The organism is Nonomuraea sp. NPDC049649, assembly GCF_040675175.1.
Classification (GTDB): domain Bacteria; phylum Actinomycetota; class Actinomycetes; order Streptosporangiales; family Streptosporangiaceae; genus Nonomuraea.
The window spans coordinates 115,344-225,684 of the sequence record NZ_JBFAOH010000002.1; the positions used below are offsets into that span (position 1 = coordinate 115,344).

At 72.8% G+C, this 110,341-nt stretch carries 117 protein-coding genes, 1 pseudogene and 1 riboswitch (2 of these 119 only partly in view); of the genes and pseudogenes, 67 read left to right on the forward strand and 51 right to left on the reverse strand.

Features of this window, described 5'->3' with window-relative positions:
• The 3 genes in view from AB0J42_RS03705 to AB0J42_RS03715 are tightly spaced (each overlapping or abutting the next) and all read left to right on the forward strand, a layout consistent with a single transcriptional unit that may run on beyond the window.
• A protein-coding gene (locus AB0J42_RS03705) for a SpoIIE family protein phosphatase (RefSeq protein WP_364288488.1) crosses the window boundary here: on the forward strand, positions 1–1,066 show its 3' portion. 110 nt of this gene lie to the left of the window's left edge; the window shows 1,066 of its 1,176 coding nt (coding positions 111–1,176); its start codon lies off the left edge, out of view; it ends in the stop codon at positions 1,064–1,066.
• The gene (locus tag AB0J42_RS03710; RefSeq protein ID WP_364288491.1) at positions 1,063–2,673 is read left to right on the forward strand and encodes a CHASE3 domain-containing protein; all 1,611 of its coding nucleotides are present in this window, start codon (positions 1,063–1,065) and stop codon (positions 2,671–2,673) included. The genes AB0J42_RS03705 and AB0J42_RS03710 overlap by 4 nt, the downstream gene beginning before the upstream one ends.
• A complete protein-coding gene (locus tag AB0J42_RS03715; RefSeq protein ID WP_364288494.1) occupies positions 2,670–3,116 on the forward strand; it encodes a response regulator in 447 nt (148 codons plus the stop codon). The genes AB0J42_RS03710 and AB0J42_RS03715 overlap by 4 nt, the downstream gene beginning before the upstream one ends.
• Here AB0J42_RS03715 and AB0J42_RS03720 read toward each other — a convergent pair.
• A complete protein-coding gene (locus tag AB0J42_RS03720; RefSeq protein WP_364288497.1) occupies positions 3,082–3,513 on the reverse strand; it encodes a VOC family protein in 432 nt (143 codons plus the stop codon). The genes AB0J42_RS03715 and AB0J42_RS03720 overlap by 35 nt on opposite strands.
• A gap of 87 nt (positions 3,514–3,600) precedes the next feature.
• Between AB0J42_RS03720 and AB0J42_RS03725 the strand changes: the two genes are divergently transcribed.
• Positions 3,601–4,083, forward strand: a complete 483-nt coding sequence (locus tag AB0J42_RS03725) for a hypothetical protein (protein WP_364288500.1) — start codon at positions 3,601–3,603, stop codon at positions 4,081–4,083.
• On the opposite strand, the gene AB0J42_RS03730 is transcribed toward AB0J42_RS03725, so the two are convergent.
• The 3 genes from AB0J42_RS03730 to AB0J42_RS03740 form a co-directional block, all read right to left on the reverse strand.
• Positions 4,080–5,267: a sigma-70 family RNA polymerase sigma factor gene (locus AB0J42_RS03730; protein ID WP_364288503.1), complete on the reverse strand. Its 1,188-nt coding sequence runs from the start codon at positions 5,265–5,267 to the stop codon at positions 4,080–4,082. The genes AB0J42_RS03725 and AB0J42_RS03730 overlap by 4 nt on opposite strands.
• Positions 5,264–5,602: a YciI family protein gene (locus tag AB0J42_RS03735; protein WP_364288506.1), complete on the reverse strand. Its 339-nt coding sequence runs from the start codon at positions 5,600–5,602 to the stop codon at positions 5,264–5,266. Before AB0J42_RS03735 ends, AB0J42_RS03730 begins: the two co-directional genes overlap by 4 nt.
• A 466-nt stretch (positions 5,603–6,068) precedes the next feature.
• The gene (locus AB0J42_RS03740; RefSeq protein WP_364288509.1) at positions 6,069–7,718 is read right to left on the reverse strand and encodes a right-handed parallel beta-helix repeat-containing protein; all 1,650 of its coding nucleotides are present in this window, start codon (positions 7,716–7,718) and stop codon (positions 6,069–6,071) included.
• A 19-nt stretch (positions 7,719–7,737) separates the two neighbouring features.
• On the opposite strand from AB0J42_RS03740, the gene AB0J42_RS03745 reads away from it, so the two are divergent.
• Positions 7,738–8,559, forward strand: coding sequence for a TetR/AcrR family transcriptional regulator (locus AB0J42_RS03745; protein ID WP_364288512.1), 822 nt, complete (start codon positions 7,738–7,740; stop codon positions 8,557–8,559).
• Positions 8,560–8,755: 196 nt separating this feature from the next.
• Here the strand turns inward: AB0J42_RS03745 and AB0J42_RS03750 are convergent, their stop codons facing one another.
• A complete protein-coding gene (locus AB0J42_RS03750; RefSeq protein WP_364288515.1) occupies positions 8,756–9,355 on the reverse strand; it encodes a TetR family transcriptional regulator in 600 nt (199 codons plus the stop codon).
• A gap of 73 nt (positions 9,356–9,428) precedes the next feature.
• On the opposite strand from AB0J42_RS03750, the gene AB0J42_RS03755 reads away from it, so the two are divergent.
• Positions 9,429–10,412, forward strand: a complete 984-nt coding sequence (locus AB0J42_RS03755; protein WP_364288518.1) for an alpha/beta hydrolase — start codon at positions 9,429–9,431, stop codon at positions 10,410–10,412.
• On the opposite strand, the gene AB0J42_RS03760 is transcribed toward AB0J42_RS03755, so the two are convergent.
• From AB0J42_RS03760 to AB0J42_RS03780, 5 genes are all read right to left on the reverse strand, one after another.
• Positions 10,405–11,025 carry a response regulator transcription factor gene (locus AB0J42_RS03760; protein ID WP_364288521.1) on the reverse strand — a complete coding sequence of 207 codons (621 nt, stop codon included), beginning with the start codon at positions 11,023–11,025 and terminating at the stop codon, positions 10,405–10,407. The genes AB0J42_RS03755 and AB0J42_RS03760 overlap by 8 nt on opposite strands.
• Positions 11,022–12,221, reverse strand: a complete 1,200-nt coding sequence (locus AB0J42_RS03765; RefSeq protein ID WP_364288523.1) for a sensor histidine kinase — start codon at positions 12,219–12,221, stop codon at positions 11,022–11,024. The genes AB0J42_RS03760 and AB0J42_RS03765 overlap by 4 nt, the downstream gene beginning before the upstream one ends.
• Entirely contained in the window at positions 12,218–14,050 is a 1,833-nt protein-coding gene (locus AB0J42_RS03770; protein ID WP_364288525.1) for a hypothetical protein, read from the reverse strand. Before AB0J42_RS03770 ends, AB0J42_RS03765 begins: the two co-directional genes overlap by 4 nt.
• Positions 14,035–14,790 carry an ABC transporter ATP-binding protein gene (locus tag AB0J42_RS03775; RefSeq protein ID WP_364288527.1) on the reverse strand — a complete coding sequence of 252 codons (756 nt, stop codon included), beginning with the start codon at positions 14,788–14,790 and terminating at the stop codon, positions 14,035–14,037. The genes AB0J42_RS03770 and AB0J42_RS03775 overlap by 16 nt, the downstream gene beginning before the upstream one ends.
• Before the next feature lie 103 nt (positions 14,791–14,893).
• Positions 14,894–15,496, reverse strand: coding sequence for a TetR family transcriptional regulator (locus tag AB0J42_RS03780; protein ID WP_364288529.1), 603 nt, complete (start codon positions 15,494–15,496; stop codon positions 14,894–14,896).
• 134 nt (positions 15,497–15,630) lie between these two features.
• Here AB0J42_RS03780 and AB0J42_RS03785 point away from each other — a divergent pair, with 134 nt between their 5' ends.
• Both AB0J42_RS03785 and AB0J42_RS03790 read left to right on the forward strand, forming a co-directional pair.
• Positions 15,631–16,554: an SDR family oxidoreductase gene (locus AB0J42_RS03785; protein WP_364288531.1), complete on the forward strand. Its 924-nt coding sequence runs from the start codon at positions 15,631–15,633 to the stop codon at positions 16,552–16,554.
• A gap of 166 nt (positions 16,555–16,720) precedes the next feature.
• Positions 16,721–17,533 carry an alpha/beta hydrolase fold domain-containing protein gene (locus tag AB0J42_RS03790; protein ID WP_364289119.1) on the forward strand — a complete coding sequence of 271 codons (813 nt, stop codon included), beginning with the start codon at positions 16,721–16,723 and terminating at the stop codon, positions 17,531–17,533.
• A 235-nt stretch (positions 17,534–17,768) separates the two neighbouring features.
• Here the strand turns inward: AB0J42_RS03790 and AB0J42_RS03795 are convergent, their stop codons facing one another.
• Positions 17,769–18,320 (reverse strand): helix-turn-helix domain-containing protein, encoded by a 552-nt coding sequence (locus AB0J42_RS03795; RefSeq protein WP_364288533.1) that lies wholly within the window; start codon positions 18,318–18,320, stop codon positions 17,769–17,771.
• Between the two features lie 78 nt (positions 18,321–18,398).
• On the opposite strand from AB0J42_RS03795, the gene AB0J42_RS03800 reads away from it, so the two are divergent.
• Together AB0J42_RS03800 and AB0J42_RS03805 are read left to right on the forward strand one after the other, a co-directional pair.
• Positions 18,399–19,025 carry an NAD(P)H-dependent oxidoreductase gene (locus tag AB0J42_RS03800; RefSeq protein WP_364288535.1) on the forward strand — a complete coding sequence of 209 codons (627 nt, stop codon included), beginning with the start codon at positions 18,399–18,401 and terminating at the stop codon, positions 19,023–19,025.
• Positions 19,022–19,348 carry a multidrug efflux SMR transporter gene (locus tag AB0J42_RS03805; RefSeq protein ID WP_364288537.1) on the forward strand — a complete coding sequence of 109 codons (327 nt, stop codon included), beginning with the start codon at positions 19,022–19,024 and terminating at the stop codon, positions 19,346–19,348. Before AB0J42_RS03800 ends, AB0J42_RS03805 begins: the two co-directional genes overlap by 4 nt.
• Positions 19,349–19,496: 148 nt before the next feature.
• Here the strand turns inward: AB0J42_RS03805 and AB0J42_RS03810 are convergent, their stop codons facing one another.
• The 7 genes from AB0J42_RS03810 to AB0J42_RS03840 all read right to left on the reverse strand — a co-directional run bounded on the left by AB0J42_RS03810 (position 19,497) and on the right by AB0J42_RS03840 (position 24,232).
• Entirely contained in the window at positions 19,497–20,528 is a 1,032-nt protein-coding gene (locus tag AB0J42_RS03810) for an ABC transporter ATP-binding protein (RefSeq protein WP_364288539.1), read from the reverse strand.
• Complete coding sequence (locus AB0J42_RS03815) at positions 20,525–21,364, reverse strand: ABC transporter permease (RefSeq protein ID WP_364288541.1); 840 nt, start codon at positions 21,362–21,364, stop codon at positions 20,525–20,527. The genes AB0J42_RS03810 and AB0J42_RS03815 overlap by 4 nt, the downstream gene beginning before the upstream one ends.
• 4 nt (positions 21,365–21,368) lie before the next feature.
• Positions 21,369–22,103, reverse strand: coding sequence for a molybdate ABC transporter substrate-binding protein (modA, locus tag AB0J42_RS03820; protein WP_364288543.1), 735 nt, complete (start codon positions 22,101–22,103; stop codon positions 21,369–21,371).
• 14 nt (positions 22,104–22,117) lie between these two features.
• On the reverse strand, positions 22,118–22,528 hold the full coding sequence (locus tag AB0J42_RS03825; protein ID WP_364288545.1) for a helix-turn-helix transcriptional regulator: 411 nt from the start codon (positions 22,526–22,528) through the stop codon (positions 22,118–22,120).
• A gap of 195 nt (positions 22,529–22,723) precedes the next feature.
• Positions 22,724–23,164 (reverse strand): protein-tyrosine phosphatase family protein, encoded by a 441-nt coding sequence (locus AB0J42_RS03830; RefSeq protein ID WP_364288547.1) that lies wholly within the window; start codon positions 23,162–23,164, stop codon positions 22,724–22,726.
• A 96-nt stretch (positions 23,165–23,260) separates the two neighbouring features.
• On the reverse strand, positions 23,261–23,701 hold the full coding sequence (locus AB0J42_RS03835; RefSeq protein ID WP_364288549.1) for a DUF1801 domain-containing protein: 441 nt from the start codon (positions 23,699–23,701) through the stop codon (positions 23,261–23,263).
• Entirely contained in the window at positions 23,702–24,232 is a 531-nt protein-coding gene (locus AB0J42_RS03840; protein ID WP_364288551.1) for a MarR family transcriptional regulator, read from the reverse strand. It abuts the gene before it with no gap.
• 31 nt (positions 24,233–24,263) lie between these two features.
• On the opposite strand from AB0J42_RS03840, the gene AB0J42_RS03845 reads away from it, so the two are divergent.
• A complete protein-coding gene (locus tag AB0J42_RS03845) occupies positions 24,264–25,328 on the forward strand; it encodes an NAD(P)H-dependent oxidoreductase (protein WP_364288553.1) in 1,065 nt (354 codons plus the stop codon).
• 55 nt (positions 25,329–25,383) lie between these two features.
• Positions 25,384–26,481: a winged helix DNA-binding domain-containing protein gene (locus tag AB0J42_RS03850; protein ID WP_364288555.1), complete on the forward strand. Its 1,098-nt coding sequence runs from the start codon at positions 25,384–25,386 to the stop codon at positions 26,479–26,481.
• Here the strand turns inward: AB0J42_RS03850 and AB0J42_RS03855 are convergent.
• Positions 26,478–27,317, reverse strand: a complete 840-nt coding sequence (locus AB0J42_RS03855; protein ID WP_364288557.1) for a nitroreductase/quinone reductase family protein — start codon at positions 27,315–27,317, stop codon at positions 26,478–26,480. The genes AB0J42_RS03850 and AB0J42_RS03855 overlap by 4 nt on opposite strands.
• Before the next feature lie 283 nt (positions 27,318–27,600).
• Here AB0J42_RS03855 and AB0J42_RS03860 point away from each other — a divergent pair, with 283 nt between their 5' ends.
• The 4 genes from AB0J42_RS03860 (at position 27,601) to AB0J42_RS03875 (ending at position 29,639) form a co-directional block, all read left to right on the forward strand.
• Positions 27,601–28,368 (forward strand): putative protein N(5)-glutamine methyltransferase, encoded by a 768-nt coding sequence (locus AB0J42_RS03860; RefSeq protein ID WP_364288559.1) that lies wholly within the window; start codon positions 27,601–27,603, stop codon positions 28,366–28,368.
• Positions 28,369–28,406: 38 nt separating this feature from the next.
• Positions 28,407–28,556, forward strand: coding sequence for a hypothetical protein (locus AB0J42_RS03865; protein ID WP_364288561.1), 150 nt, complete (start codon positions 28,407–28,409; stop codon positions 28,554–28,556).
• Between the two features lie 112 nt (positions 28,557–28,668).
• Positions 28,669–29,022 carry a metalloregulator ArsR/SmtB family transcription factor gene (locus AB0J42_RS03870; RefSeq protein WP_364288563.1) on the forward strand — a complete coding sequence of 118 codons (354 nt, stop codon included), beginning with the start codon at positions 28,669–28,671 and terminating at the stop codon, positions 29,020–29,022.
• Positions 29,023–29,027: 5 nt separating this feature from the next.
• Entirely contained in the window at positions 29,028–29,639 is a 612-nt protein-coding gene (locus AB0J42_RS03875; protein WP_364288565.1) for an SRPBCC family protein, read from the forward strand.
• A gap of 388 nt (positions 29,640–30,027) precedes the next feature.
• Here AB0J42_RS03875 and AB0J42_RS03880 read toward each other — a convergent pair whose 3' ends face one another.
• Both AB0J42_RS03880 and AB0J42_RS03885 read right to left on the reverse strand, forming a co-directional pair.
• The gene (locus AB0J42_RS03880) at positions 30,028–31,119 is read right to left on the reverse strand and encodes a hypothetical protein (protein ID WP_364288567.1); all 1,092 of its coding nucleotides are present in this window, start codon (positions 31,117–31,119) and stop codon (positions 30,028–30,030) included.
• Positions 31,116–33,818 (reverse strand): DEAD/DEAH box helicase, encoded by a 2,703-nt coding sequence (locus AB0J42_RS03885; protein ID WP_364288569.1) that lies wholly within the window; start codon positions 33,816–33,818, stop codon positions 31,116–31,118. The genes AB0J42_RS03880 and AB0J42_RS03885 overlap by 4 nt, the downstream gene beginning before the upstream one ends.
• 101 nt (positions 33,819–33,919) lie before the next feature.
• On the opposite strand from AB0J42_RS03885, the gene AB0J42_RS03890 reads away from it, so the two are divergent.
• The 6 genes from AB0J42_RS03890 to AB0J42_RS03915 all read left to right on the forward strand — a co-directional run bounded on the left by AB0J42_RS03890 (position 33,920) and on the right by AB0J42_RS03915 (position 38,017).
• On the forward strand, positions 33,920–34,546 hold the full coding sequence (locus AB0J42_RS03890) for a DedA family protein (RefSeq protein ID WP_364288571.1): 627 nt from the start codon (positions 33,920–33,922) through the stop codon (positions 34,544–34,546).
• Positions 34,530–35,612, forward strand: coding sequence for a histidine kinase (locus tag AB0J42_RS03895; RefSeq protein ID WP_364288573.1), 1,083 nt, complete (start codon positions 34,530–34,532; stop codon positions 35,610–35,612). Before AB0J42_RS03890 ends, AB0J42_RS03895 begins: the two co-directional genes overlap by 17 nt.
• Entirely contained in the window at positions 35,603–36,247 is a 645-nt protein-coding gene (locus AB0J42_RS03900) for a response regulator transcription factor (RefSeq protein ID WP_364288575.1), read from the forward strand. The genes AB0J42_RS03895 and AB0J42_RS03900 overlap by 10 nt, the downstream gene beginning before the upstream one ends.
• Positions 36,248–36,348: 101 nt before the next feature.
• A complete protein-coding gene (locus AB0J42_RS03905; protein ID WP_364288577.1) occupies positions 36,349–36,879 on the forward strand; it encodes a dihydrofolate reductase family protein in 531 nt (176 codons plus the stop codon).
• A gap of 3 nt (positions 36,880–36,882) precedes the next feature.
• Complete coding sequence (locus AB0J42_RS03910) at positions 36,883–37,287, forward strand: hypothetical protein (protein WP_364288579.1); 405 nt, start codon at positions 36,883–36,885, stop codon at positions 37,285–37,287.
• Positions 37,288–37,372: 85 nt separating this feature from the next.
• Positions 37,373–38,017: an FMN-binding negative transcriptional regulator gene (locus AB0J42_RS03915; protein WP_364288581.1), complete on the forward strand. Its 645-nt coding sequence runs from the start codon at positions 37,373–37,375 to the stop codon at positions 38,015–38,017.
• Between the two features lie 220 nt (positions 38,018–38,237).
• On the opposite strand, the gene AB0J42_RS03920 is transcribed toward AB0J42_RS03915, so the two are convergent.
• Positions 38,238–38,978, reverse strand: a complete 741-nt coding sequence (locus tag AB0J42_RS03920; RefSeq protein WP_364288583.1) for a MerR family transcriptional regulator — start codon at positions 38,976–38,978, stop codon at positions 38,238–38,240.
• 108 nt (positions 38,979–39,086) lie between these two features.
• Between AB0J42_RS03920 and AB0J42_RS03925 the strand changes: the two genes are divergently transcribed.
• From AB0J42_RS03925 to AB0J42_RS03940, 4 genes are all read left to right on the forward strand, one after another.
• The gene (locus AB0J42_RS03925) at positions 39,087–41,378 is read left to right on the forward strand and encodes an excinuclease ABC subunit UvrA (protein ID WP_364288585.1); all 2,292 of its coding nucleotides are present in this window, start codon (positions 39,087–39,089) and stop codon (positions 41,376–41,378) included.
• A gap of 46 nt (positions 41,379–41,424) precedes the next feature.
• Positions 41,425–42,210: an aminoglycoside phosphotransferase family protein gene (locus AB0J42_RS03930; protein ID WP_364288587.1), complete on the forward strand. Its 786-nt coding sequence runs from the start codon at positions 41,425–41,427 to the stop codon at positions 42,208–42,210.
• 66 nt (positions 42,211–42,276) lie between these two features.
• Positions 42,277–42,729 (forward strand): pyridoxamine 5'-phosphate oxidase family protein, encoded by a 453-nt coding sequence (locus AB0J42_RS03935; protein ID WP_364288589.1) that lies wholly within the window; start codon positions 42,277–42,279, stop codon positions 42,727–42,729.
• 274 nt (positions 42,730–43,003) lie between these two features.
• Positions 43,004–43,423 (forward strand): SRPBCC family protein, encoded by a 420-nt coding sequence (locus tag AB0J42_RS03940; RefSeq protein WP_364288591.1) that lies wholly within the window; start codon positions 43,004–43,006, stop codon positions 43,421–43,423.
• A gap of 129 nt (positions 43,424–43,552) precedes the next feature.
• Here the strand turns inward: AB0J42_RS03940 and AB0J42_RS03945 are convergent, their stop codons facing one another.
• The 6 genes from AB0J42_RS03945 to AB0J42_RS03970 form a co-directional block, all read right to left on the reverse strand.
• Positions 43,553–43,711: a hypothetical protein gene (locus AB0J42_RS03945; RefSeq protein ID WP_364288593.1), complete on the reverse strand. Its 159-nt coding sequence runs from the start codon at positions 43,709–43,711 to the stop codon at positions 43,553–43,555.
• Between the two features lie 350 nt (positions 43,712–44,061).
• The gene (locus AB0J42_RS03950; RefSeq protein WP_364288595.1) at positions 44,062–44,547 is read right to left on the reverse strand and encodes a hypothetical protein; all 486 of its coding nucleotides are present in this window, start codon (positions 44,545–44,547) and stop codon (positions 44,062–44,064) included.
• 161 nt (positions 44,548–44,708) lie between these two features.
• Positions 44,709–45,140, reverse strand: a complete 432-nt coding sequence (locus AB0J42_RS03955; RefSeq protein ID WP_364288597.1) for a hypothetical protein — start codon at positions 45,138–45,140, stop codon at positions 44,709–44,711.
• Positions 45,137–46,492, reverse strand: a complete 1,356-nt coding sequence (locus AB0J42_RS03960; RefSeq protein WP_364288599.1) for a serine hydrolase domain-containing protein — start codon at positions 46,490–46,492, stop codon at positions 45,137–45,139. Before AB0J42_RS03960 ends, AB0J42_RS03955 begins: the two co-directional genes overlap by 4 nt.
• A gap of 22 nt (positions 46,493–46,514) precedes the next feature.
• On the reverse strand, positions 46,515–47,462 hold the full coding sequence (locus AB0J42_RS03965; RefSeq protein WP_364288601.1) for a hypothetical protein: 948 nt from the start codon (positions 47,460–47,462) through the stop codon (positions 46,515–46,517).
• Positions 47,463–47,492: 30 nt separating this feature from the next.
• Positions 47,493–47,807: an SMR family transporter gene (locus AB0J42_RS03970; RefSeq protein WP_364288603.1), complete on the reverse strand. Its 315-nt coding sequence runs from the start codon at positions 47,805–47,807 to the stop codon at positions 47,493–47,495.
• Between the two features lie 35 nt (positions 47,808–47,842).
• Positions 47,843–47,903, reverse strand: a riboswitch (guanidine-III (ykkC-III) riboswitch).
• Between the two features lie 99 nt (positions 47,904–48,002).
• Here AB0J42_RS03970 and AB0J42_RS03975 point away from each other — a divergent pair.
• Together AB0J42_RS03975 and AB0J42_RS03980 are read left to right on the forward strand one after the other, a co-directional pair.
• Positions 48,003–50,240 carry an ATP-dependent RecD-like DNA helicase gene (locus AB0J42_RS03975; protein ID WP_364288605.1) on the forward strand — a complete coding sequence of 746 codons (2,238 nt, stop codon included), beginning with the start codon at positions 48,003–48,005 and terminating at the stop codon, positions 50,238–50,240.
• Positions 50,241–50,360: 120 nt separating this feature from the next.
• The gene (locus AB0J42_RS03980; RefSeq protein ID WP_364288607.1) at positions 50,361–51,548 is read left to right on the forward strand and encodes an Ig-like domain-containing protein; all 1,188 of its coding nucleotides are present in this window, start codon (positions 50,361–50,363) and stop codon (positions 51,546–51,548) included.
• 6 nt (positions 51,549–51,554) lie between these two features.
• On the opposite strand, the gene AB0J42_RS03985 is transcribed toward AB0J42_RS03980, so the two are convergent.
• Complete coding sequence (locus tag AB0J42_RS03985) at positions 51,555–52,508, reverse strand: radical SAM protein (RefSeq protein ID WP_364288609.1); 954 nt, start codon at positions 52,506–52,508, stop codon at positions 51,555–51,557.
• 96 nt (positions 52,509–52,604) lie between these two features.
• On the opposite strand from AB0J42_RS03985, the gene AB0J42_RS03990 reads away from it, so the two are divergent.
• The 4 genes from AB0J42_RS03990 to AB0J42_RS04005 all read left to right on the forward strand — a co-directional run bounded on the left by AB0J42_RS03990 (position 52,605) and on the right by AB0J42_RS04005 (position 54,900).
• Positions 52,605–52,928 (forward strand): multidrug efflux SMR transporter, encoded by a 324-nt coding sequence (locus AB0J42_RS03990; protein WP_364288611.1) that lies wholly within the window; start codon positions 52,605–52,607, stop codon positions 52,926–52,928.
• Positions 52,929–52,949: 21 nt separating this feature from the next.
• Positions 52,950–53,504, forward strand: a complete 555-nt coding sequence (locus tag AB0J42_RS03995) for a GNAT family N-acetyltransferase (protein ID WP_364288613.1) — start codon at positions 52,950–52,952, stop codon at positions 53,502–53,504.
• A complete protein-coding gene (locus AB0J42_RS04000) occupies positions 53,501–53,791 on the forward strand; it encodes a DUF952 domain-containing protein (protein ID WP_364288615.1) in 291 nt (96 codons plus the stop codon). Before AB0J42_RS03995 ends, AB0J42_RS04000 begins: the two co-directional genes overlap by 4 nt.
• Positions 53,792–54,654: 863 nt before the next feature.
• Positions 54,655–54,900, forward strand: coding sequence for a hypothetical protein (locus AB0J42_RS04005; RefSeq protein WP_364288617.1), 246 nt, complete (start codon positions 54,655–54,657; stop codon positions 54,898–54,900).
• A 71-nt stretch (positions 54,901–54,971) separates the two neighbouring features.
• On the opposite strand, the gene AB0J42_RS04010 is transcribed toward AB0J42_RS04005, so the two are convergent.
• Entirely contained in the window at positions 54,972–55,346 is a 375-nt protein-coding gene (locus tag AB0J42_RS04010) for a hypothetical protein (protein WP_364288619.1), read from the reverse strand.
• A 22-nt stretch (positions 55,347–55,368) separates the two neighbouring features.
• Between AB0J42_RS04010 and AB0J42_RS04015 the strand changes: the two genes are divergently transcribed.
• On the forward strand, positions 55,369–56,898 hold the full coding sequence (locus AB0J42_RS04015) for a UDP-N-acetylglucosamine 1-carboxyvinyltransferase (protein WP_364288621.1): 1,530 nt from the start codon (positions 55,369–55,371) through the stop codon (positions 56,896–56,898).
• Positions 56,899–56,969: 71 nt separating this feature from the next.
• On the forward strand, positions 56,970–57,986 hold the full coding sequence (locus AB0J42_RS04020; protein WP_364288623.1) for a tyrosine-type recombinase/integrase: 1,017 nt from the start codon (positions 56,970–56,972) through the stop codon (positions 57,984–57,986).
• A gap of 7 nt (positions 57,987–57,993) precedes the next feature.
• On the opposite strand, the gene AB0J42_RS04025 is transcribed toward AB0J42_RS04020, so the two are convergent.
• A complete protein-coding gene (locus tag AB0J42_RS04025) occupies positions 57,994–58,248 on the reverse strand; it encodes a helix-turn-helix transcriptional regulator (protein WP_364288625.1) in 255 nt (84 codons plus the stop codon).
• A gap of 43 nt (positions 58,249–58,291) precedes the next feature.
• Between AB0J42_RS04025 and map the strand changes: the two genes are divergently transcribed.
• Together map and AB0J42_RS04035 are read left to right on the forward strand one after the other, a co-directional pair.
• Positions 58,292–59,062, forward strand: coding sequence for a type I methionyl aminopeptidase (gene map, locus AB0J42_RS04030; RefSeq protein WP_364288627.1), 771 nt, complete (start codon positions 58,292–58,294; stop codon positions 59,060–59,062).
• Positions 59,063–59,462: 400 nt separating this feature from the next.
• Positions 59,463–59,795 (forward strand): Tn3 family transposase, encoded by a 333-nt coding sequence (locus AB0J42_RS04035; RefSeq protein WP_364288629.1) that lies wholly within the window; start codon positions 59,463–59,465, stop codon positions 59,793–59,795.
• Between the two features lie 322 nt (positions 59,796–60,117).
• Here the strand turns inward: AB0J42_RS04035 and AB0J42_RS04040 are convergent, their stop codons facing one another.
• The gene (locus tag AB0J42_RS04040) at positions 60,118–60,534 is read right to left on the reverse strand and encodes a hypothetical protein (protein ID WP_364288631.1); all 417 of its coding nucleotides are present in this window, start codon (positions 60,532–60,534) and stop codon (positions 60,118–60,120) included.
• 186 nt (positions 60,535–60,720) lie between these two features.
• Between AB0J42_RS04040 and AB0J42_RS04045 the strand changes: the two genes are divergently transcribed.
• Complete coding sequence (locus tag AB0J42_RS04045; RefSeq protein ID WP_364288633.1) at positions 60,721–61,197, forward strand: DUF3237 domain-containing protein; 477 nt, start codon at positions 60,721–60,723, stop codon at positions 61,195–61,197.
• On the opposite strand, the gene AB0J42_RS04050 is transcribed toward AB0J42_RS04045, so the two are convergent.
• Positions 61,082–61,594, reverse strand: coding sequence for a MerR family DNA-binding transcriptional regulator (locus AB0J42_RS04050; RefSeq protein ID WP_364288635.1), 513 nt, complete (start codon positions 61,592–61,594; stop codon positions 61,082–61,084). The two genes, AB0J42_RS04045 and AB0J42_RS04050, sit on opposite strands and share 116 nt — an antisense overlap.
• Before the next feature lie 55 nt (positions 61,595–61,649).
• On the opposite strand from AB0J42_RS04050, the gene AB0J42_RS04055 reads away from it, so the two are divergent.
• From AB0J42_RS04055 to AB0J42_RS04070, 4 genes are all read left to right on the forward strand, one after another.
• A complete protein-coding gene (locus AB0J42_RS04055; protein WP_364288637.1) occupies positions 61,650–62,438 on the forward strand; it encodes a MerR family transcriptional regulator in 789 nt (262 codons plus the stop codon).
• A gap of 165 nt (positions 62,439–62,603) precedes the next feature.
• Positions 62,604–63,023 carry a hypothetical protein gene (locus AB0J42_RS04060; protein ID WP_364288639.1) on the forward strand — a complete coding sequence of 140 codons (420 nt, stop codon included), beginning with the start codon at positions 62,604–62,606 and terminating at the stop codon, positions 63,021–63,023.
• A 2-nt stretch (positions 63,024–63,025) separates the two neighbouring features.
• Positions 63,026–63,250 (forward strand): helix-turn-helix transcriptional regulator, encoded by a 225-nt coding sequence (locus AB0J42_RS04065; protein WP_364288641.1) that lies wholly within the window; start codon positions 63,026–63,028, stop codon positions 63,248–63,250.
• A 213-nt stretch (positions 63,251–63,463) separates the two neighbouring features.
• A complete protein-coding gene (locus tag AB0J42_RS04070) occupies positions 63,464–64,504 on the forward strand; it encodes an NAD(P)-dependent alcohol dehydrogenase (RefSeq protein WP_364288643.1) in 1,041 nt (346 codons plus the stop codon).
• A gap of 130 nt (positions 64,505–64,634) precedes the next feature.
• Here AB0J42_RS04070 and AB0J42_RS04075 read toward each other — a convergent pair whose 3' ends face one another.
• Both AB0J42_RS04075 and AB0J42_RS04080 read right to left on the reverse strand, forming a co-directional pair.
• Positions 64,635–64,841, reverse strand: coding sequence for a hypothetical protein (locus AB0J42_RS04075; protein ID WP_364289139.1), 207 nt, complete (start codon positions 64,839–64,841; stop codon positions 64,635–64,637).
• Positions 64,842–64,891: 50 nt separating this feature from the next.
• Positions 64,892–65,002 (reverse strand): annotated as a pseudogene (locus AB0J42_RS04080) (hypothetical protein); the annotation flags it as partial.
• Positions 65,003–65,151: 149 nt separating this feature from the next.
• Here AB0J42_RS04080 and AB0J42_RS04085 point away from each other — a divergent pair.
• Complete coding sequence (locus AB0J42_RS04085) at positions 65,152–65,472, forward strand: metalloregulator ArsR/SmtB family transcription factor (protein WP_364288645.1); 321 nt, start codon at positions 65,152–65,154, stop codon at positions 65,470–65,472.
• The gene (locus AB0J42_RS04090) at positions 65,469–66,251 is read left to right on the forward strand and encodes an SRPBCC family protein (protein ID WP_364288647.1); all 783 of its coding nucleotides are present in this window, start codon (positions 65,469–65,471) and stop codon (positions 66,249–66,251) included. The genes AB0J42_RS04085 and AB0J42_RS04090 overlap by 4 nt, the downstream gene beginning before the upstream one ends.
• Here AB0J42_RS04090 and AB0J42_RS04095 read toward each other — a convergent pair.
• Positions 66,245–66,421 (reverse strand): hypothetical protein, encoded by a 177-nt coding sequence (locus AB0J42_RS04095; RefSeq protein ID WP_364288649.1) that lies wholly within the window; start codon positions 66,419–66,421, stop codon positions 66,245–66,247. The two genes, AB0J42_RS04090 and AB0J42_RS04095, sit on opposite strands and share 7 nt — an antisense overlap.
• Before the next feature lie 91 nt (positions 66,422–66,512).
• Between AB0J42_RS04095 and AB0J42_RS04100 the strand changes: the two genes are divergently transcribed.
• Positions 66,513–66,962 (forward strand): MarR family transcriptional regulator, encoded by a 450-nt coding sequence (locus tag AB0J42_RS04100; protein ID WP_364288651.1) that lies wholly within the window; start codon positions 66,513–66,515, stop codon positions 66,960–66,962.
• Positions 66,963–66,968: 6 nt separating this feature from the next.
• Here the strand turns inward: AB0J42_RS04100 and AB0J42_RS04105 are convergent, their stop codons facing one another.
• The 3 genes from AB0J42_RS04105 to purB form a co-directional block, all read right to left on the reverse strand.
• The gene (locus AB0J42_RS04105; RefSeq protein WP_364288653.1) at positions 66,969–68,015 is read right to left on the reverse strand and encodes a DUF4037 domain-containing protein; all 1,047 of its coding nucleotides are present in this window, start codon (positions 68,013–68,015) and stop codon (positions 66,969–66,971) included.
• 146 nt (positions 68,016–68,161) lie between these two features.
• Positions 68,162–69,013, reverse strand: a complete 852-nt coding sequence (locus tag AB0J42_RS04110) for a GNAT family N-acetyltransferase (protein ID WP_364288655.1) — start codon at positions 69,011–69,013, stop codon at positions 68,162–68,164.
• Positions 69,010–70,440 carry an adenylosuccinate lyase gene (purB, locus tag AB0J42_RS04115; RefSeq protein ID WP_364288657.1) on the reverse strand — a complete coding sequence of 477 codons (1,431 nt, stop codon included), beginning with the start codon at positions 70,438–70,440 and terminating at the stop codon, positions 69,010–69,012. Before purB ends, AB0J42_RS04110 begins: the two co-directional genes overlap by 4 nt.
• Before the next feature lie 132 nt (positions 70,441–70,572).
• Here purB and AB0J42_RS04120 point away from each other — a divergent pair, with 132 nt between their 5' ends.
• Both AB0J42_RS04120 and AB0J42_RS04125 read left to right on the forward strand, forming a co-directional pair.
• Positions 70,573–71,568 (forward strand): aldo/keto reductase, encoded by a 996-nt coding sequence (locus AB0J42_RS04120; RefSeq protein ID WP_364288659.1) that lies wholly within the window; start codon positions 70,573–70,575, stop codon positions 71,566–71,568.
• A gap of 27 nt (positions 71,569–71,595) precedes the next feature.
• Complete coding sequence (locus tag AB0J42_RS04125; RefSeq protein ID WP_364288661.1) at positions 71,596–72,288, forward strand: TetR/AcrR family transcriptional regulator; 693 nt, start codon at positions 71,596–71,598, stop codon at positions 72,286–72,288.
• Positions 72,289–72,346: 58 nt separating this feature from the next.
• Here the strand turns inward: AB0J42_RS04125 and AB0J42_RS04130 are convergent, their stop codons facing one another.
• On the reverse strand, positions 72,347–75,544 hold the full coding sequence (locus tag AB0J42_RS04130) for an efflux RND transporter permease subunit (protein WP_364288663.1): 3,198 nt from the start codon (positions 75,542–75,544) through the stop codon (positions 72,347–72,349).
• Positions 75,545–75,653: 109 nt separating this feature from the next.
• Between AB0J42_RS04130 and AB0J42_RS04135 the strand changes: the two genes are divergently transcribed.
• Complete coding sequence (locus tag AB0J42_RS04135) at positions 75,654–76,103, forward strand: MarR family transcriptional regulator (RefSeq protein ID WP_364288665.1); 450 nt, start codon at positions 75,654–75,656, stop codon at positions 76,101–76,103.
• Positions 76,104–76,214: 111 nt separating this feature from the next.
• On the opposite strand, the gene AB0J42_RS04140 is transcribed toward AB0J42_RS04135, so the two are convergent.
• Positions 76,215–76,973, reverse strand: a complete 759-nt coding sequence (locus AB0J42_RS04140) for a creatininase family protein (RefSeq protein WP_364288666.1) — start codon at positions 76,971–76,973, stop codon at positions 76,215–76,217.
• 83 nt (positions 76,974–77,056) lie between these two features.
• Between AB0J42_RS04140 and AB0J42_RS04145 the strand changes: the two genes are divergently transcribed.
• The 10 genes from AB0J42_RS04145 (at position 77,057) to AB0J42_RS04190 (ending at position 88,732) form a co-directional block, all read left to right on the forward strand.
• A complete protein-coding gene (locus tag AB0J42_RS04145) occupies positions 77,057–78,364 on the forward strand; it encodes a hypothetical protein (RefSeq protein ID WP_364288668.1) in 1,308 nt (435 codons plus the stop codon).
• 122 nt (positions 78,365–78,486) lie between these two features.
• The gene (locus AB0J42_RS04150) at positions 78,487–79,794 is read left to right on the forward strand and encodes an extracellular solute-binding protein (RefSeq protein WP_364288670.1); all 1,308 of its coding nucleotides are present in this window, start codon (positions 78,487–78,489) and stop codon (positions 79,792–79,794) included.
• Complete coding sequence (locus AB0J42_RS04155; protein WP_364288672.1) at positions 79,791–80,714, forward strand: sugar ABC transporter permease; 924 nt, start codon at positions 79,791–79,793, stop codon at positions 80,712–80,714. The genes AB0J42_RS04150 and AB0J42_RS04155 overlap by 4 nt, the downstream gene beginning before the upstream one ends.
• Positions 80,711–81,544, forward strand: coding sequence for a carbohydrate ABC transporter permease (locus tag AB0J42_RS04160; RefSeq protein WP_364288674.1), 834 nt, complete (start codon positions 80,711–80,713; stop codon positions 81,542–81,544). Before AB0J42_RS04155 ends, AB0J42_RS04160 begins: the two co-directional genes overlap by 4 nt.
• Positions 81,545–81,549: 5 nt before the next feature.
• On the forward strand, positions 81,550–82,653 hold the full coding sequence (locus tag AB0J42_RS04165; RefSeq protein ID WP_364288676.1) for a mandelate racemase/muconate lactonizing enzyme family protein: 1,104 nt from the start codon (positions 81,550–81,552) through the stop codon (positions 82,651–82,653).
• A 39-nt stretch (positions 82,654–82,692) separates the two neighbouring features.
• Positions 82,693–83,505 (forward strand): amidohydrolase family protein, encoded by an 813-nt coding sequence (locus AB0J42_RS04170; protein ID WP_364288678.1) that lies wholly within the window; start codon positions 82,693–82,695, stop codon positions 83,503–83,505.
• Entirely contained in the window at positions 83,495–84,298 is an 804-nt protein-coding gene (locus tag AB0J42_RS04175) for an amidohydrolase family protein (RefSeq protein WP_364288680.1), read from the forward strand. The genes AB0J42_RS04170 and AB0J42_RS04175 overlap by 11 nt, the downstream gene beginning before the upstream one ends.
• Positions 84,295–85,032 (forward strand): SDR family oxidoreductase, encoded by a 738-nt coding sequence (locus AB0J42_RS04180; RefSeq protein ID WP_364288682.1) that lies wholly within the window; start codon positions 84,295–84,297, stop codon positions 85,030–85,032. Before AB0J42_RS04175 ends, AB0J42_RS04180 begins: the two co-directional genes overlap by 4 nt.
• Positions 85,033–85,034: 2 nt before the next feature.
• Positions 85,035–86,213, forward strand: coding sequence for a hypothetical protein (locus tag AB0J42_RS04185; RefSeq protein WP_364288684.1), 1,179 nt, complete (start codon positions 85,035–85,037; stop codon positions 86,211–86,213).
• Positions 86,214–86,236: 23 nt separating this feature from the next.
• Complete coding sequence (locus tag AB0J42_RS04190; protein WP_364288686.1) at positions 86,237–88,732, forward strand: hypothetical protein; 2,496 nt, start codon at positions 86,237–86,239, stop codon at positions 88,730–88,732.
• A 284-nt stretch (positions 88,733–89,016) separates the two neighbouring features.
• Here AB0J42_RS04190 and AB0J42_RS04195 read toward each other — a convergent pair whose 3' ends face one another.
• Positions 89,017–91,293, reverse strand: a complete 2,277-nt coding sequence (locus tag AB0J42_RS04195; protein ID WP_364288688.1) for an ATP-binding domain-containing protein — start codon at positions 91,291–91,293, stop codon at positions 89,017–89,019.
• 196 nt (positions 91,294–91,489) lie between these two features.
• Between AB0J42_RS04195 and AB0J42_RS04200 the strand changes: the two genes are divergently transcribed.
• A complete protein-coding gene (locus AB0J42_RS04200; protein WP_364288690.1) occupies positions 91,490–92,251 on the forward strand; it encodes an SDR family oxidoreductase in 762 nt (253 codons plus the stop codon).
• Positions 92,252–92,892: 641 nt separating this feature from the next.
• On the forward strand, positions 92,893–93,732 hold the full coding sequence (locus AB0J42_RS04205) for an alpha/beta hydrolase (protein WP_364288692.1): 840 nt from the start codon (positions 92,893–92,895) through the stop codon (positions 93,730–93,732).
• Here the strand turns inward: AB0J42_RS04205 and AB0J42_RS04210 are convergent.
• The 4 genes from AB0J42_RS04210 to AB0J42_RS04225 form a co-directional block, all read right to left on the reverse strand.
• A complete protein-coding gene (locus AB0J42_RS04210) occupies positions 93,639–94,493 on the reverse strand; it encodes an FRG domain-containing protein (protein WP_364288694.1) in 855 nt (284 codons plus the stop codon). The two genes, AB0J42_RS04205 and AB0J42_RS04210, sit on opposite strands and share 94 nt — an antisense overlap.
• Before the next feature lie 299 nt (positions 94,494–94,792).
• A complete protein-coding gene (locus AB0J42_RS04215; protein ID WP_364288696.1) occupies positions 94,793–96,037 on the reverse strand; it encodes a PP2C family protein-serine/threonine phosphatase in 1,245 nt (414 codons plus the stop codon).
• 205 nt (positions 96,038–96,242) lie between these two features.
• Positions 96,243–98,495, reverse strand: a complete 2,253-nt coding sequence (gene secD, locus AB0J42_RS04220; protein ID WP_364288698.1) for a protein translocase subunit SecD — start codon at positions 98,493–98,495, stop codon at positions 96,243–96,245.
• Between the two features lie 41 nt (positions 98,496–98,536).
• Complete coding sequence (locus tag AB0J42_RS04225) at positions 98,537–98,884, reverse strand: hypothetical protein (protein ID WP_364288700.1); 348 nt, start codon at positions 98,882–98,884, stop codon at positions 98,537–98,539.
• Positions 98,885–99,058: 174 nt separating this feature from the next.
• Between AB0J42_RS04225 and AB0J42_RS04230 the strand changes: the two genes are divergently transcribed.
• The 8 genes from AB0J42_RS04230 (at position 99,059) to AB0J42_RS04265 (ending at position 106,484) form a co-directional block, all read left to right on the forward strand.
• Positions 99,059–99,418, forward strand: a complete 360-nt coding sequence (locus AB0J42_RS04230) for a hypothetical protein (RefSeq protein WP_364288702.1) — start codon at positions 99,059–99,061, stop codon at positions 99,416–99,418.
• Positions 99,419–99,501: 83 nt separating this feature from the next.
• Positions 99,502–99,942 carry a hypothetical protein gene (locus AB0J42_RS04235; RefSeq protein WP_364288704.1) on the forward strand — a complete coding sequence of 147 codons (441 nt, stop codon included), beginning with the start codon at positions 99,502–99,504 and terminating at the stop codon, positions 99,940–99,942.
• Complete coding sequence (locus AB0J42_RS04240) at positions 99,939–100,694, forward strand: rod shape-determining protein (RefSeq protein WP_364288706.1); 756 nt, start codon at positions 99,939–99,941, stop codon at positions 100,692–100,694. The genes AB0J42_RS04235 and AB0J42_RS04240 overlap by 4 nt, the downstream gene beginning before the upstream one ends.
• Before the next feature lie 59 nt (positions 100,695–100,753).
• Positions 100,754–101,098 carry a TraR/DksA C4-type zinc finger protein gene (locus AB0J42_RS04245; RefSeq protein WP_364288708.1) on the forward strand — a complete coding sequence of 115 codons (345 nt, stop codon included), beginning with the start codon at positions 100,754–100,756 and terminating at the stop codon, positions 101,096–101,098.
• Between the two features lie 203 nt (positions 101,099–101,301).
• Positions 101,302–102,342 (forward strand): PP2C family protein-serine/threonine phosphatase, encoded by a 1,041-nt coding sequence (locus AB0J42_RS04250; RefSeq protein ID WP_364288710.1) that lies wholly within the window; start codon positions 101,302–101,304, stop codon positions 102,340–102,342.
• Between the two features lie 230 nt (positions 102,343–102,572).
• Positions 102,573–103,124, forward strand: coding sequence for a TetR family transcriptional regulator (locus AB0J42_RS04255; protein ID WP_364288712.1), 552 nt, complete (start codon positions 102,573–102,575; stop codon positions 103,122–103,124).
• Positions 103,121–104,290, forward strand: coding sequence for an FAD-dependent oxidoreductase (locus tag AB0J42_RS04260; protein WP_364288714.1), 1,170 nt, complete (start codon positions 103,121–103,123; stop codon positions 104,288–104,290). The genes AB0J42_RS04255 and AB0J42_RS04260 overlap by 4 nt, the downstream gene beginning before the upstream one ends.
• 67 nt (positions 104,291–104,357) lie before the next feature.
• The gene (locus tag AB0J42_RS04265; protein WP_364288716.1) at positions 104,358–106,484 is read left to right on the forward strand and encodes an alpha-galactosidase; all 2,127 of its coding nucleotides are present in this window, start codon (positions 104,358–104,360) and stop codon (positions 106,482–106,484) included.
• 127 nt (positions 106,485–106,611) lie between these two features.
• Here the strand turns inward: AB0J42_RS04265 and AB0J42_RS04270 are convergent, their stop codons facing one another.
• The 5 genes from AB0J42_RS04270 to AB0J42_RS04290 form a co-directional block, all read right to left on the reverse strand.
• Positions 106,612–106,923 carry a MerR family transcriptional regulator gene (locus AB0J42_RS04270; RefSeq protein WP_364288718.1) on the reverse strand — a complete coding sequence of 104 codons (312 nt, stop codon included), beginning with the start codon at positions 106,921–106,923 and terminating at the stop codon, positions 106,612–106,614.
• A 61-nt stretch (positions 106,924–106,984) separates the two neighbouring features.
• On the reverse strand, positions 106,985–107,413 hold the full coding sequence (locus tag AB0J42_RS04275; RefSeq protein ID WP_364288720.1) for an Hsp20/alpha crystallin family protein: 429 nt from the start codon (positions 107,411–107,413) through the stop codon (positions 106,985–106,987).
• Between the two features lie 82 nt (positions 107,414–107,495).
• On the reverse strand, positions 107,496–108,698 hold the full coding sequence (manA, locus tag AB0J42_RS04280; protein WP_364288721.1) for a mannose-6-phosphate isomerase, class I: 1,203 nt from the start codon (positions 108,696–108,698) through the stop codon (positions 107,496–107,498).
• Positions 108,699–108,952: 254 nt separating this feature from the next.
• Positions 108,953–109,963: a substrate-binding domain-containing protein gene (locus AB0J42_RS04285; protein WP_364288723.1), complete on the reverse strand. Its 1,011-nt coding sequence runs from the start codon at positions 109,961–109,963 to the stop codon at positions 108,953–108,955.
• Positions 109,964–109,965: 2 nt separating this feature from the next.
• Positions 109,966–110,341: the 3' portion of a glycoside hydrolase family 3 N-terminal domain-containing protein gene (locus tag AB0J42_RS04290; protein ID WP_364288725.1), read on the reverse strand. The gene runs 2,042 nt beyond the window's last position; the window shows 376 of its 2,418 coding nt (coding positions 2,043–2,418); its start codon lies beyond the right edge, outside the window — the gene reads right to left on this strand; its stop codon occupies positions 109,966–109,968.

Consider the following 110,341-nt stretch of genomic DNA (forward strand, 5'->3'; position numbering starts at 1 on the left):
GCTGGAGTGGGCGCGGTCGCTGGACGACGCGCGGCGGGCGCTGGCGCGGGAGCGGGCCCAGTGTGTGCTGCTCGACCTGGGGCTGCCCGACGCGCGTGACCTGTCGGCGCTGGCCGTGGTGCGGGAGGCGAGCGGCGACGCCCCGGTGGTGGTGCTGACCGGGCTGGCCGAGGAGCAGGCGGGCCTGGCCGCGGTCACCGCGGGCGCCCAGGACTATCTGGTCAAGGGCCGGGTCGAGGCCGAGTGGCTGGGCCGCACGCTCCGCTACGCGATGCAGCGCAAGCAGGCCGAGCAGGCGGCGGTGGCGCTGCACGCCGAGCGGATCCGGGCCGAGGAGAACGCCCGCCTGGAGCGCGGCCTGCTGCCGAGGCCGCTGCTGCAGCAGATGCCGATCGAGGTGGCCACCCGTTACCGCGCCAGCCGCGTCTCCGGCACGCTGGGCGGCGACTTCTTCGACGTGGTGGAGGGCGACGACAAGGTCGTGCACGCGGTCATCGGCGACGTCTGCGGCCACGGCCCCGACGAGGCCGCGCTCGGCGTCTGCCTGCGCATCGCCTGGCGCACCCTCGTACTCAGCGGTGTGACCGGCACCGACCTGCTGCGCCAGCTGGAGCGCATCCTGCGGGCGGAGCGCGGCGGCGACGAGACGTTCGTCACCATGTCGACGCTGGCGCTGGAGCCCGACCAGCGCACCGTGCGGGTGTGGCGGGCGGGCCATCCCGGCCTGCTGGTCCACTCCGGCAGCGGCGTCACCTGGGCCGAGCCGGGGCAGGGCCCGGCGCTTGGGCTGCCGATCGAGGCGGAGTGGGACCCGGCCGAGCTGGAGCTGCCCGCGGGCGGCGGGCTGACGCTGTTCACCGACGGCCTGTTCGAGCGCCGCCTGCCCGGCGACGGCCGGCGGATGCTGGGCGAGGAGGGCCTGCTGGCGGTGGCGCGCGAGCACGCCCACCTGTCGGGGGAGGCGTTCGTGGACGCGCTGCTCGCCGGCACCGAGCGGGCCACCGCGCCCGACGCGTCCGCCGACGACGTGGCCGTGGTCCATCTGCGCTGGAGGGAGGAGCCGTGAGCGGGCGTTCCGGGTGGCGGCGGCTGACCGTCCATCACTGGTTCCTGCTCGTGCTCGCCGCCATGATGATCGTGGTGACGGTCTTCGGCCTGATCGGCGCGGTGATGCTGGAACGCACCACCCACCTGACGACCGAGCTGGTCGACCGCATCTCACCGGCCCGGATCGAAGCGGCCGAGCTGGAGGGCACGCTGCTGGACCAGGAGAACGGCGTGCGCGGCTACCTCCTGACCGGCAACCGCCGGTTGCTCGAACCGTACGAGCGCGGCGTCGCCGACGAGCGCGTCCAGTACGAGCACGTCGAGGAGCTCATCGGCGACCAGCCGCCGCTCCTGGCCGACCTGCGGCAGATCCGGGAGGCGGCCGTGGCCTGGCGCCAGGAGTACGCCGAGCCGCTGCTGGCCGAGCGGCGGGCCGACCGGCCCATCACCACCGCGCAGATGGAGGCCGGCAAGCCCGCCTTCGACCGCATCCGGGCGTCCGTGAACGCCCTGAACGACAGCCTGGCGCGCACCCGCATCGAGGCGCGCGACGAGCTGGTCGGCGTGCAGCGCCTGCGCAACTGGATGTTCACCGCCATGATCGTGGCGTTCCTGACGGCCGGGCTGGCGATGGCGGTGCTGCTGCGCCGCGCTGTGGTCCGGCCGCTGGACGAGCTGCGCACCGCCTCGCGCGAGGTGGCCGAGGGACACTTCGACCGGCCGATGCCCGCCCGGGGCCCGGCCGACATCCGCGAGGTCGCGCTGGACGTGGAGGCCATGCGGACCAACCTCGTGGCCGCGCTGGAGACCTCCCGCGAGCACGAGGCGACACTCAGCTCGCAGGCGTCCGACCTGGACGCCCAGGCGATCGAGCTGCGCCGCTCGAACGCCGAGCTGGAGCAGTTCGCGTACGTGGCCTCGCACGACCTCCAGGAGCCGCTGCGGAAGATCGCCACGTTCTGCCAGCTGCTGGAGAAGCGTTACGGGGAGGTTCTCGACGACCGCGGCCGGCAGTACATCCACTTCGCGGTGGACGGCGCCACCCGGATGCAGGGGCTGATCAACGACCTGCTCAGCTACTCGCGGGTGGGCCGGCTCTACGACGCGCGCCGGCCGGTCGACCTGGAGCGCAAGCTGGACAAGGCGCTGGAGAACCTGGCCACCGGCCTCGAGGAGTCGGGCGCGACGGTCGAGCGGCCCGGCCGCCTGCCGGAGATCAACGGCGACCCGATGCTGCTGACCATGCTCTGGCAGAACCTCATCAGCAACGCCGTCAAGTTCCGCCACCCGGAGCGGCCGCTGGTCATCCGGGTCGAGTGCGACCAGGTCGAGGAGGACGAGTGGCGCTTCCGCGTCACCGACAACGGCATCGGCGTCGACGACGAGTTCGCCGAGAAGATCTTCGTCATCTTCCAGCGTCTGCACAGCCGCGACGCCTACAGCGGCACCGGCATCGGCCTGGCGATGTGCAAGAAGATCGTGGAGACGCACGGCGGCCGGATCTGGCTGGATACCTCACATGAGGGCGAGGGGACCCGGATCTGCTTTACGCTGCGTTCGGACTCCCCGTCGTCGGAGGCCCGGTTCGCGGCCGCCACCGCCCCTTCAGAAGGATCGCCCTCATGACCTCCATCGGCCAGCCCATCGAAGTGCTCCTCGTCGAGGACGACCCCGGCGACGAGCTCATCACGAGGGAGGCGTTCGAGGACAACAAGATAGGCAACAACCTGCACGTGGTCCGCGACGGGCTGGAGGCGCTCGACTTCCTCTACCAGCGGGGCGAGCACGCCGGCAAGCCCCGCCCCGACCTGATCCTGCTGGACCTCAACCTGCCCAAGTACGACGGCCGCCAGGTCCTGGAGAAGATCAAGAGCGACCCGGAGCTGCGCGCCATCCCGGTGGTGGTGCTCACCACGTCCTCCGCCGAGGAGGACATCCTGCGCAGCTACAAGCTGTTCGCCAACGCGTACGTGACCAAGCCCGTCGACCTCGACCGGTTCATGTCGGTGATCCGGCAGATCGACGAGTTCTTCGTCACGGTCGTCCGGCTCCCGGGCCGCGGCCAGTAGCCTCGGCCTGCTCCAGGTAGTGCGGGTTGTGCATGACGCCCAGGATGTTGCCGAACGGGTCGACGACCGAGGCGGTCACGAAGCCCTCTCCCCGCTCGGTGATCTGCTCGTGCTCCTTGGCTCCCATCGCCAGCAGCCGCTCGTAGGCGGCCCGCACGTCGTCGACGTGCCAGTACGCCACCACCCCGCCGCGTTCGCGGCCGTGCGGGGACCAGGCGCTGTCGATGATGCCGAGTTCGGCCTGGTGGTCGCCGACGCGGAACTCGGTGTAGGCGAGCCGGCCGCCGGGGCCCTGCCGGTCGAAGTACGGTTCGACGCCGAGCAGTTCGGTGTACCAGCGGCGGGCTTCGGCCACGTCGTCGGCCCAGTAGCTGATGGTGGCGAGACCTCGTAGCATGCGCTGCTCCCTTCTTCCGATGGCACCGACGCTAGGCCCCGTTGCGGAACGGTCGCTTCCGCATACCGTCAGGAGGTTCACATCGCCGTGAGAACAGGGTGGTGGATCGCGGTCGCGGCGGCGGTCCTCCTCACCGCCGCCGTGCTGGCGACCGCGATCGCCTTTCCGTCCGTCGCGGCCACCACCTGCCCCGGCTGCTACGGCCTGGAACGCATTGAGCCGGGCCTGTACGCCGAACCCGGCCTGACGCCGGCCCAGCGCCGCGACGTGACGCAGGCCGTCGAGCAGGGCCGCAAGCAGGTCCACGACTTCTTCGGCGGCCGGGAAAGCTCCCCGGACGTCCTCGTGTGCCTGTCCGACGACTGCTACCGCAGGATCGGCGGCGGCGGGGAACGCGGCATCGCCGTGCTCAACCGCGCGGTGATGCTGTCTCCGCGCGGCGTGAACCCGGTGATCGCCGCACACGAACTCACCCACGTGGAGCTGCACGCCCGTCTCGGCGGCGCGGCAGTCCCGCACTGGTTCGACGAGGGCCTGGCCGTCCTGATCGCCGGACGGGACCTCCCCTAGAGCGCCGCGCGGGCCCGGCGCAGGAACTCTCGTTCCGCCCCGTTCTCCGTGCGCGCGATCGCCTCCTCGTACGCCTGAGCCGCCTCCTCCGTACGGCCGAGCCTCCTGAGCAGGTCGGCCCGTACGGCATGGAACAGGTGATAACGACCCAGGTCGAGCGCGTCGACCAGGCCGAGCGCCTCGCGCGGACCGGACACCTCGGCGACCGCGACGGCGCGGTTGAGCGCCGCCACCGGGCTCGGCGCGACGGCCATCAGCAGGTCGTACAGCGCCACCACCTGCCGCCAGTCGGTCGGCGGCTCGCTGTGCACGGCGTTGATCGCCGCCTGGATCTGGTACGGCCCCGGCCGGTCGCGGCGCAGGCAGCGGCGGACCAGCTCCCGGCCCTCCTCGGCCAGTTCGCCGTCCCACAGGCCGGGGTCCTGGTCGGCGAGGCGGACGAGCCGGCCGTCGGAACAGGTGCGGGCCGGGCGGCGCGACTCCAGCAGCAGCATGAGCGCCAGCAGCCCGAGGACCTCCGGCTCGTCCGGCATCAGCTCCGCCAGCAGCCGCCCCAGCCGGATCGCCTCCGCGCACAGGTCCTCGCGCACCAGCCGCTCGCCGGACCCGGCCGCGTACCCCTCGTTGAAGATCAGGTAGATGACGGCCAGCACCGGCGGCAGCCGGTCCGGCAGGTCGGCCTCGCGCGGGATCCGGTACGGGATACGCGCGTCGCGGATCTTGGCCTTGGCGCGTACCAGCCGCTGCGCCATCGTCGGCTCCGGCACCAGGAAGGCGCGGGCGATCTCGGCGGTGCCGAGGCCGCCGAGCAGCCGCAGCGTCAGCGCCACCTGGGCGGGCCTGGACAGCGCCGGATGGCAGCAGGTGAAGATCAGACGCAGCCGGTCGTCGCGCACGGGCCCCTCCTCGGCGGGTTCGTCACGGGCGTGCAGCAGGGCGGCCTCGGCGTGCTTGCCGTCACGGGCGGCCTCGCGGCGCAGGCGGTCGATCGCCCGGTTGCGGGCCGTGGTGATGATCCACCCGGCGGGGGAAGGCGGCGGCCCGTCCTGCGGCCAGCGCCGCACGGCGACGGCGAACGCGTCCTGGACGGCCTCCTCGGCCAGGTCGATGTCGCCGAACACGCGGGTGAGCACGGCCACGGCCCGGCCGTACTCCTCGGCGAAGACACGTGCGACGTCCGTCACCGCAGCGGCCGCACCTCGATCGGCAGCCCGACGATCTCGGCCAGCCTGCGGCCCCAGCCGAGCGCCTCGTCGAGGTCGGCGGCCCGGATGACGGTGAAGCCGCCCAGGTGCTCCTTGCCCTCGGCGTACGGGCCGTCGGTCATCAGCACGTCGCCGTCCTTGGCCCGCAGCACGGTGGCGGTGCCCGGCGCGTGCAGGGCCGCGGCGAACACCCAGGTGCCGGAGGCCCGCATCTCCTCGTTGAGCGCGTCGAGCCTCTCCATGATCGGTTCCAGGACCTCGGGCGGCGGCGGGTCGCCGTCCGGCTGGTAGATGCTGAGCAGATACTGCTTCATCGGCTGTTCCTCTCTCTCACCTGTCTATACGAACGACGTCCTCCCGAATCGACACGCCTGACCGGTCAGCTTCCGAGAAGCGCGGGCTCCCGGCCCGCGCCTGGAACGTCAACCGTCAGGAGCCCGGCATGGTCTCGATGTCATCGCCCTCGACGCTCCCGAGGTCCCCCCGCCCGCCGCTTCTACGCCGCCGCGCTCTCGGCGGACGGCACCGCCGCCGGGGATGCGGTGATGCTCGACCTGCACGGCACAGGTCGCTCTGGCCGCCGCCACGCCGACCGCGCCCATGGCCTTCTACGAGGCTCTGGGCATGAAGGCCGACCGGGACTACATCGACTTCCACCCGGCCCCGGCGGCGGCCAGGCTCTGCCTGATGGAACGCGGGGTGCTGGCCAGGGACGGCGACGGCTTTCCCGCGATCGTCCTCACCTGCACAACTTTCCCTCCTTGGCTGGACGTGCGTTCGTCAGCGGCGGCCCGCCTGTGCGCGGATGTGCGCGGTGGCCGCCTCCAGCGCCTGCCCGGTGAGGGTGGAGTTGTCCTCGTAGGTCACCCCGGGCGGGACGGCGTCGCTGCCGACCGGATCGGCATCCCAGAAGTTGCCCCGGAAGGCGACGTTCGCCAGGGGCGGGAAGACGTGCAGGACGGCGGTGTTGTCGGCGCGGGCCACCACGTTGCCCTCGACCGTCACCCAGGCGGCGCCGTAGTCGGTGTAGAGGGCGAAGTGGTACGGGGTGCGGGTGTCGGTGATGACGTTGCCGCTGATCAGGGCGGCGTCGGAGGCGGAGGTGCCTTGGGGGCCGGAGATGTAGACGCCGCCGCCGTCGGCGAGCACCCGCATCGCGCCGGTGACGAGGTTGCGCAGCAGGCGGGTGCCGCTCGCGGGCCCGGCGGCGATGCCGCAGTGGGCGGCATCGGTGATCTCGTTGTGCGCGACCGTGCACCCGGTGGTGCCGGACACGGCGATGCCGGGGGAGCCGGGGTAGTCGAGGCCGGGGCGTTCGATCAGGTTGTCCTCGATGAGGATGCCCGTGCCGCCCTGGGCTGAGACGGCGGAGGCGGACAGGTCGTCGAAGACGCAGGCGCGCACCGTCAGGCCGGAGCCGCCGGACAGGCCGAGCGCGGTGGCGCCCATCCGGGTGAACCGGCACCGCTCGAACGTCACGTCCGCGCAGCCGTCGAGGGTGACGGCCGCCGGGATGGTCTTGGCTTCGCCCGGTACGGTGAGCCAGGCCTGGTCCTCGACCATGACGATCTTCTCGATGGGGCCGCCGTCGTAGTAGCCGGTGCCGTGGTAGTGCAGGAAGCCCCGCGGTGAGCCGGGCCGGGACCAGGTGGTGTCGGCGAAGGTCAGGCCGCGCAGGGTGACGTTCCGGGTTCCGGTGGCGCGCAGCACGGTCTCGGCCTCGGCGGCGACGGCTGTCGTCGGCCGCTCGCCGCGGTACAGGAGCCTGCGGCGGGAGCGGTCGAGGACGAACGTGCCCGGCTCGGTGAGGAAGGACGGGTCGTTCTCGATCCTGGTGGGCAGGCCGGGGCCGGACTGGGTCTGGCCGTCCCAGGCCGAGTTGTAGAGGTCGAGCGCCCAGCCGAAGGCGGGCTGCGCCATGACGACCTCGGTGCCCCCGGCGGTGAGGGCGGCGACCGGGCATCTGGCCTCGGTCCACGGGTAGACGCCGCGGTAGACGAGTTCGACGCCGGCGGGGTTCTCCCAGGTGAGGGGCCGGGTCGTGGCGTAACCCGCGACGGTCTGGGTGGCGTCGCCGGGGAAGCCGTCGATGCCCGCCCGCTCGGCCCGGCGGCCGTCGACGTGCAGGCGGCGGGTGTCGAGGGCGCCGGTGCCGGCCGTCCACACGCCGTCCTCCCGCGTCCAGCCGGTGATGGTCCGGCCGCCGCTGATGACGGCCTCCTCGTGTTCGTGGGGCTGGAGGGTGAGGTCGCGGTCCTCGCCGGTCAGCTCGAACGGCGGGTACGAGCCGGCCCTGAGGTGGATGACGGTCTCGCCGCCCTTCCTGGCGGCCTCGAGGGCGCGGGGGATGGTGGCGAAGGGTTCGGCGAGGGTGCCGGGAGCGTCGTCGTCGCCGGTGGGGGACACGTAAAAGTTGTTTATGCCGTACACGGGTCTATACCCTAAACCAGTGGCGAACGTAGATCCGGTGGAATTGCTGTGGCGGGACGGCGGCGGCGAGCCCGCGCGGGGGCTGAGCGTGGACGCGATCGTGCGCGCGGGCATCGAGGTGGCCGACGCCGAAGGGCTGGCGGGGCTGTCGATGCGCAAGGTCGCCGAGCGGCTCGGGTTCACCACCATGTCGCTCTACCGGCACGTCCCCAGCCGCGACCATCTGGTCGACCTCATGCGCGACGCGGCCATCGGCGAACTCCCGCCCGCCGGCGCGGCGTCCGGTCCCTGGCGGGAGGAGCTGGAGTCGTGCCTGCGCCAGAGCTGGGAACTGCGCAGACGGCATCCGTGGCTGGCGGAGGTCCGGGGCACGCGACACCTTCCCGGCCCGAACGCCGTGGCCGTCTACGACCGCCTGCTCGGCATCCTCTCCTCCGCCGGTCTCGCCCCGGCGGAGACCGTCGCGGCGGCCGACCTGCTGGGACGGTTCGTGGACGCGGAGGCGCTGCGGCTGGTGGAGATCGCGGCGGCCGAGCGGGCCAGCGGCGTGAGCGAGGAGGAGTGGTGGGGCTCGAAGGACTCGCTCTACGACCGCCTCGGCGCCTACCCGGCCCTCACCGCCCTGTGGGAAGCGGGCGCGTGGGACGATCCGCCCGACTCCTTCGAGTTCGGCCTGGCCCGGCTGCTCGACGGCATCTCACTCCTCATCGGTGACGAAACCCGTGACGAAACCTGCCGGATCTGTGGCACGCCGCTGCCGCGCCCCACGACCGGCCGTCCTCGCGCGTACTGCTCCCGCGCCTGCCGCCAGCGCGCCTACCGCGCACGCCACGCCCGCTGACCCCGGCCGCACGCTCACCCGAACCGGACAGGAGGGCGCGTCCCGCACGGCGCCTCCCCATGTGAACCGGATAGGGGGTGCAGGTCCCGCACGGCACATCCCCTGCGAACCCGGCGGGAGGGCGCGTCCCGCCCAGCACCTCCATGGCTAGGGGATCACTGACCATGCACCGCCCGCCCGAGTCCTGGTGGTGTGCTCAGGCGAAGGTCGCGGATTCCAGCATGGTGATGAGGGTTTCGGCGGCGGCTTCGGTGTCGTAGGCGGGGTCTTGCAGGCGTTCGCCGATGATCGCGTCGATGGCGCCGCCGGCGATGAGGGCGAGGGTGCGCAGGTCGGGGCCGGGGGCGAGGCCGCGGGCTTCGCGGGCCTGGCCGAGGAGGGTGGCGAGGGGCTTCCAGCGGGCTTCGGGGGCGGGGCCGCCGTCGTGGATCAGCGTTTCGGTGATCATCCGGGCGTGGTGGGGGCGCTCGGCCAGGTGGGCGATCATGCGGCGGACGTAGGCGGCGGGGGCCTGGTCGGCCGGCGCGGCCTCGACGGCCGCGCCGACGTCGGCCACGAGGGTGTCGATGACGTGCGCGCGGGCGGCCGCCACGACCGCGTCCTTGGAGGCGAAGTGGTAGAGCACCGCGCCCTTGGTGATGCCCGCGGCCTGCGCGATCCGCGCCAGCGAGGTGGCGGCGTGCCCGTGCTCGGCCATGAGGTCGATGGTGACCTGGATGAGCTGGTCGCGCCGTGTCCGCTCGATGAAGCTGAGCGGCCTGTTGCCGGCGTCCGACGCCGTTCGCCTTTCCGTCATGGGACGACGGTATCCGCTCGGTGTACGATTTGACCATATGGTCAAAAATCTGACCGATGGTCAGGAGGGTGTGATGGACATCGAGCAGCCCAAGCACCGGCGGCGCCGCACGCTGAAGATCACGGCCGGTGTCCTCGCCGTCCTGGCCGTCGCCCTGGCGTTCGCGCTGCGTACGCCGTCGCCGGTGGGTCACTGGAACAGCGCCGAGGGCCAGGCGCACTTCACGGCCGCCTACAACCGCGCGATGCGCGACATGCCCCCGGCGGCCGAGACGCTGGACGTGCGCACGGGCTTCGGGTTCGTGCGGGTCTACCGGTACGAGGGCGAAGGCGACAGGGCCGAGCCGCTGGTGCTGCTGCCCGGGAGGGCGTCGGCGTCGCCGGTGTGGGCCGACAACCTGCCGCACCTGCTCAAGATCGGCGACGTCTACACGGTGGATCTGCTGGGCGAGCCCGGCAGGAGCGTGCAGGAGGCGCCGATCACCTCCGACGCCGACCAGGCGGCCTGGCTGGACGAGGTGCTGGCGCGGCTGCCGGAGGAGTCCTTCCACGTGGTGGGGCTGTCCATCGGCGGCTGGACGGCCGCCAACCTGGCCGTCCACCGGCCGCGGCACGTCGCCACGCTGACTTTGATCGACCCGGTGTTCACGTTCTCCGGCTTCCCGGTGGGCACGGCGATCCGGGCCATCCCCGCGTCGGTGCCGTGGCTGCCGAAGTCCTGGCGCGACTCGTTCAACTCCTACACCGCGGGCGGCGCTCCCGTGGAGGACGTGCCGGTGGCCGACATGATCGAGTCGGGGATGCGTCACTACACGCTGCGCCTGCCGCAGCCCTCGCTCATCAGTGAGGAGAAGCTGGCCCGCCTGGCGATGCCGGTCCTGGTGATCCTGGCGGGCGAGTCGGTGATGCACGACGTCGAGGCCTCGCCCGAGGTCGCCCGGCGGGTGCTGAAGAACGGCACGGTGAAGGTCTACCCGGGCGCCTCGCACGCCATCAACGGCGAGCACCCCACGGAGATCGCCGCGGACATCACCGCCTTCCTCGGCGCCGCTAGCTGAGCAGGCCCCGCCGGTACCCCTCGCCGACGGCGGCTGCGCGGTCGCGGACGCCGAGTTTGTCGTAGATGTGCAGCAGGTGGGTCTTGATGCTGGCCTCGCTGATGAACAGCTTGGCCGCCGCCTGCCGGTTGGAGGCCCCTTCGGCGACGAGGGCGAGGACCTGCAGCTCGCGGTCGGTCAGCGCCGCCTTGGCCGGCCGCCGTACCTGACCCATCAGACGGCCGGCCACGTACGGGGACAGGACCGGCTCGCCGGCGGCCGCGGCGCGGACGGCGCGCAGCAGCTCGTCGGTGGGGGCGTCCTTGAGCAGGTAGCCGGTGGCGCCGGCTTCGATGGCGGGCAGGACGTCGGAGTCGCCGTCGAAGGTGGTCAGGACGAGGGTCTTGATGTGGGGGTGCGTCTGCCGCAGGGCGGCGATGGCGGCGACGCCGTCCATCTCGGGCATGCGCAGGTCCATCAGGACGATGTCGACAGCGAGCGCGGCGGCGCGGTCGACGCCTTCGCGGCCGTTGGCGGCTTCGCCCGCCACCTCGATGTCGGGTTCGGCGTCGAAGGCGGCGCGCAGGCCGTGGCGGACGATGGGGTGGTCGTCGACGATGAGGAGTCGGATCAACGGGGGCTTCCTTGAAGGGCGGGGACGGTGGCGCTGACGGCGGTGCCCTCGCCGGGGGTGCTCTCGATCTCGAGGGAGCCGCCGACGCCGCGCAGGCGCTGCCTCATGCTGCTGAGACCGAATCCGCTGTCGTGCGGGGTGCGGATGCCGGTGCCGTCGTCGCGGATGTCGAGCAGGACGACGGGGCCGGTGTAGGAGAGGGTGAGGTCGGCGCGGGTGGCGCCGGCGTGCCGGGCGACGTTGGAGAGGGCTTCCTGGGCGACCCGGAAGAGGGTGACCTCGATGGCGGGGCTGAGGGGGACGCGGTCGCCGGTCACCTCGACGCGCAGGTCGACGCCGCTGGTCTGGCTCCAGTTGCGGGCCAGGGTGGTCATGGCCTCGGGGAGCTGGGCGTCCTCCAGCTGGTGGGGCTGGAGTGCGGCGACGGAGCGGCGGGCCTCGGTGAGGCTGTCCTGGGCCAGGCCGAGCGCGAGGTCGAGGTGGGTGGCGGAGTCCTCGACGCGCTGGGCGGCGCGCAGCTGGGTGATGATGCCGGTCAGGCCCTGGGCGAGGGTGTCGTGGATCTCGCGTGCCATGCGCTGCCGCTCGTCGAGGATGCCGGCCTGGTGGGCCTGGGCGAGGAGCTGGGCGTGCAGGTCGGCGTTCTCCTTCAGGGCGGTCTGCAGATCGCTGAGGGCTTTGCGGTATTTGCGCTGCCGTTCCTCCAGCCGGATGCCGACGATGTGGCCGCCGCCGATGGTCAGGGTCTGCACGGCGACGATCACCAGGTGGAAGGCGGCGAACTGGATGGTGGCCTGCGACCAGTCGAGCGCCGCTCCGTACAGGACGAACGAGGTGGCGGCGACGGCGGCGAAGGTCCACTTCGACGGCGCGAACCTGGCGGCGAGCAAGAAGCCGGAGATGCAGTAGACGATGAAGATCGGATCGTGCAGGATCAGCAGCCCGGCGGTGACCAGGACGCCGGCGAAGTGGGCGGCGGCGACGGCCCTCCTGCGGCGCACCGCGGCCGGCAGGAGGGTGTGGGTGCCGAGGATCCAGGCCAGAGCCAGGGCGGTGAGCGCGAGCGCGCGGACCGTCTCTCCGTCGGAGGTGGACAGGTAGATGACGAGGGAGAGCGCCAGGGTGAGGTAGGGGGCGGTCTCGACGACGCGTTCGAGGCGCCGTTCCCAGGCGGAGGGCGGGAAGGGGTCGTTCATCCTGGGCCTCGGGAGTCGGTGGGGGCCGGCGAGGACGAGCCTAGGCGTATGGGGATCAGGATGGCGTATCCGTACATGAGCAGTCCCGTGGCGATCATGAAGATGATGGTGGGCCACTGCCAGATCGGCGGGAGATGCAGGGCGAGGAACCACACCGGGTCGCTGATGCCGAGGATCTTCATGACCATCGGTACGAGTCCCTGGGGAAACAGCGGAAGCCAGGCGAGGCTGTAGCAGATCGTGACGCCGATGCGGTGCCGGACGGGCAGGTCCGCGACGGCGGGCTTGCCGGTTTCGGGCGGCGGGCCGTGCTTCATGAGGCTGAGCAGGTCGATCCCGTGTCTTTCCAGCCTGCGGTAGGCGATCGCGCCGAATCCCCAGGCGCACAGGGCGCCGGTCAGCACGCCGGTGGCGACGCCGGCCCAGGGGTGCAGGAGGATGGCGCCGGCCGCGGGCAGCGCGGTGGCGGGGACGGCGAGGAGCACGAGCCAGGCGAGGCTGGTCTCGGCGGTCTCGTCGGCGCCGGTGCTGAGCGGGTTGCCGCCGCGCTTGTGGGGGTCGGTGCCGGGGACGAGCGAGGTGACGGCGAGCAGCACGATGAGGCCGGCGCCGCCGCCGAGCAGGGCGGGCAGCAGGCCGAGCACCCACGGCCAGGCCCAGCTCTGGCCGCTGACGAGGGTGCCGCCGAGGGAGAGGACGGTGGCGGCCGGGCCGACGACGAGGAGCCAGGCCAGCTGGCGGCCGCGTACGTCGGCGCGTTCCGCGCCGGGGGTCATCAGGGTCAGCCACAGGGCGGTGCCGTCGGCGCCGTAGAGGTTGGCCGAGGACGCGGCGGCCATCACGATCGCGATGAGTCCCGTGAAGGGGACCACGGCCCAGACGCCGATGGTGCCGAGCAGGAGGGGGGTGACGACGGCGAAGGAGAAGGCCACGGCGAGGAGCTGGATGCGGACCAGGTCACGCCACCAGGCGCGCAGTTCCTTGGCGGCGGCGACGCGGGCGCCGCTGGTGACCGGGAAGGGGCGGGGCGTGCCGCGCCGGGAGGGCACGCCGCCGCGCGCGGCCGAGACGACGCGCCGTGACAGCAGCCTGGCCCAGGCGGCCAGCAGGAGGGCGATCACGCCGACGCCGGCGGCGAGGATGGCCAGGCCGAGGGGCCAGGGGGCTTCGACGGCGGCCACGCCCCATCCGGAGGGCAGGGCGCGCAGCAGGCGCTGGGACCAGGCGGCGGGGTCGGAGACGCCCAGGGCCACGGCGGGCGCCCAGCCGTTGCTGCACAGGGCGATGGCGGTGCCGGTCAGGACGCCGACGGCGACCGCGGTGGCGCGGGATCTGACGAACAGGCCGACGAGCGCCACGATGACGCGGGAGATCATCACCAGGGTGATGAGCGTGGTGACGGCCGCCACCAGGCCGATGAGCACTCCTGCCGGGCCGAAGCGCCACCCGTACACGGGCAGGGACAGCAGCGCGACGAGGTTGACGGCGGGCACGGGTCCGGCGAAGGCCCCGGCGAGCAGGCCCGCGGCGATCCGGCCCGGCGGGGCCGGGAGCATGGCGAAGTACTCGGGGCGCAGTGCCTCGCTGCCGCCGACCAAGAGAGGGCCGAAGATCCACCCGGACAGCCAGGCGGCCAGCGCGAGGGGAAGCTGGGCGGGCCACAGGACGGCGACGGCGATCGTGCCGAGGGCCAGGATCAGCCCGAGCGAGACGCCGGTGTAGAGGTTGGAGGCGTTGTCGCCGCGCAGGGAGTTGCGCATGAGCGCCAGCCGCATGCCGATCAGGTGCCGGGCCAGCGCGGCCGGGCCGGGAGTCAGGAGGTGAGCCACGCCAGCCCCTCCGTTCCGGTGGTGCGGGCGCCGACGAGGCCCACGAAGGCGTCCTCCAGGCTGCCGGTGCCCCGTACCTCGGCCAGCGGCCCGGCGGCGACGACCCGGCCGTCGGAGATGACGCCCACGTGGTCGCAGAGCTGCTCGACGAGGGCCATGACGTGGCTGGAGATGATCACGGAGCCGCCGCCGTCGGCGAACCTGCGCAGGATGGTCCTGATCGTGGCCGCGGAGACGGGGTCGACGGCCTCGAACGGCTCGTCCAGGACGAGCAGGCGGGGCGCGTGCAGGAGGGCGACGGCCAGGCCGATCTTCTTGCGCATGCCGGTGGAGTACTCGATGACCAGGGTCCGCTCGGCGGTGTGGAGTTCGAGGACCCGCAGCAGCTCGTCGGTGCGCTCGGCGACGACGTCCGGCTCCAGGCCGCGCAGCAGGCCCAGGTAGGTGAGGACCTCGCGGCCGGTGAGCCGTTCGGGCAGGGCGTTGCCGTCGGGCAGCACGCCGATCAGCGCCTTGGCCCGCACGGTGTCGCGCCAGACGTCCACGCCGAAGATCTCGGCGCGGCCGGCGTCGGGGCGCAGCAGGCCGACGGCCATCGCCAGCGTGGTGGTCTTGCCGGCGCCGTTCGGGCCGACCAGGCCGTAGAAGGATCCGGCGGGGACGGTGAGATGGATGTCGTCGGCGGCCAGGTGGTCGCCGAAGGCTTTGCGCAGTCCGATGGCACGCAGGGCTGTGGGCATGCCTTGAGCATCGCGCGCGGGGCGCGGGCGGCGGATCGTCCGGCCGGGTAGCGGGACGGTGGATTGCGGCATCAACCGATCGGTTGATGCCGCAAGGCGATTCCTATTCCTCTTGGCCCGTGCGAGGCAGGTCGTCATGCTCGGCGGGCGCGGTGAGGCGCCTGGCGGTATCCAGGGTTTCCCGGATGTGCTCGGCGAGGGTGAGCCGGCCGGGGTCGTTGACCCAGCGTTCGTAGGCGACCTTGAACGCGGCGATCCCGATTTCGGCCGCCAGTGCTGCGACGGTGGTCTCCAGGCCGCGTTCGCGCAGCGCGTGGGCGAGCGCGGAGACGAGCGCGGCGAGTTTGGCCAGTTCGCGTTCCTGGAGTTCAGGGTTGGCGGCGATGACGGCCTGGCGCTGCCGTACCAGGTCTGCGCGTTCTTCGAAGACGGGAGCGGCTTCGGTCAGGGCGTGGCTGATCACCTCCAGCGGCGCGAGCGAGCTTGGGGCGGCAGCCGCGGCGTCCGCGAGAGTGCCGGCGAGGGGGTTGCCGCCCGGGAAGAGAACTTCCCGTTTGTCGGCGAAATGCCGGTAGAACGTCCGTTCGGTGAGCCCGGCGCGGGCGGCGATCTCCGCAACGGTGGTGGCGTCGAAGCCCTGGTGGTTGTAGAGCTCCAGCGCCGCCTTCTCCAGGCGGCCTCGTGCGTCGGGTTTCCAGCGGCTCATCCTCCGATCCTATCCGCGATGACAGAAACTGACATCGAGGTGATGACAGTGACTGACATCAGCGTTTAAAGTGATGTCAGCAACTGACATCGCGTAGGCCCCCGGACGGGGGCCAGAGCAGGAAGGCGCAGACCATGCGCGTATTCGTCACCGGAGCCTCCGGACACGTCGGCTCCGCCCTCGTCCCCGAACTCCTCGCAGCGGGACACCAGGTCGTCGGCCTGGCCCGCTCGGACAAGTCAGCCGCCGCTTTGACGGCTGCCGGCGCCCAGGTGCACCGAGGCGACCTCGACGATCTCGGCAGCCTCACCGCAGCCGCCGCTGCGGCCGACGGCGTCATCCACCTGGCCTTCAAGCACGACGCCATGTTCGCCGGCGACTTCGACAGCGCGGTCGCAGCCGATCTGCGCGCCATCGACACGCTCGGGGACGCGCTTGCCGGCACCGGCAAGCCTCTGGTCACCACGTCGGGAACCATGCTGCTCGCCTTCGCCGGGCTGCGAGACGCCGCCACCGAAGCCGACGTGATCGACGCAGGGCCGCGGATCGACGCCGAGAACGCGGTGGTCGCACTCGCCGAACGCGGCATCCGCTCGTCCGTCGTCCGGCTCCCTCCGTCCGTGCACAGCACGCTTGACCGCAACGGCTTCATCCCGGCCCTGATCTCCATCGCCCGGTCCACGGGCGTCGCCGCCTACGTCGGCGACGGGGTCAACCGCTGGCCCGCCGTACACACGCTGGACGCGGCACGCCTGTACAGGCTGGCGCTGGAGTCCGCGCCGGCGGGCTCACGGCTGCACGGCGTCGGCGACGAGGGGATCCTCTTCCGGGAGATCACCGAAGCCATCGGCGACCGGCTGAACCTGCCTGTGGTCAGTATCCCGGCGACGCGGGCCGGGGCTCACTTCGGCTTCCTCAGCGGCCACGCCACGGCCGACAACCCGTCCTCAAGCACGCGGACCCGGAACCTCCTCGGCTGGAAGCCCGTCCAGCCCGGCCTCATCGACGACCTCCGTCAAGGCCACTACTTCGCCGCCGCGGCCACCACCATCCGCTGAACCCACCCTGGCCACCCCACCACCCGTGCCTGCTCGAAGACCTGGAAGTTTCCGCGGACGGCGGCCCGACTCTTCCTGACGCAGACCCGCCCAGGAGGAAGAACCATCGCCGCCCACGAGATCCACGTGCCGCGCGCCGAAGCCCCCCGGCGCCCCGATCCCCCTGCTGCGTCCGCAGAAAGCGCGCGGACCGCTGCCGGTCATCATGTGGTTCCACGGCGGCGGGCAGGTGCTCGGCTTCGCCGCCCAGGACGCCCCGTGGCTCAAGCGGCTGTGCGCGGCACTCGGCTGTGCCGTGGCCGCCGTCGACTACCGCCTGGCCCCGGAAACCCCCGCGCCCGGCGCCGCCGAGGACGGTTACACCGCCTACCGGTGGATCAGCGACAACGCCTCCGATCTCGGCCTGGACCCCACCCGAGTCGGCCTGGCCGGCCAGAGCGGTGGCGGAGGCATCGCCGCCGCCACCGCCCTTCTGGTCCGCGACCGCGGCGCAGCGACCCCCCTGTTCCAGTTGCTGATGTACGCGATGCTCGACGACCGTGGCACGACCGATTCGAGCCGGGAGATCACCGACATCGGCATCTGGGACCGCTCGACCAATCTCCTGGCCTGGCAGGCGTTCCTCGGCGACCGCGCAGACCTCGACTGCGCCGCGCGCCTGCGGCGTCCCCGTCGAGCTGCACCTCTACCCCGGCGCCTACCACGCCTTCGACCTGTTCGCCCCGCGGTCCCGCCTCGCGGAGAGCTTCCGCCACACCTGGACGAACTACCTCGTCCGGCACCTCACGAAGGCCCCGGCAACGGTGACTGCTCCGTGACACGCAGGTCCGACGGCGGCCTCCTGTCCGGAATCCCGCCCGCGCGCCGGAGTGCCCGGCCCACGGCATCGGCCGGATCTTCGGCCTGTTCGGCGGGCTGCTCGGGCAGAAGAAGCCGGCCGGGGTTCTCCTCCTCACCGCGTTTCATGTACGCGGGCTAGCTGTACTCCATCGGCTTCGGCGGCATTCCGGCATGCGCTGTGGCCGTCGTTCACCTCCCGTGCGAGTTCCTGGAGTCGTACTACCCGCTGCGTGTCGAACGCCGGGAGACCGCAGCCGGGGGGCACGGGGTGCTGTCGGAGGTGGCGCCCGCCGACGGCGAGGTGGTGGTCAAGCAGTACGCGAGCGCGTTCTTCGGGACCGTGCCCCAGGTGGACACACCCGCCCGGCCGCGTCCTACTGATCGAGCGCGCGGGTCAGCCGGGCCAGCGCGCGGGCGATCTGTTCCGGGGTGAGGCCGAGCACCGTGCGCTGGTAGTCGTACACCTCCGGAGCGAGGGGCGCGAGCAGGACGTCGACCAGCGCGTCGGGCGCGGGCGTGCCGGCGGCGGTCAGGAGCGCGCGGACGTGGGCGCGCCAGAAGCCGTACACGCCGGTCTCGAAGCGGGATCGGCCCACTTCGGAGCCGAGCACCAGGTGAGAGTGGTCTTCCAGCAGGCGGACCATGGCGGCGTAGAAGGCGGCCAGCCGTTCGGCGGGCGGCGCTCCGGGGCCCAGCGGGGGTTCGCCGCGCAGGAGGCGTTCTTGCAGGTCGCGTTCGTGCTCATCCAGCAGGGCGACGGCGATGGAGGCCCGGTCGGGGTAGCGGCGGTAGAGGGTGGCCCGGCCGACTCCGGCTCTCTTGGCGATGTCGTCCATCGTGACCTCCTGCGGGGGCCGCTCGGCGAACAGTTCGGCGGCGGCCCGCAGGATGCGTGCGCGGTTGCGCGCGGCGTCGGCTCTCTCCATGTCCCCGAGTTTATGTGGACGCGGCGTCCGGTTATAGTGAAATGGACAGCGTGTCCACTTATCTGAAGGGGAGGCAGCATGCTGCTGCACCTGGACGCCAGCGCCCGCCGCACGTCGTTCTCGCGGAAGCTGTCAGGCGTGTACGCCGAGACCTGGCGGGCCGCCCATCCCGGAGCCGGCTACGTCTACCGCGACCTGGCCGCCGACCCCGTACCGCACATCGGCGAGGGCTGGACCGAGCTGTGCGACCACATCCTGGAGCACGGGATCACCGACCCCGCCCGCTACCGCGAGGCCGTCCGCACGCCCGCCCGGCGCCGGGCCTGGGCGGTGGTGGAGCCCCTGCTGGAGGAGGTGCTCGCCGCCGAGGTGATCCTCATCGGCACGCCGATGTACAACTACTCGATCCCCTCGGCGCTGAAGGCCTGGCTCGACCAGATCACCTTCCCGCGCATGTCGCTGGCGGGCCGCTCGTTCGTGGTGACCAGCGCGCGCGGCGGCGCCTACGGCCCCGGCACCCCGCGCGAGCCCTACGACCACCAGGAGCGCTACCTGCGCGACTTCTTCGCGGGCCACTTCGACGTCGAGGATGTACGGTTCATCCACGCCGAACTGGTCAACGCCCGCGTCGATCCGGCTCTGGCGCACCTGCGCGCGGCGCACGAGGAGTCGCTGGCCGCGGCGCTGAAGGAGGCGGCCCGGTGAACTGGCTGATCCTGGTGCTGGCCGGGCTGGTCGAGGTGGCCTGGTCGCAGAGCATCAAGCCGACGCAGAACTTCACCCGGCCGCTGCCCACGCTGATCTGCCTGATCCTGATGGCCGCCGCCGTCTGGCTGCTGTCGCACGCCATGAACACGCTGCCGGTCGGCACCGCCTACGCCGTCTTCACCGGCATCGGCGCGGTCGGCGCGATCACACTGGGGATCGTCCTGAACGACGACCCGGTGTCGGCGGGCAGGATGACGGCGCTGGCCCTGATCGTCGGCGGCATCGTGCTGGCCCAGATCACCACCCCGCCGGCCTCCTGAGCGCCGCCGAGGCTGAACCCCTGCCCGGCTCGGTCAGGAACGGCACGGGGTCTGCGAGCTGCTCGACGTGGGCGGCCCCGGGCAGCAGACCGGAGAGCTTACCGATGAGCAGGGCGCCAGCGGGGTTGGTGACGCCGGGGACCGGCCCTCACGCCGGGTAGGCGTGGGTTTCGGCGGCTTTGACCGAGGCCCAGATCCGCTGGCCGGGGGTGAGGTCGAGGTCGGCGACGGCGGCGGGGGTGATGTCGGCGACGGCGGTGACGGGGCCGTCGAGGTGGACGCGGACGTTGTCGCCGTGCCGTTCGATGCCGTCGATCACGGCCTGCCACAGGTTGCGGGGGCTGCCGTCGGGGCGGGTGCGGTAGAGGGCGACGGCGGCGGGCGGGAAGGCGACGAACGCGGGCCCGTCCAGGTGTTCGCTGGTGTGCAGCAGCAGTTCGCCGACCTTGACCCGGACCCCGTCGGCGGTGCCCCGGTACAGGTTGAGCCCGACCAGGCGGGCGACGTAGTCGGTGCGGGGGCGGCGGGCGACCTCCGCCGGGGTGCCCTGCTGGACGATGGCGCCGTTCTCGATGACGATCAGCCGGTCGGCCAGCACCATGGCGTCCAGCGGGTCGTGGGTGACCAGGACGGTGGCGCCGCCGAAGTCGGCGAGGTGGCGGCGGAGCCGGGAGCGGATTTCCAGCCGGGTGTGGGCGTCGAGCGCGGCCAGCGGCTCGTCCAGCAGCAGCAGGCCGGGCCGGACGGCGAGGGCGCGGGCGAGCGCGACCCGCTGGGCCTGCCCGCCGGACAGCTCGCGGGGCTTGGCGGTGGCATGGGCGGCGAGGCCGACGCGTTCCAGCAGGGCGGCGGCGACGCGGCGGGCCTCGGCTTTGGGCGTGCCCTGGCAGCGGGGGCCGAAGGCGACGTTGTCCAGGGCCGACAGGTGCGGGAAGAGCAGGTAGTCCTGGAAGACCATGCCGATCGGGCGTTGCTCGGCGGCCAGGGTGTGCAGGGGGCAGCCGTCGAGGACGATCTCGCCCTCTGACAGCCCGGTCAGCCCGGCCAGGGCGCGCAGCGTGGTGGTCTTGCCCGCGCCGTTGGGGCCGAGCAGCGCCACCACCTCGCCGGCGGCCACCTCCAGCTCCACGTCGAGGGTGAAGGCGGGCCGGGTGACGACCAGACGGGCGCGCAGGGTCATGGCGTGTTCACCCACCGGTCGCGCAGGCAGGCCAGGATGATCACCGATACGGCCAGCAGGACCAGGCTCAGCACGATGGCGGCCTCCGGTTCGGTCTCCAGGGCCAGGTAGACCGCCAGCGGCATGGTGCGGGTGGTGCCGGGGAAGTTGCCCGCGAACGTGATCGTCGCGCCGAACTCGCCGAGCGCCCGCGCCCAGCACAGCACCGCCCCGGCCACCACGCCGGGCATGACCATCGGCAGCGTCACCCGCCGGAACACCGTCCAGCGGGAGGCGCCGAGCGTGGCGGCGGCCTCCTCGAAACGGCGGTCGGCGCCGCGCAGCGCCCCCTCGACGCTGATCACCAGGAACGGCATCGCGACGAACGCCTCCGCGATGATCACGGCGGCGGTGGTGAACGGCAGCGTGATCCCGAACCCGGCCTCCAGCCACTGCCCGACCAGCCCGCGCCGCCCGAGCACCAGCAGCAGCGCCACACCGCCGACCACCGGGGGCAGCACCAGCGGCACGGTGACCAGCGCCCGCACCAGCCGCCGGCCGGGGAACTCGACCCGGGCCAGCAGCCAGGCCAGCGGAACCCCGAACAGCAGGCAGAAGGCGGTCGCGACAGTGGCCGACACCAGCGACAGCCGCAGCGCCTCCAGCACCTGCGGTTCGGCCAGCCGCTCCAGCAGCGTCGGCCAGGGCGCCCGTACGAGCAGGCCGGCCAGCGGCAGCACCAGGAAGGCCAGCCCGGCGACGGCGGGCACCACCAGAATCCAGGGCAGCCGCCCGGCCACGGCGGATCCCGTTCGCCGGCCCGCCGGGCCGGTCCGTCGCGTCGCAGAGGAACTCATCGGATCAGGGAGCCTCGAATCCGGCCCTGGCCAGCGCGTCCCTGCCCTGCTGCGACAGCACCAGGTCCACGAACTGCCGGGCCGCCTCACCGGCGGGCGCCTTGGTGAGAGCGGCGATCGGGTAGTCGTTGACCGCCTGATCGGCCTGGGGGAAGGCGATGCCCTGGACCCTGCCGCCGGCGGCGATCACGTCGGTCCGATAGACCAGCGCGGCGTCCACCTCACCCAGCTCCACCTTGGTCAGCGTGGCCTTGACGTCCTGTTCCAGGGTGACCGGCTTGACGGTCAGCCCGGCCGCGTGCAGCGCCTGGGCCGCGGCGGCGCCGCACGGCACCTGTTCGGCGCAGAGCGCCACCTTCACCTCAGGCCTGGTCAGGTCTTTCAGGTCCGCGACGTGGGCCGGGTTGCCGGCGGGGACCGCGATCTGCAGCTTGTTACGCGCGAAGACGGCCGGCGCGTCTGCCAGGGAGGCGTCGGTGACCGTCTTCATGGTGGCCGGGCTCGCCGCCGCGAACACGTCCGCCGGGGCCCCCTGGACGATCTGCTGGGCCAGGGTGGCGCTGGAGCCGAAGCTGAACCGTACCGACGTGCCCGGATGCGCGGCCTCGAACGCCTTGCCCAGCTCGGTGAACGTGCCGGTCAGCGAGGCCGCGGCGAGCACCGTCACCTCTTGCGCCCCGCCGCCTGAGCCGCACCCCGGCAGCGCCAGCACGAGCGCGAGGAGAAGACGCCTGATCACCACGGCAAGGCTCCTCACGGGTGACCGGCCACCCGGTCGTGACCGGGGACCTCCACCACGACGTTGGTGGACTTGATCACCGCGTCCGCCACCACGCCCGGCTCCAGGCCGAGCTCGTCGGCGGCCTGGCGGCTCATCAGCGACACCACCCGGAACGGGCCCGCGGCGATCTCCACCTGGGCCATCACCGCGTCGCGGATCACCTCGGTGACGATCCCGCGCAGGCGGTTGCGGGCCGACGAACGGCCGCCGTCGACGGCCCCGACCTGGGCGCGGGCGAACGCGGCCAGGTCGGCGCCGTGCACCTGCCGGTGGCCGTGCTCGTCCCGCTCGGCGGCCAGCCTGCCCGAGTCCACCCACCGGCGGACGGTGTCGGAGCTGACCCCGAGCAGAGCCGCCGCCTCACTGATCCGGAATGTCGCCACAATTCCTCACCATACCTGCCGCACATTCCACCCTGAACCGCCCAATGGGTCAGCAACAGCGGCTTGATCCCCCGCTGTGTCCTGGCATTCACAAGGGTGGTGGGTCACACGGGCAGCCTCAGCGGCAGGGCAGGCTTTCGCGGGCGCGGAGAGCGATACGGCCTCTCAGCGCCCAGCGGGTGTGGCGATGGGGCTTCAGGCGGGGAAGCGCTCGACCCAGCGGCGCTGCCAGGGCGTCTCGACGGCGCGCGGGTGGTAGTGGGTGCGGGCCCAGGCGACGGCTTCGGCGGCGGGGACGCCGGCCAGGATGGCCAGGCAGGCGATGACGGTGCCGGTGCGGCCGACGCCGCCGCCGCAGGCGACTTCGACCCGCTCGCCCGTACGGGTCCATTCCGACAGGTCGCGGATCAGGCGGATCGCCTGCTCGCGGTCGCGCGGCAGCAGGAAGTCCGGCCAGTCGATCCACTCGTGCGGCCAGGTCAGCCGGGAGTCGTGGCGGCGGCGCATCCGGCCGCCGCCCAGGTAGAGGCCCCGGTCGGGGGCCGCACCCGCCGGATCGGGGTTCCTGAGGCCGCGGCCGCGCACCCAGCCGCCGTCGGGCAGCCGGATCGCGCCGGCCAGTCGGGTGTCCGTCATCTGATCATTGTCGTCCGGTCCGTCCAGGGCCCGGCGGGGCTTCGCTCGCGGCGTACCAGCCGGCCGTCTCGGTGACGCGTTCGGCCGTACGACGTCTCAGCTCACGGCTTTCCTGACCAGTTCCCTGATGGCCGCCTCGCCCGCTTCGGTCAGCTCGGTGAGGGCGAAGGAGGTCGGCCAGATGCCGTCGGCGTCGTCGAGGTTGGCCTCCGTGCTGAACCCGAACGTGGAGTAGCGCTCCTTGTCGGCCTGCCCGCTGCGGAAGAAGCACACCACCTTGCCTGCTTTGGCGTAGGCGGGCTGGCCGTACCAGAGCTTCGGCGCCAGCTCGGGAGCGGCGGAGGTGACGACGGCGTGCACGCGCTCGGCGATCTCCCGGTCGGGCGGCGCCATGTCGGCGATCTTGGCGAGGACGGCCCGTTCGCCGGCCGCCGCCTTGCCGGAGCCCCGGCCGCGGCGGGCCTCGGTCTTGAGCTCGGCGGCGCGTTCCCTGACGGCGGCGCGCTCCGCCTCGGAGAGTCCCTGGTTGTCGCTCATCTACGTCTCGCCCTTCTGTCCGGTTGTCTTGCCGGTCACGCTAGGTGCGGGGCGGGGGCGGGCGCTTCTCGGTTCCTGATCGTTCAGGCCGAGGCGGCGGGCGATGGTCTCGATGGCGGCCAGGTCGCCGGGGGTGAGCCGGTCGATGAAGTGGCGGCGTACCGAGACGAGGTGGGCCGGTGCGGCGGCGCGCAGGGTCGCCAGGCCCTCGTCGGTGAGGACGAGCAGGCAGCCCCGGCCGTCGGAGGCGTCGGGGGCGCGCCGCAGCAGGCCGCGGGTCTCCATGCGGGTGGCGTGGCGGGACAGGCGGCTGCGTGACCAGCCCATCTTCCTGGCCTGTTCGCCGAGGCTGCTGGTGTGGCCGGGGCGTTCGGACAGGGTGCTGAGGACTTCGTAGTCGGCTTCGGAGAGCCCGATGGCGGCCAGGTCGTGGGCGGTGCCGGTCTGCACGGCGGTCATGATGCGCCGGAAGGCGCGCCAGGCGCGTTCCTCGTCGGCGTCCAGCCAAGGCACCGGCCCGTTCGTTGACATGTAATCAATCTACCACCTACGCTTCGTTTCCATGTCAACGAATGTGGCGCGTGTCCTCGTACTCGGATGCAGCACCCGCCCCGGCGCGCTGGGCCCGCACATCCGGCGGTGGCTGACCGAAACCCTTCAGCAACGCGCCGCCGAGCTGGGCGCCGAGCTGGTGCCGGTCGAGCTCGCCGAGCTGAACCTGCCGTTCCTGGACGAGGAGGAGCACCCCTCCTCGGGCGTCTACCGGCACGAGCACACCCGCCGGTGGAGCGCCCTGGCCGGCGGCGCGGACGGCTTCATCGTGGTGACCCCCGAGTACAACTACGGCATGCCGGCGAGCCTCAAGAACGCGCTGGACTACCTCGGCCGCGAATGGGCGTGGAAGCCGATGGGGTTCGTCAGCTACGGCAACACCTCGGCCGGCACCCGCTCGGTCCAGCACGCCAAGCAGGTCGTGACGACGCTGCGGCTGGTGCCGGCCGGGGCCACGGTCGCGATCCGCATCGCCGAGGCGCTGCGGGACGGCCGCCTGCGCCCCGACCCGGCCCGCGACGAGGCGGCGGCGGGCCTGCTGGAGGAGGTCGTCCGCCTGTCGCGGGCGCTGGCCCCGATGCGCGAGCGCGCCGGCGCCGTGCCCGGGCCGCTGCCGGGCTCCTACCTGCGGCGGCTTTCCCCCGATGACGCGCCCGAGGTCACGGTGCTGCAGCGGTCCTGCTGGGTGGACGAGGCCCTGGCCAACGACACGACGGCCCTGGCGCCCCTGCACGAGACCGTCGACGACGTACGCGCCTGGCTGGCGGACTGGGACACCACCGGCCTGTGGCGGGACGGCCGCCTGCTGGGCATGATCAGAACCCGCCCCGACGGCGGCGGCCTGCAGCTGGGCAGGCTCGCCGTCGTGCCCGACCTGCGCGGCCGGGGACTGGGCCGCCGGCTGCTGCGCGCCGCACAGGCCGCCGCGCCGGACGGCGCCCGCATCACGCTGTGCACCGGCGCCAAGAGCCTGCGCAACATCGCCCTGTACGAGAGCGAGGGTTTCGAGACGGCGGGCCGGATCGGCGGGGACGCGGTCATTTTGGCCAAGACCCGCATCGCGGAAGCTTCCTGACCGCGATTCCTGAGATCGTCGCCGGGCAGCGCCGATCGAAGGAGCCGATACCAGCATGAAGACGCGGACCGTTCTGGGCGCCCGGGCGCTCAACCGGGCGACGCTCGCCCGGCAACTGCTCCTCGACCGGGCCGATCTGCCGGTCGGCGACGCGGTGGCGCACGTGGGCGGGCTGCAGGCGCAGGAGCCGCAGGAGCCGTTCACCGGGCTCTGGTCGCGGCTGCGCGGCTTCGACCCGGCGAGCCTGTCGGAGGCGCTGACCGGGCGGCGGGTGGTGCGGGTCCATCTGATGCGGCGCACCGTTCATCTGGTCACCGCGGGCGACGCGCTGGCCTGGCGGGCCCGTCACGGAGCCATGCTGCGCCAGCGCACGCTGGGGGCCTACCGCAGCGAGTTCGCCGGGGTGGATCTGGACGAGCTGGCCGCGGCGGGCCGTGCGCTGCTGGCCGACGGCGCGCCGCGCACGCTCGCGGAGGTGGCGGCGGCGCTGTCCGGCCGGTGGCCCGGCCCGTCGCGGCGGGCGCTGGGGGAGATGGTGGTCTCGGCGCTGGTCCCGGTGGTGCAGGCGCCGCCGCGCGGGGTGTGGCGGGTGACGGCGGGGGTGCGGAACGTGCTGCTGTCGTCCTGGCTGGGCCGCGAGCCCGATCCGCCCGCCCCCGACGGCTCCGATCCGGCGGGCCGGGCGCTGGTGCGGCGCTATCTGGCCGCGTTCGGCCCGGCCGCCACGGCCGACCTGCGCGCGTGGTGCGGCCTGGCCGGGCTGCCGGGCGCGGTGGCGGCGGTACGGGAGGAGCTGGTCTCCTTCCGCGACCAGCGGGGACGGGAGCTGCTGGATCTGCCCGGCGCGCCGCGGCCCGACCCGGACACGCCGGCGCCGGTGCGGTTCCTGCCCGCGTTCGACAACGCGATCCTCGGCTACCACGACCGGAGCCGGATCGTCGACGACGCCGACCGGGGCCTGTCGGTCGCGGGCCACCGGGCGGTCCTGGTGGACGGCCGGGTGGCCGCGACCTGGGAGGCCGAGGCGGGCACGGTGACGGTCAGCCCGCTGCGCACCCTCTCGCGCGGCGAGCGCGACGCGGTCGCCGCGGAGGGGGAGGAGCTGGCGGCGTTCCTGTCGGAGGGCGCGAGCCGCCGGGTGCGGATCGGTTAGGGCGCCATCGCGTCGAGGACCGGGATGAGGTTCTCCTCCTCGTAGTCCAGGTGGGCCTCGACCTCGGCGGTGAGCCGGTCCACCTCCGCCGACAGCGCGGCCCGGTCGAGGTGGTCGCCGGTGAGGAGCTGCTGGAGTTCTGCCAGGAGGCGGGCCATCTCCTCGTGCTCGCGCCGCAGGCGGGCCATGACGCCGGCGATCTCCGGGTACTGCCGGTCCAGGTGGGGGAACAGGTGGGCGTCCTCCATGCCGTGGTGGTGGCTCAGCCCCCGGCAGAACGCCAGGCAGTTGATGCGCAACTGCGCGCCCAGGCCGCCGCCGGACGCGGCGACCTCCGCGCGGATGACGGCCAGTTCCCTGCGGAAGGCGTCGTGGACGAGCTTGAGCCCCTCGCCCGGCCTCGCGGTGCCGGGGGCGGGCGGGCCGGCGGCTTCCAGGGCCACCACGGGCAGGGTGCGGCCGGACGCCGTCTCGTACCGGGCCCATCCGGGGTCGGCCTCGGCGGCGCGGGCGAACACGCGGTCGCGTTCGGCGCCCTCCAGCACGCGCGCGTCGGCTTCGTAGGTGAAGGCGCCGGTCTCGACGGTGACGCGGGGGTTCTTGCGGAGGTTGTGGTACCAGTCGGGGTGGCGGGGTGAGCCGCCCGCCGAGGCGATCACGTACAGCCGGTCGGGGTCCTCGTCGAGGAGGTAGCCGACCGGGGTGGTGCGGGGGGTGCCGGTGCGGGCGCCGGTGGTGGTCAGCAGGAGCAGGCGGGCGTCCTCGAAGGGGGGTCCGACCTGGCCCCGGCCGGCGCGGAACCGGTCGATGACGTGCTGGTTGAAGTCCATGGTCATGCGGTGCTCTCTCCTATGGGAAGGCAGGGAAAGCCCGCACGCCGACCGCGCGTGAGCGCACAGCTGGCGTAGCTGCGAGAAAAGTAAGATGGGGATGCGGGGACGGCGCGCAGGCGCGGTTCAGGTCAGGCGCGTCCGTGTGAAGTCGTCACGGTATCGTCCCCTTGCATCGCGGCCTCCATGCCGCCGCCGTCCACCAGGCGGCGTCACGCGACCTGCCGAGCATTCAACGCCGCGCCGTTACGGCTGTCAAGTTCGGCCCGTGACACACTGAAAGGCGTTCATGTCTCTTTCCGCCGTCGTCTCCCGGCTCCGCGCCGCGGGCTGCGTGTTCGCCGAGGACGAGGCGCGCCTGCTGGCCGGCGCCGCCGCCACCCCCGAGGCGCTCGCCCGGCTGGTGGAGCGCCGCGCCGCCGGTGAGCCGCTGGAGCACGTGCTGGGCTGGGCCCGTTTCGGCGGCCTGCGCGTGCGGGTGGATCCGGGGGTGTTCGTGCCGCGTCCCCGTACCGAGTTCCTGGCCGAGCAGGCGATCGCGGCGGCGCCCGCCGGGGTGCCGGTGGTGGTGGATCTGTGCTGCGGGTCGGGGGCGCTCGGCGCCGTGGTGGCGGCGGCGCTGGGCGAGGTCGAGCTGCACGCCGCCGACATCGATCCCGCCGCCGTGGCCTGTGCGCGCCGCAATCTGCCGGGCGCGCGGGTGCATGAGGGCGATCTGTACGATCCGCTCCCCGATGATCTGCGTGGCCGGGTGGACCTGCTGCTGGCCAACGTCCCGTACGTACCCACCGATGAGATCCCGCTGCTGCCCGCCGAGGCGCGCCTGCACGAGGCCCGGGTGGCTCTGGACGGCGGCGGGGACGGGCTGGAGGTGCTGCGCCGGGTGGCGGCGGGCGCCGGGCAGTGGCTGGCCCCGGGCGGGCGGCTGCTGTTCGAGACCGGTGAGCGTCAGGCGGCGCACGCCGTCGCGGCGATAGCCCGGCACGGCCTGCGGGCGCGGGTGGTCCGCTCGGCCGGCTGGGACGCGACCGTGATCATCGCCGTCCGGGCGGGGTGACCAGGCGTTTCCCCGGCTTTTGAGGGTAGGGGGCGGCCATGACATCGCTGAAGGAGAAGGTGCGCGAGTATCTGCGCAGCCCGAAGGGCAAGGAGACGGTCGACTCGGCCAAGCGGATGGCCGGCGACCCTCAGAACCAGCAGAAGGCCAAGGGGTTTTTCGAGAGGTTCCGCTCCCGGCGGCACTGACCGGCGGGGTCGGGCGGCGGCGCTTCGGGCGTCGCCGTCCTCATCTGTGCCGGAAGACCTTCGCGCTCTATTCGTTTTGACTTATATAAGGGTCTGCTGAAACACTGGGGGCGTGCACGCGTTCGACGTCCTCGGCGACCCCGTCCGGCGCCGGATCCTGGAGCTCCTCGCCGACGGCGAGCTGAGCTCCGGCGAGGTCACCGCCGTCATCCAGCGCGAGCACGGCATCTCCCAGCCCGCCGTCTCCCAGCACCTGAAAGTGCTGCGCGAGCACGGCTTCGCCACCGTCCGCGCCCAGGGCACCCGGCGGCTGTACGCCGTCGACCCAGCGCCGCTGCGCGAGGTCGACCAGTGGCTGGGCCGCTTCCGCGCTCTGTGGGAGCAGCGCCTCGACGCGCTGGCCACCGAGATCGCCCGCGGCAAGAAGGAGCGCCGTGCCCGCGAGACCGACCCGACAGAAAGCTGACCCCGATGGACATCATCGACGAGATCACGCGCGCCCACCGCGAGGTGGGTGAGAGCGGCGAGGCCAAGACCATCCGGATCGTCCGCCACTACGACACCGACGTGGACGACCTCTGGGACGCCTGCACCAACGCCGAGCGGATCCCCCGCTGGTTCCTGCCGATCAGCGGCGACCTGCGGCCCGGCGGCAACTACCAGTTCCAGGGCAACGCCGGCGGCGAGATCCTGGCGTGCGAGCCGCCGCGCCGGCTCCGGGTGTCGTGGGTGATGGGCGAGGCGCCTGCGTCGTACGTGGAGGTGCTTCTGGCGGCCGAAGGTGACCGTGCCCGGCTGGAGCTGCGGCACGAGGCGGTCGTGCCGCCCGAGTTCTGGGATCGGTACGGTCCCGGCTCGGTCGGCGTCGGCTGGGACCTCGGGCTGCTCGGCCTGGCCCTGCACCTGACCGGCGGGGAGAAGGTGGACGAGCAGCATTTCCACGAGACCCCGGAGGGCAGGGAGTTCATCATCCGCAGCAGCCGCGCCTGGGGCGAGGCGTTCCAGGCCGCCGGGGCCACCCCGGACCAGGTCTCCGCCACGACCGCCGCCACCACCGCGTTCTACGCGCCGCCCCCGCAGTAACGGCGAGCTCGCTCGTCTTCAGGCGCCGCACTGAGAGGGCGGCGAGTCCTCTGAGGGGTGGTCCCGCGCCGGGGCGACGGGGTGAGGTAGCTGCGCTCCCGCCCGCGCTGTAACGGGGGTGCTGGTGCCGCCCTGCCACCACCTGGGCTGTGGCGACGCTCCCGCCGAGATAGAGGCGGCCCGCGCAGTGGTAGGTGCTGGTGTCTCCCTCCCTCCGTTTGCCCGCACAGGGCGGGGTGCTGGCGCCGCCCTCCCGCCGTCTGGGCTGGGGAGGAGGTGGGGGGTCGGCACCTGCCCGCACGGCGGCTGCCCGCGCGGCTGCCCGTACGGTGGTCGTCCTCCGAGGGGATGGCCGGTCCTGCCGCCGCGTTTGGCGGGGTGGCCGGGATCAGTCCAGGAGGGATGCCGGGTCGGGTTCTGGGGGGCCGGCGGGCCACCAGGTGGTGCCGCGGCGCTCGAAGGGGTACCAGCGGCCGTCTTTTCCGTATCTGAGTTGCCGGTCGCCGATGGTCCACTGGTTGCGGGTGGTGTGCAGGCCGGCGGGCGGGGTGCCTTCCCAGGCTGCCTCAAGCTGGGCGCGGGCGCGGGCGAGGTCCTGGCGGGTGGGGGTCCAGGGTTTCTCCAGGACGTCCAGGGCGGCGGGGCCGTCGTGCCGCCAGGCCTCCACTTCGGCGTCCAAGCCGAGGTCGAGGCCGAATTCGGCGCTCATGCGTACGAGGTCTTGGTGTTCGGTGAGGCGGGGGAGGTCGCCGGTGGTGAGGAGTTCGCGCGCCCGGGAGGCGGCGGAGGCGGCCAGGATCTCCAGGGCGGAGACGTCGACGCCGGGGGCGGGGTCCAGGCCGAGCGGGGTGAAGGGGCCGGGCGGCGGGGGCGGCGGCAGCGGTGGGGTGCCGCAGGCGAAGGCTTCGCGGGCCGGGGTGCCGGGGGCGGTGGGGGGTTCTCTGCGGCGCAGGGCTTCGATCAGGGCGTGTTCGCCGCGGCCGCGCAGCAGCAACAGGATGAACGGGTCGGCGTCGAGCAGCCAGGAGGCCTGGTAGCACAGGGCGGCGGCGTGGCGGCAGGCCCAGTCGGGGCAGGTGCACCCGGGTTCGAGGTCGCCGGCGGCGGGCAGCAGGGGCACGCCGGCCGCCTCGGCGGCCTCCACGAGGTCGGCGGGCATGTCGCGGTCGAGCAGGGCGGCGATGTGCCCGGATTTGGCCGCCACCTGGTCGAGGAAGCGGTCCCATTCGGCGGCGGTGAGCTGTTCGACCTGGACCACGGTGTCGTATTCGTGCTCGGCGACGGCGGCCAGCCGGCCGGGGCTGACGGTGATCGGGCCGAGCTGCCCGGTCTTGGCGTAGGCGCGGCCCTGCTGCAGCAGGTCGCGGTCGAGGGAGGTGTCCTCCAGGGCGCGGATCCAGGCGCGGCCCCACCAGGTGGTGGCGAAGCGGGCGCCGGCGCGCTGGCGGGGGAAGGCGGGGAAGCCGCGGGCGTCGGTCATCTGAGCTCCACGAGGGCGGCGAGTTCGGCGTCGGTCAGCTCGGTGAGCGCGGCCTCGCCGGAGGTGAGCACGGCGTCGGCCAGGGAGCGTTTGGCGGCCAGCATGCGGGCGATGCGGTCCTCGACGGTGCCTTCGGTGATGAGCCGGTGCACCTGGACGGGCTTGGCCTGGCCGATGCGGTGGGCGCGGTCGGTGGCCTGGTCCTCGACGGCGGGGTTCCACCAGCGGTCGTAGTGGATGACGTGGTCGGCGCGGGTCAGGTTGAGGCCGGTGCCGGCGGCTTTGAGCGACAGCAGGAACACCGGCGCCCGCCCGTCCTGGAAGCGGCGGACCATCTCCTCGCGGCGGGCCACGGGGGTGCCGCCGTGCAGGAGCTGGGTGTCCACGCCGCGCTCGTCCAGGTGCCTGGCGATCAGGCGGGCCATGGTCACGTACTGGGTGAAGACCAGCACGGCGCCGTCCTCGGCGAGGATGGTGGAGACGAGCTCGTCCAGCAGCTCCAGCTTGCCGGAGCGGCCCGCCAGCCGGGGTGCGGTCTCGTGCAGGTACTGGGCGGGGTGGTTGCAGATCTGCTTGAGCCCGGTGAGCAGTTTGACGATCAGGCCGCGCCTGGCCATGCCCTGGGCGTCCTCGATGCGGCCCATCATCTCGCGCACGACCGCCTCGTACAGGGCGGCCTGTTCGGTGGTGAGGGCGACCGGCCGGTCGGTCTCGGTCTTGGGCGGCAGCTCGGGCGCGATGCCGGGGTCGGACTTGCGGCGGCGCAGCAGGAACGGCCGCACCAGCCGCGACAGCCGCTCGGCCGCTTCGGTGTCGCCGGCCTCGACGGGCCTGGCCCAGCGGGCGCGGAAGCGGGGCAGCGGGCCGAGCAGGCCGGGGGTGGCCCAGTCGAGGACGGCCCACAGGTCCGACAGGTTGTTCTCGACGGGGGTGCCGGTGAGGGCGACGCGGGCGGCGGCGGGGATGTCGCGCAGGGCGCGGGCGGTGGCCGAGGCGGGGTTCTTGACGTGCTGGGCCTCGTCGGCGACGACCAGGTCCCACGGGTGCGCGGCCAGCCGGGGGGCGTCCAGGCGCATGGTGGCGTACGTGGTGAGCACGAACCCTTCGCCGGCCAGGTCGCGGGCGGAGCCGTGGAAGCGGCGCACGGGCACGCCGGGCGCGAACTTGGCGATCTCGCGTTCCCAGTTGGCCAGCAGCGAGGCCGGGCAGACCACGAGCGTCGGCCCGGTGCCGCGGTGCAGGTGCAGGGCGATGAGGGTGACGGTCTTGCCCAGTCCCATGTCGTCGGCCAGGCAGGCGCCGAGCCCGAGCGAGGTCATCCGGGCCAGCCAGCGCAGTCCCTGCAGCTGGTAGTCGCGCAGGGTCGCGTTCAGGCCGGGCGGCGGGGCGATGTCTGCGGGCTCGGTGAGCCGGTCGCGCAGCTCGCGCAGCCACGCGCCGGGCTCGACGGGCACCTGCTCACCGTCGGCCTCGGCGGTGCCGGTGAGTGCGGCGGTGAGCGCCTCCAGGCCGGTGAGCGCACCCATCTCGGGTTTGCGGGCTTTACGGGCCAGGTCGGGGTCGATGAGCACCCACTGGTCGCGCAGCCGCACGACCGGGCGGTGCGCCTCGGCCAGGCGGTCCATCTCGGCGGCGGTCAGGGGTTCGCCGCCCAGGGCCAGGCGCCAGTCGAAGGAGACCAGGTGGCGACCGCCGAGGAACGACGGCAGGTCGGACGGGGCGGGGTCGCGCCGGCCGAGCGCGGCCCGGGCGGTCAGCCCGCGCACGAGGGAGCGCGGCCAGTGGACCTCGATCCCGGCGGCGGCCAGGCGGGCGGCGGCGCCGGCCAGCAGGTCGGCCAGGTCGTCGTCGGTCAGCGGCAGCTCGTCGGGGACTTCGCTGTCGAGCAGCGCGGCCAGGCGGGGCCAGGCGCGGGCGGCGCGGCGCAGCCCGATGGTGGTCTCGATCCTGGCCCGGCCGCCGAATCCGGGGTCGCGGCCCTCCCACAGGTCGGCGGCGTCGACCACCAGCGACGGCCCGGCCAGGCTGTGGACCTGCACGACGGCGCGGAACTCCGCGGCGGCCACGTCGTCGGCCTCGATCCGCAGCGACACCCGGACCCCGGCGTCCAGCCCGGCGGAGGTCTCCTCGGCCCAGCGCCGCAGCCGGGGCACTTTGACGGGCCGCATGGCGGCGAAGGCGGTGGTGCCGGTGGCCTTGACGGCGCCGGGGGAGCGCGGCATGGCGTCGGCGACGGCGTCCAGGAAGGCCCGCACCAGCGTCTCGGCGTCGGGCAGCAGGGGCTCGTCCGTTTCGGGCAGCGGGGTGGCGCGGGCCTCGGCGGGCATGGCGGCGGCGAGCTCGCGGATGCGTTCGACGTCGGCGGCGTCGAACGGGCCGGCCCGCCAGGCGTCGTGGCCGGAGGCGGTCACGGTGGGGCGGATGCGGCCCCGGGTGACGAGCTGGAGCGCGACCAGCGCGGCGGCGCCCCAGAAGCGGGCCGCCGGGTGGGCCGCGGCGTCGGTGCGGGCCCTGGCCAGGGCGGCGACGGCGCCGGCCACGGGCAGCCGGGTGGCGGCGGCCTCTCGCAGGCGGATGTGCCCGTCGTGCTGCTCGGCGACGGCGAGGGTGCCCTCGCCCGCCGGGTCAAGGAAGGCCACGGTCCCCGCCCGGGGCGGGTCGCTGGGCTCGAAGACGGCCGCGTACTGTCCCAAGGTCACGGCCGTACAGTGTACGGTACAGGGGGGTGTGGTTTGCCACACCCGAAGAGAGATGCCCGCCTCATGCACGGGACCTCCTGATCTTCCGTACTCTTGGCCGCATGGTCGATTGGGTTGTGCAGTTGATGGAGCTCCTGGGCGCGCCCGGAGCCGGCGTGGCGGTGGCGCTGGAGAACCTGTTCCCGCCGATTCCGAGCGAGGTGATCCTGCCGCTGTCGGGCTTCACGGCCAGCCGGGGCGGGATGGGGCTGATCGACGCCCTGATCTGGACCACGATCGGGTCGGTCGTGGGCGCGCTGGCCCTGTACTGGGTGGGCGCGCTGCTCGGCCGCGACCGGGTGGTGGCGATCGCCGAGAAGATGCCGCTGGTCAAGGTCTCCGACATCGAGAAGACGGAGGCCTGGTTCCTCAAGCACGGCCGGGCGACGGTGTTCTTCGGGCGGTTCATCCCCATCTTCCGCAGCATGATCTCGATCCCCGCCGGGGTGGAGAGGATGCCGGTGCTGCAGTTCACGCTGCTGACGGCGGCGGGCAGCGCCATCTGGAACACGATCTTCGTGATGGCCGGCTACTACCTGGGCGAGCAGTACCACCTGGTCGAGGCGTACATGGGAGTGGCCTCCAAGGTGGTGCTCGGCCTGGTCCTGCTCGCGGTGGCGGTCTTCGTGGCGGTCCGGCTGATCGAGCTGCGCAAGGCGCGCAAGGGCCGCCATGCGCTTCGCCGCTGACGGCGCGCGCGTCGCCGGTGCGGTCATGCTCGGCGCCCTGACCGCACCGGCCGGATTGCTCTTCCTGCTGGGCTCGGCGCCGTTCGCGAAAAGCACGGCCGCGGCGGCGCGGTGGCTGGCCCGCCTGGAGGTGCGCCGCCTGCGGCTGGACCCCGCCCTGCTGCGGACCGGCTCGCGGGTGCGGCTGTTCCTGGCCGCGCGGGCGCCGCTCGGGCTGCTCGGCGCGCTGGTGCTGGCGATGACGGGGTTCGGCGCCTGGCACGCGGCCCGCCTGGTGTGGGCGTGGCTCAGGGGCGAGCCGTACGACGGGATGCCGGCTTCCCTGCCCCTGGCCGTCTACCTCTTCACGGCGGGCGGCGTCCTGCTGTTCCTGGCCCTGACGGGGCTGGCCGGGGTGCACGTGCTGGAGCGGCGGCTGGCCGTGCGGCTGCTCGGCCCGGACCGTACCGAGGCTTTGGAGCGCCGGATCGCCGAGCTGTCGGAGAGCCGGGCGGGCATCGTGGCGGCGGTCGACTCCGAGCGGCGCCGCATCGAGCGGGACCTGCACGACGGGCTGCAGCAGCGGCTGGTGGCGCTGTCGATGCTGATCGGCCGGGCCCGGCGCGGCCATCCGGAGCTGATGGGCCAGGCGCACACCGAGGCGCAGCAGGCGCTGGCCGAGCTGCGCGAGGTGGCCTGGCGGGTGTATCCGAGCGGGCTGGACGCGCTCGGGCTGGGCGAGGCGCTGGCCGGGGTTGCCGAAAGGTCGGCGGTGCCGGTGACGCTGGCCTGCGACCTGGACGAGCGGCCGCCCGCGGCGGTGGAGGCGGCGGCGTACTTCGTGGTGAGCGAGGCGGTGACCAACGCCAACAAGCACGCTGGGGCCGGCCGTATCGAGGTCGCGGTGCGGCGGGAGGGGCGGACGCTGGTCGTGCGGGTGCGCGACGACGGGTCGGGCGGCGCGAGCGCGTCCGGCGGCGGGCTGTCGGGGCTGCGCCGCCGGGTGGCGGCGCTGGACGGCGCTTTCGAGGTGGACAGCCCGCCGGGCGGGCCGACGGTGGTCAGGGCGGAGCTGCCGTGCGGGTGATCCTGGCGGAGGACTCGACGCTGCTGCGCGAGGGGCTGGTGCGGCTGCTGCTGGAGGAGGGGCACGAGGTCCCGGCGGCGGTGGGCGACGGCGAGGCGCTGGTGGCGGCCGTGGCCGCGCACGCGCCGGACGCGGTGGTGGTGGACGTGCGGATGCCGCCGTCCCACACCGACGAGGGGCTGCGCGCGGCCCTGGAGATCCGGCGGCGCTGGCCGGGCGTGAAGGTGCTGGTGCTGTCGCAGTACGTGGAGAAGCGGTACGCGACGGAGCTGATGAGCTCGGACGTGTCGGGTATCGGCTATCTGCTGAAGGACCGGGTGGCGCAGGTCGCGGACTTCCTGGACGCGCTGGAGCGGGTGGGCGCGGGCGGGGCGGCGTTCGATCCGGAGGTGGTGCGGCAGTTGCTGGCCCGCACCAGCCGGGCAGATCCGCTGGCCCGGCTGACGCCGCGGGAGCGCGAGGTGCTGGAGCTGATGGCGCAGGGGCTGACGAACGCCTCGATCGCCCGCGCGCTGCACGTGTCGCAGAGCGCGGTGGAGAAGCATGTGAACGCGCTGTTCGACAAGCTGGATCTGACGCATGTGACGGGGTACAGCCGGCGGATCCTGGCGGTGCTCCGCTTCCTCGGCTCCTGATTTTTCCGGACTTTTCATGTGCTGGGGCGACCTGCGGCCTTCTTGACAAATTTATTTGTCGGTGGGACGGTGGGGGCACCCCGAAACCCGAGGAGTCAACGATGCGCAAGATCGTCGCAGGGCTGTACATCACGCTGGACGGCGTCGTCGAGTCACCCGAGAAGTGGCATTTCCCGTACTACGACGCGGACATGGCCCGCTCGGTCGAGACGCTCATGGGCCGCTGCGACGCCATGCTGCTGGGCCGCCGCACCTACGAGGAGTTCGCCGCCCACTGGCCCCACCAGGACCCGGCCGACCCGCTGGCCGCCCTCATGAACGAACGCACCAAATACGTCGTCTCCGCCACCCTCACCGACCCCGCCTGGCAGAACACCACCGCCGTCACCCTCCAGGAGCTGGCCGCGCTGCGCGAAGGCCCCGGCGGCGACCTCGGCATCAGCGGCAGCCCCACCCTGGTGGCGTCGCTGCTGCGCGAGGGCCTGCTGGACGAGCTGCACCTGCTGGTCCACCCGCTCGTGGGCGGCACCGGCAAGCGCCTGTTCGAGCACGGCGACCACATCCCGCTCAAGCTGACCGCGTCCCAGACGTTCGCCACCGGCGTGCTGGACCTGACCTACGAGAGGGCCTGACCCATGACCGCCAAGACCACCGCGCAGAAGCTGCTCGTCAAACCGGGCACCACCGTGTGGATCTCCGCCGGCGAGCACCGCCCGCTCCTGTCGCCCCTGCCCGAGGGCGCGGCGTTCGCCGGGGACCTGGCGGAGGCGGCCGTGGGCGTGCTGTTCGCCGCCGACGCCGCCTCGGCCCGGCACCTGCTGGAGACCCACCGCGACCGCCTGACCGCGCCGCCGGTGCTCTGGATCGCCTACCCGAAGGGCAACAAGGCCGACATCAACCGCGACACGCTCTGGCCCATCGCGGGCGAGTACGGGCTGCGCCCCAACGGGCAGGTGGCCGTCGACGCCGTCTGGTCGGCGCTGCGCTTCCGCCCCCTGAAGGAGGGCGAGCCGCCCTTCACCGGCGGCGCCTCCCGCTGACGGCACCCCCGATCGGCGCGGCACACTCGTGTGGCAGGCTCGGGGCCCGGGCCCGAGCCGTCCATCACCCCGAGGGGAGCCGCGCATGCTGACCCATCCGTGGGACGCGAGCCTGGACGAGGCCGAGTGGCGGGACTGGATCGCCGACGGCCACGACTTCGGCCAGCTCGCCGTCAACGGACCGCCCGGCGAGCCGCCGGTCGTCGTCCCCACCCACTTCGTCTGCGACGGCGGCGACCTGCTGATCCATCTCGCCCGCCCGAACCCGGTCTGGCAGGCCGTCGAGCACGACCCGCAGGTGACCTTCACCGTCATCGGCGACTACGCCTACGTCCCCGGCACCTGGCGCGCCGCCCCCGGCCTTGCGCCCCGCGACGGCGTCCCGACCAGCTACTACGCGGCCGTCCAGTTCACCTGCCGCGCCCACCTCGTCGACGACCCCCAGGCCAAGGCCGACCTGCTGACCAGACAGCTCGCCCGCTTCCAGCCCGGCGACCACGCCGAGGTCGCCGCCGGCCGCCCGCCCTACGGGCGCCTGCTGTCGGGCATCCGCGGCCTGCGGCTGCAGGTGACCGGCGTCCGCGCCAAGTTCAAGTACGACGACCACAAGAGCGCCGAACACCGCGCCGCGGTCGCCGCCCGCCTCACCGCCCGCGGCCAGGGCCTCGACGCGCCGGCCGCGGCCCAGCAGCGCCGCCGCCTAAACCGTATCGGCACCTGGAAACCCTGAGCCCGCCCCATCCGTCGGCGCCCGCGCGGCCGGCCGCCTTCCGGACCCTGTCGGCCCGGCCCGCTGCCGGGCGGGCGCGGCCGGTGGCGCTTCCGCCGGCCACGGTCGCGCACGCGCGAACGATCAGCACCTCCAGCCGGCCGCGGTCCGTCATCGCCACCCGTCCGTGACCGGCGTCCGGTTCGTCCGCGCCCGCGTACGCGCCCCTCGCCGGCGCAGGTCAAGAGCTGTTTCCCCCGGCACCCTCCGGCTCGGTCGCGGGTGCCGGGTCATCGCCGTCCAGGTAGGCGTGCAGGCGGGCGGCACCGGCCAGCATCGCGGCGGTGCGGGCGGTCAGTTCCTGGCGGCGGCGGGCGATGGCCGCGCGCAGGGCGTCGCTGCTGCCGGTGCGGCGCAGCCCGTCGAGGACGGGCCTGATCTGGGGGAGCGGGTGACGGGCCTGCCGCAACATGAAGATCATGCGGGCGTCGCGTACGTCGGACGGCCCGTACAGCCGGTAGCCGGTGCCGGGCTCGCGGCGGGGCGCCAGCAGCCCCTCCGCCTCCCACACCCGCAGCGCCGAGGCCCGCACCCCGAGATGGCGGGCGACCTCGCCGATGCGCAAATCCCCGCGCGGGACGGCGGCCCGGCCCTCGCTCACCTGCTCCAGGGCGCGGCCGGTCGACTCCAGGGCCTCCCGCTGATCGTGCAGGCCGGCGTGACCCGCGTCGACGAGCGCCAGCGCCCGCGGCACGTCACCGGCGTGCACGGCCTGCATGATCGCCCGGGCGGCGTCCCAGCCGTGCCCCGCGGCCAGCGCCCGGTAGGTGAGCAGCGCCTCCCGGTGACGGACGCCGAAACGGCGGTAACCGGCCGGGGTACGCGGAGTGGGCGGCAGGATGCCGGAATCGGCGTAGTTGCGGATCTGCTGGGTCGACAGGCCCGCGATCCGCGCCAGGTCGATGGGCCGCAACCGGCACACCCCGCCTTCCACATCAGGGGCTACGTCGGACTTTAAGGTTATCGCCGCCTATCCTGGCCATTCGCCGCAGAACCTTCCACTGGATACTTCAATGACAGACTTGATGCCATGACCATCGCCGAGGATCTGCGCACCACCGACCACCGCGCCGCCGACAGTCACGACCACATCCAGGTACGCGGCGCCCGCGAGAACAACCTGGCCGGGATCTCGCTCGACATCCCGAAGCGGCGGCTGAGCGTGTTCACCGGCGTGTCCGGCTCCGGCAAGTCGTCGCTGGTCTTCGACACCATCGCCGCCGAGTCCAGGCGGCTGATCAACGAGACGTACACGGCGTTCATCCAGGGCTTCATGCCGCCGCTGAACCGCCCCGACGTCGACGCCCTGCACAACCTGAGCGCGGCCATCATCGTCGACCAGGAACGGATGGGCGCCAACGCCCGCTCCACCGTCGGCACCGCCACCGACACGTACACGATGCTGCGGCTGGTGTTCAGCCGCATCGCCACCCCGCACGTCGGCCCCGCCTACGCCTTCAGCTTCAACACCCCGCAAGGCATGTGCCCATCCTGCGAGGGACTGGGCCACATCACCGACATCGACGTGGACGAACTGGTCGACCGGGAGCTGTCGCTCAACGAGGGCGCGATCAAGGCGCCCGGCTTCGCCGTCGACTCCTGGTACTGGCAGGTGATGGCGAACTCCGGCTTCTACGACCCCGCCGTGAAACTGAAGGACTTCACGCCCCAGCAGTGGGAGGACCTGCTGCACAAGCCGACCACCAAGGTCAAGGTCGGCACCAGCAACCTCACCTACGAAGGGCTCGTCGTCCGGGTGCGCAAGCAGTACCTGGGCAAGGACCGCGAGTCGCTGAAAGGCCAGCAGCGCGCCTTCGCCGACCGGGCGATCAAGCTGGTGCGCTGCCCAGACTGCGACGGCGCCCGCATCAACGAGGCCGCCCGCTCGGCCCGCATCGACGGCCTCAACATCGCCGAATGCTCGGCCATGCAGATCGACGAGCTGGCCGCCTTCCTGCGCCGCATCGACGACCGCACGGTCGGCCCGGCGCTGGCCACCCTGCTGGCCACCCTCGACTCCCTGGTCGAGATCGGCCTGGGCTACCTCAGCCTGGACCGCGAGTCGGCCACCCTGTCCGGCGGCGAGGCCCAGCGCGTCAAAATGGTGCGCCACCTCAACTCCAGCCTGTCGGACGCCACCTACGTCTTCGACGAGCCCACCGCCGGGCTGCACCCGCACGACATCCAGCGCATGAACGAACTGCTCATCAAGCTGCGCGACAAGGGCAACACCGTGCTCGTGGTCGAGCACAAACCCGAGATGATCGCCATCGCCGACTTCGTCGCCGACCTGGGCCCGGGCGCCGGCTCACACGGCGGCAGGCTCTGCTACACCGGCGACCTGGCAGGCCTGCGCGCCTCCGGCACCCTCACCGGCCGCTACCTCGACCACCGCGTCTCGCTGCGGGAGAAGGTACGCGAGCCGTCCGGCTGGCTGCCCATCCGCGGCGCGAACCTGCACAACCTGCGCGACGTCGACGTCGACCTGCCGCTCGGCGTGCTCACCGTCGTCACCGGGGTGGCCGGATCGGGCAAGAGCAGCCTCATCCACGGCTACGTCGCCGGCCGCGACGGCGTCGTCGTGGCCGACCAGTCACCCATCCGCGGCTCACGCCGCAGCAACCCCGCCACCTACACCGGCCTGCTCGACCCGATCCGGGCGGCCTTCGCCAAGGCCAACGGGGTCAAGCCGGCCCTGTTCTCGGCCAACTCCGAAGGCGCCTGCCCGGCCTGCAAGGGCATCGGCCTCATCTACACCGACCTGGCCATGATGGCCGGCGTGTCCACCGTCTGCGAAGACTGCGAAGGCAAGCGCTTCACCCCCGAAGTCCTCGCCTACCGGCTGCGCGGCAAGAACATCAGCGAGGTGCTGGAGATGCCGGTCGCCGAGGCCGCCGAATTCTTCACCACCGGCCAGGCCAAGACCATCCTGGACCGGCTGCAGGCGGTCGGCCTCGGCTACCTGGGGCTGGGCCAGCCGCTCACCACGCTGTCGGGCGGCGAGCGGCAGCGCCTGAAGCTGGCGGTCCACATGGCCAGGAACGGCTCCACCTACGTGCTCGACGAGCCCACCACCGGCCTGCACCTGGCCGACGTCGACCATCTGCTGGGCCTGCTGGACCGGCTGGTCGACGACGGCAACACGGTGATCGTGATCGAGCACCACCAGGCGGTGATGGCACACGCCGACTGGATCGTCGACCTGGGCCCCGGCGCGGGTCACGACGGCGGCCGGGTCGTCTTCACCGGCAGGCCCGCCGACCTGGTGGCCTCGGGCGACTCGCTGACGGCCCGCCACCTGCGCGCCTACGTCGGCCGGTAGCCCGCCCTCCCGGCCGCGGTCTCGTCCTGATCATTACGATCGGGCCATGCGACTGCTGGGCACCGGCCGCACGGCCGACGTGTACGCGCTGGACGAGAACCGGGTGCTGCGCCGCTACCGCACCGGCCTGACGGCGGCCGGCGAGGCGGCGGTGATGACACACCTGGCCGCGGCGGGCTACCCGGTGCCGCCCGCCGAGCCGGGCCCCCTGCCCACCGACCTGGTCATGCCACGCCTGCAGGGCCCCACGATGCTGGCGGCCCTGCTGCACGGGCAGATGACGGCCCGGACGGCGGGGGAGACCCTGGCCGGGCTGCTGGAAAAGCTGCACGCGCTCCCCGCGCGCCTGGCCGCCCGCCCCGGCGACCGCATCCTCCACCTTGACCTGCACCCGGACAACGTGCTGCTGACCCCGGACGGCCCCATGGTGATCGACTGGACCAACAGCCAGGAAGGCCCGCCCGGCCTGGACTGGGCGATGTCGGCGCTGATCCTGGCCCAGGCGGCGACCGTGCTGCTCACCGGAGAGGACCTCCTGCCCGACGGGCTGCGCGCCGGACAGGACCTCCCGCTCGACGGTCCCGCCGACGTGCTGCGGACCGGAGAGAACCTTCCGCCCGAGGGTCCCGCCGACCAGGAGAACCTGGCCGGCGAGGTGCGGACCCTGCTGACCGCCCTGACCGGCGCGGCCGGGCGGGAACGGCTGGAAGCATGGCTGCCGCAGGCGGTGGAGCGGCGGGCCGCGGACCCGACGATGTCGGCGCTGGAGGTGTCCTGCCTGGAGGAGGCCGCCGCCCTGGTCCTGCAGACCGCGCCAGGCGACCGGCCGTGACGTCGCCCCGCGCACCCGGCCCGTGCCAAGGTGGTGATCCACACCTGATCCACGACAGAAAGGCCCATGCCGATGCCCCGCACCCGCCCGGAACGGAAGAAGGACACGCTGCTGCGGCTGGAGAACGACGTCGACGCCTGGGTGGCCACCGCGGGCGTCGACGGCGAAGGGCCGTGCATGGTGCCGCTGTCGTTCCTGTGGGACGGCGAGACACTGCTGATCTCCACGGCCGCGGCGTCCCCGACCGCGCGCAACCTGCTCGCCGACCCCCGGGTCCGGATCGGCGTGGGACTGACACGCGACGTGGTGCTCATCGACGGGACCGCGCAGACGGTCCGGCCCGGGGAACTGTCCCAGGAGACGGGTGACGCGTTCGCCGCCAAGACCGGTTTCGACCCGCGCACCCTCTCCTCGCCGTACCTGTACTTCCGGGTCCGCCCGGTCTGGGTGCGGGCGTGGCGTGAAGAGGACGAGCTGGCGGGCCGCGACCTCATGCGCGAGGGCCGCTGGCTGGACTGACCGCCGCTTCGCTCGTACGGAACATCCGGTTCTCGTGCGTACGAATAACGCACGGACGCAAGCGGCGGCCCGCACGAGAGGGACGCTGCATGCCCCAGCGGGCACAACACCGGACCACGAGCGGTGAAAAGGCGGTTTGCCCGGGTCACAGGAAGAGCAGAGGGCAGGTTCGGCCCTCCGGGCACAAGCAGGTTCGGGCGAGAACGGACACCGGAGTTCACCACCGGGGAACGCCGGAGTGCACCGCCGGGAACGGCGGAGGAGGGGAGGGACGGTGGACGGTTACGTGTACGCGGCCGCGCAGGCGCGGGTGGCGGCACCGCCGGAGCAGGTGTTCGCGCTGGTGACGGACTGGCCGCGGCACCGGGAGTGGATGGTGCTGACGTCGGCGCGGCAGGTCGGCGACCGGGTGGAGGCGTTCACGGGGGTGGGCCCGCTGAGGTTCCTCGACGTGATGACGATCAGCCGGTGGGAGCCGCCGCACGTGGTGGAGATGCGGCACGTGGGCCGGTTGGTGCGCGGCGACGGGGTGATCCGGGTACAGCCGTACGAGGGCGGCAGCCGCGTGATCTGGGCCGAGCGGCTGCACCCGCCGCTGGGACCGGTGGGGCGGCTGCTGTGGCCGCTGGCCCGTCCGGTGGTGAACGCGCTGGCCCGGCTGTCGCTACACAGGCTGGCCCGGCTGCTCGCTTGACCGGCCGCCGATGCTGCGCAGGTCGGCCCGCCTTCCTCACCGGCCGCTGGCCGGGTCGGCCCGCCTCCTTCGACTGGCCGCTGATGCTACGCGGCCTGGCCCGCCTCCTCACCGGCCGCAGCCGCTGCCCTACCCCGGCCGCTCAATGGGAGCCTGACCTGGCAGGGTCAACGGCGGGGGCCGCCGCGGCGCGGCCGGTGGCGGGACCCAGAGCGCGGCGGCGGCCACCACCGCGCAGAACAGCAGCAGCACACCGGCCAGGATCTCCAGCAGCACGATGATCGACATGAGGACTTCCCCCTCGGCCTGGCGCGGATCGCGGCCACGAGGACGAAGGTCTTCCCGCACCCTCCGCCGCAGTGGGGCGGCAGGGCCATCCGGCCGGGCCTCCCCCGGCGCGGAGACCGTGCTGACGGCCGGGATGTCGGACGGCGGGTACTCCCCTTACGCGCTCCTTCCACTATCAGCTCCGCCCGCCATGCAGGTCAACGCCCGCACCGGCAAAGCCGAGGGGAAGGAGAGCCGGACGACGGGCGCGGGAGCCGAGAACCGCCGCAGACGCCGAGCAATAGACAGTCCCGGACGCCAGCGAGAGACGACCGGGACCTGTCCTGCCGTGCCCCGTGCGGGGGACAAGCTCAGATGTGGCGGCGCACGAACCCGGTGATGAGCGCGGCGACCTCGGCGGGCCGCTCCGCGACCATGCCGTGCCCCGCGTCGATCTCACACACCTCGACCGAGGGCCGGTCGGCGGCCAAGGCGGCCAGGGTGCGCCGCAGCCCCGCCCGGTAGGCGTCCATGAGCGGGACCAGGGGCGGCGGGACGGGCGGGTTGCGAATGGCGTTGACGACGAGGAACTGCACGGCGACCCGGCGGAAGACGGGCAGCGCGTCGGCGAACCCGGGCAGGGCGCGCAGCGCGGCGGTCACCTCCGGCCCGGGCCGCAGCCGCCACCCGTCCCCGCCGCGGCGCAGGTTGCGCCGCAGCGACTCCACCCAGGCGCCGGGGTCGGCGTCCTGGGCGGCGGCGAAGGCGCGCTCCCCGTCGAGGAACTCCTCGCCCCAGCCGGTCCACGACGTGTTCCAGGTCGCCCAGCACGGCCTCCCACGTCCACGGCCCGTCACCGGAGCGGCCGTGACCGCGCAGATCGACCGCCACCGGCCGCACCCCCTCCAGGAAGGGGATCCCCTGCCGCCAGTTGAGCAGGTTGCCGCCGGCCCCGCGGAGCAGCAGCAGCGGCGGCCCGTCGCCGCCGTGGCCGTGCACGGCGATGGGGATGGCGCCGTCAAGAATCGTCTCCATGCGTCTCTCCGGGGTCGAGCCGTTCGCGGACCGAGCCGGTGGTGACGCCCCCGTCCGGGTGGCGGCGGAGCTCGCCGCGCCGCACCAGGTCGTGCACGCCCTGACGGGTGATGCCGAGCATCGCCCCGGCGACCGCGTACGGGACGCGTTCGGCGGAGGGATGGCCGAGACGCCGGGCGATCGCCCGGCCCAGGGGAGTGCGCCACCATTCGGGCGGCGGGTCGAAGGCGGCGTCGCCGGGATACAGGACCGAAATCAGCCGCGCGCCGGTGTGGACGGCGCGCGGCCGGTCGGGCCCGAGCAGGCCGGCCGCCCACGTGGCGGCCTCGCGGCGGGCCCGTTCGCGCAGCTCCGCCGCCGCCTGCGGCACGTGGTCGCCGAGCAGGATGTCCAGCGAGTCGACGTCCGGCGTCAAGGAGCGGGGGTGTGCCAGTCCCCGACCTCTCCCGGTACCGGAGCCTGCGGAGCGTACGGCTCGCGGGTGAACACGAACGTGTTCAGATCCAGATGATCGGCCGCCACCCGCAGCGTCTCACCCGCGTAATAGCCGTCCAGCCCCAGCCACGTCCCGTCGTCCTGCGGCACGAACCGCGAGGCCCGCCCGCCGCCCGACACCGGCGCCAGCGACAGCATCCGATCGGGCAGCAGCCGCAGCGTGTACGGGACCGGCCCCCAGTGCCACAGCCCCGTCAGCGCCAGCAGCTCGGGGTCGGCCCCGCCCGGCCGCCACTCCGCCGGCAGCCGCGGCTCCAGCTCCTCCACGATGTCCAGCAGGTCGAACAGCAGGGCCCGGCTCACCCCCGAGGTCGCGTTCGCCAGATACAGCACCGCCGTCGCGTCCGCCGGATCGGCCCACACCCCGGCCAGGAACCCCGGCATCGACCCGCCGTGCCCGGCCAGCCGCCGCCCCCGGTGCCGGGCCAGCTGCAGCCCCAGCCCGAACCCGCCCGTCCAGGCGTCGCCGTCGTCGACCGCGGCCGGCTCGCGCATCTCCGCCAGCGTGCCCGCCGCCAGCACCTCTTCGCAGCCGCCGGTCAGGAACGCCGCCCACCGCGCCAGGTCACCGGCCGTCGACCACAGCTGCCCCGCCGGCGCCATCGCCCCGTGATCGTGCTCGGGCTCTTCCAGCAGCACGTCCGCGTACGGATGGACCGCGTACCCGGTCGCGTGCGGCGGGCGCGGCCGCGCGGTCGTGTCACGCATGCCGAGCGGCTCCAGCACCTCGGCCCGCACCGCCTCCAGCCACCCCATCCCGCGCAGCCGCGCGATCAGCTCACCGAGCAGCGCGTACCCCAGGTTCGAGTAGTGGAACCGGCGGCCCGCCCGGTGCCGCACCTGCTCCGGCCCGAGCCCGCCCAGCAGCTCACCGGCACCGACCCCGGGCGTGCGCTCCCACCACGCGGTGGGCGGCTCCGCGCTCAGCCCGCCGGTGTGCGACAGCAGCTGCGCCACACTCGCCTCACCCCCCGCCACCCCGCCCAGGTGCGCGCCGACCGGGTCGGACAGCTCCAGCAGCCCCTCGTCCCGCATCCGCATCACCACCACCGCCACCAGGCTCTTGGTGATCGACCCCACCCGGTACTGCGTCCGCTCCGTCGGCCCGCCGCCCGGCCCCCGCGGCCCGACCGTGCCGCCCCGGCCGCCGCGCCAGGCCACCTGCCCGTCCCGCACCACCGCCGCCACGATCGACGGGATACGCGACTCGCTCTGCTCGACGGCCAGCCGCCGCGTCAGCGCGCGTGCCGTCACCTGCCCCACCTGCGTCATGGGCACCCACCCTAAAGCCAGGTCAGCGCGGGGGAGCGGCGTCGAAGGCGTCCAGAATCAGCTCGGTCGCGTCCAGCCCCCGCGCCGTCGCCCCCAGCCGCGGCACCTCGATCGGCCCCGGCCAGGTATGCCCGCCCCCCTTGACCGTGTACAGCCGCACCGCCGCCCCCCGCTCGCACCCCTCCCACGCGCGCAGCGTCACCGACCGTACGGGCGAGCTCACGTCCGGGCGCGGGCAGCGCAGCGCCGCCGCCCACTCCTCGGCCGTCTCCCGCACCGGCGGAAGCTTCACCAGATCGGCCAGCTTCCGCAGATCACCGGAGGCGTCCCGCAGCGGATGCCCGCCCTCATATGGAACCGCCCGGTCGGCGGTCCCGTGAAAAGCCACCAGCGTCACCGGCGGCGGCGCCTGGCACGGCCGCACCAGGCTCAGCCCCGCCACGGCGGCCACCCCGGCCAGCCGCCCCTCCATCGCGCACGCCAGCGCCGCCGCCATCCCGCCCCCGTACGACAGCCCCGCCGCGAACTGACGCCGCCGGTCCACACACAGCCGCTGCTCCAGCCGGTCCAGCAACGCCCCCAGAAACCCCGTGTCGTCCGGCCCGAACCCGTGCGGCAGCGTCCACGCCATCCGGTCCGCGGCCACCTGCGGCGTCACCACCACATACCCCCGCGCCGCACCCCGGCGCGGCAACCGGCTGTAGGCGGCCTGCTCCCGCGCGCCCGAGCCCAGCCCGTGCAGGTTCAGCAGCACCGGATGCGGCCCCGCCCCCTCGGGCAGCGACAGCAGGAACACCCGCTCCTGCCCGCCGAACTCCATCGTGTGCCGCCCCGCGCCCAGCGAAGGCCCGCCCGCGCACCCGTCCGGCGGCGCGGCGGAGGCAGACGCCACCGGCTCAGGCGGCGGCTCCGCCACCGGCGAGCACCCCGCCACCAGCAGCAGCAGCGCCGCCGCGACGACGCCCCGCACGCGCCCGCCCAAGGCCACCCCCCGACACGTTCAGTGGACGAACCGCAGCCCCACCACACCCGACACGATCAGCACCAGGCACAGCAGCCGCGCCACGCTGACCGTCTCACCCAGGAACACCATCCCGTACACGGCGGTGCCGACCGCGCCGATCCCCACCCACACCGCGTACCCGGTGCCGACCGGGATCTCCCGCAGCGCGTACCCCAGCCCCACCATGCTCACCGTCATCGCGGTCAGGAACAGCAGGCTCGGCCGCAGCCGCGTCAACCCCTGCGAGGACGCCAGCGCCGCCGCCCACACCGCCTCCAGCAGACCCGACACCACGAGAACCAACCACGCCACGATGACGCGCACCTCCGCGAGAGAGCTGACCTGGGGCCACGTCGTCTTGTCTTGCCGGGTACGACGCGCTCGTCCGGGGCGGCGCGGGGCGAAAGGCCCGCAACGGCAGCCGCCGCCCACGCTACCAGCCCACCCACCGCCCGCTCACTCTGCTCTACTCTGGCCCCACATCCGGTTCGAAGAGAGGGTTGTCCGGTGCGTGAGGGTGCGACCAGTGTCCCTGCTACCCACCTCGAAGCCGTCCTCGAACGCATCACCTACGCCGACGAGGACAGCGGCTACACCATCGCCCGCGTGACCACCGGCCGCTCGGCCGAACTCCTCACCGTCGTCGGCCCCCTGCTCGGCGCCCAGGTGGGAGAGTCGCTCCGGCTCACCGGCCGCTGGACCTCCCACCCCCGCTACGGCCGCCAGTTCGAGGTCTGGTCCTACACCACCGTCCTGCCCGCCACCGTCCAGGGCATCCGCCGCTACCTCGGCTCCGGCCTCATCAAAGGCATCGGCCCCAAAATGGCCGAACGCATCGTCGACCACTTCGGCACCGACACCCTCGACGTCATCGAACACCACCCCGAACGCCTCACCGAAGTCCCCGGCCTCGGCCCCAAACGCACCCGCATGATCGCCGACGCCTGGGAAGAACAGAAAATCATCAAAGAAGTGATGATCTTCCTGCAGGGCGTCGGCGTGTCCACCTCCATCGCGGTGCGCATCTTCAAGCAGTACGGCGAACGCAGCGTCGAAGTCGTCCGCACCCAGCCCTACCGCCTGGCCGACGACGTGTGGGGGATCGGCTTCAAGACCGCCGACACCATCGCCCAGGCCGTCGGCATCCCGCACGACAGCCCCGAACGCGTCAAAGCCGGCCTGCGCTACACCCTGTCCCAGGCCGCCGACGACGGCCACTGCTACCTGCCCGCCCCCAACCTCACCGCCGACGCCGTCAAAATCCTCGACGTGCCCGCCCCGCTCACCGCCGCCTGCCTCGACGAGCTGGCCGCCGACCACGACGACGGCGGCAACGGGGGAGTGGTACGCGAACAGGTCCCCGCCGGCGACACCCACGTCCCCGCCGTCTACCTGCCGCCCTTCCACCGCGCCGAGCAGTCCCTCGCCGGCTCCCTGCTCACCCTCCTGCACAACAGCCACGACCGGCTCAAAGCCTTCGCCGACGTCGACTGGGAAAAAGCCGAAACCTGGCTGCGGCAGCGCACCGGCGCCGACCTGGCCGGCGAGCAGCGCCAGGCCGTCCGCCTCGCCCTCACCCAGAAGGTCGCCGTGCTCACCGGCGGCCCCGGCTGCGGCAAGAGCTTCACCGTCCGCTCCATCGTCACCCTCGCCCGCGCCAAAGGCGCCAAAGTCATCCTCGCCGCCCCCACCGGCCGCGCCGCCAAACGCCTGGCCGAACTCACCGGCCACGACGCCACCACCGTCCACCGGCTGCTGCAGCTGCGCCCCGGCGGCGACGCCGCCTACGACCGCGACAACCCCCTCGACGCCGACCTCGTCGTCGTCGACGAGGCCTCCATGCTCGACGTGCTGCTCGCCAACCGGCTGGTCAAGGCCGTCGCCCCCGGCGCCCACCTGCTGTTCGTCGGCGACGTCGACCAGCTTCCCTCCGTCGGCGCCGGCGAGGTCCTCAAAGACCTCCTCGCCGCCCCCGCCATTCCCCGCGTACGGCTCACCCAGGTCTTCCGCCAGGCCGCCGAATCCGGCGTCGTCGTCAACGCCCACCGCGTCAACACCGGCCTGCACCCCCAGCTCACCGGCCTCGACGACTTCTTCCTGTTCCCCTGCGAAGACCCCGAGGAGATCGCCGCCCTCACCGTCGACGTGGCCGCCCGCCGCATCCCGCGCCGCTTCCGCCTCGACCCGCGCCGCGACATCCAGGTGCTCGCCCCCATGCACCGCGGCCCGGCCGGGGCCGCCGCCCTCAACGCCGCCCTCCAGCAGGCCCTCACCCCCGCCCGCGACGGCCTGCCCGAACGCCGCCACGGCGGCCGCGTCTTCCGCGTCGGCGACAAGGTCACCCAGCTGCGCAACAACTACGACAAGGGCGCCGCCGGCGTCTTCAACGGCACCGTCGGCGTCGTCACCGACATCCGCCCCGACGACCATGCCCTGACCGTCCTGACCGACGAGGACGAGCACGTCGACTACGCCTTCGACGAACTCGACGAGCTCGCCCACGCCTACGCCGTCTCCATCCACCGCTCCCAGGGCAGCGAATACCCCGCCGTCGTCATCCCGCTGGCCACCAGCGCCTGGATGATGCTGCAGCGCAACCTCCTCTACACCGCCATCACCCGCGCCAAGCAGCTCGTCGTCATCGTCGGCTCCCGCCGCGCCCTGGCCCAGGCGGTGCGCACCCGCGGCGCCGGCCGCCGCCACACCGGCCTCACCCACCGCCTCACCCACCGCCTCACCCGCTGACCTGCGGATCACTCCGAGAAGTGATCTAAACGTGACTGAACTCTCCTAAACCAATGCTCGTCATACAGGCAGGAGCATTAAGGTCTTTTAGTGTTTGAAAGTACGTGGGGAGAGGTTCCGTTGACCAACACGACACCTTGGAGGAAGACCGCCACCGGCGTCGCCCTGCTCGCCGCCGCGACCCTCACCGCCTCCTGCTCCGCAGCCGGTGACACCCTTCCCGGCGCCTCCCAGGCCACCACCAGCGCCACCCCCGAACCCCCCACCATCACCATCACCCCCGCCCAGGGCAGCACCAAGGTCAACCCCGGCAAACGCGTCGTCGTCACCGCCGACGGCGGCACCCTCGACGAGGTCACCGTCGAAACCGGCGGCCAGGAGCTCGACGGCACCTTCAACGACGCCCGCACCAAGTGGGTCTCCAGGACCCCGCTCAAGCCGGCCACCGACTACAACGTCACCGCCACCGCCGGCGCCGCCACCGCCGCCAGCGCCTTCACCACCCGCAAACCCCAGCGCGTCCTGGAAATCACCGACGTCACCCCCAACATCAAGGGAGAGAAGGTCGGCGTCGGCATGCCGATCATGGTGCGGTTCAACCAGCCCATCGCCAACAAGGCCGCCGTCGAACGCGCCCTGCACGTCGAAGCCGAAAAGCCCGTCGACGGCGCCTGGCGCTGGATCGACGACTCCTACGCCATCTACCGCCCCGCCAAATACTGGGCCCCCCACCAGACCGTCACCTTCACCGCCGCACTCGAAGGCGTCAGGGCCGGCAAGAACATGTGGGGCATGAAGAACTACGACTACAAGATCAACATCGGCGACAAAATGGTCAGCAAGATCAACATCGCCAAACACGTGATGTACGTCTACCGCAACGGCAAACGCGTCCAGACCATGGCCATCAGCGCCGGCAAGGCCACCACCCGCGAATACACCACCACCAGCGGCATCCACCTCACCATGGAGCGCGCCAACCCCGTCCGCATGATCTCCCCAGGACGCGAAAAGGGCGACCCCGAATACTACGACGTCATGATCGACCACGCCGTCCGCATCTCCAGCAGCGGCGAATACATCCACGCCAAGGACAACATCTGGGCCCAAGGCCGCCAGAACGTCAGCCACGGCTGCATCAACGCCCGCCCCGACCAGGCCAAGTGGTACTACGACAACTCCCAGCGCGGCGACATCGTCGACATCACCGGCACCGACCGCCAGCTCGAATGGAACAACGGCTGGGGCTTCTGGCAGATGTCCTTCAAGGAATGGAAGAAGGGCAGCGCCCTCGTCAAGAAGAGCTGACCACCCTCACACCAGAGACAACTGCCCGAACCTCGGCCGGCGCGGCACCGCCTCACCCGGCCCGCACCGCAACCCGAACACCCGGCACAACTCGCCGATCTGCCCCAGAATCCGCCCCTCATAAGCGGGGGAGGGCAGCCCATCCCGCCCGTACAACTCCGCATAACGCCCCACCAGATGCGGATGCGCCGCCTCCAGCCACCCCCCGAACCACTCCCGCGTGCCCGCCGGCAACCGCAACACCACCGGCTCCACCTCACGCACCCCCGCCCGCGCGATCCGCCGCACCGTAGCCTCCAGCTGATCCGACCCATCCGTCAGCAACGGCAGCACCGGCCCCATCAGCACCCGGCAATCCACCCCCGCCTCCACCAGCGACGCCACCAGCTCCAGCCGCGCCTGCGCCCCCGCCGCCCCCGGCTCCACCACCCGCCGGATCCGCTCGTCCACGAACGCGATCGACACCGCCACCCGCACCCCCGACCCCGCCAGCACCCCCGCATCCCGCAACACCAGCGCACTACGCGTATACACCGTCGCCGGCACCCCCGCCTCCGCCAGCGCCGCCACCACCCCCGGCATCAACCGGTACGTCTCCTCCGCCGGCTGATAAGGATCACCACCCACCCCCACCGCCAGCGGCTCACCACCCCACCGCGCCAGCTCCGCCCGCAACCGCGCCACCGTGTTCGGCCGCACCACCACCCGCGAGTCGAAATCACGCCCCGCATCCAGCCCCAACCGGCGATGCCCCGCCCGCGCCCCGCACCCCAGGCACGCGTGCACACACCCCCGATACGGCGAAACCCCCCACCGCTGCGCGATCCCCGCCCCCACCGGCACCCGCTCGATCACCGTGCGCGCCTGCATCTCGAAGAAATCCCCGCGCCGCACGGCACGCCGCTCGATCAGCGGCCGCTCATCGGCCGCCTCCACCAGAGGCTGCGCGTCCCAACCCACGGCCCAAGTGGAACACGCATTCGACACCCTTTTCAACCCGGCCACCCCCCACACTGGACAGGCACACCCGCCACGATCCACCCGGGGAGGACACCCATGGCCTGGCTCCTGCTCACCCTCGCCATCGCCTTCGAAGTCACCGCCACCTCCGCACTCAAACTCAGCAACGGCTTCACCCACCCCGGCTGGACCCTCACCGCCGCCGCCGGCTACCTCGCCTCCTTCGCCCTCCTCGCCCAAGCCCTCAAACTCCACCTCGACATGGGCACCGCCTACGCCGTCTGGGCCGGCGCCGGCACCGCCGCCATCGCCCTCATCGGCGCCCTCCTCATGGGCGAAACCCTCACCCCACTCAAGATCGGCGGCATCCTCCTCATCATCGCCGGCGTCGTCACCCTCAACCTCGCCCAGACCACCTGACACCCACCTAGACTCCCTCCCGTGCTCAAACCCGCCTACCCCATCACCACCCCCCGCCTCACCCTCCGCCCCTTCACCCCAGCCGACCTCGACGACCTGCACGCCTACGAATCCCGCCCCGACGTCACCCGCTACCTCTACTGGGACCCCCGCGACCGCGACGCCACCCGCACCTTCCTCGACAAGAAAATCACCCGCACCGAACTCCACGACGAAGGCGACGCCCTCGACCTCGCCATCACCCACCGCCACACCGGCGCCCTCGTCGGCAACTGCCTGCTCCTGTGGACCAGCAAAGCCCACCGCCAAGGCGAAATCGGCTACATCCTCAACCCCGCCCACCACGGCCACGGCTACGCCACCGAAGCCGCCCGCGAAATGCTCCGCCTCGGCTTCGACGGCCTCAACCTCCACCGCATCACCGGCCGCCTCGACGCCCGCAACACCGCCAGCGCCCGCGTCCTCGAAAAACTCGGCATGCGCCGCGAAGCCCACCTCATCGACAACGAACACGTCAAAGGCGAATGGGCCTCAGAACTCATCTACGCCATACTCGCCCGAGAATGGACCCCATGATCCACCACCTCGCCCTCGCCACCGACTGGACCCGCGCCCAGCAGACGGGGGAGTACCGCATCTCCACCCTCGGCCGCACCCTCGACCAAGAAGGCTTCATCCACTGCAGCCGCGACGACGACCAGCTCCGCACCGTCCACGCCGCCTACTACAGCCACGTCACCGAACCCCTGCTCATCCTCGACATCGACCCCACCGGACTCGACATCAGACACGAGAACGGCTACCCCCACCTGTACGGGCCGCTCCCCGTCAACGCCGTCACCCGCACCCGCCCGTACCCCTGAACACGCGAAACGGCGAGCCCGCCACAGCAGACCCGCCGCCCCCCACACCGGCACCCCCAGACGCCGGCAACAAACCCCCCATCAGCGCGAAACCGGCACCCCCGGCCCCACCCGAGCCACCTGCGGCCGCCCCACCGGCTCACCAGCCCCCGGCACCGGCTGAGCCACCTGCTGCGGCTGCGGCACCTGCTGCCCAGCCCGCTGACGCACCTGCTCCACATGCGCGGCACGCCGCTCGGCACAACCACCGGGACAGTACCCGTTCGACAGGATCAACCGCCCACGCAACGGCGTATACGCCTCACGCCCATCCGCGGGAAGAACCCCCTGACACACCGGACATAACACAGACTCGATCCCCACGTACTGCTCCTCTCGCGGCGCGATAGCAGAAGACCACACTAAACGCCAACCCGAGCCGAAGACGAGGAATCAACCACAAGTCAACCCCGGAGTCAGCCATGCCTCACCCTCGGCGCGGCAGGGGAGAGACCCCGCGGAGAACACCCTCACAGCCCGCCCCACCAGCACCGTCAGTCCCTGGACCCCTACCTGAAGTCACCATCCCGGCACACCCTTCAGGTAACGCATCTCACACCCGGCTCGCGCGGCACGACGACAGGCCCCAGCCCGAAACCCGGAAAAGTCAGACCCCAAACCCGCCAGGGGGACCCCGAGTCACCGCCCAAGGGGAGACGGCATCAGCTCTACTTGACATAATGTTCATTATCAAGCAACCGCGGAAGCGGCCCAGACCACCGCAAACGACTCGTTCGTAGGACGCCCACACCGCACATCGCGACCGGCATCAAACCCACACGTCCTGACTCCCGCGCGGCGCCCCCTTTACGTACGATCGGCCTATGGGCAACTCCACCGGGGGCCTGATCGCGCTGACGTTCGTCGTCACGGTCGCGGTCATCTTCCTGATCATCATGGCGGTCCGGCTCACCAGGCGGCCCCGCAACCGTCCCTCCCCCCGGCAGGACGTGGTCGACCAGGCCCGCGAGCTCAAGGCGCTGGGCAAGATCCAGGAGGCGGTCTTTCTCGTACGAGGCGAAACCGGCATGAGCCACCGGGCCGCCACCCGCCTGGTCAACCGCCTCTAATCAGGACAAACCATCCCATACCAGACAGAAGGCGGATTCTGCCTGGTATCAGAATGTCCGTATTTATAGGGTCATGTCCGTTCAATCCTGCGCAAACCGTGCGCCGGCGTCCACCACTCCACCACCAGCACCGTCGCCGCCTCGTCCAGATGCGTGTGCACCACCTCCGCCACGTCCGCGCGGAACCGGTCGCCCTCCTCTCCCCCGCCCCCGGCCATGATCGCCCGGCCGGAGATCTTCGCCTCCCCCGGCCACAGCGCCTCCGACCCCTCGACCGGGTCGACGGTGGCGCTGTGCAGGGCGAACCGCGCATCGCGCCGCAGGTCCTCCCCCTTGCGGGACCCGAACACCAGCCGGCCGTCCTCGAAGGCCGCTTCGATGCCGGAATGGTGGCACCGGCGGGGGGTCGCGGCGCGTCGCCCCCATCTGACGTGAATGCATCTCATATGTGAGATAGGTTGGTGTGCTGTGTCAGACGACTATCTTGTGCGGATCGGCCGGCTGATCCGGGATGCGCGGCAGCACCGCGGGTGGACGCAGCTTCAGCTGGCGGACGCCCTGGCGACGAGCCAGAGCGCCATCAACCGGATCGAGCGGGGTAACCAGAACATCAGCCTTGAGATGATCGCCCGGATCGGCGAGGCGCTCGACAGTGAGATCGTCTCCCTGGGGTATGCGGGCCCGATGCATCTGCGGGTGGTGGGCGGGCGCCGGCTGTCGGGGAGCATCGCGGTCAAGACGTCGAAGAACGCCTGTGTGGCGTTGCTGTGCGCGTCGCTGCTGAATTCGGGGCGGACGATCCTGCGGAAGGTCGCCAGGATCGAGGAGGTCTACCGGATCCTGGAGGTGCTCGCGTCGATCGGGGTGCGGGCGCGGTGGATCAACGAGGGCAACGACCTGGAGATCGTGCCGCCGGCCCGGCTGGAGCTGGAGTCGATGGACACCGAGGCGGCGCGGCGCACCCGTAGTGTGATCATGTTCCTGGGTCCGCTGATGCACCGCACGGACGTGTTCCGGATTCCGTACGCGGGCGGGTGTGATCTGGGGACGCGGACGGTGCAGCCGCACATGTCGGCGTTGCAGCATTTCGGGCTGCACATCACGGCGACGGGTGGTTTCTATCACGCGCAGGTGGATCGGGGCGTGTCGCCGAAGCGGGCGATCGTGCTGACCGAGCGGGGCGACACGGTGACGGAGAACGCGCTGCTGGCGGCGGCGCGTCATGACGGGGTGACGGTGATCCGGAACGCCTCGTCGAACTACATGGTGCAGGACCTGTGTTTCTTCCTGGAGCAGCTCGGCGTCCGGGTGGAGGGTGTGGGGACGACCACGCTGACGGTGCACGGGGTGCCGGAGATCGACCGGGATGTGGACTATTCGCCGTCGGAGGATCCGGTGGAGGCGATGAGTCTGCTGGCGGCGGCGGTGGTGACGTCGTCGGAGCTGACGATCTGCCGGGTGCCGGTGGAGTTCCTGGAGATCGAGCTGGCGGTGCTGGAGGAGATGGGGCTCGATCACGACCGGGGTGAGGAGTACCGGGCGGCGAACGGGCGGACGCGGCTGGTGGATCTGACGGTGCGGCCGTCGAAGCTGGTCTCCCCCATCGACAAGATCCATCCGATGCCGTTCCCGGGGCTGAACATCGACAATGTGCCGTTCTTCGCGGCCATCGCGGCGTCGGCGGAGGGGTCGACGCTGATTCACGACTGGGTGTACGACAACCGGGCGATCTATCTGACGGAGCTGACGCGGCTGGGGGCGTCGGTGAAGCTGCTGGATCCGCATCGGGTGCTGGTGGAGGGGCCGACGCGGTGGCGGTCGGCGGAGATGATGTGCCCGCCGGCGCTGCGGCCTGCGGTGGTGGTGCTGCTGGCGATGATGGCGGCGGAGGGCACGTCGGTGCTGCGGAACGTGTATGTGATCAACCGGGGGTATGAGGATCTGGCGGAGCGGCTGAACGCGCTGGGGGCGCGGATCGAGACGTTCCGCGACATCTGAAAACTGTCGGCGGCGCCCGCTACGGTGTCCTTCTGCTGGATCTTGCCGGGTCTTGACGGGAGGGGTGGCGGGTGCGGCCTGCGGAGCTGGACCGGGTGACGGTGGCGGAGGCGGCGGACCGTTATGTGGAGCTGGTGCGGGCGCGGGTGCTGACGGGGGCGTTGTCGGCGTCGACGGCGGAGGTGTACGCGCGGGACGTGGCGACGCTGGTGGAGCTGGCGGGCGGCGGCCGGGTGCTGGACGATCTGACGGGCGAGGACGTGGACGCGGTGCTGCTGGCGTTCGCCCGCAAGCCGGACGGCCGCCGCGCCGCGGGCGCCGGGGGCGGGGGGCAGTCGGCGTCGTCGCAGGCGCGGTTCCGCCGGTCGGTCTCGGCGTTGTTCAAGTATGCGGTGCTGGCGGGGTGGGTGCAGATCGATCCGATGTCGGTGGCGACGATCCGGGCGCGTGAGCGGGGCGGGTTGCGTCCGGAGCGGCGGGCGCTGACGCGGGAGCAGGCGCAGGGGCTGGTGGGTGCGGCGCGGCGGCTGGGTGAGGAGCCGCCGTCGGGCGGGCGGCGTGATCAGCGGACGGGGTTGCGTGATGCGCTGATCGTGTTGCTGCTGACGACGGTGGGGCCGCGGGTGTCGGAGCTGGTACGGGCGAATGTGGAGGATTTCTTCACCAATGACGGTGTCCGTTACTGGCGGATCTTCGGCAAGGGCGGGCGGACGCGGGATGTGCCGTTGCCGGAGGATGTGGCGCGGGTGCTGGCGGCTTATCTGGAGCGGGGGCGGCCGGAGTCGGCGGAGAAGGCGCTGCTGCTGTCGTGGCGGGGGCGGCGGCTGGCGCGGGGTGATGTGCAGGCGGTGATCGACCGGGTGCAGCGGCGGGTGGATCCGGAGGCGCGGCGTTCGGTGACGCCGCATGGGCTGCGGCATACGACGGCGACGCATCTGCTGGCGGACGCGGTCGACATGGACGCGGTGCGGCGGGTGCTGGGCCACAGTGATCTGTCGACGCTGGGGCGTTACCGCGATGAGCTGCCGGGTGAGCTGGAGGTGGCGATGCGGGCGCATCCGCTGCTGAAGGGGCCCGGCGCGGGGTGAGTCCCGTCTAGGACGGTATGGCGGGGCTGCTGCGCTCGGCGAGGTGGTCCAGGGAGATTTCGAGGACGTCGGCGAGGGCGGCGATGGTGAAGAAGGCGGGGGTGGCGATCCGGCCGGTCTCGATTTTGCGGAGGGTTTCGGCGGACATTCCGGCGGCGGTGGCGATCTCGGCGATGCTGCGTTCGCCTCGGGCCTGGCGGAGGAGACGGCCGAGGTGCTCGCCGCGGAGGCGTTCTTCGGGAGTGAGCGGGGGACGCACCATGTCTCCCACTCTATACCAATAGATATACCGGTATAGTTATCCCATGGTTGAGCTGAAGACCCCCGGCGAACTCCAGGCCATGCGCGAAGCCGGCCGCGTCGTCGCCCGCGCCCTGCAAGCCGTCGCCGGCCACGCCGCCCCCGGCGTCCCCGTCGCCGAACTCGACGAGCTGGCCGCCACCGTCATCCGCGAGGCAGGCGCCGAACCCGCCTTCCTCGGCTACCGGCCCTCCTTCGCCCCCACCCCCTACCCCGCCGTCATCTGCGTCTCGGTCAACGACGCCATCGTCCACGGCATCCCCGGCCGCGACCGGCTGCGCGACGGCGACCTGCTCAGCGTCGACTGCGGCGCCTACCTCGACGGCTGGGCGGGCGACTCCGCCTTCAGCATCACCGTCGGCACGCCCCGCCCCGCCGACCAGGCCCTCATCGACACCACCCGCCGCGCCCTCGAAGCGGGCATCGCCGCCGCCGCACCCGGCAACCGGCTCGGCGACATCGGCCACGCCATCCACACCGTCGCCGCCGGAGACGGCTGCGCCGACGCGGTGGCGGGCGACTTCGGCGGCCACGGCATCGGCCGCCGCATGCACGAGGACCCGCCCGTCCCCAACCGGGGCCGTCCCGGCCGCGGGCTGCCGCTGCGCCCCGGCATGACCCTCGCCATCGAGCCGATGCTGACCCCCGGCCGCGGCCAGTACCGGGTCGACGCCGACGGCTGGACGCTGCGCACCGCCGACGGCGCCCGCGCCGCCCACGCCGAGCACACCGTCGCCGTCACCGACGACGGCCCCCTCGTCCTCACCGCCCCCTGACCGGCCCCTGTCCGAACGGCCTTCGAGAAGCACGGAGTCGATCTTCGTACCGGTTCGGTGACGGCACTCGTTCGCGCTGGTCGTGGGGCCTACGTGTTCCTGGGCCCTGCCTTTCGAATCTCTCGCCGATGAGCAGATCACCCGCTGTGGCCTGGGCGACATCGCCGCCCACGACGAGCTGATTACCGGATCGTGGCGGCCGCTGGTGTACCGCAACCCGGACCAACCTGAACAAGGCCGCGTTCGTGCTGTGCGCGCTCACGCACCTGCCCACCGCTCTGCGTCGGCGAGAGGTGGGAACAGGCGCGGCCGCGCGTACTGACCTCGCTGGAACTCGAGCTGGAAACCGGCCGGGCACCTGGCGGAGCTGGCCAGCACGCTGGAGGGAGCCTATATCCGGGTGCTGGACGGGCTCGGCGGCAACACCTCAGTGCAGTTTGTCGGCGGCCGACTCCAGTTGGAAAGGCTCGGCCCGCTGGCGGAACCACATGCTGTCGGCCTATGGCCACCCGACCGGCCTGAGGGAGGCGTTCGTGCACTACGGCCGCATCTTCAACCCCTGCACCTGCTGCAGTTCCTGCACGATGAGGGCTACCGCAGGATGCTCGGCAAGGAGCTGAACGTGCAGGAGGCCCGGCACCGGCTCGCCCGCAAGATCGCCTTCGGCAACCGCGGGCAGTTGCGCCACGCATGGGCATGGAAGACCGGCTCGGCAGCCTGGGCCTGGCGCTGAACGCGGTCATCTTCCACGAAGTGCCTGCCCCGGTCGGCTTACCTCGCCGTCGCCGGTGGGCGGTCAGCAGCAGAACTTCAGGTAATTCTGCAGGTCGGCGAGGTGCGGGCGACACCGTCGCCCTCGCCTCGATAGAGCATTTCTTCGCCGCCGCGGCGGGAGGTGACGATGCCGCCGCGGCGGAGCAGGGCAAGCTTCTGGGAGGCGGCGGACTGGCTGATGCCAGTTCCTGCGGAACAAAGGTTCAGGGCAGCGAGGTTCTCGGGGACCGTAGCCGTGGCGCTTCGGCTACGTCCCGTTCTGAGGCCGGCCGTGCCCCTTCTCACCAGCCCTGGATGGACGGGTTCACACTTGCCTGCCAGGAGCTGGCTGGTGGCGCGGTGGAAGTGGTCGATTGGGCGGCGATCCGGCGCAGGTGCTCACGGTAGACCGCGGCGATCCGCTCCATCGCGCCGGCGCCCTCCCGCTCCAGGGCCGCATACAGCGCTTTGTGGGCGGCGATGTGCTCCAGCAGCGGCACCGTGGCCCGCGTCACCGCCGACCGCGCGGCGTGGCCGTCGGCCAGGTTCGCGGCGAGCCCGGCGGCCTGCTCGGTCAGCAGATGGGCGGCCACGTCGGCGATGCCGGAAAAATGCGAGGAGTTGCGGCTGATGGCCGCCCGGGCCGCCAGATCGGCGACCGTGATCTCCCCCTCCGGATCCCCGGCCAGTTCCCGCACCAGTTCCTGTGCTGCGCTCACGATCGCCTCGCGCGTGCGCAGCGTCCGCGGGTCGTGGGATGTCAGGACTGAGGCACGCGCTCGGCCCGGCTTGCCCCCAGCGGCCATGCCCCCTCCCGACGTTCCGTCCTACGCGGCGCCCTAAGCATTTCTGGGACACTGCACCAAAGTCGGATAGGTTCAAGATCCCCGGAGAGGAGCCCCATCTTGACCACTCCCGCGGCCACTCCCGCGCCGTCGCTGATGCTGCGGCCGCTCGCCGAACTCCACGTGGAGATCGCAGAGCCGATCGACGCCGGCAAGGTCCGCGCCGGACAGCGGCTGATCATTCCCATCACCGGCGGCACCGTGACCGGCAGGATCAGCGGCCAGGTCGTGCCCGGCGGAGCCGACTGGGCGATCGCCCGCGAAGACGGCACGGCGCTGGTCAGCGCCACCTACGCCCTGCGGACCGACGACGGCGTCATCCTGACCGTCTTCAACCAGGGCAGCTCACGCAGCCACGACGGCGCCATGCTCGGCATCACGGCCTGTCGTATCGAAGCCCCCCAGGGCGCCTACTCCTGGCTCAACGACGTGCCCATCGTCGGCTCGCTCGTGCCCTTCCGCGCAGACGGGACCATGGGCGTGGACCTTGTCTTCTATACGGTGGAGGCCGCTGCGCCACCCCCAGCCCAGAGCTGATCGAGCCCCCGGCGTGAGCACATCGCGCCAGTGTCCCGACCGGCTCGATCTGATGCGCATCGCGTACCACGGTCACCTGCGGCGCGGGCAGGCCGTCGGCGAGCAGCCGCTCCAGCACCGCGAGCGTGCGGCGGCGGCGCGCCGGCTCCGCCTCGTCCCGCATCACGGCCAGGGCCTGCCACTCCCCCGCCACCACCGGCAGCGGCACCTCCAGCGACCGCAGCAGCCCGATCGGCAGCGCCGGCGGAGCCTGCGAGGCCCGGTAGGAGCGGTAGCCGGTCGCCGGGTCCACCCACGCGGGCACGAGCAGCCCGATCTCGTCGTAGTGGCGCAGTTGTTCGACGCTCAGCCGGCCCAGCCGAGCGAAGCGTCCGATCGGCAGCAGATCATCGTCCACGCCCTTCAGCATGCCGGGTTGCACCTCACGCGGCGTCAGGCCGCAAGCTGGAGGCATGAGCCTCTCCGTCGGGCAGGTGGCGCGGCTGGCCGGCGTCACCGTGCGCACCCTGCATCATTACGACGAGATCGGCCTGCTCATCCCCGGTGAGCGCACCCGCGCCGGATACCGCCGCTACACCGACGAGGACCTGGCCCGGCTGCAGCAGATTCTGCTCTACCGGGAGCTCGGCTTCCCCCTGGAGGAGATCGCCGCCATCCTCGACGATCCGGCGGCCGACGAGCTTTCTCAGCTGCGCCGCCAGCATGAGCTGCTCACCCGTGAGGCGGGGCGGCTGCGGGAGGTCATCGCCGCGGTGGAGCGCGCCATCGAGGCCCGCACCCGCGGCATCGCCCTCACCCCGGCCGAGCGGCTGGAGGTGTTCGGTTCCTTCACCCCAGAGGAGCACGAGGCCGAGGTGGAGCGCCGGTGGGGCGGCGGCGACGCCTACGAGCAGAGCCGCCGCCGGGTCGCCGCGCTGACCAAGGCCGACTGGCTGGAGCTGAAGGCCGAGGGCGAGGCCATCCACCGGGATCTGGCCGCCGCCTGCGAGGCGGGCCTGCCCGCGGACGGTGAGGCGGCGATGGATCTGGCCGAGCGGCATCGCGGTCACATCAGCCGCTGGTTCTATACGTGCACGTACGAGATCCACCGGGGGCTCGGCGAGCTGTACGTGTCGGATCCGCGGTTCACGGCCGTCTACGAGGCGCTGGCTCCGGGGCTGGCGGCGTATCTGCGGGCGGCGATCGAGGCGAACGCCCGCCGGGCGGGAGACGGCCGCGGTGAACGCCCGCTGACCAGGTGATGGTCGAGGAGTGCCCGCCGGGCCGGAGATGATCGAGGCGAACGCCTGGCGACCGGGTGATGTCCGAGGAACGCCCGCCGGGCCGGAGATGTTAAGAATCGTTGACATCGTGTCTGGTCTGCTTCACCTTCCCCATGTACAAGTTTTTTGACATGGGAGCGGGAGATGACCTCCGAAGAGAAACGCTCATGGATCTACGCCGTGGTCGGCGCCGGCGTCGCCGCCGTCTACTTCGCCACCGTCCTGTCCCAGGTGCCCGGCGCCGACGTTACCCGGATCGCCTACGTACGGCCGATGCTCATCGCCATCGCCGCCGGGATCGTCCTGGGCATCCTGGCCGGCATCGCCGCCGCCGTCTTCTCCCCGAAGGACGCCGGCCGGACCGACGAACGCGACCGGCGCATCAACCGGCGCGGCGAGCACGCCGGGTTCTACGTCATGAGCGTCGCCGCGATCGTCCCGCTGGCCCTGGCCATGGCCGAGGCCGCCCACTTCTGGATCGCCAACACCCTCTACCTGGCGTTCGTCCTGGCCACCGTCGCCTCGTCCATCGTCAAGATCGTCCTGTACCGGCGGGGCTTCTGACCATGGGCAAGCCCACCAAGGTCACCAACTCCATCCGGGCCCTGCGCTTCGCCCACGGCGAGATGACCCAGGCGCAGCTCGCCGACCGCATCGGGGTGACCCGGCAGACCGTCATCGCCATCGAACAGGGCCGCTACTCGCCGTCGCTGGAGGTCGCCTTCCAGATCGCCCGGGTGTTCGGCGTCCCCCTCGAAGAGGTCTTCCAGTACCCCGACACACACGACTGACGAAGGACGACTCCCCCGCACGTGGCGGCCGAGAGGTTCGCCGCGCTACGTACCGGTTCCAGCCGGCGCCGCGCACTGCATTCCCAGCCGGTGCCGCCGACCCCCGGGAATCGCCCGCCTGAAAGAACCACTCCCTGCGGCCCCGACGCCACCCAGCCGAAAGGACCGCTCCCCGCAGCCCCCGGGATCCACCCATCCGAAAGGACCACCCCCATGACCACCCGAACACCACCAGAACCCCCATCGGCGGCGGCCGGGATCGAGGAGACCGTGCCGAGCACCATGACCGCGATCGCCCGCGACACCTACTGTCCTCCGGACCGGCTCCGGCTCCGCGAGCTGCCCGTCCCGGCCATCGGCCCCGGCGAGGTGCTCGTCCGTGTCGAGGCCGCCGGCGTCGACCAGGGCGTGTGGCACGTCGTCACCGGCCTGCCCTACCTGGTGCGCGCCGCCGGATTCGGGCTGCACCGCCCGAAGAACCCCGTCCCGGGCCTGGACGCCGCCGGCCGCGTCGTCGCCGTCGGGGCAGAGGTCACCCGGTTCCGCCCCGGCGACGAGGTCTACGGCACCTGCGACGGCTCCTACGCCGAGTACGCCCGCGCCCACCAGGACAGACTCGCCCCCAAACCGGCCCGCCTCAGCTTCGCCCAGGCCGCGACCGTACCCGTGTCCGGCTGCGCCGCCCTGCGGGGACTGCGCGACGCGGGCCGGCTCACCGCCGGGCAGCGGGTCCTCGTCACCGGAGCCGGAGGCGGGGTCGGCAGCTTCGCCGTCCAGCTCGCCAAGGCCTACGGCGCCCACGTCACCGGCGTCTGCCGCACCGCCAAGACCGAACGGGTGCGCTCCCTCGGCGCCGACCACGTCATCGACCACACCCGCGAGGACTTCACCACCGGAACCGGCCGCTGGGACCTCATCCTCGACACCGCCGGCAACCGCCCCCTGACCCGGCTGCGCCGCGCCCTCACCCCCAAGGGCACGCTGGTCCTCGTGGGCGGCCCCGGAGGCGGAGGCGCGTTCCAGGGCATGGGCCGCCCGATCCGGGCGATGCTGCTGTCGCCCTTCGCCGGGCAGCGCCTGACGAGCCTCATGTCCATCGAGCCCGCCGCCGACCTGGAAACCCTGGCCGATCTCATCGGCTCCGGCGCCCTCACTCCCGCCCTCGACCGCACCTACCCCCTCGCCGAGGCCTCCGCCGCCATCGCCCATCTCAGGACCGGCCGCCCGGCGGGCAAGCTCGCCCTCACCGTCTGAGGAAGATGAGCGCTTCCCCCGGGGATTCCGGCCTGCCCGGCTGATTCCGTACGGGATCAGCCGGCCCTGGCCGGCAAGCGCTGCCCCAACCCCACCAGGACCGAGAAGCCGTGCTCGTGCGGCCGGACCTCTAGCGGGTGGTGGCCAGCCATCTGCTCACAGCGACCATCGCCGTCCCTCCGCTGTCGGCGTCGATGCGGGCGGCGAGGTCGGCGATGGTGCCCCGGCGCAGGGCGTCCGCCCAGGCGTCCTCGGCCGCGGCCATGGCCCGGGCGATCGCGCAGGGCCGCTGGCATCGTTCGGCCGGGAGGGCGAGCGGGCCCGGATCTCGGTGCACCGGTAGGCGGGCTCGCCGCCGTCGATGGCGCGCACCACCTCCAGCGCCGAGATCTGGCCGGCGGGCCTGGTCAGCTCGTATCCGCCCGCCTGTCCGGCCGTGGAGTGCACGATCCCGGCGCGTGCGACTCTCCGCGGGCACCCGCCGCCCGGCTGTATCACCGCCTGGGCTGGGCGACGCCGGCGGCCTGCCGTCCCCCGCGCCGCGCCGGGAACCCGTCACCCGGCCCGGCCGTATGTCCTGCCCACATGCATCACGACCTCGATTGATGCCTTCGCAGCTATATAACAGATGAGGTATGTTCGCAGGTATGCGCTTCGACGTGCTCGCCGAACCCGCCCGGCGGCGGATCCTCGATCTGCTGCTGGAGCGGCCCCGCCCGGTCGCCGAACTCACCGCCGAACTCGGCCTGTCCCAGCCCGGCACCTCCAAACATCTCAAGGTGCTGCGCGAAGCCGGGCTCGTCACGGTCCGCAAGGACGCCCAGCGCCGCTGGTACGAGCTGCGCCCGCAGCCCCTGGCCGAGATCGACGCCTGGCTCGCCCCGTACCGCGCCCTGTGGAGCGGCAGCCTCGACCGGCTGGAGCGCCACCTCGACACCATGCCCGACCACCCGCAGGAGAACCCGTGAACGACCACCTGCTCATCCGCCCCGACGGCCGCACCGAACTGCGCATGAGCCGCCGCCTCAACCATCCGCCCCAGAAGGTGTGGCGCGCCCTCACCGAACCCGGCCACCTCACACAGTGGTTCCCCACCGAACTCACCATCGACGGCGACCGCGTCCGCTACGGATCCGGCCCCGACGGCCGCGTGCTGGAACTCGACCCGCCCCGCGTGTTCGCCCACACCTGGGACGACGACGAGCTGCGCTGGGAGATCCGCCCCGACGGCGACGGCAGCCTGCTCACCCTCACCCACGTCTTCGGCGACCGGTTCGGCGCGGCCAGCTTCGCCTCCGGCTGGCACACCTGCGTCGCCGCCCTCACCGCCCTGCTCGACGGACGGCCGCTGCCCGAACCCGGCGACATGGCCCGCCTGCACGAGAAGTACGTGACCGTCCTCGGCCCGACCTCCGGCGAACTCACCGGCGGCGCCGTCCGGCTGGAACGCCAGCTCACCCGGCCCGCCGACCAGATCTGGCAGGCACTCGACGGCCACCGCGCGCACACCGGCGCGCCGCCGCCCGCCCCGTTCACCGCCCCCGGCGTGCCCGCCGGGCCGGTCTCACGCGCCGAACCGGGCAAGATCCTCGAGTACGCGACCGAAGGCGGCACCGTGCGCTGGGAACTCGGCCCGGGCACCGGTCACGGCGCGCGCCTCACCCTGACCTGCCCCGGCGACACAGGAACCCTGCAAACCTGGCGGGCCCGCGTCGAGGAGTTCGCCGCCGCCCTGCCCGATCAGTAGAAGTGCATCACGATCGCCAGGCCCACGAAGTGCATGAGCACCACCACGACCAGCAGCGCGACGAAGATGAACTTGGCCGGCCCGTGCTCGAAGTGCTTCCCCTCCTTCAACGGGGGCAGCTTGGCCTGGCGCTCGGCGATGCGCTCCTCCAGAGACTTGCGGTGAAACACGGACGACCCCAAGATTTGCGTGGCGGCTCTTCGTACACTAATAATTTGTGTACAAATTAATCTACCAGGGGTCACCAGGAGGTCGGCGCACGTGAAGCCTGGGACAGAGGCCACAGACCCCCTCGCCCTCGACCACCAGGTGTGCTTCGCCCTCAGCATCGCCTCCCGCGCCGTCATCGGCCTCTACCGGCCGCTGCTCAAACCACTCGGCCTCACCCACCCGCAGTACCTCGCCATGCTCGCCCTCTGGCAGCACGAACCCCTGTCCGTCAAAGAACTCGGCGAACTGCTCCAGCTCGACCCCGCCACCCTGTCCCCGCTCCTCAAACGCCTGCAAGCACTCGGCTACGTCGAACGCAACCGCAGCAGCACCGACGAGCGCACCCTCGCCATCACCCTCACCCCCGAAGGCCGCCGCCTGCGCGCCGAGGCCGAGAAGATCCCCCCGGCCATCACCGCCCGCCTCGGCCTCGACCCCGGCGACCTGCACGACCTCCACCAGGCGCTCACCCGCCTCATCGCCGCCACCCGCGACACCTGACCCCGGTCAGGCACCCAGCCCCAGAGCCGCCGCCGTCGCCGCCCGGGCCCGCGCCGGCGACGTCAGCAGATCCGTCGAATCCGACAACTGATCCACACACCCCGCCACCGGCAACCCCCGCACCGCCGGATCCGACACCCGCCCCAGCAGCGCCGCCGCGAACCGCTCCCCGCCGATCACCTCGAACGGCCGATCGTGGAAGCCCCGCACCTCCTCCCCCAGCCGATCCGCCAGGCCGATCCGGTTCTGCAGCCCGGCCACCCGCCGATACGCCGCCGACAACCCCTCCTGCCGCCCGCGCCACGACCGCGCCGCCAGCGCCGCACCCAGCGCCTCCCCCAGCTCCGCCGACCCCGGCACCCGCATCAGCGCACTGCCCAGCCATTTCGCGTACGGCGGATACCGCCGCCGCAGCAGCAGCGCCAGCCGCATCACCTCCCGCACCAGCCGCGCCCCCTCCACCGCCGACCCCAGCTCGTCGCCCACCTCACCGCACCGGCCGACGAACGCCTCCTCCTCAGCGATCCGCCGCCACTGACACGCCAGCACATACCGCCACACATCCTGCGGATACCAGCGCAGCAGCCCCCGCACCTCCGCCAGCCCGCCCTCCCCGGCCGGCAACCCGTCGTGGAACACCTCCCCCTGCGTCACCTCCGCCAGCCGCTGCCACGGCACCGACAGCCAATCCAGCAGCGACACCCCCGCCCGCGGATCGAACCCCAGCCGCTCCCGCAGCCACACCCCTAACTCGACGACCACCACCCCCGGCCGCCGCTCCCCGTGATAATCGAAAACGGTCGGAAAGCCGCGGAACCGCTCCGGCAGCCCGCCCGCCACCCGCGCCTCCGCCTCGCTCACCATCCCGGCGGGCACGAACACCAGCACCCGCGGCCCCCAGTCATGATCGGCCGACCGCTCCGTGTCGAACGCCAGCACCTCCGACCCGGGGCCGATCAGCGCCGCGCTATGCGGAACACCCGCCACCAGCGGCGCGACCACCTCGCCGTAGAAGGCACGGGACAACTCGATACCAGGCACGAAATCGCACATCACGCCGTCCACTGTGCCTGACCGGCCCGCCCCGCCTCATCCGATTAATCCCGGGTACGAGTCAGCCCGGCGCCTCCGACGTAGGCGATGGGTTTTGGGTGAGGCCGGACGGTTTTCATCCCACCCACTGGCTTTACAACGTAGATTTATGTGCGGATGTACGTGCTCAGCACCGGTCGCAGGCGATACCCCAGCCGCTCGTACAGGGCGATGGCCGCGGCGTTGTCATCGTCGACCATCAGCGCCGCCCGCCCGTACGACGCGACCAGCTCTTCCGTCACCCACCGGCACACCCGCTCGGCCAGCCCACGCCCCCGGAACGCCGCCGCCGTGGCCACCCCCGCCAGCAGCCCCACCGACGGCGCGGGCCAGGCGTCGGCCGCGACCGACGCCAGCACGCCGCCCACCCGCACCCCCGCCCACCGGCGCACGCCAGGGTCGTCGGGCGTCGCGTAGGAGCCGGGCGCGTCCGCCGCGAGCAGCGCGGCGACCTCGCCGAGCTCGGTCTCCGGCAGCCACCCCACCTCGGAAACCCCGGGCACGTCAGGGGAGGGCAGGGAGCCCGGCCCGACCGGCGCGTCCGTGGAGGCCGGGGAGGACGGTGAGCCCGGCCCAACCTGCGAGCTCGGGGAAGCCGGGGAGGGCGGGGAAGCCGGTTGCGCGGCCAGGCTCATCCAGGAGAAGGCGCCCGACACCTCCAGCCCGTCCACCTTCGCCGCCACCCGCGTCAGCAGCTCCCGCTCGCCCCACGGCCGGTAGCCGGGCCCCAGCTCGGCCAGCGCGTGCCGCACCAGCACCGCCGCGTCGCCGGCGTCGCCCCACACGGCCAGCCGGTCGTGCAGGGACACCGCGGGGGCGGCGGCGACCACCGCCTCCCCCGACGCCCAGGCCCGGGCCGGGGAGGCGGGGCCGCCGAGGTCCTGGGCGGTCCAGACGACCAGGTCGTCGTCGCCGCACGCGGCCCGCAGCCCGGCGAGCGAGCCGAGCTCGTGGATCACAGAATGGCGCCGGGCCGGTACGCGGCCGCCTCCGGGTGCGCGGCCACCACGCGGCCGACCTGCTCGACGACCGCCCGGACCTGGCCGGCGGCGGCGCCGGTGAACGACACCCGGTCGGCCAGCAGCGCCTCCAGCTCGGCGCGGCCGAGCGGGAAGCGGTCGTCGGCGGCGAGCCGGTCGAGCAGTGAGTTGGCGCCGCCGCTTTCGCGCATCGCCAGCGCCGCCGCGACGGCGTGCTCCTTGATGAGTTCGTGGGCCTGCTCGCGTCCCATGCCGGCGCGGACGGCGGCCATGAGCATCTTGGTGGTGGCCAGGAACGGCAGGTAGCGGTCGAGCTCGGCGGAGATGACCGCCGGGAAGGCGCCGAACTCGTCCAGGACGGTGAGCATGGTCTCCACCAGGCCGTCGAAGGCGAAGAACGCGTCGGGCAGCGCGACCCGGCGCACCACCGAGCAGGACACGTCGCCCTCGTTCCACTGGTCGCCGGCCAGCTCGCCCACCATGGAGGCGTAGCCGCGCAGCACCACGGCCAGGCCGTTGACCCGTTCGCAGGAGCGGGTGTTCATCTTGTGGGGCATGGCCGAGGAGCCGACCTGGCCCTCCTTGAAGCCTTCGGTGACGAGTTCGTGGCCGGCCATCAGGCGGATGGTGGTGGCCAGGGAGGAGGGGGCGGCGGCGAGCTGGACGAGGGCGGTGACGACCTCGAAGTCGAGTGAGCGGGGGTAGACCTGGCCGACGCTGGTGAGGCGGTGTTCGAAGCCGAGGTGGGCCGAGACGCGCTGTTCCAGGTCGGCGAGTTTGGCGTGGTCGCCGCCGAGCAGGTCGAGCATGTCCTGGGCGGTGCCGACGGGGCCCTTGATGCCGCGCAGCGGGTAGCGGGCGATCAGTTCTTCCAGCCGGCGGTAGGCGACGAGGAGTTCGTCGGCGGCGCCGGCGAAGCGTTTGCCGAGGGTGGTGGCCTGGGCGGCGACGTTGTGGGAGCGCCCGGCCAGCACGGTCGACTCGTGGGCGGTGGCGAGGGAGGCCAGGCGGGCCAGCAGCGCGACCACGCGGTCGCGGACCAGCAGGAGGCTGTCGCGGATCTGGAGCTGCTCGACGTTCTCGGTCAGGTCGCGGGAGGTCATGCCCTTGTGGACCTGTTCGTGGCCGGCCAGCGCGTTGAACTCCTCGATGCGGGCCTTGACGTCGTGGCGGCTCACCCGTTCGCGGGCGGCGATGGAGTCCAGGTCGACCTGGTCGACGACCTTCTCGTAGTCGGCGAGGGCGCCTTCGGGGACGGTCACGCCGAGTTCGGCCTGCGCGCGCAGGACCGCCAGCCACAGCCGCCGCTCGGCGATCACCTTGTGCTCGGGGGACCACAGGCGGGCCAGCTCCGGGGAGGCGTATCGGGCGGCCAGGACGTCGGGGATGCGCGGCTTGGAAGTCACGTTGGTCAAGTGTATGGGCAGGTGCCGGGGTGTGACCCACCCGGCCGATAACACTGATTCCCAAAAGGAGTTAACATCGATAGCGAAGCAGTGTTAACATGAATCCGTTATCGACGGAAAGAGGTTCCTTCCATGAACACCCGCACCCTCGGCGCCCACGGCCCGCGCGTGTCCGCCCTCGGCCTCGGCCTCATGGGCATGTCCGACCTGTACGGGCCCGCCGACGAGAAAGAGTCGCTGGCCACCATCCACGCCGCACTCGAAGCCGGCGTCACCCTCCTCGACACCGGCGACTTCTACGGCATGGGCCACAACGAGCTGCTGCTGCGCGACGCCCTGCGCGGCGCCGACCGCGACCGCGTCGTGATCAGCGTCAAGTTCGGCGCGCTGCGCGGCCCCGACGGCACCTGGCTCGGCCACGACGCCCGCCCCGCCGCCGTCAAGAACTTCCTCACCTACAGCCTGCGGCGGCTCGGCACCGACCACATCGACATCTACCGTCCCGCCCGCCTCGACCCCGGCGTGCCCATCGAGGACACCGTCGGCGCCATCGCCGAACTCGTCCAGGCCGGATACGTCCGCCACATCGGCCTGTCCGAGGTCGGCGCCGCGACGCTGCGCCGCGCCGCGGCCGTCCACCCGATCAGCGACCTGCAGATCGAGCACTCCCTGCTGTCGCGCGACATCGAGGCCGAGGTCCTGCCGGTCGCCCGCAGCCTGGGCATCGGCGTCACCGCCTACGGCGTGCTGTCGCGCGGACTGCTCAGCGGCCACTGGAACCCCGGCCGCGACCTCGCCGCCGACGACTTCCGCACCCACAGCCCCCGCTTCCAGGGCGAGAACCTGCGCCACAACCTGGCGCTGGCCGACGCCCTGCGCGGCGTCGCCGAGCACAAGGGCATCACCACCGCGCAGGCCGCCATCGCCTGGGTCGCCGCCCAGGGCGAGGACATCGTGCCGCTCGTCGGCGCCCGCACCCGGGCCCGGCTGGCCGAGTCCCTCGCCGCCGGCGAGGTCGAGTTCACCGAGCAGGAGCTGACCACCATCGAGCAGGCCATCCCCGCCGGAGCCGCGGCCGGCCTGCGCTACGCCCCCCGGCAGCTGCCCCGCCTCGACGGGGACCACTGATAACACCGGCACTGTTACCGTTGCGGTATGGCGAAGACCCACCGGGACCGGATCATCGAAGCCGCCGCCGAGCTGCTGGCCAAGGGCGGCCGCGAAGCGGTCTCCACCCGCGCCGTCAGCGCGGCGGCCGGCGTGCAGGCCCCGGCGATCTACCGCATCTTCGGCGACAAGCAGGGCCTGCTGGACGCCGTGGCCGCCTACGGCCTGCAGAGCTACCTGCGTGACAAGGAAGCCAACCCCGCCACCGACGACCCGGTGGCCGACCTGCGGCGCGGCTGGGACCTGCACGTCGGCTTCGGCCTGGCGCACCCCGCGTTCTACAGCCTCGTCTTCGGCGAGCCGCGGCCCGGCGCCGAGTCGCCCGCCGCCCGCCAGGCGTCGGAGATACTCGCGCGGATGATCCACCGCATCGCCGAGGCGGGGCGGCTGGCCATGCCGGAGGAGCGGGCCGCCCTGCTCGTCCACGCGGCGGGCCGGGGGCTGACGCTCACTCTCATATCGCTGCCCGAGGACCAGCGCGACCCGTCCCTGTCGGTGACGGCCCGCGAGTCGGTCATCTCCACCATCACCACCGACCCGCCGCCGGCCGCCCCGGACCCGTCCGGGCCGGTCGCCGCGGCGGTCGCGCTGCGCGCCGCGCTCCCCCGCACCGGCGCGCTCAGCGAGCCCGAGCGCGCCCTGCTGGCCGACTGGCTCGACCGCATCGCCGCCGAGGGCTGAGAAAGCGGCCGCCCGCACGGGTATGCGACCCGTGCGGGCGGAAGGGGAGACCGCTCTGTCAGGGCGCCGCGGTCTCCAGCACCTTCGGCTCCGGCGCCGGCTCGGCCGGCTTGCGCCGCAGCCGCTCCTTGGCCCGCTCGACCATCACATACAGCGTCGGCACCAGCACCAGCGTCAGCAGCGTCGAGCTGATCAGACCGCCGATCACCACGATCGCCAGCGGCTGCGAGATGAACCCGCCGTGGCCCGTCACCCCGAGCGCCATCGGCACCAGCGCGCAGATCGTCGCCACCGCCGTCATCAGGATCGGCCGCAGCCGCTGCCGGCCGCCCTCGATGACCGCCTCCACGATCCCCATCCCCCGCGCGCGGTACTGGTTGATGAGGTCGATCAGCACGATCGCGTTCGTCACCACGATCCCGATCAGCATCAGCATGCCGATCAGCGCGGGCACGCCCATCGCCGTGTCGGTGGCCAGCAGCAGCCCCACCGCGCCGGTCGCCGCGAACGGGATCGACACCAGCAGGATCAGCGGCTGCACGAAACTCCGGAACGTCGCCACCATGATCATGAAGACGATCGCGATCGCCGCCAGCATCGCCATCCCGAGGTCGGCGAAGGCCTCCTCCTGGTCGGCCGAGGCGCCCCCGATCTCGTAGGCGGCACCGGCCGGCAGGCTCAGCCCGTCCAGCTCACGCGTCAGCTCCTGGGTGAGACGGCCCAGGTCGGCGGCGGTCGCCTTGCCCGAGACGGTCGCCGAACGCTCACCGTCGATCCGGGTGATCTGGGTGGGGCCGTCCACCCGCTCCACCGTGGCCAGCGACGACAGCTTCACCAGACCCGACGCCGTCGGCAGCCGCAGGTCACGCACCGCCTTCACGTCGTCGGGCGCATCCCCGGCGCGCAGCACCAGGTCGCTCTGGCGGCCGTCCAGCGTGAGCTGGCCCAGCGGCGCGCCGCGGAACGCCTGCGCCACCGTCTGCCCGATCTGCGCCTCGCTCAGCCCGCGCGCGGCCGCCTTCTGCCGGTCCACCCGCACCTCGATGCGCGGCGCGCTGTCCTCCAGGTTGGACGTTACGTCCCGCAGGCCGTCCACCCGGCCCATCACGCCCGCCACCTGCTCGGCGGCCGAGCGCAGCGCGGCGGTGTCCGGCGCCCGCACGATCACCTCGACGGAGTCGGAGGAGAACCCGGCCGCCGACGCGCCGCCCACGGTCACCTCGCCGATGTCCGGCACGGCGGCCAGCCGGTCGCGCAGCTCCTGCTCCACCGCCGGCGTGTCACTGCCGTCGGCGATGGTGATCTGGTAGGAGGCGCGGTCCGCGCCGCCGCCCGTGCCGCCCATCATGGCGTTGCCGCCGCCGACGTTCACCTGGTACGACTCGACCGCCTCGACCTGCTCCAGCACCTCCTCGACCTTGGCGGCGGCCTCGTCGGTCGTCTTCAGGTCGGTGCCCACCGGCATCCGCTGGCTCATCGAGATCGTGTCCTGGCCGGTGGAGTCCAGGAAGTTCGTCTGCAGGCTGCCCGCCAGGCCCATCGTGACCGCGAACACCGCCGCCCCGATCACCAGCGTCACCACCTTGAACCGGGTGGCGAACCGCAGCACCGGCAGGTAGGCGCGCTGCAGCGGCGAGCGCCGCTCGGCCGCCTCCGCCTTCTCCCGGAAGGCCGCCAGTTCCTCGGGCTTCAGCTGGGGCGCCTTCAGGAACCAGTAGGCCAGCACCGGCACGACCGTCAGCGACACCACGAGGGAGGCCATCAGCGCCACCGTCACCGTGATCGCGAACGGCGCGAACAGCTCGCCCACCATGCCGCCGACGACCGCGATCGGCGCGAACACCGCCACCGTGGTCAGCGTCGAGGCCGTCACCGCGCCGGCCACCTCCCGCACGCCGGTGAGGATCGCCGTCCGCTTGGCCTCGCCGTAGCCGAGGTGGCGCTTGATGTTCTCCAGCACCACGATCGAGTCGTCGACCACCCGGCCGATCGCGATGGTCAGCGCCCCCAGCGTGAGCATGTTGAGCGAGTAGTCGCCCAGCCAGAGCGCCAGCAGCGCGATCACCACCGACAGCGGGATCGACACCGCCGTCACCAGCGTCGAGCGCAGCGACAGCAGGAACACCAGGATGACCAGCACCGCGAAGATGAGGCCGAGGATGCCCTCGGTGGTCAGGTTCTCGATCGACTCGGACACGTACGGGCCCTGGTCGAAGACGACCTCGATCGCGGTGTCGGAGCTGTCGCCGATCGCCCGGGTCAGCTCCGGCAGCTTCTCGCGCACCGCGTCGGAGATCGCCACCGCGTTGCCGTCCGGCACCATCGTGACCGTCACGCCCAGGCTGGTCTGGCCGCCGGTGCGGGTGATCGTGGTGGCCTCGGCCAGGCCCCGCTCGACCGTGGCCACGTCACCGAGCCGGACCGGCTTCGGCGCGCGCTGCCGCTGCATAGCCTGTTGCTGAGCCGCCTGCTGCGGGTTCGGCTGCTGCGGGCTCTGGGCCTGCGGCTGCGGCGCTGCGGGGGTGAGATACAGGTTCTCCAGGTCCTTGACCGACTCCAGCCGCGCGCCCACCTGGACGGTCAGCGACGTGCCGTCCTCCACCAGCGCGCCCGCCGGGATCGGCGTGCCGCTGGCCCGCAGCACCTCGGGGATCTGCGCCGCCGACACCCCGGCCAGCGCCATCTTCCCCAAGTCCGGGGTGATCGTCACCACCTCGTCGCGGGTGCCCGTCACCTGCGCCTCGCGCACCCCGTCGACGGCCTGCAGCTCCGGGATCACGATGCGGCGCAGCTTGTCGGCCATCGCCCGCGAGTCGCCGCCGTCGCCCACGGCCAGCACCAGCACCGGGATGTCGTCGGTGCTGCCCGCCACCACCCGCGGCTCCACCCCGGACGGCAGCTGGGCGCCGATCCGGTTGACCGCCTGCTGCATGCGGCCGACCGCCGTCTCCACGTCGGTGCCGTACGCGAAGGCGACCTGGATCTGCGCCAGGCCCTCCTTGGACGTGGAGGCCATCGACTCCATGCCCGCCAGCCCCTTGAAGGAGTCCTCCAGCGGCGCGGTGACCTGCTCCTCGACGATCTCCGGCGACGCCCCCGGGTAGGCCGCCACCACGAAGGCGCCGGGAAAGCTCAGGGACGGCAGCAGCTGCTGTTTCAGCTGGGGGATCGTGAACAGGCCGAAGGCGCTGAGCACCACCGTGATCAAGATCACGAGACTGCGGTTGGCCAGGCTCAACCGGGCGAGTGCGGTCATAGAGTCGTTTCCCTTCAAGAATTCGGCCCAAGACTAACACTTCGCCTTTGACGAATATTTAACTCCGGGCGTAGTTCCTGATAACCTTCTCAGGAAGCGAGAGGTGCACGTGAACGACGAACGCGACGACCTGATCCGTCAGATCATCGAGATCCAGCGCGACCTCGGCAGGGCTCTCGCCCGCCGCCAGTCGCCGCTCTTCTCCTCCAGCCTCACGATGCGCCAGCTGAAAGTCATCATGCTCGTCGCCGCCGAAGGCTCGGCCACCGGCCAGGACCTCGCCCAGCACCTCGGCGTCACCCTCGGCACCGTCACCGGCCTCGTCGACCGCCTCGTCGCCCACGGCCTGGTCAGCCGCCAGGAGGACCCGCAGGACAGGCGCGTGCGCCGCGTCAGCCTCACCCCGGCCGGCCGCACCCTCATCGAGGAGATCAACAACGCCGGGCTGCAAGAATACCGGCAGATCATGAAGCACCTCGACCTCGAGACGCTGCGCTGCCTCCACCACGTCACCGTCCGCCTGCACGAGGTCGCCGCGGAACTCCACCCCGCTTCGTAGCAGGGGTTTTTGTCGTACGCGCGAGCGGCCGGATCTTGTCGCCCCGGGCTGTACGGGCTAGCAGCAGGATTTTCGCAGGCCGGGAGAGCAGCCCGACCTCGGCCCTCGGCTTTACAACGTAGATTCGTAAGTGGCGGCGAACTCCTCCAGATACGCCGCGAACTCCGCGACCAGGTGACCCAGCAGCCGCTCGCCCGCCTCCCGCGTGGCGGGCGCCACCGGGTCGGTCACCCCGCCCATGCGGGCGATCCAGCCGTGCTCGGCCACGAACCCGCGCGAAAGCTCCCGCACCGGCCCGGCCGGCTCCGACGGCGGCTCGGCCGAGTGGGCGGCCCCCAGCGCCAGGGTCAGGGCCGCCTCGAACGCGCCCGCGTGCCCGGGCACGTGCCCGATCCCCGCCCCGGCCGCCAGCTCGGCCAGCCGCTCGCCGCCCAGCGTCCAGTAGGAGGCGGCGCCCACCGCCACCGGATGCTCCAGCACGGCGTCGCGCGCCGCCTGCCGGATCAGGTCGTCGTTGCCGCCGTGCCCGTTGAACAGCACGATCCGGCGGAAACCGGTGACGGCGGCGCTGGCCAGCAGGTCGCCGAGGACGGCCAGGAACGTGGTGCCGCGCAGCGAGAGCGTGCCGGCCAGCGGCAGATGATGGTGTGAGGACCCGTATGGCAGCACCGGCGCCACCAGCGCCGGCACCCGGGCCAGCGCCGCGGCGCGTACCGCGATCTGCTCGGCCGCCAGCGCGTCCGTGCCCGCGGGCAGGCGGGCCCCGTGCTGCTCGGTCGCGCCGACCGGCACGACGAGCACGGCCGAGGGGGCCGCGCGGGCGATCTCCGGGCTGGACAGCTCGGCGAGCGCGAGCGACCGCATGTTCATAAATAGAACCTATATAGCGGGAGCCACCCCGGCGCAACCCCTTCCGGCCTCGTTACGAGCGTATTTTGGTTAAGCTGCAAGCTGTGAGGACTCGCCTAGGTATCGTCGTTCCCTCCCAGAGCGCCGACGTGTTCGGCGCGGCGCTGGCCCACCTCGAGGGCGTCGAGGCCCGCTGGATCCGCTACGAGGACGAGGCCGGCATCCGCGCCGCCGCCGGGCAGGCGCTGCAGGAGGTCGACGCCGCCTTCTTCGCCGGCCCCATGCCGCTCGACAAGTGCCGCGACCTGCTGCCGGAGGGCCTGCCCGTCGGCGTGGCCAGGCTCGGCCCCATCGACCTGTCGCTGGCCCTGCTGCGCGCCCGCGAGCAGGGCCTGCCCCTGGCGCCGGCCAGCGTCGACACCTTCGAGGAGCAGGTGGCCGAGGAGTTCGCCCGCGAGCTGGGGCTGCCGGCGCGCGCCATGCGGGTGCTGGCCTACGACCCGGGCCAGGACGTCGAGGAGATCGTCGCCTTCCACCTGGAGGCCAGGCGGCGCCACGGCACGCACTACGCCGTCACCGGCCGCAGCCGCGTCTACTCGCGGCTGATGGCCGAGCTGGACGTGCCGGTGCTGCGCTCGGTGCCGGTGGCGCACTCCATCAGGTCGGCGATGAACGAGGTGGTGCTGCGCGCGGCCTCGGCCCGTCACTCCAACCTGCGCTTCGCCGCCGCCGTCTACCGGCTGCTGGAGGAGTCCGGGCTGTACGAGGCGGGCGTGGAGCGGGTCAACACGCTGCGCATGTTCTTCGACGCCCCGGAGTTCGCCGAGGCCTGGGTGGAGGCGCGCGGCGACCAGTCGGTGCTGGTCTTCGCGCACATGGGGCTGCTGGAGGAGATCACCCGCTCCTGGACGGCGGTGCCGCTGGTGGAGGAGGTGCGCAGCCGCCTGGGCGTGCGCATGGCCGTCGGGTTCGGGGTCGGGGAGTCGGCCCGCGAGTCGGTGCGCCACGCCGAGATGGCGGTGCGCCGGGCGATGGCCGAAGGCGGCGACACCGGGTTCCTCATGAGCGAGGACGGCCTGGTCATCGGCCCGATGGGCGAGGCCGAGACGCCGCTGCGCTACGCCTTCAAGACCGACGAGGAGAGCCTGCGCGAGCTGTCGAGGCGGGCCGGGCTCGGCGTGGCCACGCTGTCGCGGCTGGCCGGGCTGGAGCGCAGGCTGCTGGGCGCGGCCGCCAGCGCCGAGGAGATCGGGCAGGCGCTCAAGGTCAGCGCGCCGAGCGGGCGGCGCATCATCCGCCTGCTGCGCGAGAGCGGGCTGGCCTCCCCCGTCGGCGTCGCCCAGGAGAGCAAGCGCGGCCGGCCCAAGACGCTCTACCGGCTCGACATCACCAGCAAGCTCGACGCCCCCTGAACCCCCTCTTGACGGCGGCGGCGGACCGCATGCACACTCGTGCCCAGTTAACGAACTATTTTCGAACATCGCCGGAATAGGGCGGCGCGTGCGGAAGGGTTCGTGGGCGAAAGGAGTCTTGCATGATGCCGATCCGGCCCTCACGCCGGCGTTTCCTCACCGCCACCGCCGTCGGAGCCGCGTCCCTCCTGATCAGCGCCTGCGGCGTCTTCGGCGGGACCTCCGACGACACCGGGCCGTCCGGCGGCCCGGCCACGCTGGAGTTCTGGACGATCAACCTCAAGGAGGGCTACACCCCCTACATCGAGGGCGCGATCAGCCGCTACGAGCAGGACAACCCCGGCGTCACGATCAAATGGGTCGACATCCCCGACTTCGAGCAGACCCAGAGCAAGCTCCTGGCCGCCATCAGCGGCGGCGCCACCCCCGACGTGGTCAACATGACCCCGTTCATCCTGCCCAAGTTCGCCGCCGCCGACGCCGTCTACCCGCTCGACGAGCTCACCGGCGACCTCCAGGCCCTCTCCGCCGAGTACGTGCCCGGACTGTGGGACGCCGGGGTCATCGACGGCAAGGCCTACGCCATCCCCTTCTACGGCAGCGTCTCCGCCCTCATCTACAACACCGACCTGTTCGAGAAGGCCGGGCTCGACCCCGGCAAACCGCCCGCCGACTGGGACGAGGTCTTCGCCGCCGCCAAGACCATCCACGCCAAGACCGGCGTATCGGGCTTCGTCCAGACGCTCGACGACTTCAACGACGCCGGCAACCCCTCCGACATCCTCGCCGGACAGGCGGGCGTGCCCCTGCTGTCGGAAGACGGCACCAAGGCCACCTTCGCCACCCCCGAGGCCGCCGCCCACCTCGGCCAGTACGTCACGGGCGTCGCCGAAGGCTGGATCGACCGTACCTCCATCAACGGCGGCGTCATGGACGGCGCCAAGATCCTCGCCCAGGAGAAGACCGCGATGGTCTTCCTCGGCCCGTGGATCCTGCGCTGGCTCAAGGACAACACCGACCCCGCCACCTACGAGAAGTTCAAGGTCGCCGAGCACCCCAAGGGCGCGGGCGGCGCCGCCAACGGCTTCCTGCAGCACTTCGCCGTCCCCCGCGCCTCCAAGCACCCCGAGCAGGCGCTGGACTTCGCCCGCTACTTCAGCACCACCACCCTGGAACTGGCCAAGCAGGCGCCCGTGCTGCCCGGACTCACCTCCATCGCGCAGGACCCGTACTTCCAGGAGAGCGAGGAGACCAAGGTCGTCGTCGGCCAGGACGTCAAGTTCTACTGGCCCAAGCATCCGGCGGTGGCCGAGATGTTCGCCGCGCTGCGCACCGAGTTCCAGTCGGCGCTGCTCGGCGACAAACCCGCCGAGCAGGCGCTGCGCGACGCCGCCGGGCGCTGGGACGAGCTGCTCGCGGCGGGCCAGTGAGCGGTCAGGCCGTCCGGGCGCGGCGGGCCTGGCCCCCGCGCCCGCTGACCGGGATCCTCGGTCCGGGCGAGACCGGCTGGGCGTGGCTGTTCGCCCTCCCGGCCGTGGCGCTCATCGGCGGGTTCGTCCTCTACCCGGTGCTCAACACGATCCTGTTCAGCTTCACCGACTTCAACGGGCTCGCCCCGGCCCGCTTCACCGGGCTGGACCAGTACGCCGCGCTCGCCGGCGACTCCGTCTTCCACCGCACGCTGCTCAACTCGGCCCTCATCACCGCGGCGGCCACCGTCCTGCTGGTCTGCCTGCCGCTGCCGGTCGCCTACTGGATCCACCGCGGCATCCCCTTCCGCCGCTTCTTCCGCGCCGTGCTGTACCTGCCGGTGGTCGTGCCGATCATCGTCTCGTCGGTGGCGTGGAAGTGGATGCTCGACGAGGCCGGGCTGCTCAACTACCTGCTGACCACGACAGGGATCACCGACCGGCCGGTCGCCTGGCTGTCCGACCCCGGCCTGGCCATCTGGACCGTCACCGGCGTCATCGTCTGGCGCGCCTTCGGCATCTACCTGCTGATCTACCTGGCCGGGCTGTCGACCATGCCCGACGACCAGCTGGAGGCCGCCGCCATCGACGGCGCCGGGCACGCCCGCACGCTCGCCTCCATCGTGATCCCCCACCTGCGCGGCTCGATCGTGCTCAGCTCCGTCATCGCGTTCGTCGCCGCCATGCGCATGTTCGACGAGATCTACGTGCTCACCGGCGGCGGGCCCGCCAACGCCAGCAAGAACACCGCCTACTACATCTGGGAGTCGGCCTTCTCCTACTTCAAGTTCGGCTACTCCAGCGCGATGGCGGTCGTGCTGCTGGTCATCGTGCTCGGGCTGGTCATGGCGGGCCTGCGCCTGGCCGGGAGGTCACGATGAAGGTGTTCACCCCCGGCGGGCGCGCCGCCGTCCTGGCCGTGCTGTCGGCCGGCGCCGTGCTCGCGCTCGCGCCGATCGTCTGGCTGGTGTCGACCTCGTTCAAGGAACGCGGCGACGTGTTCGCCGTGCCGCCGCAGCTCATCCCCGCCGCGCCGACCGCCGCCAACTACGCCTACGTGTGGAACCAGGCCGACGTGCAGCGCTACTTCGTCAACAGCCTCATCGCCTCCGGCGGGACGGTGCTGCTCAACGTGTCGGTGGCGGCCCTGCTCGGGTTCGCCCTGGCCCGCTTCGCCTTCCGCGGGCGCAGGCTGCTGTTCCTGCTCGGCATCAGCACGATGGTGGTGCCCTTCCCCGCCATCATGCTGCCGCTGTTCGTCGCCACCAAGGAGCTGGGGCTCACCGACCACCTGCTCGGCATCATCCTGCCGACCGCCGCCGTCAACATGTGGCTGTCGGTCTACATCCTGCGCGAGGCCTTCGCCGGCCTGCCCCGCGAGCTGGAGGAGGCCGCCCGCATCGACGGCTGCGCGCCCGCGCGGATGTTCTGGCAGGTGATGCTGCCGCTGGTCAAGGCGCCGCTGGCCACCTCGGCCATCCTGGTGTTCACCCTAACCTGGAGCGACTTCCTCTGGCCGCTGATCATCATGCGCGACCACACCGGGTTCACCATCTCGGTCGGGCTGCAGTACTTCATGTCGACGCTGACGTCCAACTGGCACCACATCGCCGCCGTCGCCGTCATCGCCTCGCTGCCCGTCGTGGTCGTCTTCCTGCTGCTGCAGCGCTACTTCTTCACCGACGTCCTGTCCGGCGCCACGAAGGGATGAGGACCATGAAAGTGACCCGGCTGGAAGCCGTCCCCGTCTCCGTGCCGCTGCGCGAGCCCTTCACCTCCGCGCTCGGCACCCAGACCACCTCCGACTACGGCATCGTGCTGGCCGAGGCCGACGACGGCAGCATCGGCCTGGGCGAGATCTCGCTCATCTGGCACGGCGACGGCGCCGCGCTGTGCGAGACCGTCGACACGCTGCTGGCCCCCGCCGTGATCGGCGCCGACCCGTTCGAGCTCACCCGCTTCCAGGCCGAGGCCGCCCGGATCCTCGCCTTCGGCCGGCACTCGCTGGCCGCCGTCGCCGCCGTCGAGACCGCGCTGCTCGACCTGGCCGGGCAGGCCGCCGGGCAGCCCGTCTACAACCTGCTGGGCGGCCGGGCCCGCGACCGGGTGCCGCTGTCGATGTCGCTGCCCGTCGCCCCCGTGCCCGAGGTGCTCGCGCGGGCCGCCGAGCTCACCGCGCGAGGCTTCCGCACCCTCAAGGTCAAGGGCGCCGGCGACCACGACCTGCTGATCGAGGTCCTGGCCGCGCTGCGGCGCGAGCACGGGCCCGCGCTCGGCCTGCGCGTCGACCTCAACATGGCCTGCCCGCTGGCCAAGGACGCCGTCCGGCTGGTGCGCCGGCTCGAACCCTACGACGTGCTCTCCGTCGAGCAGCCGCTGCCCGCCGGCGACCTCGCCGGCATGGCCGAGCTGCGCGCCGCCACCAGCGTGCCGATCATGGCCGACGAGAGCGTCTGGTCGGCCGAGGACGCCTGGCGGGTGCTGCGCGCCCGCGCCGCCGACCTGGTCAACGTGTACGTGCCGGAAGCCGGAGGCATCACCGCCGCCCGCCGGATTGCCGACCTGTGCGCCGCGGCCGGGACCGGCGTGGTCGTCGGCAGCATGCCCGAGCTGGGCATCGGCACCGCCGCCGCGGCGCACCTGGCCTTCAGCGTGCCCCGCCTGGACCAGCCGAGCGACGTGGCCGGGCACCTCTACCACGCCGGCGACGTCGTCACCGCCGACCTGGTCGTCGAGGACGGTCACCTGCTGCCGCCCACGGCCCCCGGCCTGGGCGTGCGGCTCGACCCCGACCGGCTCGACCGCTACCGCATCCGCTGATCCCCCTTTTCGAGCATGTTCCCGAGCAAGTGAGGTCGTGTGCGCTATCTCGACTGCAACACCTTCATCGGCCGCCCGGCGGGGCGCATGCCGTACATCACCAAGGAGGTGACCCCCGAGGGGCTCCTCGCCGAGCTGGACCGGATCGGGATCCACGAGGCGGCCGTCTACCACGTGCTCGCCCGCGAGCACGACCCCGCCACCGGCAACGCGCTGCTGGCCCGCGAACTGGCCGCCCTGCCCGCACCGGCCCGCGCCCGCCTGCACCCGGTCGGCGTGGTGCTGCCGCCGCACACCGGCGAACTGCCCGAACCCGGAACGCTCGTACGGGAGCTGCTGGCGGGCGGCGTGCGGATGGCCCGGATCTTCCCCTCGGCCGCCATGAACGGTCACCGCTTCTCGCTCGCCCCCTGGTGCTCCGGCGAACTGCTGGACGCCCTGGAACGCGCCCGCATGCCGCTCGCCGTCGACTTCACCCTCTTCCGGCGCGGCGAGCCGCCCTGGCGGGAGGTGTACGACCTGGCCGAGCACCACCCCGGCCTGCCGATCATCCTCATGGACGTGCAGGGCCGCAACAACCGCACCCTCTACCCGCTGCTCAACCGCTTTCCCAACCTGCACGTGCAGTCGGCCGGGTTCAACGTCCACCACGGCCTGGAGGACCTGTGCGAGCGCTTCGGCGCGCACCGCGTCGTCTTCGGCTCCGGCTACCCGGTGCAGACGCTCGGCGGCGCCCGCCTCCAGCTCGACCGCGCAAGCCTGCCGCAGCGTGACCGGGAGATGATCGCCTCCGGCACGCTCTCCGGGCTGCTGGCCCGCGCCGGCGAAGGAACGGTGGCCCGTGCGCACTGACCCGCCCGGCAAGCTGCCGCCGACCGACGCCCCGCTCATCGTGGACGCGCACTGCCACCTCGGCCCGTTCCGCAACTTCCACATCCCCGACCACGGCGCCGACGGCCTGGTCCGCGTCATGGACCGGCTCGGCGTGGACGTCGCCGTGATCGCCGCGCACGCCGGCATCTCCGCCGACTACCGCTACGGCAACGACCAGGTCATGGAGGCCATCGCCCGCCACCCCGGCCGGGTGCTCGGCTACTGCTGCGTCAACCCCAACTACCCCGCCCAGATCGTCCCGGAACTGGAGCGCTGCTTCGCCGGCCCCGGCTTCCGCGGCGTCAAACTCCACCCGGAGCTGCACGGCGACTACCCGCTCGACGGCCCCGCCTACGCCCCGGTGTGGGAGTTCGCCGCCGAGCACCGGGTGCCGGTGCTGTCGCACAGCTACTTCGCCGGAGACGCGCTCGGCGTGTTCACCGCCATCGCCGACCGCTACCCGCAGGTGCCGCTGCTGCTCGGCCACGCCGGCCTCGACTACGGCCTGGACCGGGTCGTCGCCGCCATCGCCGGCCGCCCCAGCATCCACCTCGACCTCACCGGCCCGCTCTCCTGGGAAGGCGTCGTGGAATATCTGACCGGCGCGGTGGGCGCCGACCGGCTGGTGTTCGGCAGCGACATCCCCTTCATGAACGCCGCCCTGCAACTCGGCGGCCTCGTCTACGCCCGCATAACCGAGACCGACAAGCGACGCATCCTCGGCGGCAACGCCGCGTCCCTGTTCGGCCTGGAGATCGGAGCACCCGCATGACCCCCCGACGCACCGCGCTGGTCACCGGCGCCGCCCGCGGCATCGGCCGGGCGGTCGCCGCCCGCCTGGCCGCCGACGGATACGCCGTCACCGCCTGCGACCTCGAAGGCGACCGGCTGCACGCCGCGCTGCCCGGGCTGCGCGAGCACGGCGAGGTACGGCCGCTGGTCGCCGACGTCACCGACCTGGACGCCATGACCGGCTGGCTCGGCGCGCAGGAGCGCCCGCTCGACGTGCTCGTCAACAACGCCGCGCTCGCGCCCCGCATCCCCACCGACGACCTGGACGACGACGCGCTCGGCCGGGTGCTGCGGGTCAACTTCCAGGCCGCCGCCCTGCTCGCCCGCGAGGCCGGGCGCGGCATGCGGGCCGCCGGGCGCGGCTCGATCGTCAACGTCGCCTCGGTCAACGCGCTGCGCGGCCAGCCCGACATGCTGCACTACAACGCCTCCAAGGCGGCGCTGGTGTCGATGACCCAGACCCTCGCGCTGGAGTACGCCCCCTACGGCGTCCGCGTCAACGCCGTCTGCCCCGGATCCACCTGGACCGACCTGTGGGAGGAGGGCGGCTGGGGCGAGACGGACCGGGCCGCCTTCGCCGAGCGGATCCCGCTGCGCCGCTTCGCCACCCCGCAGGAGATCGCCGCCACGGTCGCCTTCCTGGCCGGGGACGACGCCTCCTACGTGACCGGGCACGCGCTGGTCGCCGACGGCGGGCTCACGGTGCGGATGTAGCCATGGCGCCGACGTCGTCGCTGTTCTGCGGCCCCCTGGACCTGGCCGGCGAGGGGGTGGACACGGTGCTGGCCAACGCGGTGACACGGGCCGGGGTGGACCGGATCGCCCCCGCCGTCGCCTACCACGACGCGCGCGACGTGCTGCCGCACAACCCGCGGCGGCGCGTGGCCACCGGCGGCGCCGGCGTCTGCTTCGTACCCGACCCCGGCCTGTACCAGGGGCTGGCGCTGCGGCCGCGGCGCAGCGAGTTCGCCGCCGGGCGCGACCTGCTCGCCGAGGTGTGCGAGCGCGCGCCCGGGCACGGCGCGGCCGTGGACGCCTGGGCCGTCTACCTGCACGACGACCACCCCGGCGTCCGGCCCGGCACCGTGCGCAACCTGTTCGGCGACCCCTACCCGCACGTGCTGTGCCCCGCCGACCCCGAGGTGCGGGCGTACGCTGTCGCGCTGACCCGCGACATCTGCCGCTATCCCGTCGGCACCCTGCTCGCCGAGGCGCCGCACTGGCTGCCCTACGAGCACGGCGCCGGGCACGAACGCTGCTCGGCGCCGCTGGACGACACCGCCCGGCTGCTGCTCGGGCTCTGCTTCTGCGCCCACTGCCGCCAGGCCGCCGACACCCGCGGAGTCCCTGCGGCCGACCTGGTCAAGGCGGCCCGCGCACACGTCGAGGCCTGCCTGGCCGGACGCCCGCCCGACCCCGCCACCCTGCCCGCCGCGCTGCTGCCGGCCTACCTGGAAGCGCGCTGCGACGTGGTGAGCGCGCTGCTGGCCGACCTGACCGCCGAGGCCGCCGCCGCGGGCGTCGCCTTCCGGCTGCTCGACCTGTCGGCCGGGCTCCTCGGCTGGGCCGACGGCCGCCCCGCCGGGCCGCCCGGCGTCACCCGGACGGCCGAACTCGGCGTCCGCCCCGCCGACCTGCCCTGCCCCGTCACCGTCACCGCCTACGCCCGCGACCCCGAACGCGTCCGCCTCGAAACCGCCGCCTACCGGGCCCGCACCGGCGGACCCGTCGGAGTCGCCCTGCGCCCCATGACCCCCGACTGCCACAGCGCGGAGAACCTCGCCCAGAAACTCCGCGCCGCCGCCGCCGACCGCGTCGACTTCTACCACTACGGTCTCAGCCCGCTGCCCGCGCTGGACCTGATCCGCCGAGCCCGCGCCATCGCCGCCACGTGACCAGCACCTCCAGGAGGACCCGGATGCATCCACGCGCACCACGCCGCACCGCGCGGGCGATCGGGGCGGCGACGCTGGCCGCCCTGCTGCTCGTCCCCGCCCACACCGCACAGGCCGACACCCCGCCGCCGCCCCTGGCCGGGCAGCAGCAGTGGCCCGACCTCAGCCAGGACTACATCGACGGCGTCCGCCAGGCCCTGACCGCCAAGACCGACCTGTGGGGCGAACACCTCATCTCCCGCCCCGAAGGCCCCACCTTCGACAACATCAAGGACTACCTCGTACCCGTGGCCACCGGCGGCGTCGCCACCGGCGAACCCGACGGCGGCGCCCTCGGCGTCAGCGACACCGGCTACCACTACCTGCCCCTCACCCTCCCGCCCGGCGACACCGCCGACACCCAATCACCCGCCGAACCCACCGCCAACCACTACGCCCTGCACACCGCCGACGGCAGCGGCATCACCGCCGACTGGCACACCCCCTGCGAGGCCGCCCCCTACACCGGCGACTACTCCGAGGCGTTCAAGGCCCGCTGCGGCAACTACCGCCAGACCCGGTTCTACGTCGGCGGCGAACGCTTCGGCTCCGACCTCGGCCGGCTCACCCCCGCCACCCTCCAGGACGGCTACCTGCCGATCATGCGCGTCGGCTACCGCGACGCCGCCGGCGTCACGTACACCCAGGAGTCGTTCGCCGCCCGCGCGCCCGAGACCCCCTCCCTCCTCAGCTACGTCAAGATCACCGCGACCGGCACCGCGACCGCCCGCTCCGCCACCGTCCGCGTCAACCTCAACGACCCGAAGAACCCCTCCCTGCGGCTCGACGGCCGCAAGGTCGCCGACGGCGACAAGGTGCACCTGCTCACCGACGGCGACCCCACCCTCACCGGCGACGACCTGACCTACCAGCTCGACCTGTCGCGCGGCCCGCGCACCATCACCCTCGCCATCCTGAACAACCCCGACCGGGTACGCGGCAACGGCGCCTCCGTCCTCGCCCCCGGCAAGTACGCCAAGGCCCGCGAGGCCGTCGCCTCCTACTGGGAACGGAAACTCGCCGGCGGCGCCCGCGTCTCCATCCCCGAGGAGTACGCCACCCACGCCCTGCGCAACCTGCTCATCCAGAACCTGGTCATGGGCTGGCGCTACAGCATCGGCAACTTCTACGAGCAGCAGTACGTCCCCGAGATGGTCGACACCGTCTCCGCCCTCGGCGAGTTCGGCTTCACCGGCGACTACCGCGCCAACCTCCAGACCTTGCTCACCATGACCAAGGAAGGCGGCCCCGCCTACCCCGTCATGTACCGCAACTGGGAACAGGGCTCCAAACTCCTGGCCACCGCCCGCTACCACCGCCTGACCGGCGACGACGCCTTCGTCGAACGCAACCTCGGCAGCCTGCGCGGCTACCTCGACGACTACGTGAGCCAGGCCGCCGCCGACCCGCACGGCATCCTGGAGAAGCAGCGCTGCTGCGAGGACAACTGGGACGCCGGCTACTGGACCCACGCCCAGCTCGTGTCCTGGTGGGGCTGGCGCGACATCCTCCACGTCTTCCGCACGCTCGGCCGCGACGACCTCGTCGCCGCCTACGAACCCCCGTACGAGAACTTCACCGCCGCCCTGCGCGCGGCGATCGACCAGTCCAAGACGGAACTGCCCGACGGCAGCCTGTTCGTGCCCCGCGAACTGCTGTCCGGCGACCAGCCCTACGACACCATCACCGAGACCCGCGACTCCAGCTACTGGAACCTGCTGGCCTACTACGGCTTCGCCTCCGGATTCTTCACCGAGGAGGAGAACGCCAAGCTCCTCAAGTACGTGCACACGCACGGCGGCACCTTCCTCGGCATGATCAGGTTCAACTACACCGGGCAGGCCATCGGCGTCTGCAACCCCGACGGGCTGGCCGGCTACGAAGGCACCGGCGTCGACCAGGTGTACGGCTACCAGTACAACCGCTTCCTCGCCGTCAACGACCAGGCAGACCGTCAGGTGCTCGCCTTCTACGGGCAGCTGGCGCACGGCTTCTCCCACGGCACCTTCATGATCGGCGAAGGCGCCAACATCGACCCCTGCCCCGGCAAGTTCCACCGCGGCACCTGGCTGTCGCCGCTCAGCGCCAACAACGCCGCCTACCTGAAGGGCCTGCGCGAGATGCTGGTCCACGAGGCGGGCGACGAGCACGGCACCCCCGCCGCGCTGCACCTGGCCTTCGCCACCCCGCGCGGCTGGCTCGCCGACGGCGAACGGGTCAGCGTCGCCGGGCTGCCCACCGTGTTCGGCAAGGTCGGCTACACGCTCACCTCCCACCTGGCCCGCGGCGAGGTCACCGGCGAGGTGAACCTGCCCGCCGGGATCGGCGACACCCCCGTGAAACTGCGGCTGCGCGTGCCGGCCGGGCACACCCTCACCGCCGCCACCGTGCGCGGCGAGCGACTGCCCGTCAGCGGCGACACCGTCGACCTGACGGGCCTCAGCGGCCGGATCACCGTCAAGGCGGCGTTCTCCGGCTGACCAGGCTGCCGGTCGCGGCGTCACCGGCGATGGCGCGCGCCGCGACCGGCGGACCGCGGGCGGGCCCCGGACTGGGCCCGGCGGCCCGCCCGCCCCACTCCCCCGCCGAAACCCACTCCCGCCGGAAAGGGACGCTGACGCGCCTCGAACCCACCGGCCCGGGGTGTCCCTCCAGTCGGCGTCCGGTTCTCACTGAGAGGGGGCCGTCCCGGCTGTTCGTCGGTGTGGGTTTCTGGTTGTGGTCAGGAGGGGTGTACGAGCCAGGCGCGCCTTTACGTTGTAGATCAGGAGGATAGGCGGGACAGCAGGGGCGGGAGGTCGCCCTCGCAGGCCACCGTGAGCCGGCGCGTCGCCCGGGTGATCGCCACGTACAGGTCACGCGTCCCTTGCGGCGACTGGGCCAGGATCCCGGCGGGGTCCAGCACGATCACCGCGTCGAACTCCAGCCCCTTGGCCTGCGTCACCGTCAGCACCGCCACCGGCGCCTCCAGGCCCTGGTCGGGAAAGAGCGCAGCCGCCCGCGCGTGCAGGGCGTCCGGGACGAGCACGCCCACCCGGCCGTCCCCGATCGCCGCCAGCTCCTCGCGGGCCAGCTCCGGCAGCTGCGCCAGGCCCGCCCGCACCGCCCGCGGCGGCGCCTCACCCTCACGCACCGACCGCGGCGGCACCAGCGACGGGTCGATCGCCGCCAGCACGTCGGCGGCCACCGCCATGATCTCGGCCGGGGTCCGGTAGTTGACCTCCAGCCGCTCCTCACGCCAGCGGCCCTCCAGGTACGGGTCCAGCACCTCGCCCCACGAGCGGGCCCCGGCCGCCGACCCGGTCTGGGCGATGTCGCCGACCACCGTGAGCGACTTGGCCGGCACCCGGCGCATCACCGTCCGCCAGGCCATCGCCGACAGCTCCTGCGCCTCGTCCATGATGACGTGCCCGTACGCCCAGGTGCGGTCCCGCGCCGCCCGTTCGGCCGTGGTCAGCCCTGTGCCGTCGTCGGCGTGCCGGTCGGCCAGCACGTCGGCCCGCTCGAAGACGCCCTCCTCCAGCACGCCGGTGGTCACCAGCACCTCCTGCGCGTACAGCTCCCGTTCCCGCAGGTCCTCCTCGGCCCGGCGGTGCGCCGCCCGCGCCGCCGAGTCGTCCTCGCCGAGCAGTTCGGCCGCCTCGTCGAGCAGCGGCACGTCGCTTACGGTCCAGGCGGCGTCGGCGGGCCGCACCAGCGCCCGCCAGTCCAGGCCGGAGGGGGCGAGCGACTCCAGCGTCTCCGGCGAGGACAGCAGCTCGGAGATCAGCCGCTGTGGCGTCAGCTCCGGCCAGAGCCCGTCCAGTGCCGCGCGGACCTCCGGCTGCGCCCAGAGCCGTTCGGAGGCCACCGCCAGGTCGAGTTCGTCCAGGTCGTCCTCCAGGTGGAGCGGCCCGGCCAGCTCCCGGTCCTCCGGGTCGAGGTCCATCTCGGCCAGGCGCAGCCCCTCCTCCAGCGCCCGCGCCTCGGCCCTGGCCAGCTCCTTGAGCATCTCCGTCACGTACAGCTTGCGGGCCATGTTGTGCGGGAGCCGCACCGCGCGCGCCCGGTCCCGGTGCCGCCGGCAGGTCTCGTGCGGCACCCGCAGCCGCAGCCCGTCCAGCTCCACCACCAGCTCGCCGTCCGGCACCCGCTGGCGGTCGCGCACCGCCGCCGCGACGAGCTCGGCCATGCGCAGGTCACCCTTGACGACGGCGGTCGCGGGCGGGTCGGTCTCGGTGGCGCGGACGCCGGGGAACAGCTCGCCCGGGGTCACCATGACGACCTGGGTCTCCCCCAGCGACGGCAGCACCCGGCTGATGTAGCGCAGGAACATCGCGTTCGGGCCGACCACGAGCACGCCGCGGCGTTCCAGCGTGTCGCGGTGGGCGTAGAGCAGGTAGGCGGCCCGGTGCAGCGCCGCCACCGTCTTGCCGGTGCCCGGACCCCCCTGCACCACGAGCGCGCCCTGCAGCCCGGCGCGGATCACCCGGTCCTGTTCGGCCTGGATGGTGGCCACCACGTCGGTCATCCGGCCGGTGCGCCCGCGCCGCAGCGCCGCCAGCAGCGCGGCCTCCCCCACCAGCGTGCCGCGCTCGCCCTCGCTCATCCCCTCCAGGTCGAACACCTCGTCGTCCAGCCCCGTCACCGTGCGGCCGCGCAGGTGCAGGTGGCGGCGGCGCACCAGCGGGCCGGGGTCGGTGGCGGTGGCCTGGTAGAAGGCCCGGGCGGCCGGCGCCCGCCAGTCGATGAGCACCGAGGTGCCCTCCTCGTCGCGCAGGCCGATCCGTCCGATGTAGACGGTCCGGCCGTCGCGGTCGTCGATGCGGCCGAAGCAGAGCCCGCGCTCCACCCCGTTGAGCTGGGCCAGGCGGCGGGCCTGCTCGGCGGCCAGCGCCTCGCGTTCCACCATCGCCTGGCTGGTGCCGCCGCCGCGGCGGTGCACCGTGCGCAGCGCGGACTCCGCCCGTTCGCGGGCGGCGTCGAGCCGGGCGTAGAGCCTCGATACAACCCGTTGTTCGGTGTCAAGGGCTTCGACCAGGACATCTTGACGATTAGACATGGACTGATATAATCCAATCGGTAGACGTGTGAGGGTTGCTCTATTTGAGGACGGTTGAGCATACCCCGCGCCCGCGTGCGCGGCAATTCCCGCGTACTCCATTCAGCCGGCCTGTCACGCACCCGGCCTCATGGGGCAGAACCCGGCCCACACGGCAACGTCCGCGGCGGAACCCCCGGGTGCTAGCTTGCCGATCATGTCCGACTACCTTCACCGCCTGTTCTCCCTCGCCGGCCGCCGCGCGCTGGTCACCGGCGGCAGCTCCGGCATCGGCTACGCCATCGCCGAGGCGCTCGGCCGCGCCGGAGCCGAGGTCGTCATCGTCGCCCGCGGCCAGGACGCGCTCGACCGCGCCGCCGCACGGCTGCGCGGGCACGGCGTCACCGCCGCCACCATCTCCGCCGACCTCGGCGACCGGGAAGCCGTGCGGCGCGTGTGCGAACAGGCCGGACGCATCGACGTGCTGGTCAACGACGCGGCCAACAACATCCGCAAGCCCATGGCCGAGCTCACCGAGGACGACTACGAGCAGACCATCGCCGTCAACCTCACCGCCCCCTACCTGCTCGGCCAGCACTTCGGGCCGCTCATGGCCGAGCGCGGCTGGGGACGCATCATCAACATCGGCTCCCAGCAGAGCGTCCGCGCCTTCGGCGACAGCGGCGTCTACGGCGCCGCCAAGGCCGCCCTCGCCGGCCTTACCCGCTCCCAGGCCGAAGCCTGGTCCAGCCGGGGCGTGTCGGTCAACACGATCATCCCCGGTTTCGTCCTCACCCCGCTGACCGAACCCGCCCAGGCCATCCCCGGCCGCGTCGAGCAGCTCGCCGCCCGCCACATGACCCGCCGCAACGGCGTCCCGGAGGACTTCGAGGGCGCCGCCGTCTTCCTGGCCAGCGACGCCGCCGCCTTCGTCACCGGCCACATGCTCTTCGTCGACGGCGGCTTCTCCTCGCACTGACCCCTGGCTCGGCCAGGGTCGTCATCACCGGCGAAACCCTCGCCGGGTTGAACCTGCGGGGCAAGCGTGGCGCGCGGGCCGCCGACCTGCCCGCGCCAGGAGCGGATCCTGAGAAGCTTCGTCCTCGCCTGAGCCTACAAGCGGTTCAAGGCAGGACACGCAAAAGGACACCGGAGGGTCCGGCGGCACCGCACCCTCCGGCGGCGACCCCGGCAACCCGACGGCACCCCCAGGCGACGACGACGCCCTCGGCTCCGGCGCGGCCGAGTCGGCGGAGATGGTGGCGGCGGTGACGCCGTACCCCGGCAAGCCCGGCGACACCCAAGGCAACGGCGTCCCAGCGGCACCGCGTCCGGCGGCCCGGCGAGCGCCCAGCACGCCTCGCGCACCCTGCACCCCCAGGGGGCGGCTGCGGCGCGCTGCGGGTGGCGGACGCGGGCAAGCGCGCGAGCCGCCGAACCGCCCGCGTCAGGAGCGAATCTTGGACGGACAATGGCAGAGGTCGTTCGTCGGTGTCTCTGAGCGCCATCACGGTCACGGCAAGTGTGAGCGGGGCAATCGGCGCCGCCGCCTTTACGATGTAGATTTTTTGTACGGGTGCCGCAGCGTTTGGAGTGGACTCATACAGGTAGACGTGGCCCGTGGGGGGATTCCGGGTCCGGGAACGGTGGGATGACGCCGCGGGCCGCAGGGTGCGCAGCCTGGAGGCCGGGCGGGGCGGCAATACCGTCGTGCTGCTGCCCGGCCTGGGCGCGGTCGGCTACCTCAAGGACACCCACGCCGGCTGCGCGTCGTGGGCGCGGACGTTCCTGCTCGACCTGCCGGGCTTCGGGCACCGGCCGCCGCGGCCGTGCCGGGCGGCGGTCGAGGACGTCGCGGAGGTGACCGCCGCCTGGCTGGACACGGTGCCCGGCGGGCCGGTGATCCTCGCCGGGCACTCCAGCGGCGCCCAGAGCGCGCTGCTCGCCGCGGCCGCCCGTCCCGCGCGGGTGCGGGCGCTGGTGCTGCTCGGTCCGACGTTCCCGCCGCGTCATCGCACGCTGCGGCGGGTGCTGCTGCCGTTCCTCCGTACGGTGCTGCATGAACCGCCCGGTGTGCTGCCCGCGACGGTCCCGTACTACCTGCGGGGCGGGCCGAGAGCGGTGCTGAGGTGCCTGCGCACGGCCCAGGCGGACGCGCCCGAATACCTGCTGGGCAAGATCGACTGCCCGGTGCTGATCGTGCGGGGGGCGCGGGACCACCTGTGCCCGAGGGCGTGGGCCGACAGCCTGGCCGTCATCGCCCCGTGGGGGCGCTCGGTGACGGTGCCGGGCGCGCACGCCTTCCCGTTCCAGCAGGGCGGCTTGACGGCCGCGCTGATCGCCGAGGCAGCCGCGCTGGCCCGTTCCTACGCGCCCATCCGGCCCTCTTCCTGGCGGCCGGAGCGGCCGGCCATGGTGCTGCCGTCCCCGCCGGGCGGGCCCGTCTCGCCGGGCGTGTAGTAGCGGCGCAGCCACGCGGCCAGCCCGTCCAGGCCCGGCAGCAGCACCCGTTCGGTGACGCCCGCCTGGTCCAGCCGGTCTCTGATCTCCGCCTTTACCGGGGCCGGGAGCAGCCAGCCCCGCCACAGGTCGGGGTGTGCGGCCAGCCACTCCTGGACCTGGTAGGCGGGGGACGAGGCCGCCGACAGCACCGACGACTGGTTGACCACCCGCTCGTCCAGCGACGGCGGCTCGAAGAACGCCAGGAACGGCCGCTCCCCCGCCAGCCGGTCGAACCCGTCCAGGTCGCGGGCCACCCGGGCCAGCATCTCGGTGGTGAACACCAGCGCGCCCTCCCTGTCCAGCTCCTCGCGGAGCGGCCCGGGCAGCAGCCGGTGCGCCCGCGCGCAGTCGACGCCCAGCAGCGTCCCGTCGTCCTCCGGCCAGGACGCGGTCGCGAAGTGCAGCGCCACCAGCGGCGAGAACGTCCAGTCCAGCAGCCGGGTGGGCAGACCGTGGTGCTGGCCGAGCGCCAGCCAGTCCCACACGGTCTGCCCCGGGCCGGCGCGGTGGGCGTACTTGCGGAAGTTGCGGACCAGGTGCGGTTCCAACGCGGCGTAGTCGCCGCGCAGCCGCGACAGGCTGGTCACGTGCGCGTAGCCGCTGCGGGCCAGTCCCCGGAAGACCAGCGACGAGTGCGCGTGACCGCCGGAGCGCGGCCGGCTGGCCTCGCAGATCGCGTCGTCCAGCTCGCGCCACGACGACACCTCGTGCAACCTCATCCCCGCCCCGCTGCCCGCAGGCACCCGGTTAACACCGGTGACCTGCGGCAACAGCCGGTGATGGGCCGCACTCCCCGAACGGCGCCGCTGGATTCGCCCACGCCCGCCACCGCGCCCCAGCCGCTGGATGCGCCCACGCCCGCCATCGCGCCCCAGCCGCTGATTCGCCGCCGCCACCGCGCCCTAGCCGCTGGATGCGTCCGCGCCCGCCACCGCGCCGCCGGACCGGGACTCCCCACAGGAGCGCCCAGGGGTCGGCGTCGCACTCCCGTTTCGGGGCTGCACCTCGGGGGGCGTGCTCAGGCCGCGGCGCGGCCGTGCCACTCGGTCATCAGCACCGTGGCGTCGTCCTGGAGCTGCCCCTCGTGGTGTTCCAGGACGTCCTTGATGAGCCGGCGCAGCGTCTCGGGCACCGGCAGCCGGGCGTACGACTGACGCATGATGAAGTGGACGAACCGGTCCAGCCCGAACTCCTCACCGTGGTGGCGGCCCGCCTCGACGATGCCGTCGGTGTAGAGCAGCAGCCGGTCGCCGGGTTCGAGCTGCACCTGGCAGACCTTGACGGGCAGTTCCAGGCCGAGCCCGAGCGGGGGTGTGACCGGGCACTCCAGGGAGGTGACCCACCGGGCGCCCCTGATCAGCACCGGCGCGTGGTGGCCGCGGTTCACCCACGTCAGCATGCCGGTGGTCAGGTCGAAGTCGGCTATGACGGCGGTGACGAAGCGGGAGGTCTCGCCGAACTCGCGCAGCAGCAGGTTCTCGATGCCCTCGGTCGTCTCGGCCAGGCCGACGCCCTGGCGGCGCAGGTTGCGGCTCGCCGCCATGACCAGGTTGGCGGTCAGCCCGGCGGACACGTCGTGCCCCATGGCGTCGAAGATGGCCAGGTGGACGGTGTGGTCGCCGAGCGCGTAGTCGAAGGCGTCCCCGCCGATCTCGTAGGCGGGCTCCAGCACGCCGGCGATGGTCACCTCACCGTCGGCGAAGGTGAGCGGCGGCATGAGGTGCCAGAGCATCTCGGCGGCCACGTTCATCCGGCGCGAGCGCACCAGGCGGCGGAAGGTGTCGCTGAAGGAGCGCTTGCCGCCGACCAGCAGGCCCAGCAGCGAGGCCAGGTCGGCGATGTCCTCCTCGCGTGCGCACGCGGACCCGCCGTCCGGCGGGTCGACGAGGATGCGGAGCACGCCCAGGCGCTCGGCGCCGTTCAGCAGCGGCACCCACCAGCACTGCCTGCCGTGTTCGGCGGGTTTACGCAGGACGCGGACCTCCTGGAAGGCGCGGCCGGCGAGGGTGGTGTCGATGCCGAGTTCGTCGGGCGGCTTGTCCTCGGTCTCCTCCGGCACGCCCGGCTGGCCGACGGGGCCGTCCGGCTCGGCGAGCAGCCGCAGGGTGCTCTGCTGGAGGTCGGCCAGGTAGATGAGGCACTGGTGGGCTCCGACATCCGGGGCGTGGCGGGCGATCAGCGACGGAAGATCCTCCAGCGAGGCCTGCTGCCCGGCCCGCAGCAGACCGCTCAGAGCTCTGTGGACGTCTTGAGGGCTGCTCATCGATTCGGCCCCCCATTCACCATCATGGTTGCGGCCATTATCAGCGCTCGCCGTGCCCTGCCGGTCAAAGGCCGGGCCAAACGTCGGCAATGCGGTCGATGAGGTCGTGGACGGCGATGACCTGCTCGTTCAGGCCCGCAGCACCCCCTGCCCGCAGGACGCGCCGGCGAACACCGGCGCGTCCTGGGGTGGTGCGGCTAGCGCGTCACAGGACGGCGCCGGTGCCCTCGCGGGTGCGCCGCGCGCGGGGCTGCGGCGGCTCCGGCGGCGGCTGCTTGTCGAACCGGGCCAGCGTGAGGGCCAGCGGCCCGGCCACGAACGCCGACGACGCCGTGCCGACGATGATGCCGGTCACCAGGGCGATGGCGAAGTCGCGCAGCGTGTCGCCGCCGAACAGCGCCAGCGCGATCAGGATGAACAGCGCACCCAGACCGGTGTTGATGGTCCGCGGGATGGTCTGCAGGATGGCGCTGTTGACCGATTTGATCAGCGGATCCTTGCGATGCAGGGCCCAGATCTCGCGGACCCGGTCGAAGACCACCACCTTGTCGTTGACGGAGTAACCCACGACGGTGAGCATCGCCGCCAGGAACACGCCGTCGATCTGCTTGCCCATCCAGGCGAACAGCCCGACCACCACCGACACGTCGACCACCAGCGCCGAGACCGCGGCCGTGCCGAACGTCCAGCGGAACCGGATCGCCAGGTAGGCCAGCTGCCCGGCCAAGGCCACGGCGAGCGCGATCACCGCGTTGCGGCGCAGCTCGTCGCCGAGGCTGGGGCCGATGAACTCGTCGCGCTTCTTGGTGACCTCGCCGCCGACCTCGCCCAGCGCCTCCTGGATCCGGTTGACGTCGGCGATCTCCAGCGCGCCCGCCCGTACGGAGATGTCCTCGCCGGAGGCCTGCACCACGGCGGACGGGAAGCCCGCCGACGCGACCGCCTGCCGGGCCGCGTCGGCCGCGACCGGGCGGGAGGTGGTGAAGTCGACGAGCCGGCCGCCGGTGAACTCGACGCCGAAATTGAGCCCCTGGACGAACAGCCCCGCCAGCGAGACCACGGTCACCGCCCCGGCCAGGGCCAGCCAGAGGTTCTTGGGCTTCATGATCTGCGGGTTGCGGGTGGTCAGCCAGGTCCGGACGCGGCCGACCGAGCCGATGCCGGACACCTTCGGGCTCACCCGGTCGATGAAGAAGTGGGTCAGCACCCGGGTGATGACCATCGCCGAGACCAGCGAGGCCAGAACTCCTATGGCCAGCGTGACGCCGAAGCCCTTGACCGGCCCGGACGCCAGCCAGAACAGCAGCCCGGCGGCGATCAGGGTGGTGATGTTGGAGTCGGCGATGGCGCTCCAGGCGTTCTTGAATCCCCGGTCGAGGGCCTGGCGCAGGCCTCGCCTGGGCGCTCCCTCGTACTCCTCACGGGCGCGTTCGAAGACGAGCACGTTGGCGTCGACCGCCATGCCGATGGCCAGCACGAAGCCGGCCAGGCCGGGCAAGGTGAGCGTGGCTCCCAAGGCCACCAGCGCCCCGTACGAGATCAGGCCGTAGGACGCCAGCGCGACGGCGGCGAGCAGGCCGACCAGGCGGTAGATGACGATGATGAACAGCGCGGTCATGATCAGACCGGCCACGGCGGCCTTGGCACTGGCCTCGATGGCGTCGGCGCCCAGGGAAGGACCGACCGAGCGCTGCTCGACCATCTCCAGCGGGACGGGCAGCGAACCGCCCTTGATCAGCACGGCGAGGTCGCGTGCCTCGTCGAGGGTGAAGTCGCCGGTGATGTCGGTGCCGCCGCCGGGGATGCCGGCCCGGCAGGCGATGGACGGGTCGAGCTGCGGCGAGGAGATGATCTCGTTGTCGAGCACGATCGCGAGCCGCCTGCGCGGGTCGCCGGCCTGGTAGCAGGCGACCTCGCCGGTGAGCTTCTGCCAGGCGCCGGCGTCGCGGAACTGGACGCTGACCCACCAGCCCGGCCCGCGCTGCGGGTCGCTGTTCTCGCTGGCGTCGGTGACGCCGTCGCCGCTGATGGCGGCCGGGCCGAGCTTGAGCAGCTGGCCGCTCTCGTCCTTCAGCGCGTCCTTGGCGTCCTTGTCGCCTTCCTCGACGACACCCTGCACGGCGTGGAAGGAGAGCTGGGCGGTCTTGCCGATGACCTCGGCGGCCTGTTCGGGGTCGAGCACTCCGGGCAGCTCGACGATGATCCGCCGCTCACCGGAGCGGACCAGGGTGGGGTCGACGACCCCGAGCGCGTCCGCCCGCCGGCGGAGCACGTCGAGGGCGCGGTCGGTCGACTCGGCGTCGGCCTTGACGTTGGGCGTGTCTCGTGTCTCGAACACGAGCTGACTACCGCCGCGCAGGTCGAGCCCGAGGCGCGGCGTCATGGTGAGCGCAAGTAGCAAAGAACTGGCGATGACGGTGAATGCCGCCAGTGCGCGCCAGAGCGGCGCACGTGACATGGGAAGCCTCCACGGGCTTGGGAAGAAGGGTCGGGAAAGTTTCAGAACGCCGCAGAGGACGGGGGTGCGCGCGCCGGAGTGATCTGCGCGCAGGAGGCCGCGGAGCCGGCGCCGCCGTGCGGCGGCACGGCGGCCGTCCGCGCGAGCGACAGGCAGGGCGCGCCGTGCGGGGGCAGGGCGGCGCCGCCGGCCGCCTCCTGCGAGAGCGCCCGGTCCTGCGCGGTGGCCGGCGGGAGCGGAGACTCGCGCACGCCCGGCTGGTGACCGCCCAGCCTGCCCTGCTCGGTCGCCGCCTGCGCGGTGACCGCGTGCGCGGCGTGGGCCGGCCCGGCGACGGGCAGGAACCACGACAGCATGAGGAGCAGCGCCGCGGGCAGCTTGGTGCGCACTGCTCCTCCTCGTCGTCGCCGCGATGTGAACCCACCCACCGTAGCCTGCCCGCGACCCCTCCCGAGCCGTCCTTTCACCGTGCTTTCCGACCCTGTTCCCAGACTTGGGCCGACACCCTGATCACACGGTTTTGGCCGGTGCTTCACCCGGCAAAGTGAGCTATGGTCGGCCTCATGGCGACCAGGAGCATCACCCGCGGCTCCACCCCGTTTCTCGTGGTGGTGGGCCTGGTGCTGCTTTCCCTGGTCGTGGTCGCCTCGACGCCCCGCTGGGCCGGTGCGGGGCCGGTGCAGCAGCGCTCCCAGACCGCCGGCATGACGGCGCCCGGGGCCGAGGTCGCCACGGTGTCGACGATGCCGCTGCAGCAGGTCCGGACCGAGCACCTGCCCCAAGTGTGGCCGGTGCGGCAGCGTCCGGAGGCGACGCCGGTGCTGGCCGCCCCGGCGTGGCCCGAGGCGGGCTCGGCCGCCATCCGCGGTCCTCAGCAGCCGGGACACCGCGCGGCGGGTTCGCGGAGCCCGCCCTCCGCCTAGAGATCCCTCATCCCCGTGCCGTCGCGGCGCGGGGTCTCCTCGGCGCAGTCGCCGGATCTCTAAAAGGCTAGGAGCGATGCCTCATGGCTTCATTGCAGACACTCATGCAGGACTACGACCAGCACCTGGCGCGGCTTGAGGAGCTGCGCGGCCTGCTGGAGGAGCGGCTCGCCGCCGCCCGCGCCGACCTCGCGGCCGCCGTCGCGGCCGGGTCCGCGACGCTGGCCGGTCTCGCGCGCCGGGAGAGCGCCGCCATCGAGTCGGCGCTGGACCGGATGGACCGCGGCCGGTACGGCACCTGCCTGCGCTGCGGCGCCCTGATCCCGTACGGGGAGCTGCGCCGCACGCCCCACGAACAGCTCTGCCCCGCATGCCGCGGCACCCGGGCGAAGAAGCCCGCCCGTGCCGCCACCGAGATCCCGGCACCGCGCACGGCCCCCTCCGAGGACTCCGTGCCGAGCCTGCACCAGGCGGTCGCGCCGCCGGGACGCGAGGAAGGAAGCGAGGCGGGGACCGGGACGTGACGGGGAACGGCGTTCCCTGGCCGGACGGCAAGGCGGCGGTCGACCTCGGCACCGCGCGGGTCCGGCTCGCCGGCCCCGGCCGGTCGGTCGTCGAGGAGGCGGCCGCCCCGCCCGGTGGTCCCCGCCCGGTCCGGCACGGCCTGGTCGCCGACGACGCCGCCTGCGCCCGGCTGCTGGAGCGGCTGCTGCGCGCGGCGTCGCCCGGCGGCTCCGCCATGCCCGGTCACGTGCTGATAGGCGTTCCGGTGACCGCCTCCCGCGCCGAGCGGGCCAGGGTCGCCGGGATCGTGCGGCGGGCCGCCGGCTGCGCGGCGACCGTCGTGGAAGAGCCGCTGGCCGCGGCGCTCGGCAGCGGCCTGGACATCACCGACTCGCGCCCGCGCCTGCTGATGGACGTGGGCGCGGGCATCGTGGAGACGGTCGTCATCAGGGACGCCGCCGTCACCGAGGCCGTCGCCGTGCAGCTGCCCGGCGACGGCCCGGACGTGCTTCCCGGGCACGTCCAGGACCGCCTCGCCGAGACGGCGGCCGAACTGCTGTCCCGCCTGCCCGCCCGGCTGCGGCCGGAGACGCGGGAGCGCGGGCTGACGCTCACCGGCGGCGGTGCCGCCGCCGGGCTGGCCGGGCACCTGTGTTCCAGGCTCGGCATGCCGGTGAGCCGCGCCACCGAACCCGCGCACGCGACCGTGCGCGGGCTGGCCCGGCTCTGCCTGCCGCCGATGGCGGCGCTGGTCGCCCTCCCGACGGCCTGACCTCGCCGTCCTCCTCACGGCGGCGAATCCCTTTTCTCTCTCACGTAAAGGACGCGTACATGACCCAGCACGACGAGCACGTCATCCTCAGCGAGATCCAGGTCCAGACGATCACCGAGGAGCTGCAGAGCCAGCTCATGTGGCGCACTTCGAGGCTGGACGAACTCCGGGCGCTGGTGGAGGGCGGCGGCGGGACCGAGGACGGTTCCAAGCAGAACGTGCTGGCCGACCTGGCCGACACCGAGCGGATGATCGCCGAGATCCGCGACGGCCTGGAGCGGCTGGCGGACGGCAGCTACGGCCGGTGCGACGACTGCGGCACCGTCATCCCGTTCGAGCGGCTGAAGATCCGGCCGCTGACCCGGCACTGCGTGCCCTGCCGCCAGCGGCACGAGGCCCGCTGAGCGTTCGCCGCGCGTCCTTGCCGGGGCGCGCGGCCGTGAAGGTCTACGATAAGGAAACGGGCGGCAACGAATCCGCGATGATCGGCCACGCTCCGTCCCGCCGGGATCGCGTGGCCGGCAGGGCCTGGAGTCTGTGCACGCACGGGGAGGAACGTGTCCGGAGCGCGAGGCGAGACTGGGCGGCGACCGGTTGAGGGGTTCCGGTGAGATCGCAGATCGTGCTGCGCTACCTGCCGTTCGCCGTCTTGCTCGCGGTGGCGGTGACCGACCTGCTCGCCGGTCCCGATCTGGGTTTCCTCCCGCTGCTGACGCTCGGCCCGACGTTCGCCTCGGTGTACGGGAGCGTACGCAGGACCGCGTTCGTGGGCGCGGCCGCGCTGGCCCTGTGCGTGCCGCTGGCGTACGTGCAGGACGTGCTGCTGACCCGGCAGAACAACATCACCATCGCCACGGTCGCGGGCGTCACCGCGGCCAGCATGATCGTCAGCAATCTGCGGCTGCGGCGCGAGCGGGAGCTGGCCAACGTGCGGCTGGTGGCCGAGGCCGCCCAGCGGGTGCTGCTGCGGCCGGTGCCGCGCCGGGCCGCCGACCTGCGGATCGCGCTGTCGTACACCTCGGCGGCGGCGGAGGCGCAGATAGGCGGTGACCTGTACGAGGTGGTGACGACGCCGCACGGGGTGCGGCTGCTCATCGGCGACGTGCAGGGCAAAGGGCTGACGGCGGTGGAGACGGCCGCGTGGGTGCTGGGCGCGTTCCGCGAGGCCGCCTACGACATGACCGAGCTGACCGAGGTGGGCGAGCGGCTGGAGGCCAGCCTCAGCCGCCACCTGAGCGGGGAGACGTTCGTGACGGCGATCCTGGCCGAGGTGCACGAGGACGAGATCTCGCTGCTCAACTTCGGTCACCCGGCGCCGCTGCTGCTCCGCAACGGGGGGAAGATCTTCACGGTGGAGCCGCCGGAGGAGAGCCTGCCGCTGGGGCTGGGGTCTCTGGCGGCCGACCGGCCCAAGCCACACCGGGTGTCGTTCGGCGAGGGCGACCAGATCCTGCTGTTCACCGACGGGGTGATCGAGGCGCGTGACGCCGGCGGCGCCTTCTACCCGCTGACCGACCGCACCTGGCTGCTGGACGCCGGCGATCCGCAGGAGGCCCTGGACGCGCTGCGGGCCGACCTGATCGAGCATGTGGGCGGGCCGCTGCCGGACGACGCCGCCATGCTGCTGCTGCGCCGCTACCCGTCCTGAGCCGGGAGCCTCGGCGAACGTCAGCCCGGTGCCCTCGGCGGGTCTCCGGCGTAAGACCTTGACCGGGTCGGCCGGGGCGACGAGGCCGGGTGAAACTCTCAACGGATAGGGCCGCCGGGGGCTGCGTGGTTCGGATATCCCGCCGTCTCGGGTTCGCCGCTGGACCTGTCCGGGTTCGGGGCGTACTGTTTTGGGCAGTCGTCCAGGGCGGTCGTCCAAGAGGAGGACGTATGGCGGCGGTTCCGACACGGCGGCGGCTGCTCGACGCGGCCGTCCCGCTGATCGTGGAGGCGGGCTGGGGTGGGGTCTCGACGCGGCTGGTGGCCGAGCGGGCGGGGGTGGCCCCGGGGGTGGTGCACTACCACTTCTCGTCGGTGACCGACCTGCTGACGGAGGCGGCCACGGAGGTGACGGGGCGGCTGCTGGAGGAGTTCGCGCGCGGGCTGGCGCGGCAGGCAGATCTCGCGGACGGGGTGCGCTGGATGGTGGCCGAGCTGGGCCGCTACCCCGGCACGGACCCGGCGTCGCTGCTGGGCGTGGAGCTCTATCTGGCCGCGACCCGGCTGCCGGAGCTGCGGGAGAGGCTGCGGGGGCAGGTGCTCGGGTTCCGGGCCGCCGTGGCGGGGTGGCTGCGCGAGCGGGGGTACGCGGGCGACGCGGACGCGGCGGCGGCCGTGCTGGCGGCGGCGCTGGACGGCGTCGTGCTGCACCGCGCGATCGACCCCGGCCTCGATCCGGACCTGCTGGCCGGGCCGCTGACGGCGCTGCTGGGGTCACGATGAGAGCCCTGGTGTGCGGCGCCGGGATCGCCGGGCTGACGCTGGCCTGGCATCTGGAGCGGGCCGGGTGGGACGTGGAACTGGTGGAGCGGGCCGCGGCGTTCCGCGACAGCGGCTACATGATCGACTTCTATGGGCCGGGCGCCGAGGTGGCCGCGCGGATGGGGCTGGGCCAGAGGCTGCGCGAGCTGCGGCACGAGGTGAACGAGATCGGCTACGTGGACCGGGACGGGCGGACCACCAGCCGGCTGGCGCTGCCGCCCGGCATGTACGAGATCACGAGCCTGCTCCGCGGCGACCTGGCGCGGGCGGTCGCCGGCCAGGTGCGCTCGCCCGTACGGTACGGCGTCACCGTGGACGGGGTGGAGCAGGACTCCGGCGGGGTGCGGGTCCTGCTCTCCGACGGGACGCGGCGCGACGCCGACCTGCTGGTGGGGGCCGACGGCGTGCACTCGCGGGTGCGGGAGCTGGTCTTCGGGCCTGGCGAGCGGTTCCTGCGTCACCTGGGCCATCACGTGGCCGCGTACCTGCTCGATGACGAGGAGCTGCACCGGCGGGTGGGGGTGCGCTACCGCATGCTGACCGTGCCCGGGAGGATGGCGGGCGCGTACGCGGTGCACGGCGGGCGGCTGGCGATGATGTTCCTGTACCGGGAGGCGGATCCGGCCGCGCCCGCCGACCCGGCCGCGGTGCTGCGGGAGCGGTACGCGGGGCTGGGCTGGATCCTGCCCGAGGTGCTGCGGCGCTGCCCGGACCCGCCGGAGCTCTATCACGACCAGGTCAGCCAGGTGGAGATGGACGAGTGGAGCCGCGGCCGGGTGGTGCTGCTCGGCGATGCCTGCCAGGCGGTGTCGCTGTTCGCCGGGCACGGGGCGTCGATGGCGATGGCCGGGGCGCGGGTGCTCGCGGAGGAGCTGGGGGCGTCCGGCGGCGTGCCCGCGGCGGCGGAGCGTTACGCGGCGCGGATGCGCGGGCCCGTGGAGCGGGTGCAGCGGTTCGGCCGCCGGTTCGTCAAGTGGATGGCGCCGCCCAGCCGGGCCAGGATCGTGGCGCGTGACGCGGTGCTGCGGCTGGCCGCCCTGCCGGGGGCGGGGCGGCTGCTGGTGGGGCGGCTCGGGCCCGGCGCGGACGACCTGTTCCGTGCGTCGCCTCGTCGGCCTGAGGCATGATCGTGTCTTCTGGGCCGGGTCGTGAAACGATCAACGGAGCGTTGTCCCCCGAGCCAGAAAGACGCGCATGGAGCCTGTCATCCACCACTTCAGGGCCGCCGGGGTCTCCGTGGTGATCGAATGTCCCGCCGACGCCCTGCCCGCCGTCCTGCACTGGGGTCCCGACCTGGGGCCGCTCGACGACCGGGCGCTCGCCGCGCTGGCCGCCTCGCTGCGTCCCCGCCTCGACATGACCGCCGACGTCCCGGTCCGCACCGGGCTGGTGCCGGAGGCCCGTACGGGCTGGACCGGGATGCCGGGGCTGACCGGTCACCGCGCCGGGCGCGACTGGTCTCCGGCCTTCACCTCCGTCACGTACCGGCTCGCGGAGGACGGCGGGACGCGGACGCTGATCGCGGAGGCCGCCGACCCGCGGGCCCGGCTCACGCTCTCGCTCACCGTCGAGCTGCACCCGTCGGGGCTGCTGCGTGCCCGCGCCGGGCTGCGCAACGACCATGACGAACCGTACGCGCTGGAGGCGCTGCACCTGGCGCTGCCGGTGCCCGCGGTCGCGACCGAGCTGCTGGACCTGGCCGGGCGGTGGGCCAAGGAACGGGTGCCGCAGCGGCGGCCGATCACCGTCGGCACCCACCTGCGGGAGGGCCGCGCCGGGCGGACCGGCGCGGACGCCGCGACCGTGCTGTGCGCCACCACGCCCGGCGCCGGCTTCCGGCGCGGCGAGGCGTGGGGGGTGCACGTCGCCTTCAGCGGCAACCACCGCGCCTACGCCGAGCGGCTGCACACCGGCCGCACCCACCTCGGCGGGGGCGAGCTGCTGCTGCCGGGCGAGGTGACGCTCGCGGCGGGCGAGTCGTACCGGGGGCCCTGGGTGTACGCCGCCTATGGGCGGGGGCTGGACGAGGCCGCGCACCGGTTCCACCGGTTCCTGCGGGCGCGGCCGTCGCATCCGCCGGCGCCGCGGCCCGTGGTGCTCAACACGTGGGAGGCCGTCTACTTCGACCACGACCTGGAGCGGCTGCTGGAGCTGGCCGACCGGGCGGCGCGGATCGGCGTGGAACGGTTCGTGCTGGACGACGGCTGGTTCCGGGGGCGGCGCGACGACCGGGCGGGGCTCGGCGACTGGTACGTGGACGAGCGGGTGTGGCCGCGCGGGCTCGGGCCGCTGGTGGAGCGGGTGCGGGCGCACGGCATGCGGTTCGGGCTCTGGTTCGAGCCGGAGATGGTCAACCCGGACTCCGACCTGGCCCGCGCCCACCCCGACTGGATCATGGGCGCGGGTGACCGGCTGCCGCCGACCTCCCGTAACCAGCAGGTGCTCAACATCGCGCATCCGGACGCGTACGCGTACGTCAAGGAGCGGCTGCTGGCGTTGATCGGCGAGTACGACATCGACTACGTCAAGTGGGACCACAACCGCGACCTGGTCGACGCGGGCTGGGCGGCGGGCGGCAGGGCCGCCGTGCACGAGCAGACGCTCGCCCTCTACCGGCTGCTGGGCGAGATCCGCGCGGCCCTGCCCGGGCTGGAGATCGAGTCCTGCTCGTCCGGGGGCGCCCGGGTCGATCTGGGGATTCTGGAGCACACCGACCGGGTGTGGGCCAGCGACTGCATCGACCCGGTGGAGCGGCAGCAGATCATGCGCTGGACCGGCCAGCTGCTGCCGCCGGAGCTGATCGGCAGCCATATCGGGGCGGCGCGCTCGCACACCACCGGCCGCGTGCACGGCCTGCGGTTCCGCGCGGTGACCGCGTTCTTCGGGCATTTCGGGCTGGAGTGGGACATCGCCGCGCTGACCGAGGAGGAGCTGGCGGAGGTGGCCTCCTGGGTCGCGCTGCACAAGCAGCACCGGGAGCTGCTGCACACCGGCACGACGGTGCGGGTGGACGAGGTTCCCGAGGGGTTCCAGGCGCACGGGGTGGTGGCCGAAGACGGATCCGAGGCGATCTTCGCCATCGCCCTGCTGGAGCGCCCGCCCACCTGGCCGCCGGGGCTGCTGCGGCTGCCGGGGCTCGACCCGGACACCGCCTACCGGGTGAGCCCGCTGGTGCCGGTGCCCTCGATGGCCCGGCACGGCGACCCGGAGTGGGTCGCCGGGGAGCATGTGCTCACCGGGCGGGCGCTGGCGGTGTCCGGCATCGGGGTTCCGGCGCTGTCGCCGGACGACGCGGTGCTGGTGCGCCTGACGGCGGTGTGACGGGCGTCGTCGCGCCACGGCCGGCGGGCCCAGGTGCCGGTCCGGCCGGCGGGCCCAGGTGCCGGTCCGGCCGGCGGGCCCAGGTGCCGGTCCAGCCGGCGGGCTGATGTGCGGGTCCGCCGGCCTTCTAGCCCGGCTCTCCCAGTCTCCGGCGTGCCTCCGCCAGTTCCTCGCGGAGCTGCCCGAGCTCGCGCTCCAGCTCCAGGATGCGGCGGATGGCCACCAGGGTCATGCCCTGGTCGGCCATCCGGGTGACGTGGCGGACGATCAGGATGTCGTGGCGCGAGTAACGCCGCTGGCCGCCCGGGGAGCGGCGCGGGCTGATGACGTCGTGCTGGTCGAGGCGGCGCAGGAACGCCTGCTGGACCTGGAGCATCTCGGCCACCTGCCCGAGCGTGTAGAGCGGCGCGTGCTCGTCGTCGATCGGCAGCTCGGACATCGTCGTTTCCTCACGAAGACGGGGGGCGGACGTCCGCCCCCCGGTGCCGCGCCTGGTCGCGTCAGGCCTTGAGCGCCTTGAGACCACTGCGCAGAATCTCGATCTTGCGCGGCTTCGCGCGCTCCAGGACAGGAATCCGTACGGTCAGCACACCGTCCGTGTAGGCCGCCTCGATCTTGTCGCTGTCGAGGTGCTCCGACAGGTAGACGCGGCGGGTGAAGGTGCCCATCGGGCGCTCGGCCACGAAGCGCCGCTCGCTGTCGAAGTCCTGCTCCTCACGGCGGGCGCTGACGCTGAGGACGCCCCGGTCGACGGTGACGTCGATGGAGTCGGGGTTGACGCCGGGCAGGTCGAACCGGAGCACCACGTCCTCGTCGCGGCGCACGCCGTCCATCGGCATGACGGCGCCACCGTTGAAGGCCTGACGGGCGAGCCGGTCGAACTGCCGCTCGAACTCCTGGATGAACGGGTCGATGGTCGTCAGGAGCATGTCTGAACCTCCTCGCTGGCTCTCGGCTAACCTCTAACTGCACTTACAGGTTAGCTCCAAGTTGACAAGAAGGCAAATGGCGCTATCCTGCCCCGTTCCCTCGGCCGGGCAGGGCGCGGAAGACCGTCCCCTCGCCTGTCAGCGTGAACCCGGGAGTGCCCGCGGGGACGAACGCCGACTCGCCCGCGCCGAGACCGATCTCGCCCGCGGCGGCCCTACCTTCCGTGCAGAGGAGGATCTGCGGCACTCCGCCCTTCACGGTGTGCGCGGCGCCCTGTGCGAGGTCGTGGCGGACGAGGGCGAACTGGGTGACCGGTGGGTGGTAGCCGTGGGCGCCGCCGTCGGTCGACGGGTGGATGCTGTGCGGGGGCGACGGGGTGAAGTCGACGATCCGCATCAGCTCGGGCACGTCGCGGTGCTTGCCGGTCAGGCCGCAGCGCAGCACGTTGTCGGAGTTGGCCATGATCTCCACGGCGACGCCGCCGAGGTAGGCGTGCGGGACGCCCGCGCCCAGGAAGATCGCCTCGCCTGGCTGGAGGCGTACGTGGTTGAGCAGCAGGGCGGCGGTGACGCCGGGATCGCCGGGGTAGATCCGGGCAAGCTCCGCGTACACCTGAATCTCCGTGCTGCCCGCGCCGTGGGTGGTGTCTTCCCGCCCGTCAGGGGTGGAGGTGGTCGCGGGGATGCGGGTCAGGGCTTGTTCGAGGGCTTCGCGGGGGGTCTTGGAGTCGTCGCTGAGCATCTCTTGGAACACTTGGCGCAGCGCTTCGGTGGCGGGGCGGGTCCGCAAGGTCTGCACCCAGGGGGTTGTCTCGGGGACGTTCAGCCTCTCCAGGAGGTCCGCCGCCTCGGCCGGGGGGCGGAAGCCGCACAGGCCGTGGAACGGGGTGAGGGCGCAGACCATCTCCGGCTTCGGGAACGGGTCGCGGTAGGTGCGCGCCGGGTCGTCGATGGGCATTCCGGCGGCCTCTTCGCGGGCGAAGCCTGCTTGCGCCTGCTCGGCCGTGGGGTGGACCTGCAGTGACAGGGGGCCGTCCACGGCCAGCACCTTGAGCAGGTAAGGAAGGCCGGGGCCGGACGGCCCGACCATGCCCTCCGGGTCGCGGGCGATCAGCTCGGTGAGCGGGACGCCGCCCGCGGTGGACGGGGCGGCCGGGTGGGCGCCCATCCACATCTCGGCCTGCGGCTCGCCGGTGGCGGGGGTGCCGAACAGCTCGGGGAAGGCGGTCGGCGACCCCCACGCGTAGGGCTGGATGACCGGGGCGAGCCGCATCGGTGCCGTCACGTCGTCTACTCCTCGGGGGCAGGGCCAGCGGACGGCACCAGTCTAGGGATGATCGTTCAGCGGCGGCCGCGTCGGCGGTCCACGTGCAGCCGGCCGATCTCGTGGGCCGGCGATGCGGACCGGCCTGGCCGACGGGCCGCGGAGTTCGGCGGCGCCGCTCGCGTCGTAGCGCAGGACCGTGGCCACCGCGGTCGCCTGGGCGGGCGCGGTGGCCAGTAGTGCGGCCAGGGCCGAGGACGAGGCAGGGCGGCTCCTCAGCCGGTCGCGACGGGCGCGGTCGAGCCCCGCACCACGAGCTCGGTGGCGAGCTCGATGTGGTGGGAGTCGATGCGCTCGCCTGCCGCCAGCCGCAGCGCCCGCCGCAGCGCCACGCCGCCCATCTCGCGCAGCGGCTGGCGGACGGTGGTCAGCGGCGGCGAGGCCATGCGCGCTATCTGGGTGTCGTCGAAGCCGACCACGCTGAGGTCGTCCGGGACCCGCAGCCCGCGGCCCCGCGCGGCCTCCATCACGCCGAACGCGGTCTCGTCGCAGCCGGCGAAGATCGCGGTCGGCGGCTCCGGCAGGGCGAGGAACGCGGACCCGGCCGCGACCCCGTCGCCGTAGCGGAACCGGCGGTGCTGGATGTACTCCTGCCGGACCGGCGCGCCCTCGGCCTCCATGGCGGCGCGGTAGCCGTGCAGCCGCGCCTGGTTGCACGCCGCCGTGGCGGGACCGCCCAGGTAGGCGATGCGCCGGTGGCCGAGGGAGAGCAGGTGCTGGGTGGCGGCCAGCCCGCCCGCGAAGTTGGTCGACCCGACGCTGGTCACGCGGGTGCGCGGCAGGTTGAGCGGGTCGATCACGACCAGCGGGAGGTTGGCCTCGGCCAGCGCGGCGAGCTGCGCGGAGGTCAGCTCGCTGGTGACCGCGATCAGGGCGCGGCGGCCGGACGCCGCCAGCTCCCTGGCCCACTTGCTGGTGCGCTCGCGGCCTCTGCGGATGCTGATGACGACCGACACGCCGAGCTCTCCCCCGGCCCGGACCGCGCCCTGGATGATCTCGCTGGAGTACGCGTTCAGGTCGGCGTCGAACTGCAGCTCGATCGTGCAGGCCTCGGCGCCGCGCCGGGGCGGCGCGGCGACGTAGTCGTGCTGCCGCAGCGCCGACAGCACCAGGGAACGGGTCGCCGGTGCCACGTCGCTGCGGCCGTTGAGCACTTTGGAGACGGTGGCGACCGACACGCCGGCGGAGGCCGCGATCGTGGCCAGCGTCGGGCGCTTGGGTCGCACGGCTAGTCCCGTCCCCCCACCGGTCGCACGTCCACTGGTGTGTGGAGCCGCCGGTCGTGGCCCGCCTCCCGCAGCGGCCCGGTGAGCCGCACGGTGCCCGAGCACGGCAGGTCGCGGGCGGAGGTGCCGGCGAACACCTCGATGTCGCCGGGCTCGACGATCCGCTTCAGGTCGCGGCCGGTGAACGCGGTGCGGTCGGCGTGCACGTGGAAGACCACGTCGGCGGCCTCGCCCGGCTCCAGCCGGACCCTGGCGAACCCGGTGAGCTGCCGGACCGGCCGGGTGACCTGGGCGAGCACGTCGTGCAGGTAGAGCTGGACGACCTCGTCGCCGGCGCGCGAGCCGGTGTTGCGGACCCGGACCGAGACGGTGAACTCG

Coding starts and splice junctions, on each gene's coding strand:
- AB0J42_RS04130 (WP_364288663.1), bottom strand. CDS start 75,544: ATGACCGCACTCGCCCGGTTGAGCCTGGCCAACCGCAGTCTCGTGATC.
- AB0J42_RS04065 (WP_364288641.1), top strand. CDS start 63,026: ATGGGCAAGCCCACCAAGGTCACCAACTCCATCCGGGCCCTGCGCTTC.
- AB0J42_RS03780 (WP_364288529.1), bottom strand. CDS start 15,496: ATGAGCCGCTGGAAACCCGACGCACGAGGCCGCCTGGAGAAGGCGGCG.
- AB0J42_RS04275 (WP_364288720.1), bottom strand. CDS start 107,413: ATGCTCCTGACGACCATCGACCCGTTCATCCAGGAGTTCGAGCGGCAG.
- AB0J42_RS03715 (WP_364288494.1), top strand. CDS start 2,670: ATGACCTCCATCGGCCAGCCCATCGAAGTGCTCCTCGTCGAGGACGAC.
- AB0J42_RS03880 (WP_364288567.1), bottom strand. CDS start 31,119: ATGACCGACGCCCGCGGCTTCCCCGCCTTCCCCCGCCAGCGCGCCGGC.
- AB0J42_RS04025 (WP_364288625.1), bottom strand. CDS start 58,248: ATGGTGCGTCCCCCGCTCACTCCCGAAGAACGCCTCCGCGGCGAGCAC.
- AB0J42_RS04180 (WP_364288682.1), top strand. CDS start 84,295: ATGACCCCCCGACGCACCGCGCTGGTCACCGGCGCCGCCCGCGGCATC.
- AB0J42_RS03830 (WP_364288547.1), bottom strand. CDS start 23,164: ATGACGGACACCCGACTGGCCGGCGCGATCCGGCTGCCCGACGGCGGC.
- AB0J42_RS04000 (WP_364288615.1), top strand. CDS start 53,501: ATGATCCACCACCTCGCCCTCGCCACCGACTGGACCCGCGCCCAGCAG.
- AB0J42_RS03810 (WP_364288539.1), bottom strand. CDS start 20,528: ATGACCCTGCGCGCCCGTCTGGTCGTCACCCGGCCCGCCTTCACCCTC.
- AB0J42_RS04270 (WP_364288718.1), bottom strand. CDS start 106,923: ATGTCCGAGCTGCCGATCGACGACGAGCACGCGCCGCTCTACACGCTC.
- AB0J42_RS03925 (WP_364288585.1), top strand. CDS start 39,087: ATGACCATCGCCGAGGATCTGCGCACCACCGACCACCGCGCCGCCGAC.
- AB0J42_RS04230 (WP_364288702.1), top strand. CDS start 99,059: ATGGCGACCAGGAGCATCACCCGCGGCTCCACCCCGTTTCTCGTGGTG.
- AB0J42_RS03845 (WP_364288553.1), top strand. CDS start 24,264: ATGTCAACGAATGTGGCGCGTGTCCTCGTACTCGGATGCAGCACCCGC.
- AB0J42_RS04120 (WP_364288659.1), top strand. CDS start 70,573: ATGAACACCCGCACCCTCGGCGCCCACGGCCCGCGCGTGTCCGCCCTC.
- AB0J42_RS03855 (WP_364288557.1), bottom strand. CDS start 27,317: ATGACCATGGACTTCAACCAGCACGTCATCGACCGGTTCCGCGCCGGC.
- AB0J42_RS03935 (WP_364288589.1), top strand. CDS start 42,277: ATGCCGATGCCCCGCACCCGCCCGGAACGGAAGAAGGACACGCTGCTG.
- AB0J42_RS04060 (WP_364288639.1), top strand. CDS start 62,604: ATGACCTCCGAAGAGAAACGCTCATGGATCTACGCCGTGGTCGGCGCC.
- AB0J42_RS03905 (WP_364288577.1), top strand. CDS start 36,349: ATGCGCAAGATCGTCGCAGGGCTGTACATCACGCTGGACGGCGTCGTC.
- AB0J42_RS03750 (WP_364288515.1), bottom strand. CDS start 9,355: ATGACGGAAAGGCGAACGGCGTCGGACGCCGGCAACAGGCCGCTCAGC.
- AB0J42_RS04255 (WP_364288712.1), top strand. CDS start 102,573: ATGGCGGCGGTTCCGACACGGCGGCGGCTGCTCGACGCGGCCGTCCCG.
- AB0J42_RS04260 (WP_364288714.1), top strand. CDS start 103,121: ATGAGAGCCCTGGTGTGCGGCGCCGGGATCGCCGGGCTGACGCTGGCC.
- AB0J42_RS04165 (WP_364288676.1), top strand. CDS start 81,550: ATGAAAGTGACCCGGCTGGAAGCCGTCCCCGTCTCCGTGCCGCTGCGC.
- AB0J42_RS03755 (WP_364288518.1), top strand. CDS start 9,429: ATGGACATCGAGCAGCCCAAGCACCGGCGGCGCCGCACGCTGAAGATC.
- AB0J42_RS03795 (WP_364288533.1), bottom strand. CDS start 18,320: ATGGAGAGAGCCGACGCCGCGCGCAACCGCGCACGCATCCTGCGGGCC.
- AB0J42_RS04085 (WP_364288645.1), top strand. CDS start 65,152: ATGCGCTTCGACGTGCTCGCCGAACCCGCCCGGCGGCGGATCCTCGAT.
- AB0J42_RS03735 (WP_364288506.1), bottom strand. CDS start 5,602: ATGAAGCAGTATCTGCTCAGCATCTACCAGCCGGACGGCGACCCGCCG.
- AB0J42_RS04160 (WP_364288674.1), top strand. CDS start 80,711: ATGAAGGTGTTCACCCCCGGCGGGCGCGCCGCCGTCCTGGCCGTGCTG.
- AB0J42_RS03945 (WP_364288593.1), bottom strand. CDS start 43,711: ATGTCGATCATCGTGCTGCTGGAGATCCTGGCCGGTGTGCTGCTGCTG.
- AB0J42_RS04125 (WP_364288661.1), top strand. CDS start 71,596: ATGGCGAAGACCCACCGGGACCGGATCATCGAAGCCGCCGCCGAGCTG.
- AB0J42_RS04210 (WP_364288694.1), bottom strand. CDS start 94,493: ATGAGGTTGCACGAGGTGTCGTCGTGGCGCGAGCTGGACGACGCGATC.
- AB0J42_RS03785 (WP_364288531.1), top strand. CDS start 15,631: ATGCGCGTATTCGTCACCGGAGCCTCCGGACACGTCGGCTCCGCCCTC.
- AB0J42_RS03860 (WP_364288559.1), top strand. CDS start 27,601: ATGTCTCTTTCCGCCGTCGTCTCCCGGCTCCGCGCCGCGGGCTGCGTG.
- AB0J42_RS04105 (WP_364288653.1), bottom strand. CDS start 68,015: ATGTGCGATTTCGTGCCTGGTATCGAGTTGTCCCGTGCCTTCTACGGC.
- AB0J42_RS03850 (WP_364288555.1), top strand. CDS start 25,384: ATGAAGACGCGGACCGTTCTGGGCGCCCGGGCGCTCAACCGGGCGACG.
- AB0J42_RS04055 (WP_364288637.1), top strand. CDS start 61,650: ATGAGCCTCTCCGTCGGGCAGGTGGCGCGGCTGGCCGGCGTCACCGTG.
- AB0J42_RS04185 (WP_364288684.1), top strand. CDS start 85,035: ATGGCGCCGACGTCGTCGCTGTTCTGCGGCCCCCTGGACCTGGCCGGC.
- AB0J42_RS04010 (WP_364288619.1), bottom strand. CDS start 55,346: ATGAGATGCATTCACGTCAGATGGGGGCGACGCGCCGCGACCCCCCGC.
- map (WP_364288627.1), top strand. CDS start 58,292: ATGGTTGAGCTGAAGACCCCCGGCGAACTCCAGGCCATGCGCGAAGCC.
- AB0J42_RS04265 (WP_364288716.1), top strand. CDS start 104,358: ATGGAGCCTGTCATCCACCACTTCAGGGCCGCCGGGGTCTCCGTGGTG.
- AB0J42_RS04190 (WP_364288686.1), top strand. CDS start 86,237: ATGCATCCACGCGCACCACGCCGCACCGCGCGGGCGATCGGGGCGGCG.
- AB0J42_RS04140 (WP_364288666.1), bottom strand. CDS start 76,973: ATGAACATGCGGTCGCTCGCGCTCGCCGAGCTGTCCAGCCCGGAGATC.
- AB0J42_RS03835 (WP_364288549.1), bottom strand. CDS start 23,701: ATGAGCGACAACCAGGGACTCTCCGAGGCGGAGCGCGCCGCCGTCAGG.
- secD (WP_364288698.1), bottom strand. CDS start 98,495: ATGTCACGTGCGCCGCTCTGGCGCGCACTGGCGGCATTCACCGTCATC.
- AB0J42_RS04005 (WP_364288617.1), top strand. CDS start 54,655: ATGGGCAACTCCACCGGGGGCCTGATCGCGCTGACGTTCGTCGTCACG.
- AB0J42_RS04195 (WP_364288688.1), bottom strand. CDS start 91,293: ATGTCTAATCGTCAAGATGTCCTGGTCGAAGCCCTTGACACCGAACAA.
- AB0J42_RS03890 (WP_364288571.1), top strand. CDS start 33,920: ATGGTCGATTGGGTTGTGCAGTTGATGGAGCTCCTGGGCGCGCCCGGA.
- AB0J42_RS03765 (WP_364288523.1), bottom strand. CDS start 12,221: ATGAACGACCCCTTCCCGCCCTCCGCCTGGGAACGGCGCCTCGAACGC.
- AB0J42_RS03775 (WP_364288527.1), bottom strand. CDS start 14,790: ATGCCCACAGCCCTGCGTGCCATCGGACTGCGCAAAGCCTTCGGCGAC.
- AB0J42_RS03915 (WP_364288581.1), top strand. CDS start 37,373: ATGCTGACCCATCCGTGGGACGCGAGCCTGGACGAGGCCGAGTGGCGG.
- AB0J42_RS03865 (WP_364288561.1), top strand. CDS start 28,407: ATGACATCGCTGAAGGAGAAGGTGCGCGAGTATCTGCGCAGCCCGAAG.
- AB0J42_RS03930 (WP_364288587.1), top strand. CDS start 41,425: ATGCGACTGCTGGGCACCGGCCGCACGGCCGACGTGTACGCGCTGGAC.
- AB0J42_RS04150 (WP_364288670.1), top strand. CDS start 78,487: ATGATGCCGATCCGGCCCTCACGCCGGCGTTTCCTCACCGCCACCGCC.
- AB0J42_RS04200 (WP_364288690.1), top strand. CDS start 91,490: ATGTCCGACTACCTTCACCGCCTGTTCTCCCTCGCCGGCCGCCGCGCG.
- AB0J42_RS03895 (WP_364288573.1), top strand. CDS start 34,530: ATGCGCTTCGCCGCTGACGGCGCGCGCGTCGCCGGTGCGGTCATGCTC.
- AB0J42_RS03910 (WP_364288579.1), top strand. CDS start 36,883: ATGACCGCCAAGACCACCGCGCAGAAGCTGCTCGTCAAACCGGGCACC.
- AB0J42_RS03875 (WP_364288565.1), top strand. CDS start 29,028: ATGGACATCATCGACGAGATCACGCGCGCCCACCGCGAGGTGGGTGAG.
- AB0J42_RS03720 (WP_364288497.1), bottom strand. CDS start 3,513: ATGCTACGAGGTCTCGCCACCATCAGCTACTGGGCCGACGACGTGGCC.
- AB0J42_RS03840 (WP_364288551.1), bottom strand. CDS start 24,232: ATGTCAACGAACGGGCCGGTGCCTTGGCTGGACGCCGACGAGGAACGC.
- AB0J42_RS03800 (WP_364288535.1), top strand. CDS start 18,399: ATGCTGCTGCACCTGGACGCCAGCGCCCGCCGCACGTCGTTCTCGCGG.
- AB0J42_RS04215 (WP_364288696.1), bottom strand. CDS start 96,037: ATGAGCAGCCCTCAAGACGTCCACAGAGCTCTGAGCGGTCTGCTGCGG.
- AB0J42_RS03990 (WP_364288611.1), top strand. CDS start 52,605: ATGGCCTGGCTCCTGCTCACCCTCGCCATCGCCTTCGAAGTCACCGCC.
- AB0J42_RS03960 (WP_364288599.1), bottom strand. CDS start 46,492: ATGACGCAGGTGGGGCAGGTGACGGCACGCGCGCTGACGCGGCGGCTG.
- AB0J42_RS04070 (WP_364288643.1), top strand. CDS start 63,464: ATGACCACCCGAACACCACCAGAACCCCCATCGGCGGCGGCCGGGATC.
- AB0J42_RS04245 (WP_364288708.1), top strand. CDS start 100,754: ATGACCCAGCACGACGAGCACGTCATCCTCAGCGAGATCCAGGTCCAG.
- AB0J42_RS03815 (WP_364288541.1), bottom strand. CDS start 21,364: ATGAGTTCCTCTGCGACGCGACGGACCGGCCCGGCGGGCCGGCGAACG.
- AB0J42_RS04235 (WP_364288704.1), top strand. CDS start 99,502: ATGGCTTCATTGCAGACACTCATGCAGGACTACGACCAGCACCTGGCG.